Origin of the sequence: Methanobrevibacter millerae, from assembly GCF_900103415.1 — an archaeon.
GTDB classification, from domain to species: domain Archaea; phylum Methanobacteriota; class Methanobacteria; order Methanobacteriales; family Methanobacteriaceae; genus Methanocatella; species Methanocatella millerae.
In genome coordinates this window covers 57,672-173,014 of sequence record NZ_FMXB01000004.1, presented here as the reverse complement: position 1 = coordinate 173,014, position 115,343 = coordinate 57,672, and the positions used below count along the sequence as shown (strand labels likewise).

The following is a 115,343-nucleotide window of genomic DNA, read 5'->3' as shown; positions in this document are numbered from 1 at the left end:
ACGATGCGCGCCCGGAACTCAAGGAAGAATTAATGGATATCAGCGGATACGATACGCTTTTCATAGGTTTTCCAAACTGGTGGGGAACCCTGCCGATGCCTATGTGGACGCAGCTTGAAAAGCTTGATTTTGCCGCAAAAACAGTCAAGCCTTTCGTAACCCATGAAGGATCCGGCTTCGGCTCATCACAAAGGGATTTAAAAAATCTCTGTGAAGGTGCCGAAATTAAAAAAGGCCTTTCCATACAGGGCTCTAAAGTTCATGGTGCCGAATCAATTGTAAACAAATGGATTCAGGATTAATATCAAATGAACAAATTTATTATTAATCATCTCCATAACCTTTATCATGAGAATTTCACATTTCACGCCGGCACACATCACGGGATTTTTCAGCATTGAAAACAATCCAGACCCTTTGATAAACGGTTCGTGCGGTGCAGGATTCCTGCTTGATAAGGGAGTTGAAAGCACAGTAAGGGACTCCAGTGAGTTTAAAATCAATGTCAATCGGGGAAGCGACATTGTAATCAACGAGGTATTGAAACACTTTGACGCTGATAAATCGTTTGAAATAATTCAGGACATTCAGGTGCCTATTGGTGCCGGATTTGGAACGTCAGCGGCTTCCGCCTTGAGTTTAGCCATTGCGCTTAATGAATTTCTTGATTTCAATCATTCTTATATTGAATGTGGCCAGATTGCCCATAAGGTTGATATTGCCCTCGGCGGAGGATTGGGTGACGTTATAGCCCAGACCGGTAGCGGCATTGTTTTAAGAACTAGTCCTGGCGCTCCTGGAATCGGTAAAATCGAATCCTTTGATGATGAATTCTTTATAGCTACTAAAACATTCGGTGAAATCAGTACTGCATCCGTCATCACTAATCCTGAACATAAAAAATTGATTTCATCAAACGGACGTGAATGCTTAAGCAAATTTAAAAGGAATCCTTCTGTCGATAACTTTCTAAGGCTTTCTCTTGAATTTTCTCAAAATACGAAGTTAATGAGCGATGAAGTCAAAAATCTTGTTGATTATCTTAATTCTTCAAGTGATATTTCAGGCGCTTCAATGGCAATGCTTGGAAATACCGCATTCGCCTTTGCAGATAATGAAAGCTCATTCAAGGATTTGAAGATTGAAGGCCTTGATATATATAAACTCTACACAAGGGATAAGTTATGATAAAGCTGAGCTATGACGTTAATGACTACAGAAATCAGATTTCAGATTTAATTAATGACGGTGACTGCGTAATCGAGCTTGGATGCCATACCGGAAACACCTCCAAAGTAATTCTTGAAAGGGACGTAACATTAATAGCCCTTGACAATTCACCGGAAGCATCATGTGAAATGTCAAAACTTGACTTAACCTTCATCAATGCCGATGTAAGGCTTCATGAAACCTTATCTGAAGTATTTAAATTAACCCAAAAGTGTGACGTTCTAGCCATTGATTTGGGGGGAGGATATCATCCCGATACCGTTTTCAAAGTATTTTACATATGGTCATCCACCTTCAAGCCTACACACACCATAATCAGAAACAGGGGCCTTGTTGAATTCCACAATTCAGTAGCCGAGGTAAAGGGCGATTACAGGTCCGAGGAAGGCTTTTTGGATTCATACAAGGACAGCGGCATTCCTCCTCAAATTAAGGAATTTGATTTATGGACTCCAATGCCTAAAAAATAGATTAAACTATATATAACATCAAAAATATAGTATATAATGTTATTTTTTTAGAAGGTAATTATAATGATTGGTAAAAAGATTCGTTTAGAAAGGATTTTTAATAGGAATACTGGCAGAACTGTTATTGCACCTATGGATCATGGTGTTTCCAGCGGACCTATTAAAGGAATAGTCAATATTGACGATACTGTTGAAGAAATCTCCCAGGGCGGAGCAGATGCAATTTTAATGCACAAAGGAATTGTTCAAAGAGGCCACAGGGGATACGGTAAGGATATCGGTCTTATCGTACACTTGTCAGCAAGTACTTCCCTTGCACCGGACCCAAACAATAAGGTAACCGTAACCTCAGTCGAAAAGGCAATCCAATTGGGTGCTGACGCCGTTTCAGTCCACGTTAACCTCGGAAGCGAAACCGAAAGTCAAATGCTTCAGGAACTTGGAGAAATCGCTGAAACCTGTGACTACTGGGGAATTCCGCTTTTAGCAATGATGTATCCTCGCGGTCAGAAGGTTGAAAACGAAATGGACGTTGAATTCGTAAAGCATGCTGCACGTGTAGGTTCAGAACTGGGCGTTGACATCGTAAAAACAAACTACACAGGAGATTCTGACTCATTCAAGGAAGTAGTTGAAGGAGCCCTTGTTCCTGTAGTCATCGCAGGAGGACCTAAAGTGGATACTGATGAGGAATTATTGACCATGGTAAAGGATTCATTAAGTGTCGGCGGTGCAGGAGTTGCATTCGGACGTAACCTCTTCCAGGCTGAAAACCCTGGTAAAATCACAAGAGCTATTTCAGAAGTAGTCCACAATGATTTGGAAGTAGAAGAAGCTTTAAAATTCCTCTAAGGTGATTTAATGCAAAACAAATTCGCTTGGATAATGACTCCCGACCTCCCGTGGGACGACAGAAAAGAGATGATAACGACAGCTCTTGAATCCGGAATCAGCTATGTCCTTGATTTGGAGTATTCCGATAAAATCAGGAAACTGGGAAACGTAAACATCGTTTCAAATGATGATGAAGCGGACATTTATCTGGTCGGAATCAACGGCGAAGGTGACGGGTCAGTCGATTTAAGTGAAAACTTATCCGACTCCAAGGATTTGGCTCTCTCAAAAAAGGCAAAAGGCGAAGGAAAAATCGTTTGCGCATACATTAAAATAACAGACAAATTACACGAACAGCTGGCAGTAAAAATAGGACCAATCGTTGATTATATCATATTAGTCAGCACGGACTGGACAGTAATTCCTTTAGAAAACATCATTGCAGATTTGCAAAAGGTAGACGTTAATATAATAGCCGCCGTAAGCGATGAAGAAGGCGCAAAACTGGCATTGGAAACTCTGGAGCACGGAACCGACGGAGTAATATTTGAAGCCAACGATTTTGCACAGATAAAATCAATAGCGAAAGAAGTGGATGACGCATCAAAGGAAAAATACGAATTAAAAGTAGCTACAGTAACCAACGTCAAGCCTTTGGGCTCAGGCGACAGGGTATGCGTCGACACGACAGACATGATGCAGCCGGGCGAAGGAATGCTAATCGGTTCATACTCAAAATCAATGTTTCTGGTTCACTCAGAATCTTTAGAAAGCGAATACGTGGCTTCAAGACCTTTCAGGGTTAACGCAGGACCCGTACAGGCATACGTCATGGTTCCCGGAAACAAGACAAGATACTTATCCGAGCTTGTTGCCGGAGACGAAGTATTAATCGTTAATACCGAAGGGGAAACCCGTACGGCATATGTCGGAAGAAGCAAAATCGAGAGAAGGCCATTGATATTGATTGAAGCTGAATACGAAGGAAAGATTATCAGAACATTACTTCAAAACGCAGAAACGATAAGAATTGTTGATGAAAATAACGAACCCTTATCCGTTGCCGATGTCAAGCCTGGAGATAAGGTAAAGGTATACATAGAAAAAAGCGCAAGGCACTTCGGCATAGCCATTGACGAAACGATAATTGAACAGTGAGGAATATTGATGTCACAAATCAGAGCATTTCTAGCAATCGACCTGGACGATGACTTAAAGCCTAAAATCAATAAGGTAATGCGTGAATTTAAAAAAATCGACGCCCATATCAAGTACGTTGATTTGCAGAACCTTCATTTCACCCTTAAGTTCTTTGGAGACATCGACACAGAAGGCATAGATTTGATAGCTTCAAAGGTTGAAAAGGTAATTAATGACTTTGATTCATTTAATATAAAGATTAAGGGCTGCGGGGCGTTCCCGAACAAAAATCGCATTAAAGTGATTTGGGTAGGCCTCGATGAGGATGAAATCCTTAAGGATCTGCATGACAAGCTTGATAACGAGTTCAATGAGATAGGCTTTGATTTGGACAGAAAATTCTCATCACACCTCACCATAGGCCGGATGAAATCAGCTAAAGGCAAGGATAAGGTCAAAAAGACCATTGAAGAGTATGCCGACGTTGATATTGGTACTATGAAAGTCAATGCCATCACGCTAAAGAAAAGCACATTAACTCCAAGCGGCCCGATTTATGAAGATTTAATTGAATTCAGGCTATGATTTCATGGATTATAAAGCTATTTTAGATGAAATTAAACCCACAGCTGAAGAGGAAAAGAAAGTTAGGGAAGTTTCCGAGAAGCTTTTAGACTTTATTAATGACAAGTGCAGTCAGGATAATATCGACGCTGAAGCGGTTCTTGTGGGCTCAGTGGCCAAGGGAACCTACCTGCGGGGAAAATCAGACATTGATTTATTTATTGCATTTCCCCTATCCTGTGATAAAAGCTATTTGAAGGATACGGGACTTGATTTGGCTCATGAATGCTGCAGAGCCTTTAACGTAAAGCCCTACCATCAGTTCGCATCCCATCCATACGTTACAACAGAGATTGAAAACTTCAAGATAGACTTTGTTCCGTGTTACAGAATTAATGACGGAAGCCAGATTAAATCCGCCGTTGACAGGACAATCCTTCATACAATCTTTGTTCAGGCCAATTTAAGCGATTCGCAAAAGGATGAGGTCCTGCTTTTGAAAAGGTTCATGGACATGACCGAAACATACGGTTCAGAATTTAAAGTGGGGGGATTTGCAGGATATTTATGTGAACTGCTCATTATAGAATACGGAACTTTTGAAAATACCTTAAGGCAGGCTGCGGACTGGCAATTCGGCCACGTCATCGATTTGAAGGGTTACGGCACTGCCAAAAAGTTCAAAGATCCATTGGTCTGCATAGACCCGACCGATAAGAACCGCAATGTTGGCGCCGCATTGAGACTGGATAAGTTCTCACAGTTCATTCAGTCCGCAAGGAATTTCTTAAATTCCGATAAAAAAGATGAATATTTCTATCCTTTGGCTAAGGAATTGGATAAGGACAGTGTTTTAAATGAATTCAAGGATAGAAAAAGCAATCTTATTGCAATTAAATTCAACATTCCTCAGATTCCTCTTGATACCCTGCATCCTCAGCTTAAAAAGACATCTGAATCATTTAAAAGAATTTTAAACTCAAATGATTTTTTAGTTTTTCAGACAGGTTACTGGACAGACGAGATTGATACGGCCATAATACTTATAGAACTGGCTGTTTTCGAGCTTAATGACATTAAGGTTCATCACGGTCCGAGAGTATTCTTTAAGGAAGGCTGCAGCAACTTCATTGAAAAGTTCGGCTTTGAAAACTGTTATATTCTCGATGATTACATCGTTTCAAACGTCAAAAGGGAATTTACAACTCCTGAAGCCTTCATTCGCCATCTCATAACTCCCGATTACATTTCACTGATTAAGGTAGGAAAAAACTTGAACAAGCCATTGCTTAAAAGCTATGAAATCTGCGATATAAACGATTTGGCTAATGATGATGAGTTTTTAGCCTTTTTGGATGACTTCTTATATCCGAATCAGCATATCAGACGCTAGCTATTTTTTGGTTACCATTTAATCACCAAATATTTAAATACTATAAAAAAGCCCTTTAATGTTGAGGTGAAAAATATGCCTAAAGAATTAAAGGGTACAAAAACCGAAGAAAATCTTTTAACGGCTCTCAAAGGTGAGTCACTAGCTCGCGTAAAATACGAATTCTATGCCAGCCAGGCAAAAAAGGATGGATATGTCCAATTGTCCGAAATATTCAAAGAGACTTCAGATAATGAAAAGGAACATGCTAAAGTATGGTTTAAGTTATTGCATGATGGCGGTGTCAAGGACACATTAACAAACCTTGGTGAAGCCATTGTCAACGAAAACTACGAATATTCAGACATGTATGTTAATTTTGCCCGTGAAGCCCGTGAAGAGGGATTTGACGAAATAGCCGATTTGTTTGAATTGACTGCAGACATTGAAAAGGCACACGAGGAGCGATACAGGATTTTTGTAAACAATATTGAGAAAAATAGCGTGTTTAAAAAATCCGGTGAAATCACCTGGAAATGCGGCAACTGCGGAAACCTCCATGTAGGCAAGGAGGCTCCCGAGGTATGTCCGATGTGTGATCACCCCCAGTCATATTATGGGAAATTAGATTTAAGTTATGTATAATCTAATTTTTTCTCTTTTTTTTTTTATTTTAATGTTTTTTCATGTTTTTTGCAAATACTTTGAATCCATTAGCCTCTAGATTAATGTTAAATACTATAAAAGACAAAATTGAAGATAACAAATAGCTCACCGAGTGAATGTTTTTTGCATTTTTCATTAACCAATCACAGAGATATTATTTTGAAAGAATTTCTTTAGATATTAATTGAAAAACAAGAAACAATTTGTTAATCAGGTTAATTGTTGAATTTCTGGTATGTGAAATTATAACTGAAGGAATGATTGCCATGACATTAATATTTAAAGATGACTGTAAGAAAGAATTCCTTGAAGAAATCAGGAATGCTAAAAAGGAATCGGAATCCATTTTCATTAAAGATGAATTCAATAGGATTGAACTTGAATATTTGGAGCTTATAAACAGATTCTATGAGCTTCAGATTAAAAATTGTAAGCTTAAAGCTCAAAATTCCGATTCCGAAAAATAAACATAACTTTATAACAAGCTTAAAATAAATATTATTAATACAAGTGATAACATGATAGAAAATAATATCTGTTTGTTTACTGACTCCTATAAAATAACTCATCACTATTTCTATCCAAAGGGAACGAAAAAGATTTATTCCTATTTGGAAAGCAGAGTTGGTGCTGAATTTAACAAAACTATATTTTACGGGTTGCAGTACATAATTAAAAAGTATCTGGAAGGTAAAGTAGTAACTCAAGAGAAAATCGATGAAGCTGACAGGTTAATGGAAGCTCATCTTGGAGGAGGCATCTTCAACCGTGAAGGATGGCAGTACATTCTGGATGAATTCGGCGGAAAGCTGCCTGTTGAAATCAGGGCGGTTCCCGAAGGCACTCCAGTTGATGTCTCAAACGTATTAATGACAGTTGAAAACACTGACGATAAGTGTTACTGGTTACCGAATTATCTTGAATCATTATTGCTGCAGGTATGGTATCCTTCAACGGTTGCCACCTTATCTGCAGAAGTCAGAAAGCTCGCCAACTTTTATTTGGACGTGACGGGCTCTCCTAAGGATAATCTGGCATTTATGCTTCATGATTTCGGCTACAGAGGCGCAACTTCAACCGAATCAGCTATGCTTTGTGGATCTGCACACCTTTTAAGCTTTTCAGGTACCGACACCATTCCTGCCCTGACGATTCCTGAAAACTACTACAATGACTCAGACGTTTACGGATTTTCCGTTCAGGCAACCGAGCACAGCGTAATGACGTCCCTAGGTCCTGACGGGGAAATCGAACAGACCTTAAACGTTATTAACAATGCAAAGGACGGCATTTTATCTTTAGTAATTGACAGCTATAATTACAGGAACTTTTTAAAGCAGGCCTCAAGTGAAGGTTATGAGCTCAATGAAGCCATTTTAAGCTTTCTTGAAACTGAAGGAAACAAGGTTGTCTTCAGGCCGGACAGCGGAGAGCCTGTATCAACGACAATCGACTGTTTGAATATTCTTGAAAGCGGCTTTGGAAGCTGCACTACCGAAAAGGGCTATAAGATGTTCGATGCCAATATCGGCCTTTTGTGGGGTGACGGCCTTAATTATCACAAAATCAGGGATATTCTCTTTGCAATGAAATCCAACGGATGGGCGGCATCCAATATCATCTTCGGAATGGGCGGAGGGCTTCACAGCTCCGTCAACCGTGATACGCAGAGAAACGCATTCAAGTGTTCTGCTCAGCTGAGAGATGATGAATGGCACGATATCTTTAAAAATCCATTGGACTCCAGTAAAAAATCAAAAACGGGAAGATTTAAACTTGTTAAAGATGGGGAAAGCTTCAAGACAATTCCTATTGATGCTGACGGTGATGACGTCCTTCAGCCGGTCTTCAGGGACGGTGAACTGCTGATTGATGAAAAGTTCAGCAAAATCAAATCAAGGGCTGAAAACTATTCAAATTATTCCCCTTAATTTATACTTTTTCAATTCTTTTTTTCTATAGTGTTCTTTTATATATGATGAGGTACAAACATACCTTTACTATATAAAGGAGGACACAAATTGTTCAATAAATCTAAAATATCCCTACTGATTATATCGGTATTTTTATTATTTATTGTTATACTCCCTTCAACGGTAGCTTATGAGTGCGTTGACCAGACGAACGTCATGTCCAGGGTTGTTGAGGAAGAGGAGATATTATTGAGAAATTTAAATGAGGTATATTTCGATTCATCCGCTCCCGACGGCGGTGACGGCTCAAAGGAAAATCCCTATAATGAGCTGAAACAGGAATACATTCGTGATAATGGAGTTATCCATTTGGCAAACGGCGAATACCTCTTTGAAACATTTCCTTCAATGCAATATACCAATTTAACTGTACACGGTTCAGGCATGCAGGACACGATAGTTAGAAGCCACCATGCCCTGACCATTAGACATTTCACTTTATCTGATTTAACGCTGTCCGGTGTTAACATCATCAATCACGGAACAATAGACATTGAAAATGTAATTTTAGAAGATGCAAATGCAAGCATCACAGATCAGTATAACCATTCCTTCGGAGGTGCCATATATAATCCGGGCGAGCATTACGACCCATATCTTTACTTGACTAACTGTATTGTCCGGAACAATTACGCGATGTACGGCGGTGCCATCTACATGACCCACGGACATTTGAAAGTCGTCAATACAACTTTTGAGTCAAACGTCGCCTACAATTACGGTGGAGCGATAGCTGCAAGCGACAATTCAAGAATAGACATCATAGATTCCACTTTCATCAATGACAAATCCATTAATGATGCGGGCGGCGCAATATACTTTAAGAATGCGAACGTAACGATTTCCAATTCAGACTTCATCAATTCCTTCGGCCAGTTCGGAGGAGCCATCTGCGATTTGAATTCGGTTACTGTAATTACAAATTCAAGATTCTATGGAAATAATGCCTCCTACAGGGGAGGAGCGATTTATTCACTGTATGGAAAGTTCTATGTTGACAACTCTCGTTTTGAAAAGAACCACGGCAAAAACGGAGGCGGAATCTTTCTCGACAATGCCACAGACCACTACATTAAAAATTGTGTATTCGTCTCAAACACCGCTGAAGTTTGCGGGGGCGGAATCTACTCCATTTTAAATATAATTCCGTCAAATATGAAAAATACCTACATTAACAATAAGGCATCCGTAAGCAATGATTTGTACGTTACCCACCAGATTAATCCTTGGCTGGGCGATGGAAACTACACCATGATTGTAAATGACAAAATCCACACCGAAATAACCAATATCCCAAAATACTACAGCCTTGTTGATCATGGCTTTGTAACTCCTGTTAAAGATCAGGAAAGCAGCGGGGACTGCTGGGCATTTTCTGCAATCGGAGCCCTGGAATCCTGCATCTTAAAGACCACGGGGGTTGCCTATGACTTGTCTGAAGAGAACATGAAAAACCTCATCAGTCTTTATTCCGATTACGGCTGGAACGTCGACACCAATATGGGCGGATACGACCTGATGGCTGTTGGATACCTCATAAGCTGGCTGGGTCCGGTTCTTGAAGAGGATGATTTGTTCGATGACCATTCGACATTATCACCGGTCTTGCATTCCATATTCCACATTCAGGACATCTTATGCGTCGGCAGAAATTCATATACTGACAATGACGAAATCAAAAAGGCGATAATGAAATATGGCGGCGTGGCTTCAGGCCTGCACAATGACGACAATTACTTAACCAAAAACACTAATTCCTATTACTATGACGGCAAGGGAAGCGTTAATCATGCCGTTTTAATTGTGGGATGGGATGATGACTATTCAAAATACAATTTCAAAAACACTCCTCCGGCAAACGGCGCATGGATTTGTAAAAACAGCTGGGGTGAAAGATACGGTAAAAACGGATATTTCTACGTTTCATATTATGACACCAAGTTTGCAGAAATCGGTAATCCTCAGTCCGCATACACATTTGTTTTAAACAATACCGTTGATTTGGACAAGAATTACCAGTACGATTTCATAGGAATGACTAATTATTTTGTAACGGGAAGGGACAGCATCTGGTACAAGAACGTCTTTTCTGCAACGGACGAGGAGCTTTTGGCCGCATTTTCAACCTATTTCAGGACTGATACCGAATGGGAAGCCCATATCTATGTCAACGATGAACTGAAATATTCCCAGACTGGCTCTTCACCTTCAGGCTATTTCACCTTCAAGCTGGACAAGTTCATTCCTTTGTATACTGGAGACATCTTCGAAATCGCAATTAAAATCAACAGCGGAACTTTCCCTGTTTCAGAGACGGTTTACGCAAACAAGCATTTATATACGCCTGGAATATCCTATTTCAGCCTTGACGGAAAGACCTGGAATGATTTATACGATATCGTCTATACCTATGGAGGAAACGATTACATTTCCCAGGTGGCATGTATCAAGGCATTTACCACTTTGGATACCTTGAATACCTTCATTTACATGGATGATTTGTATGCTGAGGTCGGAAAGGTTGTTTCGATTGCGGCAAACGTCATTGACGCCCATAATCATTGGGTAACTACCGGAAGCGTCACGTTCACAATTGACGCAAAGGACTATGTCGTTAACGTAAACTCAGGAAAAGCAGTTTTAAACTATACTTTTACAAGAAGGGGCAATTTCACAGTTAAGGCTACCTATAACGGTATTCATTACAATCCTTCAACTGTAAGCTCAAATGTTGATGCTGAGTTAATCCTTTCAGGCTCCAGAATCGTTTTGGACTTTGTTTCACCTAGAGTTGATGATAACGTAAGCATTACCGCAAGGGTTTACGATTCATCAAACAATCCCGTAAATTCAGGAAGCGTCACTTTCAGGACCGATTCTCTTGAAGAGACTGTTGAAGTCAGAAACGGTGCTGCAACGATTGTTACTTCATATTCAGATGTTGGAAATCATGGGATTGATGCATATTTTACTTCAAGGCAGTATTATCCTTCAAACGCTTCAGCAGTAATTAACGTTCGCCAGAAGATACTTGACACGTCAATATCCGTTACATCTTCGGCTTCCTATAACAATGTGACCATAACCGCTACCGTCAGGGACAGCAACGCAGACTTGGTGCGCGCAGGCAAGGTTACCTTCAATATCAATGGTATAACGGCCATAGTTAAAGTAATGAACGGTCAGGCTATTTTAAACGTTGTTATTCCTCGCAGTTCCAATGTTTATTTAACATATGAAGGTGATGAGTACGCTTCTTCATCCACAAGCGCCAGAGTCAACATCGGCGAAATCCCCGCTTCAAGCATCAGATTGAACAATATGGCCGTTAATGCGGGCGATAATATTAACATAGTTGCAAGAGTTACTGATTCTGCTAATAATCCTATTAATAAGGGTACTGTTTCATTTACGGTTGATTCCAAAACATATAATGTTGGTGTTTCAAATGGTCAGGCTGTTTTAAGCACTGTATTTTCGAAATCCGGTGTTTATGAGGTTAGTGCTGTATTTACAAGCGACAGCTATTCAACTTCCTCTGCCAAGTCAACGATAACGGTTAAGGGTCTTCCCGAATCCTATGTCCGATTGAACAATATGGCTGTTAATGTGGGCGATAATGTTAATATCGTTGCAAGGGTTACTGATTCTGCTAATAATCCTATTAATAAGGGTACAGTTTCTTTCACGGTTGATTCCAAAACCTATGATGTTGGTGTTTCAAATGGTCAGGCTGTTTTAAGCACTGTATTTTCGAAATCCGGTGTTTATGAGGTTAGTGCGGTATTTACCAGTGACAGCTATTCGACGTCTTCTGCAAAGTCAACGGTAACAGTAAATGGTTTTACTGACTCCAAAATCGTTGTAAACGACATCACGGCCTCTGCAGGAGAAAAGATTTATATTGTGGCAAACGTCTATGATGATAAGGGAAGCCTCATTAATGAAGGAAACGTCGTTTTCCTTTTGGGCTCTGAATCCCATAGCGTTAACGTTAATAATGGAGTTGCGATTTTAACCACTTCATTTTCCAATGCTGGCGTTCATGATTTGAAATCAACCTTCACTTCCGATAAGTACTCACAGTCAACTGCCAATTCAAAGATTACGATAACGGGCAAGACATCGATTAACGTGTCATTAACCGTTGATGATGTCAAGTATGGTGAAAAGCCTGTTGCGCATATCACTTCAGACGCTTCATTTACAGGTGATTTGAAGGTTTCAGGTGTTGTTTATACTGTTAACGTTAATAAGGGTTCAACCACATTCACGATTCAAAAGGTATTTGATAAAGGCAAAAGCTATGATGTAGTATTGTCATTTTCCGGAAACGACAGGTATTATCCCGTATCTTCAAGCGATTCGTTCACGGTTTATTCGACTGACTCTTCACTGATTGCCGATGATTTAATCATGCATTACAAAGACGGAAGCAGATTCAAGGTTAAATTAGTTGATGAAAACAATAAACCTATAGCCAATAAGGCAATCGTTTTTGAACTTCAGGGAGCGCAGTACTCAAGAACAACGGACAGCGACGGATACGCTTCACTGGCCATTAACTTAAACTCAGGCAAATACGCTGTCACCGCCAGATACTACGGCGATTCCGATCATTCCTCCTGTGATGTTTCAAGAAGCATCGAGGTCAAATCGACAGTAATAACTCATGACGTGGTTAAATACTTCAGAAACGGCACGCAGTTTTATGCTACTATTTTAGACAGCAAAGGAAATACTGTTCCTTACACAGCTGTTCGCATGAACATCAACGGAGTGTTTTATGACAGAACAACCAATTCAGAGGGCGTTGTCAGGCTTAACCTCAATCTGGAGCCGGGAACTTACATATTAACCGTAAGCAATCCGAAAACCGGTGAAATGGCATCGGCCAACGTTAAAGTGCTTTCAAGATTAACGGATAATCACGATCTGGTAAAATACTATAGGAACACTTCAAAATACAGCGTAAAGGTTTTATCAGAAACAGGCAAGGCTGAAGCTGGAAAGACCGTAACGTTCAACATTAACGGAGTCTTTTATGAAAGAATAACTGATTCGAAAGGCGTTGCAAGCCTCAACATCAATCTTGAGCCGGGCACCTATGTCATTACTGCCCAGTATGGTGATTCAAGAGTCTCCAATAAAATAACAGTTTTAAGCGTTCTTGAAACCTCTGATTTGACAATGAGGTATAAGGACGGGTCAAGCTTCAGGGCGAAGGTTTTGGACGCCCGTGGAAATCCTTACATCGGACAGACCGTAACGTTCAACATCAATGGTGTGTTTTATGAGAGGGTTACAGGTATCGATGGTGTTGCAAGCCTTAAAATCAATCTGCAGAAAGGGGAATATATCATAACGTCCACATACAACGGTTTAAACAGTGCCAATACAGTAACGGTTAATTTATAAAAAAAGAAAGGGAATAGCTATTTGTTGTTAGCTATTAACTTGCGTGCGGCCTTTAAATCGGTATTGTAGATGTGGCCGGAAGTGGAGTGGTAATGGATTCCTCCAAAGTTAAGTTTCGTACCCATTATCTCTTCATTAACTTCCTCTTTCATTTTTATTCCGAGATATGCAATGAAGAACATGTTTGAGTAAAATGCGCCGAAAATATCGTTGCTTCTGAAGATACAGTGAATTGTCAGTTCATTGTCACGCACTATGCACTGCAGGAACTGCAGACATGGGATATCTTCCTCTTCGGCATCTTCAATAGGGTTTATCGTAACTGCAACTGCACGGTTTGATCCTGTAGCGGTCAATATCCTTTTTTTCATGCTTTCAAACTGATCCACATCAAAATGCGCAAAGATACGGTTAGGATAGGTGTAGACGAATCCCTGGGTGTTGTTGATGATTTCAGGGTCTTCTACTGACCTGACGTATTCATATAGTGCATCGCTTTTGATAGGGCAGGCTTCCATGTCAAACCTTCCGGATTTGATGTCTGCAAGCATCATGTCTGTAGTGTAATTCTGATATTTGGCCCTGAATTTCAAGTCCAATGGGTCATCTATAATGTAGAAGTTTCCTAAACTTTCCTTTAAATGATGATTGCTGTCCTTATAGGTTTCCTTTCCTTCTTTTAATATTTTATTAACAAAATCCAGATAACATTGATTAATACTTAACATCTTAAACAGTCCTTTTAAATTGTTTTTTAGTATGTTTTTGAAATTATAAAAACTTAGTGTTTTGGTAAAATTTTAAATCATAATATATACAAATTAATAACCATGCAATTGAATCCCGAACAAGAAAGCGTAGTAACATACACTGGTGACAAATATTTAAGCGTTGAAGCGGGCCCCGGCGCCGGAAAGACCCGCGTAATAATTGAGAGAGTAAAATACCTGTTAAATGAAGTTGGAATAGATCCCTCAAGCCTTCTGATAATTACCTTTTCCAGAAAGGCCGCCGATGAGCTTCAGGACAGGCTTGCAGACGACAACATTTCAAGCACTGACATCAAAAAGATGCAGATATCAACGATTCATTCATTCTGCAGCAAAATCCTTGAAAAAAGCGGAGCGGTCGGTTTTGACGTCATTGACGATGATCTGGGCGAAAAGATAAACATGTTCATTGGAAAGCATGCTGATGAGCTCGGCTTTGTAGGTGAGTGTTACCTGCCGAAAAGAGAGGTGGGAGACGTTATCCGCAAATACAACGAATACTGCACATTCAAGGTTGACACTCCCAAACTGGTTGAGTATATTGAAAATACCCATCCGGTTTGCGATGAATACGTTCACTTTGTCAATGAATACATGGCCGAAAACGACGGAGCATTCCCGCGCGATGAGGTTCGTGAAAATGAGGAGTTTAAAAAGGCATGGTACAATGCGAAATACCTGCAGATTGCCAAATCATATGAGATTTATAAGGATTTGCTGAATAAGTATAACGTTACCGATTTCAATCATATGCAGGTTAAGGCCCTTGAAATATTGAGGAAAAACCCGGAAACGCGCTTTAAAAACATTTTAATCGATGAGTTTCAGGATACCGATCCGGTTCAGATGGAAATCTTTGAGATATTAATGGAAAATACGGATTCATTCACTGTTGTAGGTGACATTAACCAGAGCATTTACGGTTTTAGGGGCTCAAGCGAGAATTATTTCGATTATCTGGCTGATTTGCATGGTGATGATGTCGAGCCGAAAAGCCTTCCAACCAATTATCGCTCAACCTATGAAATCATCGATATCAGCCAGGATTACATAAGGCATCAGCAGTCACAAAACTCCGCATTAAAGAAAGCCAAATGCGGTCGTGACGTTAACAATGAAGTTTACTATCTCATTAACCCGGACAATAAAAGTGAAGCGCTTAACATCTTCAATATCATTAAATATCTGTATGATAACGGCAAAATCAACAGCTATGATGAAATAGGAATCCTTACAAGATCAGTCAAGGGTGCATCATCCTGTATTGACCCGTTAATTGAGCTATTGGCTGAAAATGACATTCCTTACCAGATTAAGGGAAGAAACGATTTGTTTGATAAGGATGAAATCAAATCCATTCTGACATTGCTGCATCATTTGATTGAGGATGAAGATTCCGATAAAATCATTTTAACCCGCTGGGAAAAGGAATGGCTTAACCTGAAGGCTTACACAGGTGCAAACTTCGAGCAGAAGCTATTTGATTTATCAGATGATACCAAAGCTATTTTAAATGATTTGCAGGACGATTATGAAAATCAGGTGATTGCCGCTGAAAAGGTTGCTTATGAGAAATTCACAGGCAAGAAATCCAGATTGAGAAGTTTTGCAGGAGTTTTCAACCGTGACGAAGAGATTTTAGAGGAAATATTCAAGACTGTTGAAAAGCCGGTATTAACCGATGAAAACCTCGTTAAATATGGCGTTACTGATAGTAACGATTTGGAATTCTTCCGTAAACTAAATGCTTTGAAATCAGACATTTTCGATGAAGACCTTAAATACAGCGAAAGGCCAACAATCTTAGACATTTATTTAACATTATTAACTGAAATAACCGATTGCTTAAGCGTTGACGTCATTAATGATGACAGCGAATTGATCAATAACCTCTCCGTCATAACGAATACCTTCGACAGCTATGAGGACATGATGTATGACCGAGATATCAGGGGAGCCTACTGGTTCATTTACAGGAATATCGAAAGCTACGCATCCTATGTTGAGGATTCAAGGGGCGTTCAGATAATGACAGTCCACAAATCCAAGGGACTTGAGTTTCCGGTTGTAATTCTCGCTTCTTTAAATGAAAACAGATATCCTCTGAAATACAGGAATCCGAATCCCGAAAGCGGATACATGATGGGAAGGCCTGTATATTACACTCCATGTGATTGTCTTGAATACAAGAACTTTGAGGATGAGGAAGAGGAGCTTAAGATGCACAACTGGGAAGAGGAGCGCGTAATCTACGTTGCAATGACAAGAGCAGAGGACACGCTGATATTGTCATCAATCGTTAATGGATGTGAAGCTGAAGTGGAAACGGCTTATAATCGTTTAGATGATACGGATTACTTAAAGTCAATCAATAAGGGACCTGACAGCGTTCAGAATGCCATTGACGAAAACCTTGATTACTGCAGGTTAATCAACCCTCATGACATTGACATTAACGTTATCGACAAGCCTCCAAAAGATGCGGATGCCGAACTGATTACTTTGAGCTTTTCTGCCCTGGAAGATTATCTGGAATGTCCTTTCAAGTACAGGATGGCCTATGAGGTCGATTTCAGAACCTCAAATCCGAACAAGCTGGATGACGGTATTTTCATTCATAAGGCATTGGAAGTAATTAATAAAAAAATCAAAGCCGAAAACAATACATACATCGGCAACGACCGTGTTAAAAAAATCGTTTCCAGATTATTCCACACTTCAAACATCGCTTTGGAGCTTGAGGATGAGGAGCGCTACAAAAGAAAGCTTGAAACGATTACACATGACGTAATCCATTACTATGATCATGAGGGAAGAGATCTTGAAATCATCGAGTCCGAATATCTGTTCTTCATTAAAACGGACAGCTATTCGATGGCGGGCATCATAGACTTGATATTTAAGGACAAGGATGGCAATATCGGAATTCTTGATTATAAAAACACTGCAATAGAGTCTAAATTCATTGATAAGTACTCAAAACAGTTGCATTTATACCGTGCAGCCCTAAAGGATAAAAACCAGAAGTTTTCAGACGTTGAAATTGAAAAGTTATATGTTTATGCAATCAAATCAAAAAAGATGATTTCAATCGACATTTCCGATGAAAAGGAAAAAGAAGTCTTAAACGAGTTAAATGCTACGGCAGATAATATTATAAGCAAAAATTTCCCGTCAAAAGAAGGAAAGCACTGTGAATATTGCCAATATAAAAAAATTTGTAATAGATAATAAAATCTATTACTTTTTAACGATATTAAACATCAGTCCGAAAAGCTCAAGGGCCTTGTCGGTTGAATCCTGATCGGTGATGTTTTCAGGTATTTCATAAACGAAAGTAGGATTTCCCGCTTCAGCCAATGGTATTGAAACGAGCTTTGCTGATGTTGCCTGAACCGGCTGGCTTGTGTTTCTTGGGAAGTAGTTGAAACTGCTTTCGTTAGCAATCTTTTGTGCAATTGCAACTGATGCGTTGTCCATTGCAGGTGTAGCCAGGTAGAATCCTTGACCGTATCCTTCAATGTGTGAATGGCTGATTATGATGGAATCCGCATGGGTATTGTTTATAACGTCAGGCATTACAAAATCATGAACCAGGCCTTCACCGTTTTCACGGCTTTTATCATAATCGGTTGCGTCTTTGGTTACGTTAACGTGATAAACCGTAAACTTAACGTCATTGTTTTTTGCAAACTCTTCTGCAGCCTTTATTTCAGGTTCGATTGATAAGGGTTCTCTTGGATGAATTCCTGCAATCAGAACCATTTCCGTTTTTGCATTGGCGTTTCCGTAAACTGTCTTGTTGACGGTACCTACATCATTTTCCCAGTGTCCGCTATTGGTGGAGGAGTTCCCGCTGAAGTTTGTGTATAAAAATAATGAAGCTCCTACCAGAATAACAGCTATTATTATAATGATTTTTATCTTTCTTGTCAAAATAATCACTCCATTATTTTTTAATATAATTTAAGTGATTATTATATGTTTTGAATTGAAAAAAGAAAATAACTTATTGAATTAATTATAAAGATATTTTTTAAGTAAATTTTGGTGATTTCATGATTGAAGGTAATTTGAATAAATTAATCGACCTGAATGAAAGGATTGTAAGTCAGAATGAAAAGCTGATCAGGCAGAATGATGAGATTATCTCCCTATTGAAGCAAATGAATGGTGAGGAGGAATCTTCAGAAAAAATAAGCATGGATTTGGGAAACGGCCTTGTATTTGACGAAACGGGTCAGGTATCCACTGAAGGACTGGTTTTTAATCAAAAGGATGAAGAAGATCCAGTACCTGAAAATCTGCTTTTTGAAAAAAACGACACGGTATACTTTGAGAAATCCCTGAATCCCGGTGAAGTTCTCTTCGTTGCCAATTCACCTGATGATGAGGTCGGAATTTACAGATTGTCCGTTAAAAGCTCAGATGAGCTTAAGGTTTCACCTTCCGAAATCACGGAAGAAATCACCAGGAATTTTGATGACATAAATTATGAAATAACGCTCGATAATTTAACGGGTGAAGCCGTAACATATCAGTTTAAATTACCGTTGCTTGTTGCATTTGAAAGCCTTGATAAAGATGCATCAATCGATTCATGTATAGCTATACTCGATGATGAAGTTTTCATGAATTTGCCTGAAATGATTAGGGTTGCAATGGAGGACGGTGCTGAAAAGATTCACCTGCCTATGAAAAACGCTGTGGCGACCCTGGGTGCTCCGCCGGCATTGATGAATCATCTTGAATTCTATAAGACGCCAGATCAGGTTTTCGATAAGCTGTTTTAAAAAAAAAGAAAGGTGTAGGTTTATTTAAAACCTATGCGTTTTCGGTCATTATAGGAACGACCTGTTTTTTACGTGAAACGACGCCTTCTAAAAGTGCGGTGTTGTCCTTAAGCTCAACTCCGTAAGCCTTTTCAACTAATGCCGCATCTTTTCCCAATACAATGACCTGTGAATTGCTGTTAACTATGTCAGTAATTAATAACATGAATAAATCCAGATTCTCTTTTTCGATTATTTTTTCAATTCCAGCTTCCAGATCATCCTTCATTTCCAGAACGTCAGGGATGCTTGCGGTATTTACCTGATTGACTATTGATTTAACGTCCTTAAAGTCAATCTGTTTTGCATCGAGAGCGAGGATTTCATCAATCGTAAAGCTTGACAAATCGGTTCCGGCCTTAAGCATTTCAAGTCCGTATTCTTCATAGTCGATTCCGGCGATTTCGGCAAGTTTTTCAACTGCAATCTTATCGTCTTCGGTCGTTGTCGGAGACTTTAAAAGCAAAGTGTCTGAGATGATTGCTGATAACATTAACTGGGCGATTTTAGCTTCGATTTCAACGTTGTTTTCATTGAATAACTTAAATAAAATTGTTTCGGTACATCCTACGGCTTCAGCCCTGTAAAATAAAGGATATGAAGTTTCCAATGCAATCTTGTGGTGGTCAACAACCTTTTTGATGTTCATGTTTTCAAGGTTGTCGATGGATTCGGAAGGGCTGTTGTGGTCAACGAGGATAACGTCGCTTCCCTCTTCCAGACTTTCAATCAGTTCCGGAGCTTCAATGTCCAAATAGTTTAAAACGTATTCGGTTTCCTTGTTGAGGCTTCCTAATCTGCATGCGACGGCGTTTTCGTTTCCAAGCTTATGCTCAAGTTCACACATTACCAGACTTGAGGTAACAGTATCCGTATCCGGACTCTTATGTCCAAAAATATAAGTTTTATCCATAAATATCACACATAATTTTTAATATATTTATATTATGTTTTTATAAATTAATAAATGATGTCCTTTTTTGAAAGTTATTTTAAATATGTTGAGGGCGCTTTCGCCGATCATCAATTCCTGTTTTTATTAACGTTATTGATAGGCATATCATGTTGGGTTGGGGGCTATTTTTTGGCGGACTGGATATTCACGCCTCAGGAGCTGACATATTATGAATACCTGGCTCAGGAAACCTTCTTTTCATTCGGTGACATGATGTATATCATTGTCAATAACTGCTTGATTAATATTTCAAGCTATTTTGAGGCGATATTTTTCGGATTCGGGCCTGTATATGACATGGCAATTAACATGGGAATGTCCGGAGTCATATCAAGGGCAACCGAAATTGCATGCGGCGATCCGTTCCTGTTTTTGAAGCTGACCTGCCTTCATGGATTTTTTGAGGACTTATCAACGATTTTAAACAGCTTTGCCGGATTTATTTTGTTTTCCTTTGTTGTGAGATTCATTAAAAACCTGTTCTCGCCTTCTTATAATTTAGCTGACGGACGCTTCTTGAATTCCTGGAAAATCAACAAAAAGCACTTATATCAGTCAGTAGCCATTTTCATTTTAGGTTTGGCTGTCATGATATTTGCCGGTTTTCTGGAAGAGTATATAAGCATCCCATTCGGAAATTTGGTTGCCGCCATTTTTTAGAAAATTACATTTATCATGAAGTGCAATATTAACTATTATGGTAAAGGTAAGTATTTTAGGAGCAACCGGTGTTATAGGAAAAAACGTTGCATTTACATTGGCAAGAGCAGACACCGTTGATGAAATAGTATTGTTTTCACGACCTGAAAGCATAGACAAAGCCAAAGGCGAATCATATGACATGTATGATGCCCTTGCGGCAGAAGATATTGACTGCAGGCTTTCCCCTTCATCCGATTATAATGATATAGTGGGTTCCGATATCGTGCTGATTACTGCGGGAACTCCAAGGCAGGAGGGAATGAGCAGAATGGATTTGGCCGTTCCAAACGCTCAAATCGTAAGAAATTATGCTGAAAAGATTGCGGAGTACGCTCCCGATTCAATCATATTAATCGCTACAAATCCCGTTGACGTGATGACAACGATTGCCCTTGAGGCATCCGGCTTTAAAAAATCAAGGGTAATCGGAATCGGAAACCACTTGGATTCATTAAGGCTTAAGGCATATTTCTCAAGACAGATTAACGTCAACAGTTCCGAGGTCCACACGAGGGTTATCGGCGAGCACGGGGAGCATATGGTTCCATTATTAAGTTCAACGACCATAGGTGGTATTCCGTTGAAGTACTTCCTTAAATCCGTTGATATGGACGTTCCAAGACTTATCAAAAGGCTAAGAAATGCCGGAAACACAATCATTTCCAAAAAGGGAGCAACCGAGTACGGCCCTGCCTTTGCGATTTCAAACCTGATTTCAACAATCATCACAGACAGCCATAAGGTATTGACTGTCAGCACCTATCTGGACGGCCAGATTGAAGACGTTTCAGGTGTGTCATTGGGTGTTCCTGTTGTTTTATCTAAAAAAGGAATTGCAATGATTGTACCGATTCATATGAACGATTATGAGAAAATGAGATTTAAGGAAGCCGCCGAAAGCGTAAGGGAAGTTACCGAGGAAGTTAAAAAATCATTCGATAATTAATCTTTTTGCCGAAACCGATTTTCGGCAATATTTTACTGTTTTTTCAATACTTTTATATTTTAGATTCTTAAATTATTACATAAGGTAATACTTGTTATTATCTAAGGGTAAAAAAATTGTTAGTTTCTTGACAATTGAGAGTAGTCGAATTCTTTTAGATATTTAGGTGAAAATATGAAAGAATTATATGAAAAGATGATAAACGAATCAATGGCTGCTCAAAGAGCAGACGTTGAAGTAATATCTGAAAACAGATATAACGACTTTAAGGTTACTGACGCCAAGCCTTACGCTGATGCAGTAGCCAATATGAAAGCACTGGACAGTCAGGCTGAAAGTGTAATAAACCTGCACAAGAAGTCTGTTGAAAGCCATTACAAGGTACTGACTTCCGTTACCGAAACCATCCGTCCGGAAGACGACCCGTTCATTGAACATTACCAGACGCCGCCTGTACTGGAAGTTCTATGTGAAGAGGACGCTGAATTTGCAGCAAGCGTCGAGAAGTTCATCGATGCGATTGCTGATAATGAAGCCCTGATTTCAAAGGAATCAATCAGAAGATACGGCGGATTCTACGGACCGACCTGTGTAGTTGACTTTGCATTAATGCCTGGAAGCACAACAAACGTTGTAAACCAGATTTTAACTCCTTTAGACATTCCTGTAATGCACAAGCAGGCCATTTTATCTGCAAAGTCCTGGGGTATGAACACTTCATACGGTGTCGGGGACGCATTTGCAAACGCAATCGAAGACGGTTTAACTGCCGCTGAAGCGACACAAAAAGAGATTGAAACGCTTCAGATGGTTTACCGCGAACCTATTGAAGCTCAGGGAACATTAATGGATGATGCAAGCCATTCCTCATTTGACGTGAGAAAATACATGAACGGCTATAAAAAGGAAATGGCGGCAACCGTTAAGGCAGCCATTGACGATGGAGTCCACTATGGTAATATCGTAACCGTTCCTGCATACTGCGTTGGAGATATCGGCCACCACATCGGCCAGGCAAGCTACAACATGGTAAAGGATGATGTAACATTGAATATCATTAAGGCAACGACCGAAGTGATTGATGCAACTTTAAGGTCAAACATTGACAATTATCAGGCTCCTTTCAACGTATTGAGACTTGCAACGGGAGCTTCAGCATGCGCAACAGAATACATTCTTGAACTGGATGGGTTCAACGCACCTATGGTTGTTGATTTGCTGAATAAACGCTTCCACAACTACGTGCAGCAGTATCCTACCCGTGGAGCCGCAGCCGAACTGCACAACTGCGACTTCATGGACATGATTTTCAGAGGATTCGGCGCAATCAGTGATGCCAGAAAGGCCAGAAGCAGCGAAGACATTCCTTTAGTGCCAAAAATCAATGGTTATCCTGTTGACTTAAGCCCGATAGCTGAAAACGAGGTAATCATGAACCCTCAAAGATACACCTATCCTGCATGTGCAATAACCGTCAGGTTCTCCTCACTCATGAGGCTTGCAGACTATCCATGTCTTTTGACTTCAGAACCTATTACGGCAACGATGATGACCAATATCATTGCGCTTAACAAGGAATCTCCTGGATCACCTGCAAGAGGATGTAAAAACTGTGCATCAGCCACATTAGTCGATTCAAAACACGAATACTGTCAATGGAGAGAAGCCGTTTAGGTAGTGAGAAAAATGGCTTCATGTAACATTGAAAAGAAATTTCTAGCCGAACTGCTCGGAACATTTTTCCTTGTGTTTTTCGGTACAGGCTCAGCAGTTGTGACACTTTTGATTTCAGACAGCATTGACTCTGCAAACGCCGGAATCGGTATTTTAGGCGGTCTTGGCGACTGGATAGCTATTGCTTTAGCCTTCGGTTTGACGGTAATGGCCTGTATCTATTTATTCGGTAAGATATCTGGCGCTCACTTGAATCCTGCAGTAACGGTCGGACTGCTTGTAAGCAAAAACATTTCCCTTGTTGACAGTATTTATTATATTGTCGCTCAGGTAATCGGAGCATGTTTAGGCAGTTTAGCACTGTTTTTATGTCTTGGAAGCGGTGCCGTAACCATCGGAGCATTAGGTGCAACCGCTCCCGGATTGGGAGTCAGCTATTGGCAGGCGATGTTTGCCGAGTTTTTAGGAACCTTCTTCCTTGTATTGGTGGTTATGGGTGTTGCAGTCGATAAGAAGGCCGAACCAGGCTTTGCAGGTCTTTCAATAGGTATGACTGTAGCTGCAGTAATTGTCGTATTGGGCGCATTTACCGGAGCTTCAATCAACCCTGCACGTACATTCGGACCATATTTAATGGACGTTGTGCTTGGCGGAGCAAATCTCTGGGCATTCTATCCGATTTATTTGATCGGCCCGATTCTAGGCGGTATACTTGCGGCTTTGGTATATAACTACATAGCTAAAGGAAATGACGCCTGCGCACTACCGCAACCGTTTTTTGATGAATAGGTATTTTTAAATACTTATTTATTCTTTTTTTAATTTTTAAAATAGTTATTGGCCACTGATATGCAGACTGAGCATGTTTCCAAGATGGGGAGTTACAAAGCCTTCAATCAAACCGGCGATTAGGAAAAGAACGATAGACACTAAAAATAACACTACCATATGTTTCAGTGTCTTTTTGTTGCGTTCATAGGCTTCCTTAAACGAATATTTATTGTATTTGTCCTTCAATACTCTGAATATGAACAAAAATAGAAGTATTCCGCTTGCGGTGCTTAAGAATAATGCAGGCACTTCAAATATTCCGTGAGGAACAATAAGTATTAAAAAGAAGGCCAGGCCGTTAATCGATTTGACGGTATAGCCGCCCATGAATCCTATAACAAAGCCGTTGACGGTTATTGATATTATTGCAAAGATTGCAAAAAACACTGATAAAAGCAATACGGTTATGGCTGTTGTGATGTTATGGCTTATTATCTGAAATGCATCGATTGAGGTTTCGTTTCCTTCAAGAAGAGCTTCCTTTAGGACAGGCATTAAAACGGATGCGATATCATCGGCCATTATCCATCCGAGAAGCATTCCAAAAACAAAGAGCAGAATCAATAATTCAAATATCCTTTTGTTTTCAATCAACGCTTCCTTAATTTCATTTTTAATATTCATTAATTGATATTTGGTTTTTTCACTTATTAAAGTTAAAGTTTAAATAGTGTTATGTACAATATAATAACATGCGTAAAATATTTTTGATATTAATTGTCGGCCTTGCATTTCTAATGGCAATCTCGGCGGTATCAGCCAAGGAGGATACTCATTTCGAAATAGAAAAGGACTCTTCAGGCTATTCGGCAGTAGTGACTCTCAAGGATTCAAATAACAATCCCGTGCCGAAGGTAAAGTTCAATATCGAGATTAAAAAGCCCAACGGATCCGTAAGGAAATTGCCTACAAAAACCCTGAACAAGACCGGACAGAACATCTTTTATCTTGGAACGAACAACGGGGATTACGTCATCTCAGTATCGTTTAAGGGAAACAGTCAGTATAACCCGTCTTCATTGACAAAGGCAATCACGGTAACGGCCGGAAGAGGGGGAAACTCCATTTATGACTATTATGACAGCCACAATTATGGCGACAGCGTAAGAATGGATGACTATATCTATGACAACTATTACTATGAAGACATTTACGACGATCCAAAGACTTTCGACGGGGAATGGTATTGATAGCGAAAGATAATGTCGCAATCGTTTTAAATATGCTTCTGATTGTTTTAGAAATAATAGCCCTGGCCATCACAATCGATTTGATAGGCCTTGATTTGACATATTATACGGTTGATGCCAATCTCTTTGCATTGATATCTGCCATTCTATTTTTAACGCTTAAAAAAAGGATTCCAAATGCGGTCGATGTCTTGAAGTATTCATCAACATTGGCGCTACTTATTACATTTCTGGTAGTAATTTTTATACTATATCCGATGCTTGACTTTGATTTCAATTTCCTCTTTCTTGAAGGGCCGAACCTCTATTTCCACATTCTCTGTCCACTGATAGCTCTGATTTCATTCCTTTTCTTTGAGGGAAACGAACTTGAAAACACCCTTAAAAACAATCTTTACGCAATGATTTTCACGCTAATTTACGCAGTAATTATAATCTCTCTAAACATTGCAAAGGTAGTCACGGGACCCTATCCATTCCTTATGATGTACAGTCAGCCCCTTTTGGCATCTCTTTTCTGGGTAATCGTAATTTTAGGTTTTGCTTTCGTTTTAGCAAGATTGCTGTTAATGATTAAGGATCTCCTCACCATCTTAAACGTTTAAAACGTTTCTGTTAATGAAATCAATTATATAATGGGCAGTCTGTACCTGCTGAGCCGTTGAATTGATTGAAGACTCGCCATCGCCTGTATGCTTTCCGTAGTTTGCAAACTGGGCATGGTTTGCACCTTCAATGACATGTTCCTCAAGGATTCCCTTAATGCATGCTTTATTTTTATTGTAGGTGTCCATGTTCAAAATCTTGTCGTTTGAGCCGTAAAGCGACAGAACCGGAATGGAAATATTGTCTGAAGGATAAGCGGAAAGAAGAACCAGTCCGCTCACGTTATGACCTGACGCATAGCCTGAAGCCATAGCGCCGCCAAGGGAATGGCCTGCCATAACATAATGCGTGTAATTTGTGGATTTGATAATATCATCAGCACTGTCTTTACCTAAAAACGCCAGATTAAAAGGCATTTCAACAAGATAGCAGTCAACGCCCTCAGAGGATATGTTTCTCATTAAATTCAGATATGCTGTGTATTCGATTTTGGCTCCCGGATAAAAAATAAGTGCGGTTTCATTTCCCGGACCGTCAACGAAAAGGCCTTTTGAGGTTTTCTCAACCGTGACGTTAGCAGAACCGCCCAAATCGGCGATTTCTGAGTGGTAATAGTCATTAACGTAATAGATTCCATATGATAAAATCCCTATTAAAACAAGTATTAATATGATATATCGCTTTTTCATCTTATCGGAACCAGATTAATCAGTAAATAAGCCATGGACGTTAAAAACACAATCAATGCAGGAATATTGACGGAATAAATCGTCAACGGAATCTGCAAAACAACTAATATTAAACATACTGCATTGAATCCTATAACGTAAATGTTGTTGAACTTGTCATAGCTTACGTTGCAAATCATTGCAAATGATACGAGAACAGCTATTAACAGAGCCAAATAAATGTTAAAAAGTCCGCTTAAGAAAAACGTTGCAATTATTATGGCAATTCCCGGAATCGGAAAGCCGACAAATCCATTTACCTTATCTGATATCACGTTATACCTTGTAAGTCTCAATACTCCGCAGATTACGATAATGAGTGAAACGATTAATGTCACGATTTCAAGATATGGGAAATTGGCTGCGGTATAGGAGTATAGAAATGTCGCAGGCGCAGCGCCGAATGATACGGCATCTGATAAGGAGTCAATGTTTTTTCCGAATCCGTATTCGTCAATTCTGCTGGCTTTTCTTGCAACCCATCCGTCAACGGAATCAAAAAGCAAGGCAAATATCATTAGAATTGCTGCCCAAAAGAAATCCTGCCTTACAGACATTGCTATTGAGAGAAATCCTGATGTCAGATTCAACAGCGAGACAACATCTGAAATTGCAATAAAGCTTTGTATTCTAGTATCCATTATATTAATATTTGTTAGTATTAATTAAAATAGTATAGTATTTTTAGAAGTTCCGACAAGACATTAACTATGAAAATATGTTTGTACGGATCCGGAAGCAAAAAGACACCTGAAGAATTCACGAAAGTCGGCTATGATTTGGGACGTAAACTGGCCTTAAACAGTCATTCGCTGGTTTTTGGAGGAGGAAACGATGGCATGATGGGTGCCGTTGCAAGAGGAGTATTCGAAAACGGAGGAAATGTATTAAGCATCGCTCCCGAGTGGATTAACGAGTTCGATGACGAATTTAAAAATTCCTCTGAATACATTAAAACTGAGTCAATGGATGAGAGAAAGAACCTCTTTCTGGAAAAATCCGACGCCTTTATAATAGTCCCCGGAGGATTCGGCACTTTCGATGAGTTTTTCGAGGTGCTAACATTGAAGTATCTTCACAGGCACTCAAAAATGATAATACTTTTCAACATAAATCATTTCTATGACGCCATGATTTCAATGCTTGAAAGCATGCACGACGAAGGATTTATCCGTGAAGGCGCCCTGGACATTTTCGAGGTTGCAGACACCATTGATGAGGTTATGGAATTTCTCCAATAGATATATTAACAACTTAAACACAAAATATATTTATGACAGATTTCCAGTCAATCAAAAGGGCAGTTATTTTTTTAGCACTCATTTTTATCATAATAATAATTATCGGCTTTGTAGCTGGCGTAATATCATTTTTGACCTCTCCGCCAAGCTTCGCCTCCTATCATGATAACGTAACATTGGATATCGGTGAAGACGGATATCTGATAGCTAAAATCGATAAGGCATTGGTCTATGACAGCAAAAGCATTGAAAACGGTGAAGTCAACTCATCTGAGGGAATGATTGAATGGAAAAATGCCCGAAACGTAAGCTTTGTCGATACTTCGGGAAAGCGCTGCTACGCAATCGTGTGGAAAGAGCCGCTAAAGGACACTTCTTTGGAAGTTGATGATTTGGCAAGTGAAGCTCATCTCTATGGAAATATTCATAATCAAAAGGGAATGTTTGCAGTCTATTACCTGCAGTACAATCCCGAAAACCAATACGTATACGGAATAATCCTTGACAATAACGGGAATAATTACGATTTAAACGATTTGCTCTACGATATCCTAAATCTGAGCAAAAGCAAAGTGAATTATCATGATTATTCCTATGGCGGCTACTCATCACCAAGATACGGCGGCGTAGACACCTCTCCATCAAGGGTAGCTTACAGCGATCCCGACTGGTATTACGATTACTATGATTATGGCGATTATGATTATCTGGATGAATATCTCGAATCGCAGGGATATTAATATTTATTAACGATAACCGATAGAGTAATTAACATGGGATTGGGTTCACTTTTCAAAAGAAAAAAGGACAAGAAAGAAGAGGCTGTCGAATCACACATCGATATCAACACTTCAGACTGTGAGGGCTCTGAGTGTGAAAAGTGTGTGATGGCATGCCCGAATAACGTATTGACCAAAAACGGCGAGGACACAGTTGCAAGAAACCCATTTGCATGCAAGCACTGCAGGGTATGTGAAGCGATATGTCCTAATGACTGCATAGTGGTCAATTAATAGATTTTACTTATTTTTACTTATTTTTGCAATTAATTTTAACTGAATTTGTCACCGTAATACCTTTGTTTATAGATTGTGAATAACCTATTATTAAATTAGTGCAAAAGTGTTTATATGGATTTTATTTAAATTTTGATATTTTGGGGGTTTAGAAATGAAAAATCAAAAGACTCTTAAAAAAAGACCTAGAAAGGAAAATATTGAAACGGAAATTCAAAATTCATGTCCTGATTGTAATTCAACGGATTTTGACTACAATCAGTCAAGAGGAGAAGTCATCTGTAAACATTGCGGTCTGATTATAGACGAAAACGTTATGGACTTTGGTCCTGAATGGAGAGCCTTCGACCACGAGCAGAGAAACAGAAGAACACGTGTGGGAGCACCAACAACCAATACGATTCACGATTACGGTCTTCCGACAACGATAGACTGGAAAAACAATAATATATCTTCCAAAAATCTGCCTCAATGGTACCGCATGAGAAAATGGCAGAAAAAAATCAGGGTTTCAGGTGCAAGGGAACGCAACCTGGCATTTGCGTTAACCGAACTCGACAGGAAATGCTCAAATCTCGGCCTGTCAAGAAACATCCGTGAATCCGCTTCTCTCGTATACAGAAAGGCACTTGACAACAATCTCATCCGTGGAAGAACGATTCAGGGAGTTGTAGCAGCATCAATTTACATCTCCTGCAGACTGTGCGATCTTCCAAGAACCCTGGGTGAAGTTGCAAATGCATTGAACGTCACTAAAAAGGAGCTCGGAAGGGTTCACCGCTTCCTGGTAAGAAAGCTCAAAATCAAACTGTCTCCGATATCTCCGAAATCATACATTCCAAGGTTTGCCTGTGAATTGAAGCTTTCAGAAAAATCCCAGGTAAAGGCAATTGAGATAATTGAAAAGTCACAAAGCGAAGGCCTTACAATCGGAAAGGGACCAAACGGCGTTGCCGCAGCCGCATTATACATTGCCTCACAGCTTTTGGGTGAGAGAAAAAGCCAAAGAGACGTTGCAGAAGTGGCCGGCGTTACCGAAGTCACTTTAAGAAACCGCTACAAGGAGCTTTGCCAAAACTTAAATCTTGGAGTGACAATATAAATAATTGTGTGATTTAAGATGTATTCCGCCAGTGACCCCGTCAGCATGATTATCGCAATAATTATTTTTGTGATTATTGTAGCGTTCTGCAGCTCTACAACTTCCAAAGACGCTCCCAAAAGAGACTATTCAAATAAAGCCTATGAGTTTGATGAAAATCTTGACTGGGACGATTCATGGGATGACAAATGGCTGCATCAGGGAGAATATGCTGACAGGGACGATTCACTGGATAATACTGACTGGGATCCATCCTGGGACGAAAATTTCAGAAAATAATGAACGGTGATGAAAATGAGCAATATGTGGGGATTAACGGCAAGGGGAATCTGTGAATACGACGGCAAAATCCTGCTTTTAAAGGTAAGGTCAAAATCAAGCCATGACGCTGAAAAGTGGGAAATTCCCGGAGGAAAAGTAAAAAAAGGCGAATTCTTTGACCAGGCTTTAAAAAGGGAATTCATGGAAGAGACAGGCCTTGAAATCGATATAGAATCTCTGTATAACGTCATACAAAACAATTACACGGCATGCAAGACCAATGAAAGCATCAAGTCAATCCAGCTAATCATGAAAGTCACTTCCACAACCGATGAGGTCAAAATCAGCCAGGAACACGACGAATACAGATGGTTTACAAAAGAGGAATTAAAAGAATTGATTGATAAGGAAATGCTTTCACGAGCGGCAATGAATTCATTTGATGATACAATTTTGGGAGGTGAGCTATGATTTGTCCAAGCTGCGGAGAATGGATTGATGAGGGAGACCCGATTTGTCCAAGCTGCGGAGCCTATATCAGCGATGATGAGGAATACGAATGTCCAGTATGCCACGAACGCTTTGAAATCGATGATTATGATGATGTGTGCAGATTCTGCGGCGCTCCGATTAAAAGACGAGACGAATTCTACTTTTAACTTTACTTCTTTTTCATTATAATTTTCATCGCTCAGAACAATTTTAGTTTCTAAGGACAATACTTATGTCATAGAGCAATTTTATTTCCTTATTCACTAATTAAAGTTTATATACTTCTTATTTTAAATATTAAAGTGAAAATACGCCTCCGATATTGGAGAGTGTTAAGGATGATTATATTGCAATATTATGGTTTTTATCATACTTGCGACATAGAACTTGATATCTTTGCTAATATGATTACATGGTTAATGGGGGTGAGTTTGTGCTTTTTAAGCTAAATATAACGTTAGCAATTGAAGGCCGCTATTTTTACCGGTTTTTAGTTATGCTATCCATGATGGCGTTTAAGCTATTAGGATAGCATTGTGATTGCACTTCACCTCCATATTGTGTGGTTATTTGATGATGAAGTTAATGATGGATGTTCAGCATAATATTTCCCAGTATTGTGCTCTATTTTTAAAGGAGGAGTATTTTTACATTTTGAAATGGATTTTGTCAATTTTCCGCACAATTAAATAATGTTTAAATAGGAGGAGTTATACAATATTATTTAAGAATTTTTTTAAATTCTATGTGAATTTCAAATTCACTAAATTTACCATGTGATAAAAATTCAGTGCCTCTGGGAATTTTGTGGGGTTATTTTTTTGGTAATTCCACATTATGGCATTGATTTTGTATGTTATTATTCTTTTTTTGTTCATGATATGTTTTGTTTTTAAATTTAAATGTTTTGTTGGTTTTTTTTGCGCAATTAAATAATGTTTAAATAAGATGAACTACTCAATATTATTTAAGAATTTTTTTAAATTCTTTGTGAATTTCAAATTCACTAAATTTTCAATGGTGATAAAAAGTCAGTGCCTCTGGGAATTTTGTGTAGTTATTTTTCTGGTAATTCCACATTAGGGCATTGATTTTGCTTATGCTTTTTTTAGATTTCAATTTTTCAAAACCTGAAACCATCATGTTCAACAATAAAAATATAATATTAAAAAAACAAACATTAATTCATTAAGATTATTTAACGGGGATTGAAAATGATATATTCAAATGAAGTAGAAAGAATGTGTCCTGTTGCAAAGGGAGCCGATCACGGCCCTGCACCAATACCTGAAGAAGGAAAGTGGGTTAAATCAAAGGAAATCTCAGACATTTCAGGTTTGACTCACGGTATCGGATGGTGCGCACCGCAACAAGGATGCTGCAAATTGACTTTAAATGTTAAAGACGGCATTATTGAAGAAGCATTGGTTGAAACTCTGGGATGCTCTGGAATGACTCACTCAGCAGCAATGGCCGGTGAAATCTTGATTGGAAAAACCATTCTTGAAGCATTGAACACCGACCTGGTCTGTGACGCAATAAACACTGCCATGCGCGAGCTTTTCCTGCAGATTGTCTACGGCAGAACCCAGTCAGCGTTCTCAGAAGGAGGCCTTCCTATCGGAGCTGGCCTTGAGGATTTGGGAAAAGGCCACAGAAGCCAGGTGGGAACCATCTATTCAACAAACAAAAAAGGGCCAAGGTATCTGGAGCTTACTGAAGGATACATCACAGAAATAGCCCTTGATGAGGATGATGAAATAATCGGATATAAATATATCAATCTGGGAGTAATGCTTGACAGCATCAAGGAAGGCACCGATCCGCTGGAAGCAATTGAAAACGCTACCGGCCAGTACGGCAGATTCGACGATGCGGTTAAAACGATAGACCCTAGGAAGGAATGATGCGGGTGGAAATATGAGTTTATTTGAAAGTTATGAAAGAAGAATAGATCAGATACTTCCTGTACTTAACAAATACGGCATTAAGGATTTGGAAGAGGCCAGACAGATTTGTCTTGATAAAGGTTTCGACCCATATGAAATCGTTAAGGGCGTTCAGCCGATTTGCTTTGAAAACGCATGCTGGGCATATACCGTCGGAGCCGCAATTGCAGTTAAAAAGGGTTGCGTTAAGGCTTCTGATGCGGCCTCAGCAATCGGTGAAGGCTTGCAGTCATTCTGCATTCCGGGAAGCGTAGCCGATGACAGAAAAGTGGGATTGGGCCACGGTAACCTTGCATCAATGCTTTTAAGCGATGAAAGCAGCTGCTTTGCATTCCTTGCAGGACATGAAAGTTTTGCCGCAGCCGAAGGAGCTATCGGAATTGCAAACTCAGCAAATCAGGTAAGACAAGAGCCTTTAAGGGTAATTCTAAACGGTCTTGGAAAGGACGCTGCATTAATCATTTCAAGAATCAACGGTTTTACATACGTTCAAACCGAATTCGACTATTTCACGGGCGAAGTCAAGGTTGTTCGTGAAAAGGCATATTCCTCAGGCGAAAGGGCAAAGGTAAGATGCTACGGAGCGGATGACGTTCGCGAAGGTGTGGCAATAATGCATCTTGAAGGCGTTGACGTGTCAATTACCGGTAATTCAACCAATCCGACCCGATTCCAGCATCCTGTAGCCGCAACCTATAAGAAGGAATGCATCGAACAGGGCAAGAAATACTTCTCAGTCGCTTCAGGCGGAGGTACCGGAAGAACCCTGCACCCTGACAACATGGCAGCCGGACCTGCATCATACGGAATGACCGATACGATGGGAAGAATGCACTCCGATGCGCAGTTTGCAGGTTCATCATCAGTTCCTGCCCACGTGGAAATGATGGGACTCATCGGTATGGGAAACAACCCTATGGTCGGCGCAAGCGTAGCCGTAGCGGTCGCAGTCGAAAAGGCAATGAACAAATAGGGATTCCATCCCATTATTTCTTTTTTTGGAGCATATTTAATGAAGCTTGTTATTCAAAGAGTCACCCGTGCAAGCGTGGAAGTCGATGACGAGATTGTCGGTGAAATCGGCCGTGGATTAATGGTTCTGGTAGGTTTTGGATTAAATGATACAACTAAAGAGGTCGATTACCTTTCAAAGAAACTGGTGAAGCTTAGAATTTTCCCTGATGAAAACGGACGCATGAACAGATCAGTGAAAGATATCGGTGGAAAATTATTATTGGTTCCTCAGTTCACGTTATACGGAAGAACCAAGAAAAACCGTCCTTCATTTCACAAGGCATTGAATCCCGATGATGCAACGCAGCTGTTTGACTATTTCGTTCGAAAATGCGGTGAAGACATTGAAGTTGAAACTGGAGAATTCGGTGCTTATATGAAGGTAGACCTGTTAAATGACGGTCCGGTTACAATACTTTTGGAAAAGGACTTTAGCGAGGATGATTAAATGGATTTTGAAGAGGTTTTATTAAAAAGAAGAAGTGTTCGCAATTACACTGATGACGACGTTACAAAAGAGCAGCTCAATAAGATTCTGGAAGCTGGTCTATTGGCTCCAACAAGCATGAACAGAAAACCGTGCAATTTTCTCGTTGTTTCCAATAAGGATACATTAAAGGAATTGTCTGAAGTAAAAGCTCACGGTTCACAGTTTTTAGCTGGCGCAAATAAGGCAATCGTCGTTATAGCCAATACATTGCAGGCTGACACATGGATTGAAGACTCATCAATCGCATTGTCTTTCATGCATTTGATGGCAACCGATATCGGCGTTGGAAGCTGCTGGATTCAGATTCACATGCGAAAATCTGCTGATGGCGAGGATTCAGAGAAACTGGTTCGTGACATTGTTAAAATTGATGATTATTTCCGTATTGTCGGCATTTTGGCTTTGGGAATTCCTGATGGTGAAGTTGAAGCCCATACTTTAGATGATATGGATAAAAGTAAAGTGCACTTTTTGGTGTAATTTGTTAATATTCAGTAATTTTTTTGATTTCTGATAGAGATATGTCGGTTTTTTCTGCGATTTCTTCGGGGCTCATGGTTTTTAAGATTTTTTTTAAAATTATTTTTTCTCCTATTTTTTTCATGTAATTTCCATACTCTTCTTGCCATTTGAAGTATTATGAGTCTTGATTTTTCATATTTATCAATTTATGTTATAGTTTGAAGAAAATAGCAATTATCTTGCTATTTTCTCAACCTCTGATGAATCCATGTCTAATTTTTTCCCGATTTCTTCGGGACTCATGGTTCTTAAGAGTTTAGTTATAATTTCTTTTTTTTCGATTTTTTTTCCGATTTTTTTCATATGATTTCCGTATGTTTCTTGCCATTTGAAGTATTCTGAGTCTTGAGAAGTTTCCACATCAATCATCTCCATTAGTTCATCTTTTTTTTCACGATTATTGACATAGTAGTCAATGTTTAACTCCATGGTGGCTTGTAATTTCGTTCTATTGTCAATGCTGATTTCTCCATATTTGATGATGTGACATAATTCTTCAACAATAATGTCTGCTTGTTTAGAATTTCTCATATCAGGTAGGGTTTCGATAATTGCACAGTCATGGGCGGTTAATTCATCGTTACTATCGAATTTCTTTTTAATGATATTTAAATATTCGTCTCCGTCATATTTTTTCATTTCCAATAAGAGAGGCTTATGTGTTGTTGTACCGATTTTCTTTATTGGAATGTCATTTTTCTCAGCCAATGCGATAATTAGGCTGTAGATTTTGTTATCGTATCTGCAGTGGAGGTTTTTAGCATAATCCCATGTTTTATCTGCTGTTTTATCATTTACTGAGGAGGTTTCACATTCAATATCATAAATGTTTCCGTTTTCGCATTCCACTGCAAAATCCAATCTTTTGTTGGAGTGGTCTTTGTCAATGAATTCTGTCGGAATTATATGGACTACCTTTTCTTCGATTCCTTCCAAATCGAAAATGTATTGCACATGGTTGATTAAACAGATTTTATACTTGATATCTTGATTATGAAAAATTTTTCTGTTAAATTTATTCATTTTATCAACCTCATATTATTTTTCAATATTATGTTTGTCTGACATTTCACTTAAAAATTTTTGAAGTGCGACTGTGTGATTTTTTACATCCTTTATATATGTGTTTCATAATAAACAGTTTCAAAAGAAACATTTATATGAATCAAAATTCAAATAATCAATTGGTGAAAATTATGAGTGATGAATATTTTCAGGCGATAAAGGAAAATTCTCCTGTTATAGCTTGGATACATAATATTTCTCTTAATCAGCAAAAATACATGAAATCCAAAATCAGGGGTTATGATTTCGGCCATAACGTACGATATCTGATGTTCGTTTATGACAATCCGGACTGTTCACAGGAGGATCTGGTCAATATGTTCTGCCAAAGCAAGGGAAACATAGCCAAAATCCTCAAGAAATTTGAAGATGACGGATACATAAAAAGGGAAATCAATCCCAAAAACAGACGCAAGTACATGCTGAACACCACTGATAAGGCCAATAAGCTAATCCCCCAATTCAGGAAAATTTCCAGAGAGTGGGAGAGAGAAGTGGGCCTGACGGATGACGATGAGGAATTCGTTGAAAGATTAAAGGAAATTGCCGTTAAAGGCATGAAAGTGGCGGGTGACTAGCTATGAAATTCGATTCTGAAATGTCTGTTGTTCTCGTATCATTTTTAACGTCATTTTTTGCAGTCTTTCTGGCTGCGGGAATAGTCATAGGGGTTCCGTCCATTGCAAGCGAGTTTGGAATGAACAATGTGGTTCAGAATTGGATTATTACCATTGCACTTCTCGTTGTAGCAGTTTTCACGCTTCCGGCAGGACAGATTTCAGGCAAGTTCGGCGTAAAGAAATCACTTATAGCCGGTGTTGTGGTTTTTCTTCTGGCTTCAATAGGCGCATGCCTGTCCTTTTCAACAGAATCCTTCTTATTTTTCAGGGTTATTCAGGGAATAGGTGGAGCCTTTTCAAATGTTGCATCCATGGCAATGGTAGTCCAGGCAATCCGACCTGAAAAAAGAGGACAGGCTTTGGGCTTTACTGTAACCGGAGTTTACCTGGCAGGTTCCTTGTCTCCGGTAATCTGTGGATTTCTGGTTTATAATTTCGGCTGGAGGGCAATGTTTTACTTTGTAGTTCCGTTTTTCGTCCTTTGTATAGCGCTCATGATTTTAAAAATCCCCGGGGACTGGAAAACCTATGAAAACGACAAAATCGACTCAATCGGCTATCTCATATACGGCATAGGCATATTATTGTTCATTTACGGATTTACAAGCCTAATGAACACTACGGGAATAATGTGCACGGTAATCGGATTCATGCTTTTAATCGTTTTTGCATATTATGAAACCAGAGTGGACACTCCGGCATTCAATATGGGGCTTTTCAGGAATATGAAGTTCACTTCATCAAATGTTGCGGCTTTATGCAGTTATCTTGCGGTAGCGGCGATTACAACCATCCTGAATTATCATTTCCAGTACGTAAGAGGCTGGAACGCCCAGATGGCAGGATTGATACTGATTGTAACGCCTATCATTATGGCGTTTATGGCTCCTGTATCAGGCAGGCTGTCAGATAAAATCCATCCGCAGAAACTGGCGGCCGTAGGAATGAGCATAGCTACAGTAACGCTTGTGATACTGGTATTTCTCGATGCGAACACTCCGCTTTACCTTATAGTGATAGCCATGGTTCTGCAGGGAATAGGCATGGGACTTTTCACCAGTCCGAATACGAACGCAATAATGAGTTCCGTTCCTCCAAACGAGACTCCGAACGCCTCTGCGGCACAGTCAGCCATGAGGACAATCGGCCAGACAATGAGCCTGGGCCTTTTGACACTGGTATTCGCATGGATTATGGGAAGCCTAAAATTATCAGGCGAATATGCGGGTTTAATCGTTCAAAGCTCACAGATAGTCTGCATTATCTGTACGGCAATCTGTATAATAGCGGTTTTCGCGTCATTGGTCGGAATCAAATCAAAAGATCAGTTTAATACATAATTTATTATAAAAAAAGAGGGTGAAATAATTGAAAATAGAATATGAAACTTATGTGATTTTAATATCATTTCTGACTTCATTTTTTGGAGTGTTCCTGTCAAATGGTATTATCATTGGAGTCCCGGCAATAGCTAACGACTTTGCCATGAACAACGTTATTCAAAACTGGATTCCAACAATATTTTTCCTGGTAATGGCCGTATTCACGGTTCCTGCCGGGCAGATTTCAGGCAAGTTCGGGGTTAAGAAATCCCTGCTTATCGGAGTGGTAGTCTTTTTAATCGGTTCTGTAGGTGCGGCACTGTCCTTTTCAACAGAATCATTCATGCTTTTCAGGATAATTCAGGGCGCCAGCGTGGCTTTCGTTAACGTTGCCGCAATGGCCATGGTAGTATCTGCAGTCAAGCCTCAAAGCAGGGGAAAGGCCTTGGGCTTTACCGTAACGGGCGTTTATCTTGCAACTTCCCTTTCTCCGGTTATCTGCGGATTTCTGGTTTACAATTTCGGCTGGAGATCAATATTTGCAGTTGTAATACCGTTCCTTGTACTGTGTATCATCATAATGATTGTAAAGATACCTCAGGACTGGAAAACCTATGAGCATGACTCCATCGATAAGATCGGTTCAGTCATTTATTCCATAGGAATACTGCTCTTCATCTACGGATTCACAAACCTCATAAACCCGATGGGATGGATACTGACCCTTTCAGGCATTGTCCTTCTTGTAGTCTTTGCCGCATGGGAGCTCAGGCAGACCTCGCCGGTATTCAACATGAAGCTCTTTAAAAACACGAAATTCACTTCTTCAAACATTGCGGCACTGTGCAGCTATCTGGCAATTATGGTGGTTACGACAATCCTCAATTATCACTTCCAGTACGTGAGAGGCTGGAACGCCCAGATGGCGGGAATGATACTGATTGTAACGCCTATCATCATGGCGATTCTTGCTCCGAACACAGGAAAGCTTTCAGACAGAATCCATCCGCAGAAGCTGGCTGCAGCGGGCATGGCAATAGCTACCGTTGCACTTTTAATATTGACCTTCCTTGACAAGGACATGCCTTTGTATCTGGTCGTTTTGGCAATGATTTTGCAGGGTATCGGAATGGGGCTTTTCTCAAGTCCGAACATGAACGCAATCATGAGTTCCGTTCCGCCGAAGGACGCCCCTACGGCTTCAGCTTCACAGGCAACCATGAGGACAATCGGCCAGACAATGAGCCTCGGACTTTTGACATTAATATTCGCTCTGGTAATGGGCAGCCTGCCTTTATCAACCCAGTACGCCGATTTAATCGTTCAGGCTTCACAGACAATCTGCACCATATCAATGTGCGCCTGCATACTGTCAATATTCGCTTCCCTGGTCGGAATCAAATCCAAGGACGAGTTCAACACGGGAAGGCCAAACTGATAAAATGGGTATTTCATAATATCCATTAATTATTTCTTTTTTTATTTTCTAAACTATATTAATGATGAAAATTATATTTATATTTAAAGAATGAATAATTTTTTGTATACCATGGAAACATTACTGAACATTCATGGGTTTAATATTTTTTGGGGATTTTTAAGTGGAACAGGATCGTAGTAAAACAGGAAAAAAAGCATCAATGATTGCGATAGGTTCAAATTGTTTGCTGACTGTTTTAAATATTGTTGTTGGATTGTTAGGTGGAAGCTATGCGTTAGTTGCTGAGGGAATGCATACGTTTACCGATATTGTAACATCCATCGTTGCATATATCGGGTTTAAACTAAGTCAAAGGCCTGCAGATGAAAGATTTCCTGAAGGTTACGGCCGTGCTGAAGCGTTAGCGGGACTTGTAATCGTGATTTTCCTAACTTTCATCAGCTTCGAAATTATGGACGGCGCACACCATAAACTGGAGAATCCAAGCAGCATTGTCGCCCCTGATAATTATGTGGTGATAATGGCTGCTTTGGGCATAGTTTTAAACTTTGTTATCAGCAGATATATCATTAAAATCGGAAGGGAAATCAACAGTCCGGCTATTGAAGCGGACGGTCAGCATCAGCGAACAGACATATATACATCAATAGCCATTTTAATCAGTGTTGCTGTAGCAAAAATGGGATTTCCAATGCTTGATCCAATCATTGGTTTTGTTATAGGGATTTTAATCTTAAAAACTGCATATGAAATCGGTAAAGAAAATGTTCTCCATATTATGGGTTTTGTTCCGGATCATGATAATTTGACTGCAAAGATTAGGCGTAAAGCCAACAAAACTCCCAATGCAAGTGATGCACATAATATTCTGATAGATAATTTTGCATCATATTTGATTGTTCATTTGCATGTTAAGGTGGATGCCAATCTAACAGTTCAGGAAGCCCATAAAGTCACATCCCAGGTCGAGCAGAACATTTTACAGATACCTGAAATCAGATATGTTTCGGTAAAACCCTGTCCATTTGATGAAGACCAGTGCAATGATAAGAAGGATGACTGATTTTGATATTTTCCTCTATTTCTCAATTTGAACAGAATCAGTTTTTGTTATTTCATATTTTTTTCAAAAATAAACTATTTTAGATATGAAATTCAAATATCATATTATTATATTCAGGTGGTTAAATTTTATGCAGAAAGTGATTAATGCTCATTGTCATATTTATCCAGAAAAGATAGCTTCAAAGGCTGTTATGGGAATAAGGGATTTTTATGATTTGGATATGTCATTGAACGGAAAGATTGACGGTTTACTTGAAGACGGAAACAGAGTCGGAGTTGTTCATTATCTGGTTCATTCCGTTGCAACGACGCCGAAACAGGTAAGATCCATAAACGAATTCATAAGCGGCGAAGTCAAAAGTCATCCGGACATATTCACTGGATTCGGAACCCTCCACCCCGACAGCGAGGACATTCCAGGCGATGTTGATTATCTTCTGGAATTGGGCCTTAAGGGCGTCAAGCTTCATCCGGATTTCCAGCTATTCGCCTTAAATGAGGAGCGCGCATTCAGGATAGGTGAAGCGATAAACGATGCTGATATTCCGGTTCTGATTCACTGCGGAGATTTCAGATACAGCTATTCAAATCCCGAACAGTTAAAACCCTTTTTGGATAAGTTTCCGGACATGACCGTTATCGGAGCCCATTTTGCAGGATGGAGCATGTGGGAGGAAGCCACTTCCAAGCTTGCGGGAACGCCAAATCTTTACGTTGATTTAAGCTCAAGCTTATATGCTCTTTCTCCCGAAACGGCAAAGGAACTGATTCACGCATACGGCGCCGATAAGGTGCTGTGGGGCACGGACTATCCGATGTGGGAATCCGAAAGCGAAATGGAGTATTTCAACAAGATAGATTTAACCGATGAGGAAAGATCAATGATTCTATATGAAAATGCGGCAAAGCTTCTTAAAATAGACTAAAAGGTGTTTTAAATGTGTACTGCAAGCAATTATATAACTAAAGACCATTATTTCGGTCGAAACTTTGACTATGAAATTTCCTATAACGAAAGGGTAACTATTACTCCCAGAAATTACAAATTCGAATACAGGCTTATTGACGATATCGAATCACATTATGCTATTATTGGCGTTGCGGCAGGCGTCGACGGATACCCTCTATATTATGACGCATGCAACGAGAAAGGATTGTCAATAGCCGGGCTGAACTTCGAAGGAAATGCAGTCTATCTTGAAGAAAAAGAAGGTATGGTTAATGTCACACCTTTCGAATTCATTCCATATATACTGGGCACATACTCAAACGTAAGCGAGGTTAAAAAGGCCCTTGAAAACATTAATCTGGTGAATATCAACTTTTCAGAGGAGCTTCCGTTGTCTCCTTTGCACTGGATGATATCAGACGATACGGGAGCAATAGTCGTGGAGCCTCTAAAGGACGGACTTAAAGTATATGACAATCCTGTCGGAGTTTTAACGAACAATCCTCCCTTCGACAAGCAATTATTTACATTAAACGATTACAGAAGCCTTTCAAACAGAAATCCCGAAAACACGTTCTCAAAGGATTTCGACTTGGATGAATACTCAAGGGGAATGGGGGCCATCGGGCTTCCGGGAGACCTCTCATCATCCTCAAGGTTTGCAAAGGTGGCCTTTACAAGGGCAAATTCATTTTCATCAGACGGTGAAGAGGAAAGTGTATCCCAGTTTTTCCATATCCTGGGTTCAGTCGAGCAGCAGAACGGCTGTACCTTCATTAACGACCCTGACTTGTACGAGTATACTATTTATACGTCATGCTACAATACAAACAAGGCCGTTTTATACTACAGGACATACTCCAACAGCCAGATAACTGCCGTAAAGCTGATGAGTGAGGATTTGGATTCAGCCGAACTAATTAATTACAGACTGGAAACCGAAGAGCAAATTGCATACATTAATTAATTATAAAAAACAAAGGAATTTATTGGTGTTAATAAAATGGGAATCTTTAAAAAATCACCTGCAGAAGAAAAGCTGGAGGAACTGACCGGCGGATTTACCTTAAGCGATGGCTACAAGGCTATCTTAAGGGCAAACAATATCGATTTGAAAACCGGAGAGCGTATCAAAAGCCAAATCAAGGAAGAAATCAAGCTGAACATTGTAAGTGAGGAAGGCTTGCAGACAAGACTTCGCTATCTCATAAGCCAGAACGCCAAAAAGTCCGCGCTGCCGAAAGAGGAGGCTAAGGCACCTGAAGTAGACGATTCCCATCCTTTAAAGAATTATGAAAATCAGGTCACTGAACTTAAGGCGGAATATGACGCCAAGGAAAAGGTTGTCGAAAACCTGATTGAAAAGTCCTTCGCTCCTCCCCAGATTACCTATGACAAGTTCATGGATTCGGTTAAAAACTGCACAAAGGTCTTCGATACCCAGGTTGACAGCGCCATGAGCATCATTAACCTGACCACGAAAAAGACTCCGAGAATCGACAGGGAGCTTGAAGAGAGAATCCGTAACATGAAGACAATCATCGCCCACATTGACGACTTGACAAACGAGCTTATTATCAACCTCAGCTCAAACAAGGAAGTCGAAATGGACGTCGACATGCTCTTTGACGACATGGAACATCTCATAGATTCCGTCAAGAAGTATGATTAGTAACAAGTTTAATACCATAACTTTAAAAGTAAGCATTGCCTATATATTTACATAACTATTTCAAGGGGTATTAGATATGTCTGAATTTTCACTTAATGTAGATGAAATAGAAAAGGAAGTAAATGATACGATTAAAGTAGAACAGGAAAAATTAGAAAATTCCAATATCAAAAGCCAAGCACAAAGCAATGCCGTAGCTATTTTTGATGCTGATTTAGATAATCCTATTGAAAGGGAAAACATCATAAAGCCACTGGAGGAATTCGGCTTAAATGAAATGACCCGTTCATCACAAAAGAATCAACTGCTTACAACCCGTTTTGCGGATTTCAACAATTCAGGAAAGGATGCAGAAAACATCGGGGACAAGCTTTATGAACTAAACACCCAGATGAAGGACTTGGATCCGGGTAAAATCGATTTCGCCAAAAAAGGCGTATTGGGTGACATTTTCAATCCTGTTAGAAAGTACTTCGGAAGATACCAGAAGGCTGAAACCGCAATAGCTGAAATCATGGAATCCCTTGACCACAGCAGCAAGGTCCTTCAAAACGACAACATTACCCTTATGAGTGAGGAAAACTACTTGAGGGAAATCACAAACAAGCTCCTTGCTGAAATCGAGCTTGGAAAGCAGATGGATGAATCAATTGAAATGCAGATTCAGCAGGCAGAAATAGAAGGCGTCAGTCAGGATAAGATTGATTTTGTAAAAGAGGAGATACTCTTCCCGCTGAGGCAGAGGATAATGGATATGCAGCAGATGATTGTCATCAACCAGCAGGGTATCGTTTCACTTAACGTCATAAGAAGAAACAACAAGGAACTGATCCGTGGGGTCAACAGGGCCAAAAACGTAACCCTGACCGCATTAAGGACAGGGGTTATGGTTGCAAGCGCATTATACGACCAGAAAATCGTGATGGACAAGATTACCATTTTAAACGAAACCACGGGAAACATCATCGAATCCACCTCCCACATGCTTCGCGAACAGGGCTCCGAAATCCAAAAGTCCAGCGCCGAGGCCATGATTTCGCCTGAAGTCCTGCAGAATTCATTCAGGGAAGCCATAGCTGCCATCGAAGAGGTAAGCACATACAAGGAACAGGCTCTTCCTAAAATGAAAGAGACAATTAACATGTTCAGCAACATGGCCGATGAGGGTCAGAAAGTCGTAAATAAAATAGAAACCAGCAACAACGAGTTAATTAAATGATTAAGTGCGAAAGCTGCGGATTTGAAAACGAAGAGAATGCTTCATACTGCCATCGATGCGGCGTTAACATTAAAACCGACGATGCAAAAAGGTTTGAGAAAAACGTAGAGGTCTTAAACGATGAGTTCAAGGTTGTAAAGAAAAAACCGTCTTATCCCGCACCTCCCGAAGACTCCCTTAAGGCAAAGCTGATGTATAAGCGTGACAAGTACACCGGCGAGATGAGGCTTGCAAAGACGAAATGCGCCACTTTAGTTGTTTTTTTCGGTTTCGGCATTTTCGGTTTTCTCATAAGCTCAGTGACTATCGGCGTATTTGCCGGATTTATTGCCGGGATTCTTTTCGGGCTGATATTTGCAATTCCCGTATCCATTATCGGTTTCGTTCTGGGTAAGGTAATCGATGCCATTACCCATTAACTTAATTTTTTCAAGGCAAAATTTTATTAGATATACTTTATAAAAATAATTCTATGAATTTGACTAAGAAAAACACAATATTATATGCTTTGGTAGTTATTGTTTCATTTCTGCTTGAAAGCTATATTGTCTTAGTTGAACAGTCTAAATTAATATATAAATTCTCATTATCAGGATTTGCCACTTATTTTTCAGTTAAGCACTTCCTTATTTTCCTGGTTCTTTTTTCGATAATCTATTATATATTCATCGATGAGGAAAGGAAAAGCAGGTTTTTAAACTTGCTGGATACATATAAGATTCCTATACTGGCCCTTTTTGTTCTCGTATGCGTCGCTTTTCAATTGCACGGCTCATCCATCAACGAGCTGAACACTTTCTTTGTAAAGCACAACACTCTCTTTGGCGTTTCAAGGCCTATCAGAACCGATGAGTTTAATGTAAATACGATGCTTGCCTTTTCACAGTACATGAACAACTTCTCGTATTTCAGCGACATCGTAAGGGCAGCGCCAACGGACATGTTCCTGATTTACGGACAGCCGGTATGGGACATCGCAATGATTTTTAAGCCATTTTTAATAGGCTATCTCTTCCTGCCTCAGGGTTACGGACTGTCATTTTTCTGGGTATCACGTCTTGTGGTTCTCCTTTTGGTATCATACGAATTCGGAAGGCTCATTACAGACAAAAACAGAACCCTGGCTCTTGCATACGCTTTACTGATTACATTTTCACCGCTGATTCAATGGTGGTTTGCAATTAACGGCCTTGTGGAGATGCTGATTTTCGGACAGCTCGGTGTCTTATTGATACATTACTACATGACCTGTGATGACTACAAAAAGCGTTTGATCATTGCTTTGGGACTGATGATTTGCGTTGGAGGCTTTGCGCTGACGATGTATCCGTCCTGGCAGATACCTTTCGCATACGTATTTGTCCTGCTTGCCTGCTGGATATTTTTAAAGCACAGAAAGACATTCTCTGTTAATAAAAAGGATCTGGCGATTTTCGCATTTGTGATTGCACTTTTTGCAATTTTAATGGCTCATGTACTTTCGAACTCTCTGGAAACGATTAAGATATTAATGAATACGGCATATCCCGGAAAAGAGGTTTTCAACGGAATGGGGGATTTAACGTACTTTTTCAATTACGTTCCTTCAATATTTTTCTCAGTGATGCCTGATGGCATTCCTTTAAACGTCGTTGACACATCAGCATTCTGTGATTTCTTCCCTGTCCCGATAATACTGACATTTATAGTGCTATTCTATCAGAAAACCAAAGACAAGCTGTTATTAGGTCTTCTGGCAATTTATGCCATATTAATTGTTTTATTTATCGTTCCAGTTCCGGATTTCATACTTGACATCACGTTAAGGGGACACGTCAGAAACATCCGGCTGTACAGCGTAATCGGATTTGTGGGATGCCTGATGCTTATCCGTTCAATATGCGATTTAAAGGAGTTTGCAGACAAAAGGATAATTATTGGCATTTCAGTCGCATTGTCATTTGTCGTGGTTTATTTATCCAGATACGCATATAGAGGCTATTATGCAAAATGGATGCTTGTCATTTTAGTCCTGTTCTATGCGATTTACTTTGCAATAATATTTCTCTCATCAACTGATAAGGGAAAACGCATATTCTTAATAGCCTGCATAGTAATGTGTTTCTTTACCGGAGCGCTGGTTAATCCTGTCGATACCGGAGTGGAAGTCGTTTATGATTCACCATACATGCAGGAGGTTTCAAAAATCGTTGAAAGCGATCCCGACGCAAACTGGATTGTGCAGGACATGTATCTCAATGCGCTGATTCCTCTTGGTGCAAAAACAATTAATTCGATTAATACATATCCCGATTTGGAAAAATGGCATACTTTAGATGTGAATAACGCATCAGAAGACATCTACAACAGATATGCCCACATATGCTTCATATTACAGGATGATGCGCCGACATCATTCGCCCTGGCTTCAGTCGATATCATTCATATCTATTTCAATGTCAATGATCTGCAGAAGCTTAACGTAAGCTATATTGCAAGCCCTAATAATCTGACGGAGCTTTCCAACGAAAACGTCACTTTTGAGAATATATATCAGCAGAATGAATTTAAAATTTATCACGTAACCTATCATTAGCTGAATATTTTTCACCATATTTTTTAATTCACTGATTTTTAAATTTCTTTTTGTCAGAAAATGGCTTTGATTTTCACTGAATTTTGAAAAAACATATTAATTAATAAAATCAAAACTATTAGTATAATTAAAGTTTAATGGAGTATATTAAAAATGAAACATAAAGGAATTTTTATCATTTCATTATGTGTTATCGTTTTGATGCTTGCCGTATCCTCGGTATCCGCATCAGAGGATGATACAAATGAAACATCAATACTTGAAACTCCAGCAGACGATGCTGTTCTTTCAACGGATGTTGGAGGTGGAACTTTTACAAATTTAAGGCAGGCGATGTATTCGTCCAACAACATTTCATTGACCGGCCATATCACGAGGGTTGCGGGTGAATCCGAAATAATGATTTATTCCGGTCAAAACATTGAAATTAACGGTAATGGAAATATTATCAGTGCGGACTTCCTTGGAAGATCATTTACCATTCTTCCTGGAGGACAGTTAACTTTAAAGAATGTTCAGCTGATTAACGGTAAGTTGCCTGAATCTCTTAGCTCAGATTTTGATGGTGGTGCCATTTTGAACATGGGAACCTTAACTGCCATCAACTGTCAGTTCATAAGCAATTACGCCCGTGACGGAGGAGCCATTGCCACTGATTTGGGCGCATTTACTGAAATCTCAGGAACCACGTTCCGTGAAAACCATGTATGGCAGGACGGTGGAGCAATTTCCAATAGGGGAGGCTCCACATTAGTTATAAATGGAAAAAATACGTTTGATACAAATTACGCTTATTATGACGGCGGAGCTGCCATTCCAATCGATGAAGGTAAGGGCGGTGCAATATTAAACGCATTCGACAATGCAAAGATGTACATGTCCGGTGAAAACACCTTTGTCAATAACTACTGTAAGGCTGACGGCGGAGCAATATTCAACCACCAGGCTTACGCAAACATCACTGGAACCAACACATTCAAGAATAATAAGGCAAGAACCGGAACTGTTGCTAAAGGCGGTGCTATCAACAATGAAAACGGTACATTCTATTTGGGCGGACAGAATACATTCGAATCAAATTCCGCTTATAGGGGAGGAGCCATTGATAACAGTTTATACGGTTCTGTTTTCACAATGTCTGGAAACAACAGATTTGTAAATAATAAAGCAGGTATGGGTGGAGCAATATCCAATGAACAGGCAAGAAACTTCATTATTTACGGTTCCAACACCTTCGAATCAAACTCCGCTAATTACAAAAGTCAAGTTGGCGGCAGTCCGGATATCGGAGGAGCCATTTACACATTCCGCTCAGGATTTAATATCGACGCATCATGCGTATTCAATTCAAATTCCGCCACAGGTTCCGGAGGTGCAATATACTTTGCTGAATCATCAGGTGCAATAAAAGGTCATAACTCATTCAATTCAAACAGTGCGCCTATTGGCGGAGCATTGCTTATAATCGATTCAAACCGTATCGATTTGGCTGGTGAAAACGTATTCTCATCAAATACCGCATCAGTTTCAGGCGGTGCCATAAGGGCAAGCAATGTTAAGGAAGTAATCATATCAAATCACAATTACTTCTCAAACAACCGTGCAGGAGACAGTGGAGGAGCTATTTATGTTCAAAACTGTGCATTGAACGTTCAGGGAACATTATTTGAAGCCAATAGCGCAATATATGGTGGTGCAGTCTATCTGTTAGGTTCCGCTTTCCTTGCCAACTATGACATTTTCAAAAACAACTATGCAAGTAAAACCGGTTCAGACATCGAATCCTATCAGAGTTCAATAGTCAGCCTGGAATTTAACTACTGGAATTCACAGGGCAAGGTTTCCCAGAACAACATTCACAATTATGACGTATCCAGGATTTCCAACTGGGTTATTATTGACTTGACCATTCCTTCACAGATTGAAATAAACAGTCCTGTTGAAGTTCTAAGGTTTAAAACCAATAACGGTGCAGGATTAGGCGGACAATTGCCTATGTACGGCGTCAGCGTTACTCCTAATTTCAATCCGTCAAATGTCATCATCACTGAAAACGTCGGAAAAAGCACATATGTCGGCGGACCTGGCCAGGTCAATGTCAATGCGGCAAGCAGCAATTACGGCGCTTCCCGCGTAGTCAATGCGGTTGAAGGAAAAGTTCAAACTTCACTAAGCGGAAACAACCTTCTTTTCACAAGTCCGAATCAGAGCGGTAATTATGTTGTTACATTAACAGACGCAAAAGGAAACAAGCTTTCAGGAAAAACGGTATCCATCACGGTTGACTCCAGAAGAAACGACAGGGTAACCGACGGTCAGGGAAGAGCTACATTGGTCATTAATAATCTGGCAAACGGATATCATGAAATTTCAGTTTCTTTTGCAGGTGAAAGCAAATATTACGCTTCCTCCACAACAAACGGTGTTATATGCATTTATTCCGACCAGTCAGGCACCAACCTTGTTGGCAGGAACGTAGAAATGTATTATAAGGACGGAAGCAGATATGAAGTTACATTAACCGATGCAAGCGGAAGGGCAATGGCTTCAAAAGACGTCAAGTTCTACATTTCAGGTTCAATCTATACAAGAACAACCGATGCGAACGGAAAGGCTTCAATAGCCATTAACCTGAACTCTGGAACATATGAGATATTGGCATGTTATCCTGGAACCGGAAACAATGACTTTTCATACGTTAAAAACAATATAACAATCAAGCCTACCATTTCCGGGCAGGACATCGTAAAATACTATAAGAACGCAACCCAGTACTACGCCACATTCCTTGACAAGAACGGCAATCCTTTAAAGAATACCGCTGTAAGCTTCAATATCAACGGTGTTTTCTATACCAGAAACACCAATGATCAGGGCGTTGCACGTATGAACATCAACCTTAATCCGGGAAAATACATAATTACTGCACAGAACCCTGTAAACGGTGAAATGTACAGTAACACGGTTACAGTTTTAGGAGTATTGTCTGGTAAGGATTTAACCAAATACTTCAGGAACGCTTCCCAATATTCAATGCAGGTTCTTGGCGGTGACGGCAAACCTATCGGAGCAGGCGTTAAAGTCAAGTTCAATATCAATGGTGTGTTCTATGAACGCGTAACTGACGAATCAGGTGTGGCTAAAATGAACATTAACCTTAATCCGGGCACATACACAATCACCGGCGAATATAACGGATTAATGCATTCAAATACCATTAAGGTGCTTCCTGTATTGTATGCAAATGACATTACCATGAGATATAAGGACGGCACAAGATTCAAGGTAAAACTGGTTGACGGTCAGGGTAAAGCCTTTACAAATCAGACGGTTCAGTTCAACGTTAATGGAGTATTCTATGACAGAATAACCGATTCAGAAGGTTACGCCAGCCTGGCAATTAACCTGATGCCTGGCCAATATATCATAACGTCAGCTTATGAATATGCAAGGCTTTCAAATACAATTACAATAAATTCATGAGGATTAACCGCCTCATATTATTATTTTATATTTTCTTTTTTCATTTTCTCTTTTTCTGGAGTCCATATCCACCAAATCGAATACTAATCTATTTTTAAGCAGAAATCTCCATGCCTTATACGTTTCTCTTATGAAATCCTCATTGAGTTCAATATTATCATTAATTAATGGGCATTCATATGGATATTCGCTTTCATCAAAAATCAAGTGGAATTTCAAGTCCTTGGAAATGTGGGGAATCAGCGGGAACGTTCTGCACTGAATCGGCCTTAATTTTCTGTTGCATTCTGGCGGATTTTTACAGATTACTGTATAGACTCCCTTTTTCCATGAATGGGGATAATTAATTTCATTAATCTGAAAATGCTTTAATTCAAATGATTCATCGTCTTCATAGATTAATTCTTCGCCTGGAAGAAGATAAATCATAAGATCATTGTTTTTAAAGTCTTCATCGTCATAGCTGCAGCATATCTCACCGCAGAGCTTTCCGCAGTCATAATCGACGGGAGAGACCTCATCAAGCTTTTCATAGATTTTTTCAATCATTTCTTTTGTTATTTCCATTTTCCTATTTTCCTTTTTTAATGATATTTGTCAATCATCTTATTTAGTAATATTTTTAAATTCCATTAATCAATAGTTAATTGAGGTAATCAAAATGGAAAGTTATATTTCAGACAGTATGGGGATGAGGTTTCCTCCAATTGTTCTTTTAAAGTCAGATACAAAACCCGATGACGCCATAGGGCCTAAGCCCGGCAAGGGCGGATGCGTAATGAGTTTTGTAGCCCAGTGCATCGCCAAGAGAAAAACCACATATTTCGGAAGGGAAAACATCACCTGCGGCGGTGTTTCTGTAGGATTCGGATGGGGAGACGGCTTTGCCGATGAGGACGCAATGGACTTTCAGGCAACCTTTTTGTCATGCGGAATCGAATCCGCTCCCGACAAGGAAGCCTACCAGAAGAGACTGGACAATATGCCAAGGGTAAGCGAAATGTTTCGTGAAGGGGAGAGAATATTCTGTGATTTTAAAACCGCCAAGGAAAACATCAAAAACAGGCCGGTTTATGATGATGGCCAGTACGTTATCTTTAAGGGAATTGAAAACTTAAAAGATGATGATGAGCCAAAATCCGTAATATTTACGCTGAATCCGATGGAACTGACCATATTAATTCAATTAAATACTTCATTCAGGACAGAAAACGCATGCCTTCTGACTCCCCAGGCATCTTCATGCCAGTCAATCGGATGCTACGTTTTCAGAGAGGATGAAAGCGACGATCCAGTACCGGTTTTGGGACCGATTGATTTGGCAGGAAGGTCAAAGACAAAGCATTTCATTCCAAATGATTATTTGACGCTGGCCATGCCGTGGAAGCTCTTCATGAAACTTGAAAAAATCAGCAAAAAGAGTGTCATTCAAACAGAACTCTTTAGAAAATATTTTAATGACGGTTAGTCATGTAGATTTCCTCATTGAAATATATTTAATTTTTTAACATAATTAATTAAATCAAAACTTCCTTTATTATTTTTAATGTTTATTGAGATTAACCATGTTTTAATTAACCGTTATTGCAATTAAAAAAATAGGGGGAACATAGGATTAAACCCATGTTCAGAATTTGTAATGAATCTTGTGTAATTTATAAAGACAGACTGAACTGCTTGAAGGGAATGCGTAAATCATGTTGTCAAGCTCTTCAAGGCTGATCTTTTGATTGATAATGAATGCGAACATGTTCGCCACGTTTTCGGCGTCTGCAGCATATATTTCAGCACCTACAATCTGCAAATCCTTATCGACAATGACTTTGGCTTCAGCCGTCAGGTCGTTTTTAAGCTCTAAAGAGTATGACCTTCCGTATCTAATTGTGTGAACGTCATATTCATCGCTTTTCTCGCCAACGTAAGCGGGAACGCCGACGGTAGCTATTCTAGGTATCGTATATGCAACGGCAGGAATCACTGGATAAGTGATTTCAGAAGCTTCGCCCAGAATCTCTTTTGCAAGGTATTTGGAGTGATGTATCGCAACGGTTACGAGCTTGGCTATTCCGGTATCGGCAACGTCTCCTGAAGCGTAAATGTTTTCAACGGCAGTCTGCAGGTGTCCGTTAACCTTGATTCCCTGTTTGGTGTATGTTAGCCCAACGTTTTCAAGGCCGATGTCTTCCACGTTTGCAGTTCTTCCCATGGCCGCAATGACGTAGTCTCCTTTTAAACTCAATCCGCTTTCGCAGTTTACCGTAAATGCGTTTTCATAGGCCTTATTGTCCACTTTGGCTTCGGGATCCCTTAGTGTTTCATCTGAGTTCATTCCCTGAACCACATTAAGGACTTTCTCTTTAGGATTTTCGATTTCAACGTCACAGAGAACCTCCTTTACCTGCTCGTTGAAATGGAAACGTATATTTTTCTCCTTCAGGATTTCAATCACGTTTTGAACGTAAGGCTGGTGGAAGTATTTCAAAGCCATGTCTCCCCTTACGATAACGTCAGCTGTAAGGCCTGCTTCGGCCAGTATTGATGCGAATTCCATTCCCACAAAGCCGGCACCGATGATGATGGTGTGTTTTGGAAGATCCGCAATGTCTAAAAAGTCAGTGCTGTCATGGAGATATTCACGCCCCTTAATGTCTGGAATGACAGGTTTGAGGCCGGTACATATGACAATCTTGTCGGTTGTGAACTTCTTTTCTCCCACTTTAACGGTGTGTTCATCGACTATAACTCCTTTTCCGTGGGCAACGTCCAAATCATATTCGTCAAACTTGTTGTCCAGAAAGATTGACATTCCAGCAATCCTTTTCTGTTTATATTTCATCAGTTCCGGCCAGTTTACTTCGAAGTTTCCTGCTTTTCCGACGCCTTCGAAATTGTCTCCAAGCGCCTTGATTTCATATGGCGCATCAAGAAGAGCCTTTGAATTGCAGCCTCTGTTTGCGCATGTTCCGCCGTATAGGCTTTCTTCGATAATCAGTACTTTTAGGCCTGCTTTTCTTAAAAATCGTCCGCCTTGCCATGCTGCGTTTCCGCTTCCAATATAAATTACATCATAATCCATAATAAATCACTTAGATTAAACTTTGTTTTAAATAATATTTATAATTAAGTCAATATTCAAGTATCATAGCTGTTTCTCTGAATTCTTCATTTAAGTAATTTGTGTTTTTCATTTCACGGAGGTATTCAAATCCCAGCTTTTCCAAAACCCTTTTTGACTGTGTGTTTTCAATCCTGTAGCTTGCAAAGATTCTTTTCACATTCAGTTCGCTGAAAGCCTTTTTAATTAATGCCTGTGACGCTTCAAAGGCATATCCTTTTCCCCAGTATTCCTCTCCAATCCAGTATCCGAGTTCCGCTGAGCCTTCGCCCCATTCGTGATTGGCGTCATCACCGAAAAGCAGTCCAACGCAGCCGATTGGATGTGAATCCTTTACAATCGCATAGGTTTCCCTTTTTGAAAAGACCGTGTTTATGATATTTAGGCTTTCTTCAACGCTTTTGTGTGGCGGCCAGCCTGCAACAGGTCCTATTTTGGGATTTTTTGCAAGTTCATATAACGCTTCAGCGTCACTTTCCTTCCAGGGCCTTAAAATAAGTCTCTCGCTTTTTAAAATCATTACATTAACTTTGTTTTTGACCATTATTAATGTTGCCTATTCACTGCGTCGAATATGTCTACTTTCTTTTTAGAATATTTGAATAACCTGGTAATATTTAAGATGCCGGTAGAATTCAAATCAGCGATAAGATGAGCATTTCCAAAAAGAAGCATTATTGGCTGATAAGAAATCACTCTCCAAATTGCCAGTAAATTAATGTCATTAATCCTCCAATCCGAATAAATCCTATTTTTGGTGAAAATTCAAATCGGGGCATTCAGCTATTTTTGCAGAAAATGATTTTTTCTGAAATTGCTTTTTACCTGCTTTTTAAAATATTGCTCTAATCAGGTTATATTCAAAAATGAGGTTAAATTGTTCTTGGACAACACAAAAAACTTATATATTGACCATATTTAAATATATGCTACACATTAATACAACAAATCAAAAAACAGGGTAGATTAATATGAGCAATTTTGATTTTTTAAAGACCTTCAACAATGACTTATACAAGATAGGCGTGCGCCTGGAGGATGATGTCCAGACTTCTCCAAGGGCGGTTACGGCAGACGCAACGACGTTTCTGGAACTTCTGGTAGATGACATTTACAATCGCTCAGACTGCAAAAAGGAAAACTTCAAGGTGCCTTTCTACAAGAAAATCGATAAGCTGTACCGTTCAGGTGAAATATCCTACGTATACAAAAAGAAGCTGCAGAACGCTTACAGCCTGAGAAGCGAAATCCACAACAACTACAAGGACATTGAACAGGAATTCTACATTGCCCTTGACCTGCATCAGAAGCTCTACTACATCGCTAAGAAGTACTACAGGGACTATAATGAAAACTACAACAAGTACATTGGAATTCCCTCATACAGGCCTCCCAAGATGAACAACATTGAAACGAGAAGCTTTAAGGAATTTCATTTTCCAAACTGCATAATATGCGGCGATAAAAATGAAAACAGTGATTCCAACATGTGCGAAAGATGCAACTCCAAGATAGAAAACGCCAACTATTACATCAGCCTCAGAAACACCTTCGGCAAGAACAATGAGTTCACGAAAAGGGACCTTATTGAATATGGGATACCCGAAAGCTATGCGCTGTCATTAATTATGGATCTGACCAAGGAAAACCTCGTCTGGAAAATGGGTGAGTTTTTCAGCTTCAACAACGATGTTTTCGATGAATACTTATCCCAAATCAACAGCTACATTGAAATTTCAATTTTAATCAACAAGTTCTACAATGACGAACTTACGCCTAGAGAGATTAAAAGGACTCCGGAATATCACAAAGGCCTTAAAGGTCATGAACCATTTGTCGAGTTTCACAATCTCGTTAATGACAGATTAATACGTGTGTTTGAAAGGTCCATCATTAATCTGGAGGATATAAAAACGAGCATTGATTTTGCTTCAATCAGCTATGATGACGTTCTTGAGTGGTTCTGCAATGAAAAGAACGCATTCATGTGCGGCGAGCTCAATGACGCTTTCATTAACTTCAACGAACTGTTAATTGAGGATTATTTATCTGAAATTAAAAAAGGCTGCTTTGATGAGGAAAAAATCAAACAAAAGCTTAACGTCACTCCTGAAATCTATGACTTCTGGATGGATTACTACATTGACGGAGAGCTTTCAGACGAAATATTAAACGTCAAAAAGATCCTGATTATAGATGAGCTTTCCAGAAACAAAACATTAATCCAGGCAATCGCTTCAGTTGATATGACCTCCGATGAGTTTAAGGAAATCTATGGTGAAAGCAAAAAGAACAATGATTCCTTTTACAGGTCATTCATGAGGGAATACGTTGAAAAAAGGCAGGTCATGATTTTAAAATACCTTAAAAGGGATAATCTGACGGATGCACTTAGAAAGGCCAGGATTGCCAAAAAGGAGTTTCACAGATGGTATTTCGATGGTGAAGTTGAAAATTCAAGGTTCTATCTGGACGTTACGCAAATCCTGATGGACAAGTATCTCGATTTAAGAAAGAAGGGGCTCTCCTGTGAGGATATCCTTAAGGAAATAAAAGTCCCCCGTGACATTTTCGAATCCTGGAGCAGTTACGATAATCAGATATTTTTCAGCGATTTTATGAAAAAAGCAAAGGAAATCGATGATGAGCTTGAAAAAAGAGACCTGATAATAGATGGTTTAAGAAATGATAAGAGCCTTGATGATATCCTGAATGAAAATGACATGAGCTATGATGAATTCAAAGAGCTTTATGATTCAAGCAGAATAATAGGCAGCTCCTTTCATCGAAAATATGATATTGAGCACGTTGAAAACAAGAAAAGGGTATTTTTAAGATATCTCAGGGGCAATGACTTTTTCAACGCCATCGTAAAGTCCAGAATTTCCCATAAGGAATTCAACGACTGGTATACAAAGGAGGAAAGGAGCTTTCTTTCAAGAAACGATCCTTCGCAGTTTTATCTTACCGCAACAACGCTTTTGATGGATAAATACATTGCTTATCGTCTTAAGGGAAACAACAAGGGCGAATCATCCAAAAACATCGGCCTGACAAATACCGCCGTCACATACTGGATGAAGCATCCGGAAGTTGATCTTTTCGCGAAATTTAAGGATAGGGTCATCGAATCGGAAGTGAAGCTGATAAGGCAAGGATTTAATGAGGGAAAATCCAAAATGGAAATCTCAGATACTTATGATATAGCTGTAAAAGACATCAATGACTATATTGAGAAAGGATTGAATGATTCCGGTCTCTTCGGTGAAATAGCTGAAATCTATTATGGCGAAGTCGTTTCAAGGCAGCTTGAAGTCTTTTTGGAGGAGGTTGAAAACAAGGACTATAAGAAAGCCCTTAAGAATTCCAATTTCACCTCATCCGAGCTTGAGGAATGCTATCAGATGGGAAAGGACGGTGACGAGCGATACAGGGAGTTCTATGAAAAGTATCTTGATTTGAAAATCAATATCTTCATAACGGATATTCTGATGAAAAAGCCAAGGCGCATCGCATTGAAGAATTCTAACCTCTCTGAGGAGGAATTCGAGGAAAATGAAGAGGCAATTTCCGACAGCATCCTTAACGGAAGGCTCGATTTGATGCTTGATGCGATGCTTAAGCCCAGAAGCAAGGGAACGAGCCTTGCCAGCGCCGCAAACATTTCTCTTGAGGAGGTTTATGACTGGTATTTCAAGGGCAAAAAAGGTGACGAACGCTTTGAGGAGTTTTCCATATGCTTTGACTTGTCCATTGTAATTCCAAGGAAAGCCGCATTCAACAGGGGCATTAACCTGGGATTATATAAGAACAGAATGCTTATAAAGCTCAAAAAGGATTTGGGCAAAAATGAGTTTGAAATCTGGAAAAAACATGGAATAATCGAAAATAAGGATGTAAGGTATATTGATTTGAATGATGAGGAAAAGGTTGACATGAATATGGTTACGAAAATCATCAGAAGGTCCAAAAAGGCCTATAAGGTTTCAAAGGAAGAGGATCCCGAACTCTTCCAGTACATGAAGAATGCATTCAAGACATTGGCATAGACTGTTCTCTGCCTAACGACAAGTTTAAATACTATGTATCAGTCACGACAATTCTTAGGAGTGAGAACAATTTGTAGGAGTCAGGACAATTCAGTTAAGGTTAAATAGAATAAAATCCATAGTATTCCTATCAAAAGGAGGAATGTCCATGCATTTTTCATCACCATACTTTGCGAATGATTTGCTAATCTGTATGCTCTATTACCGCATTGAAAATATAGATTATTTTCTGATGTGCAATTAGGAAAAATTCTTTAAAAAAGAGGAAAAATAAAATGTTGTTTGAATTTTACGATAGAATCAGCGGGAAGATGCTGATGCTGGAAGCTGCCGCTATCGCCTTGATGGTTGTATCCCTTATCGTAACGGCCATCTTCAATAGTGATAGTCTGGCCTATAGGATAGCCGATTATCTCTTTTGGATATTTTTTGGCATGGATTTCGCATTGATGATATCTAGTATCCTGATAAAAAGGGTCATTAACGAAATTCTAATCGAAAATTATTAAATATAAATATCCATAAATTATTACTTAAAGGTGATATTAATGGATGACAAGGAAAAAGTTATTGAAGCATTCAGAAGTTCTGAAGAACCTTTAAACGCCAAAAAGGTCAGTGAAATCTCAGGCGTTGACAAAAAGGAAGTCGACAAAATCATGAAGGAATTGAAAAAGGACGATACAATCGTTTCACCTAAGAGATGTTACTGGACTTTAGCTGAAAAATAGCTTTTCGGCCAACTTTAATTTTTTTGAATTTCTATTGAAATTCATTCTTTTTTTTAACAGCAACTTATTAACAATTTATATTATTTTAAACACATTTTCGCTTGATTTAACGCTTTAAACATTATTCAGTTATTTTAAATAATGTTGAATAAAAACTGAGTAAATATATTTTTTACATCATTTTCATACATTTAAAAGCAAATTAGTATATTTTATATACAATTAAAAATATACTATTATCATAAAATCTAATTGTTGATTTTGTGCATGTGTGAATTCAAAATTGATTTTATAAAAATTGTTTTGATGTGAAAAATATGAAAAGAAAATCAATTTTTGGGATTTTAATGTTAGTCCTTGCATTATCTTTGACATTAGGTTTTGTTAGTGCTGAAGATGTTGCAACCGACGGTGCATCAGATGTTTTAGCAGCTGATGATAATGTAGTCGTCGAAGAGGCTCCTGTCGAAGAGGCTCCTGTCGATGAAGAAGGTCAAGCCGCTGGTGGCGATGTCGCTGGCCCAGGCGTTCCGCCAGGTGTGGAATTAGCCGATGTTGGCGTAATTGTTACCCCATTATTCTATTCTGAAAACGATACCGTTTGGAGTGTTTTCGCATATAATTATGGTCCAGATACAGCTAAAAATGCTTACGTACAATTAGATTGTTCTGATAATTTAGTATGTGTAGATTTTGCTGGTACTGGCGGTGAATTTGACTATGAAAAAGGAATTTGGTATCTTGGAGACATGCCTGCCATGTCATATGCCGAATTATTAATCGAAATGTTACCTATTGATAAAGGTCCATATTTCGTAGATGCAGCAATTAAAAGTGACACTTTCGATCCTTTCTTAGGCAACAATTATGACATTGCTTACATGGGATTAGAATCAGTCGCTTCCGCTGCTGAAGAAACATTACCTGCAACCGGTAACCCGTTAGCTATGGCATTACTCGCTTTAGTTGCAGTTGGTGTAGGTGGAATTAGAAGATTATTCTAAATTCAATCTTATAGACTTAAATAAGTTTTTAAAGTTTAAAGGTTATAATTGGCAATAACAGTCGAAAGATTTTATTGTTGTTTATGATTTTTAAAATTTAAAAATTTACATAATTATTGCATTGATGATTCCCACATTTGTCAATGTTACTATTAGAGGGATTTTGTTTTTCCGCCATTTTTTTAATTTTTCTTTTTTTAATCTTAAAATATTGAAAATTGATGCTTTTTTGTCAAAAAGAGGTATTAACTTTATATGTAATGAAAATAATAAATACTTAATATAAAATCATATGTTGATTTTATAGTATAGTAAAAAAATTTCTATTTGATTCAAAAAAAGTTTTGAAGTGATATGCATGGATATTAATTCAACACTGGGAATTTTTTTATTAATTCTTGCATTGTCCTTAACCTTGGGTGCTGTAAGCGCTGAAGAGGTTGAAATTGATGATAATCAGGAATTATTGTCCATAGATTCCCAGGAAGACAGTATCGCTCTAGCTGAATCAAATATACCTACAGAAGATGATTATTCGGCAGATGTGGGTGTTGAAGTCACGAAAGTTTCAGAAACCGAAGATTCATCAAGATGGTTGATATTCGCGTATAATAACGGCACGGATATAGCGGTAAACGCATGGGTAACCATTAAGCTATCCGACAATCTACGCTATTACGATTCATACGCTTTCACAGGTGAATTCGATTCTGAATATGGTATTTGGTATATAGGGGATTTAGATAGTAGTGATTCTACTGGATTGTTTATAAATGTGATGCCAATTGCTTCGGGACAACAATATTACTATATTGGGGCGGAAATAATGAGTGAAACCTTTGATCCGGACTTGTCAAACAATAACGTTTTGATTGAATGGGGATCAAAGAACGGCACTTCCGGCAATGATACGGGAAATCATTCTCAAAGTGATTCTTCCGCAAAAGCTATTAGTCAATCATTGCCTGCTGCGGGAAATCCTGTGGCTGTCGCATTATTTGCCGTGCTGACGTTAATTGGTATCGGAGGTAAGAGAAAGAAATTATAAATGTGTTGTCTAAAACGATTACATTGCGGTTCTTAAAGTTTTTATAATTAAAGGCTTTATAAGGCGATGAAGAATTGCATCTGATGCGGTTTTTCATTTGTTTTGTATGGTTTTTGTGTAAAATACTAAGTGCATGAATCAATGATGGTTTAATGCACGTGTTTCATCAGGTATTTGTTTGGAAAATACGTTTATAATAAGATCTTACTGCTTTGAATTGAATACGATTTTTAAAAAAAAATAGAAAATTAATTTTCTGATTGTGATTCTTCTTTTTCTTTAAGCTTTTCTTTAAGTTGTTCTATTCCGATAATCATGTTTTGCCTCCTTAGTTTTATTCCTGTTTTAATATTGATTCTTTATGATATATAAATTTTTAGGTATGCCTAAATTTTCTAAAATTTTAAATCTTAGTACTGATAAATTAATAACTGATGAGCAAAGACAAGATTACATACAGTGACGTTAAGGAATATGAAAGGCTTTTTACGATGGCGCCATCATTCCTGCTTGAAAAACTGGCCAGGCGAAACACCAATCTGGTTTCAAAGTTCAAGCCGATAATTCAGGGATATATGGATGACTTGACTGCAGATCAGAAAAGCAAGCTGGATATAATCCTTGCAAGTGAGGTTCAGGAGCTGCAGGACATAATGCATGAAGCCTATCTGCGCTCTAAAAAAAGGCAATACAAGGTTCTGGCCAATCCGAAGTATAGGCAATTCATTGAGGACAATCTCGATGGAATACGCAGAATGCTTTAATTTATTATTTTGTATAAAGTAATTATTTTTAAATAACTTCAAAACCTATAAGCTTAACTCTGTTTGAAAGCAAATCAGGATTTTCATCCACCTTTTCAGAGAGTTTTGTGGTTATGTATTTTTTATTGTCATCAGGAAAGACCGTAGCTATTTTTAAATCATCATTATCCACCAAAACGCTTGCAAGGAAATTAGCGCCGCTTGAAATGCCTATGCCCAAGCCGAATTCCTTGGCTATTCTTTTGGACATGTTGATTGCATCCAAATCGTGAATAAGCACGATATCGTCAATCAAATTCTCATGTACAATTCCCGGAATGAAGTCGTCTCCGATTCCTTCAATCATGTGGCTTCCCTCAATCATTCCCATTTTAAGGATGGAGAGTGTTGAAGGCTCGAGGGCGATTATTTTGGATTCGGGATTGTTGTCCTTTAATCTTTTGCCTATTCCCATCAGCGTTCCGCCGGTTCCTATTCCTGAAACGAAAGCGTTGACGTCCGGTATCGCGTCAATGATTTCCTGGCCTGTGGTGTTGTACTGGGCCTGAGGATTCAGTTCATTATCAAATTGTAGTGGTCTGTATGCATCAATATCATTGGCAAATTCCTCTGCAAGTTCAAGGGCCTTTTTGAATCCCCCTTCCTCTTTGGATACAAGATGGACTTGTGCGCCGTACATTTCAATGATCTTTCTTCTCTCAAGGGATACCCAGTCAGGCATGAAAATATGAACTTCATGGCCGTATAGGGCACCGAATGCGCTGAAGGAAATTCCCGTATTTCCGCTTGTAACTTCCACAATGGCCTGACCTTCTTTTAAATTTCCGTTTTCCCTTTCATTTTGGATAATGTATAAGGCCATTCTGTCTTTGATGCTTCCAGTGTAATTGTAATATTCAAGTTTGGTGTAAATACTTCCTGTTTTTCCCTCGTATTCATAATCAATCCTGATTGCCGGTGTATTTCCAACTAATTTTTCTATATTCATAAGATTCCAACCAATTCAATAATATAACATTATTATTTTTGTCATATTCTTTTAAAATATTTTTTGAATTGCTCGAAAATTATATTATGATTATGGAATAGATATTTAATCATGGTATTTGGGATGGATTTGTTTTCAGAAATTTTACTGTATGTCCTTGAAATGGTTGTTTTTCTTCTTATGATGTTCATTTTAGGTTTTGTTTTTAAAAGACTTCATGTAAAGGAATATAAGGTCTTTGATTTGAAAGAATATTTCCCGGAAGAGGAAATCCATTCCTTAAGGCAGATATCTTACCTGATAATGATGGGCTTGTTATTCATGGACATATTATATACCGTGGTTTTCATTTCAAACGATTTATATTATTTTGTAATTTTCGACATTCTACTTTCACTTTATCTTGCCATCAAATTGGACAAGTCCTCCTGGAAAAACAGGATCATTTTAATCCTTCTGATTCCTTACGGTTCTTTAACTTTCTTTCTGTTTTCAAATACCCTTATTGGAATAGTGGATTTAATTCATGTTCCGGTTCTTATATACTTCATTAAGGTATACTATGATAAATTCAGGGAGTATACGTCTTCCAACGGTTTGGGAATAACTATTATTTTGCTGTTTGCCATTATCTTTATCAGTTTTTTCATTACGCAGTTTTCCGAAGGCGTCAATCCTTTGAATTCCCTTGTCATGGTTTCCAACGCATTTACAAGTAACGGCTACACCGTTTTGGGCAATTCCATACCCGGTAAAATAGACTCAATTTTCCTGGTTTGGGGAGGTTATCTTCTCTCAGGTGTCGGTACTGCAACTTTAGCATCAGGAATTCTAATCAATCATTATAAAAGCGAGATTAAAGAGATTAATGACAAGCTGGATAAACTTGAGGAATTGATTAAGGAAAACAACGAATAATCTATTGTATTTTTTATATACATTTTAGGCACTCCTTTTTAAAAATAATTTGTTTTATAATATTCAAACAAAATTTTTCATTGTTTTATTTTGGTTATAGGTCATTTCATTGAATTTGCATCATTGCTTTTTGATTTCGTTTCCTGTGCTGCAATCGAATTTTATAATCATGATTAATTATGATTAATCGTTTATTCTGATTTTATTCTGATTATTTCAGTAAAATAAAGCAATAATCAACTATTTTCAATTGCCTTTGATTTATTTTAAATAATTCTTTATTTAAAAATATTATAATAATATTTTAATTATTTAAACAGTTTCTAATAAATATTTATTTTTACTGAATACTGTATAGTTAAGTTTAAATACTATTAAATCAAATTATTTATTAGCTTAACTTTATTTAAATTTAAGTTGATTTGAATAAGTTAAGTCTAAAATACAGAGGTTAATATTATATGTTTAAATTTGATAAAGAACAGGAAGTCTTTGATTTCGCAGGAGTCAAAATGGGTGGACAACCGGGTGAATATCCAACCGTTTTGGCGGGTACTATTTTCTATGGAGGCCACAATATCATTAGCGATGAACTGACCGGTGACTTTGACAAAAGCAGAGCCGAAGAGTTGGTTAATGATATGGCATCAATTTCAGATGTAACAGGCAACCCATACATTGTTCAGGTTTTTGGACAAACTGTAGAAGCTCTTCCAAAATATATTGAATATATCGGTGAAATATGCGACGCGCCTTTCCTTATAGATTCAACGTCAGGTGAAGCAAGAGTTGCCGGTGCGCAGTATGCTGATGAAGTTGGATTAACTGAAAGAGCTATCTATAACTCAATTAACATGGCAGCAGATAAATCAGAACTCGAAGCGCTTGCAGAAACAAATATCTCCGCTTCCATCATTTTGGGATTCAATCCTATGAACGCTACCGTTGAAGGAAAGATGAACATGTGGGAAAACGGTGATGACGGCGCATATGAAAAGGGTTTACTTGAAGTTGCTGCCGATTGTGGAATAGATCGATTTATGATGGACACCGCCGTAACGCCTTTAGGTCAGGGTGCGGGAATCGCTGCAAGAACTTCCTTTGCCGAAAAGGCAAAATGGGGTTATCCTGTAGGATCGGGAATTCACAATGTTCCTTCAGCTTGGGACTGGCTGAGGGACTATAAGAAAGAAGGAAATAAGATTGCATTCACTGTTTGTGATATCGGTGCAAATATTGTACAGGTCATGTGCGCCGGCGATTTTGTTCTTTTCGGACCGATTGAAAACGCAAAAATCGCTTTTCCTGCTGTTGCACAAACTGACATGTTCATTTCTGAAGCCGCTAAACCTTTGGGAACGGACCCTGTAGATTTCCATCCTATGAACAAACTGGTTTAATATCAAAATTAGCCTATTTTTTCAACCTCTAATAATTTGTTTGTGATATCATGAAAATGGTATTAAACAAATCTTAACATAAGTAAATAAATCCAAGTAGCACTGGATACGCCAAACATCCAGTGCTCAATTAATTAATTTTTTTTCATATCCTTCGTAACTTTTATATATTATCAGCTAAATAGTATACCTAACGAACGGTAGGTAGGTAACTATGAACACTAAAGAAAAGATATTTGACGTATCACTCGATCTGTTTTCAAAAAAAGGATATGACTCAGTTTCACTTAGAGAAATTGCAGAAGAAGTTGGAATCAAAAAAAGCTCAATATACAGCCATTACTCTTCAAAAGAAGCAATACTGATGGACATTTTCGAATACTTCACTGACCTTTTCAAATACGATGAACTTTTAAACAGCAAGGACTTGCTTTTAACGGCAGACAACGAGATACTCCTTGAAAACCCTGAACTATTCTATCATCAGGGCTCTGAAGCCATTAAGGACATGCTTTCGGAAGAGAGAAACCTTAAAATCTGGAAGCTGATTTTCATTCAGATGCACTACAATGAAAACATACGACTGTTTTTCCAAAACGAGATACTTGTAAAGCCATTGGTGTTCTGGAACGGTTTTTTCACAATCCTTAAGGAAAAGGGAATAATCAGAGCCGACTGCAATCCGAAGCTTCTGGCAAAAGAGTACTACAGCTTTCCGATTTACCTGCTTCTTGAATTATGCGCTAAATATGACGATATACCTCAAAGCTCACTGGACAATTTCTTTGATGAAGCGGAAAATCATGCGAAATTCCTCCTTGACTGCGTGAAGGTGAAATAGATGGATGAACTAACATTTCCCTATGAGCTGAACGGTGAGTATTATGCAAAGGTCAGCGATTTTGCAGATGAATTTCTCGATTATACAGAAAAGTTCAATTTCAAAAGCGATGAGGAATCATTGGAGGCATTGTGCATTGGCGTTTACTGGTATCTTTACGGAACGACAGCTCTTGATTTAAACAGCAACATCCATCATGCCCTGGCCAATCTGGCGGAGTACAGAAGGGCATTTCCCGAAGACAAGATATTCATCGATGAATTGCGAGGCAAGCTGTTAACTAAATTTCTTTTCAGGCCGTTTCAGAAAAACGACGAGGAGTTAACTTCACAAAACCTTGACATGTTAATCAATTTTCTTGAAGCAACGGGAGACTATATGGACCAGATTCCCCATTTCAGGAACTTTTCACATGATCTGGGCGACTGTCTTGAGTTAACGAAATGGTTCTGCAGAACAAGCGGAAAATACTTGGGCGAATATACATCCAACCTCGACGAATACCTCAAAAACAATGGTAGTAGCCATCTGATGGAGGAAGACGTCATATTTTACCATGGACATGAGCTTGAGTATCATTTAAACATGCTTGGAGCTGAGATAATGAACAGGATGTACAGGCCGGATTACGTGAAAAGACAAAGAAAGGCAATACTTCTTCCATCATGCATGAATTCGAACAATAAGAATTGCAGGGCAAAGGAAGACCGCCTGGGTGACGTCTGCACATTCTGCAACCCAAAATGCAACGTATATAAGATTACTAAGGATTATCCGGACTGTGAAGTCTATATCATCTCACACGAATCCACCGCATTCAAGGGAGCAAGAAAGGAGGACAAGGATGAACTTGGCATTGTAGGAATAACCTGCGTATTGAATCTGATTTCCGGAGGATGGAAGGCTTCAAACCTTTCGATTCCGCCTCAGTGCATTTTATTGGACCACGTCGCATGCAAAAGCCACTGGCTGAAGGAGGATATTTACGGAAAAATCAATGATAGTGAGCTTAAAAAGAAGATATAATCTAGAAATTAACTGGAAGTGTGGATTATGAATATAGCTTTTTCACCGCCTGACATCAGTGATGAGGAGATAAATGAAGTAATTGAATCGCTGAAGTCAGGCTGGATTACAACCGGACCTAAAACAAAGGAATTCGAACGAAAAATCACAGAATACTGTGGAAGCGACAGGACAGTGTGTCTAAGCTCCGCAACATCTTCACTGGAGATGACTCTGAGGATGTTGGGCATCGGTAAGGGCGATGAGGTAATTCTTCCGGCATATACCTACACCGCAACCTGCAGCGTAATCTGTCATGTGGGGGCAACGCCGGTAATGGTTGACAGCCAAATCGATTCAAAAGAAATGGATTACGATAAAATGGCTGAAGCGATTACGGAGAGGACTAAAGTCATCATCCCCGTTGACATCGCAGGAATCCTGTGCGATTACGAAAGGATTTTTGAAATAGTCGAGGATAAAAGGGAACTCTTTAAGGCAGATAATGATATTCAGAAAGCCTTTGGCAGGATTATCGTTTTGGCAGACTCTTCCCACGCATTCGGTGCAGTTAAAAAAGGTAAAACTGCAGGAAACCTTGCTGATTTCACATGCTTTTCATTCCATGCGGTTAAAAACCTCACAACCGCTGAAGGAGGAGCCGTAACATGGAGAAGCCATGATGAATTAAATTCAGATAAAATATATAAGCAATTGCAGGTTCTTTCCCTTCACGGCCAGACAAGGGACGCCCTTGAAAAAGCCAACAACGGATCATGGGAATATGACGTTCTCCTTCCGGGATACAAATGTAACATGACTGACATTCAAGCAAGCATTGGACTTGCACAGCTTAACAGGTACGAAAAACTCCTTGAAAGGAGGCATGAAATCATTAGAAAGTATGATGGAGGGTTTAAAGATACAAGAGTAATCACGCCGAAACATGTCTCAGAGAACTTCAAATCATCCGGCCATCTGTATTTAGCGCGCATTAAGGACGTTTCACTTGAAGATAGAAATGAAATCATTGAGAAAATGGGTGAAAGGGGAATAGCTACTAATGTCCATTACAAGCCCCTTCCAATGCTTACCGCATATAAAAATCTTGGATTTGACATTAAAGACTATCCGAACGCTTACGCTCAATTTGTAAATGAAATAACTCTCCCGTTATATTCCACGTTAACCGATGAGGAAGCCGACTACATTATAGGCAATCTGCTGGAGATATTGGAGGAATACTGAACATTTAACGATTTTTTATTGATTAAAAAATAATTGGCTGGTGATATTAATGATTAGATGCCCGATGTGCGATGAGGAAATAGACGAGGATGACGTGGAATTTGATTGTCCATTCTGCTCAAACATGGATATGGGCGAGGGCTTTTACCGCTGCGAGAACTGCGAAACCCTTTTTGACTATAATGGGGAGTTATGGGTGTGCCATTATTGCCATAATCACGGCATGCACCGCTTTGAGCCTTCATATGATGATGAGGACTACTGTGAAGACGAAAATCCCGACGTCAATCAGGGATGGGTCGGTGAGCACTATGGATAATGGTTTTTTGAAAATTGACTATTCTATTTTTAGACAATGAAATTTTGGCGTTTATTAAAATTCATAAAAATTAATGTTTAAAAATGCTTAATAATGAATTTCCTTTCAAAATGTACTATTTAATACAACAAAACTATAAATAACACCTGATATAAATTATTACTAGATATTTAAAGAAAAATAGATTTTAGGTTGAAAAAATGAGTGAAACTATTAAGATTTTAACTATTCAGGACATATCCTGTTATGGGCAGTGTTCAATAACAGTTGCGCTTCCGATTGTATCAGCTTTCGGAATAGAAACGGCAATTTTACCTTCTGCAGTTCTCTCCACGCATACTGCAGGATTCACTGATTTCACAGTCAGGGACTTAACGGAAGACCTTCCGGAAATCAGAAAACACTGGGAAAAGGAAGGAATATACTTTGATGCAATTTATACAGGTTTTATAGCTTCAAAAGAACAATTGGATTACATTAAGGATATTATCGATTCAAGACTTAAGCCTGACGGACTGGTATTTGTCGATCCGGCCATGGCGGACAACGGTGAGTTCTACAATGGATTCGACCAGGAATTTGCAGACAAGATGGGAGAGCTCTGTAAGCTGGGAGATTATGTGCTTCCAAACACAACTGAAGCCTGTTACTTATTGCATAAGGAATGGAAAGAGGAATTCACAAGGGAAGAAATGCTTGAAATGGCCGATGAGCTTCAGGCATTCACCAAAAGGTATGTTGTCCTTAAAGGGGACACCGCCGAGGAAGGCAAGCTGGGAATGATTGTCAAGAATAAGCAAGATTCATCAACTGAAATCGTCTACAATGACAGGATTGATTACGCTTCCCACGGAACCGGGGACGTTTTCGCATCATCATTTGTCGGCTCAACCATGAACGGCAAATCTCCAGCTGCGGCTGCAAAAATTGCCGGTGAGTTCACCAAAATGGCAATTGAAAAGACAGTGGGTGACGAAGACCATAAATACGGTGTAAAGTTCGAACAGGTCATTTTGGACTTGAAGGAATTATTGGATTCATATTAATCCATTATTTTTTTCAAAATTTTAAAAATTTAGGCATACCTAAAAATATTTATATCATAAACATATATCTATTAACAGTGCTTGAAAAAAGCAAATAATTCAAAATGTGATTTTTATGGGATTTTTCGATAACATGAGAAAACCTCAGGGTAAACTGGGAAACATGCAGCTTAAATCAATGAACAAGGAACACACTCCCGTATCATTATGGGGACTAAAGCATTTAAAGATAAAAGAGGATGATGTAATACTTGATATAGGCTGCGGAGGCGGAATGAACATCAAAAGAATGTCTGAAAAGGCCAAAAAGGTATATGGCGTAGACTACAGCATAGAAAGCGTAAAGCTCTCAAGGCAAGTGAATGAGGACAATATCCGTCAGGGCAAGGTTGAAGTGCTTGAGGGAAACGTTGCGGCACTGCCCTTTGATGATGATAGCTTTGATATAGTAACCGCATTCGAAACCGTCTATTTCTGGCCGGATATCGAAAAATCATTCGGCGAAGTAAGAAGGGTGCTAAAGCCCGGCGGAACATTTTTAATAGGTATGGAAACAAACGGATCAGACAGTCTGGTAATGAGATTCTGGAATCACTTCATAGACATGGAAATGTACACCGACGATGAAATCAGCTCATTTCTTGAAAATAACGATTATAATGAGATAACTGCTTATCTAAGAGATGCCAAAAACAAGCAGGAAATCATAAAGTCAAAGGGTGAGGAAAGAAGAGTCGACGATGACTACTCCAACATCTCATTTTCAGACAAGTTCGTCCAGTGGGTGACGGTTACTGCAGTAAAATAGCCCTATTGGTTTTCTTTCATGGTTGCAATCTGCTCGTTGCGGTTTTTCAACTTTAACGTGAATAAAAACGCGATAATGGCCACTATTGAAGATAATATGAGGCTTATCTGATAGCCTAAAATTCCTGTAAATGACGCTATTATTCCGCCGATAAGGGCTCCGCCTATCAGTTGCCCTGCGCTTGAAAGCATATTTACGATAGCCTGGCCTGCACCCCTTTCGTAAGGCTTGGCTTCGCTTAAGACAATGTATCTTAGGGGAGCTCCGATAATCGTTACCATGCCGACTCCGATAACACAGCCTGCAACGATAAATAGTATTAGATTTCTAGGATAAAGTGCAATGACTGCAAGGCCAATGGCTAAAATAAATGTTCCGACAGCCATGATTGTTCGTGAACCGGTTGAGTCAAGGATTTTTCCAAGAATCGGTGCCGCAACGGCATTGGCTCCCAGAATAGGAATCAGCATAAGGCTTGCCAGCTGGTCGTTAAGGCCCATTGAAAGGATTACAAGAGAAGGAACAAATATCACAGAGGAGTATATGATACCGTAGCACAGAGTTTCAACGCATGCAATGCTTATGTCCCTGTTTTTAAGCATATGAATAGGCACGATTGACTCTTCAGCTCTCTTTTCCACTTTAAAGAATATTAGGATTAAAATTATAAACATCACCAGAAACGGAGCGACATTAATGGAGAGTAAGCTATTGATGAAATTGCTTGAATCAATCTGGTTAAGCCCGTAAGCCAGAAATACCGAAAGCAGGATTAAAACAATGATTCCAAGATAATCTATTGACAGCTTTCTTTTGTTTTCCAGATCCGGAAGGATTTTGATTGAAAGTATTACGAGAATTATGCTTATGGGGATATTGATTGTAAAGCACCAGTTCCAGCCGAATGGTATTAATGCGGCTCCAACAAGAGGACCTCCGATTGCCGAAATTCCAAATACGCTTCCAAGAATTCCCAAGGCCTTTCCTCGCTCTTCCAATGGAAAGGCATCCCCTACAAACGCTCCGGCTACCGGGAATAGTCCTCCGCAGCCGAAACCCTGTATTATTCTTCCCAAAAGTATTGACTCGATATTGAATGAGAGTGCAATCAGGGCAGATCCGATGCCGAAAAGGATCACGTCAAGGATGAAAATCTGTTTTCTTCCGTAAAAGTCGGAAAACTTTGCCATAATCGGGGAACCAATCATGAAAAAGATTACGAACAGTGTGAATATCCAGCTTGATTCCCTGCTTGTAAGGTGATAGCTCTGCTCGATAGAAGGCAATACCGGACCGATAATGCCCGTATCAAGACATCCCATGAATACGCCCACCAAAAACAAAATGAGTATCAGGTTTCTCGTTTTTGTATCCAAATATTTTTTCTGCATAATTATTCAACTTTATTATTATATTCAATTAAAATCCTATATTATTACTGTGTTTTATAAGGTTATTAATACTTTCTTAATCAGCTAATCTTTAGTTTTAAATAGATAATTGATTAAATATAATATTGTACACTTTTACATATTAATTAGGTTTTAAAGGGATGTAAAATGAGGAATTTAGCCAACTACATTACGATATCAAGAATTGTCCTGTCGCTTTTGATGCTATTTTGCGAACCTTTATCCCTGAATTTTTTCATAATTTTCATAATCTGCGGCTTAAGCGATGTCGCTGACGGATATCTGGCTAAAAACATGGGTTATAAAAGCGATTTGGGAGCAAAACTGGATTCACTGGCAGATATAGTATTCTTTTTATCATTCCTGATAGTATTGCTTCCGGTTTTGAAGTTTAACTATTTCATAATTTCATGGATTCTGGCTATTTTCGCAATCAGGATAATATCTGTTTTGATAGGTTATCTGAAGTTCAATGAGCTGGCATTTATTCACAGCTATCTCAACAAGCTGACAGGTGCGCTTTTGATTCTGCTTCCATTTTTGCTACTTTTGATTTCATCAGAAGTGATTTTAAACGTAATCTGTTTTGTAGCTACGCTGGCTTCACTGGAGGAGCTGATTATTGTCATTAAAAGCAGATACTTCAATCCCGATTGCAGAGGCCTGATTGATTTTTAGCCTAGAAGTCATCATCCCAATAGCAGTCATCGTCCTTTTTTTCTTCCGTTGCCTCTTCCCAGCTACTGTATCCTTCAATATCCAGCTGAAATCCACATCCTTCACACCACAATTGGTTGTATCCGACAACGGAACCGCATCTCGGACAGTTGAATAAGATTTTCATGAATAATGATTGTTATTAACTTGTTAATATAATTTTTGAAAATATTTAAAGCTTTTTAAAATAAAATATTATTGTGGAAAGAATATGAATGATAAGGAGATAATTAACCAATTAAGGCAATTGACTAAGAGCAAGGAATACTGGAAAGACAATATCGATGAGGTTGCATCCAAACTTGATGATGGCTATTCAGATACCGTAAAGGCAAAGGCATTATGGCTTCTGGGAGAGATGGGACTTAAATATCCCTTGGAAATGGAAAGCCATGTTGATGAGATTGCTTTTTTTATGGAAGATGAAAACCCTAAGCTGCGTGAAAGATCACTTAATGCCCTCGGAAGGATAGGCAGGGCCGATAAGAATCTTGTCATTTCATATATGAACAGATTAATGGAAATGCGTGATGATGAATCCGGAAACGTCAGGCACGCATTTGTCTGGGCATGCGAAAATATAGCCACGACTTCTCCCGAACTCTTCTGCGACAAGCTGGAAATCTTTTATGATATGATAAATGATTCTTCAGAAAAAGTCCGTATTGAAGCGCCTGAAATGTTTCGTGTTGTCGGAAAGCGAAAGCCCGATTGCGTAAAGCCGTTTTTAACTAAATTGGAATGGATTTCCAAAAACGACGAGCATCCGGCCGTCCGAGTACACTGTGCCGGTGCGGTTAGAATAACGAATAACGCTTTAAACATTAACATGTAAGGGAAGTGAACTATTATGAAAAATAAATATTTTCCAGATGAAGACATTAAAATCAATGATTTATACTTTATATGTTACATGATAGAAAGAGTGGCAAGACATATAAAACAAAAAAATAAATATGTTGTAAATACAATTGGAAGAGATGGACTATATCACCTGATCAGCTGTGCGGAAGTATTGCATTGTGAAAATCCTCTGAAAGTAGAATCAGATTGGATTAATGACTATGAACTTGAAAAGGAAATTATGATATTACTTCTGTTGATACGGAACTTGCTCCAATCATTCCAACGCCCCTTGATATGGGCGCAGTATATTGTCGTTTAATTATAAATACCTTATCATCCAAAGAAGATTATGTTGACGGCATTATAAGGGTATATAATGATGACATATGCGAGGTGATAGACAATTATAACTGCAGTGCTTTCTATGAACCCTCTTATGTGATAGCCCGAGCTTATCAAAACGGAGGTTTTTAAAAATATAATTAATCTGGAATTATCATCAACACCATAACCACAAACTTAATGATTTCAGGTTTTTTATTTCATTTTCATTGCAACATTTTTTAACATTATTCTTAATTTTTATCCAGTGGTTAACTCTTTGTAAAAATCTTTAAATAGCTATTCAAGTCATATTTTTCGACATTTTTCCAAAATATTTAATAACAAGTTCAGATAAAATATTTAAAACAAAGTTGATTGAAAAGTACGTTTAAGTGGTACAACTTTTCATAAGTTTCAATATATCGGGGATTAAAATGAAAAAGGTTATCTTAACGTCAGTGATTTTCATGATTTTGCTGCTGTCATTGTCAGCTATTCATGCAGAGGACAATACTACAGATTTTAAAGCTGATTTTCAAAATAATGAAACGTCCATATTGGCTGATGAAAACGAAGGAGATGACGTATCCAATCAAAATACAATAGATTATGATACTATACAAGGAATTATCATTCGCAATAATCCTCAGGTCTATGATGAGAGCTTTATGATTGGGCTTCAAAATAGTCAACCTGCTCAGGCACTGATACAAAGTCTGTATTATAATAGTTTACAATTTGCTGAATCCTATGATGGAGATAATAACTTCAATGACAGTGAATTATACAAGGCACATATTTCAGATGACTTTCGTTTGAAGTTAAAACTTTGCATCAAAGACCCTACCATAATGCAGTGCGATTTAAAGAAGGTTTTTGGAAATCCGGCTACGTTTCAAGCCACTTTCTATGACAATTATGATAATCGTATCAAAAATGCTCAAATAACCTTTCTGATTAACGGGCTTAAATATTCAAGGACAACCAATGAGTATGGCGTTGCAAAAATTAATATCAATCTGCAGCCGGGTGAATATACGATAACCTCATACAATCCTGTATCCAGGACGAATAAGGCTTCAAAAATCATTATCTTGCCAAATATGGATCAAAACAAAGACATTGTGAAGTATTTCAAAAACGATACCCAGTATACTGTCAGGCTGCTTGATGATATGGGAAAACCTGTGGCCAATAAGACGGTTACCTTTAATATCAATGGCGTTTTCTATCAGAGGGTTTCAAATTCAACCGGATATGCCAAATTGAACATCAATCTGATTCCGGGCACGTATATAATAACTGCAGAGTATGAAAACTGCAGGCTTTCTAATTCAATCACTGTCCTGCCCACTATAATCGCATCGGATTTGTCAATGTCTTATATGGACGGAAGCCAATTTCAGGCAAGGCTTATTGATGGAAAGGGAAATGCGATAGTCGGTGTAAACGTCACATTTAACGTTAACGGAGTTTTCTATCAAAGAACAACCGATGAGAACGGAACGGCCAGATTAAATATTCGATTGATGCCCGGGGAATATATAATAACTTCCATGTATGGTGATTTGTCAATGGGCAATAATATTCGCATTACAAGCGTTTAAATTAAAAAAAGAGTAATAAAAAATAATTGAAGGAAGTTAATCACTTGCCTTCTTCAAAATAGAAATAGATGGTTTCTATGCCGTTACCGTTTGAATGGTCTTCGTGGCGGGTTTCATTGCCTTTCTTTATGAAGACGTCTGTAGGTCCGCTTTTCTGGTTAAGTGTTACGCTGGCGTATTTTAAATCTGTCGTGTTCAAGTTGATTATTTTTGAACCTTCAGCTTCACAGGAGGAATAGTTTCCGTCAACTACAAGGTCCAGTCTCCATTTTCCGCTGGTGTTAATCTCCAGAGTATAGTTTTCGTCAGTATTTTTGTCATCATTTGTTGCAGTTGGGGCACTGCTTACGGCGGTTACAACGGTAAGCGCACAAATCAATATTATTAAACCTGCCAAAATTTTTAGTTTTTTGTTATCCATTTTTATCACCTATCTGAGAATTTTTTTATAGGTTATTAATTAATTAGTCTTTATAGTATTTAAATTATACAGTTTAACAATAAATTTATTTTTAGCTAACCACTGTAAACTTATCAAAAAATTTGTTATCGAATCCATATTATGATTTTAATTAATGGTGAACAAATCACATTTATAACGAAGTTATAATTTATCCTATCCAGAGTTTCGGAAATTATTGGCCGAAATATTGGATAAAATTCATTATTTCGCATCTGTGACTTTAAGAGAACTCATAAAAATATTAGGCGTATCAAAATAAAGTCTATGTGAAATACAGCCATTCTTGACTGATTTGAAAATAGCAAAAGACTTATAATAGTATTGATAAAATAGAATTATATGAATGTTTAATGTTTTTTTAAAAAAGATTAAATGGGGAGTATTAAAAATGATAAAAAATAAAATATTTTTACTGTTTTTGCTGATTTTATTTTTTACTGGTTTAAATTCGGTTTCGGCCATGGACAACAGCACCGATAGCGTTCTGGCCGATGGCAGTCAAATCACGGTCGCTCCTGGAGATTCAATCCAGTCAGCCATTGACAGCGCCCCTGAAGGAAGCACCATTATCGTTGAGGAGGGCGATTATTCAGAAGATCTCATCCTTTCCAAGGGAGTTTCCATTATTGGACAGAATGCTAATCTCAACTCAAATAACGCCGCTTTCACCATCCTTTCAACTGCAAACAACACGTCAATTTCAGGATTCAACATAGTCGTTTCCAACAGCAGCGGAACGGGAATTTCAGTAAACGCCAGCAACTGTAAAATCACAGACAATACATTATCCGGAGGAAATATTGGAATATTGGCAGTGTTCACGCTTTCAAACAGCTCCGGTCAGCTGAACATTTCGGTAATCAGCAACATAGAGATTCTCAGAAACAGCATTTCCGATATGAATGAAGCCGGAATTTCAGTAATGGCATTCAATCCGATTGTATCTCAGAACAACGTTACCAACATCAAAAACAAAAGGGAAAACGGAACGGCTTCGGGAATCCTTGTAAACGGAACCGGATTGAGTCCAGAAGACCTGAATGTAATCGTAACTGACAATCACGTTTCAAATATCGAATCGGCCAACGCATCTGCCTGCGGTATTGACATAAGGGCTGCGGCGGTTTTCGACTCTTTAAAGGATTTTGACGTGTCAGAAAACGTCGCCGAAAACATCATGGCTCCTGTTGAGGTCAGGGGCATTAACATCGACATTTTTGCGCTGAACAGCACCCTGCCCACTTCACACGTCTGCGGTTTGAACATCACAAAGCTTTCCACGGGAAATTCTGAAAATGCTTCAATAACCGGAATAAGGGTTTCTGTAGTTACCATAGGACAGAATGAAAGCTCTGATACATTCATCCATGACATTAACGTCAATGACCTCAAGGCTTCAGGCCCTAATTCCAAAGTAACGGGAATTCTGGCTTCAGGAGTTGGGTGTGCAGATTTATACGTTTCAGACAATAATGTGAGCGGCATTGACTCATCCGGTTCAATCATTGGAATTTCCGGCGAATGCATAGACTACAATAACTTTGAAGGATATATGGAGGTTTCGCAAAACAACGTAACCAATCTGAATTCCCCGAAAAGCAAAGGAATCAGTGTCATGGCATTGGGAAATATCGCAATCAACAAGAATCTCCTCTATGATATTCCGGGCGAAGGAACGACCTTCATAACCGGCGTTCCCCTAAGCATCAATATGGGTGATTTCAACGTCACAATTCCTCAAAACGCAACGGTTGATGAAATTTTCGATATTATCGAATCCGTATTCAACAATACCGATTTCAAAATCAACGGAAATCTCTCAGTATTCGGCAATAATATCGAGGGAACCGGCGTTGAAACGGGCTTTGCGGCAGTAATGCAATCCACCACCATACATTACAACCGTGCCGTCAATCTGAAAAACAATGTCATTAAGGACAGCACGAAACGCTTCCTTCTGGAATCATACGGAATCGATCCGGATATTTCCACTGAAGAGCTGGCCTATCTGCTAGTAAAGTCACAGCCGGGCTCTGAAAACTACACTGAAGAGGAGCTGAGGAATATGAGTGCCCAAATAGTTCCTTTCCTCGACACAATGTTTTCCAATATGGACCGCCTGACTTCAGGAGACGTCGACGCAAGGTTCAACTGGTGGGGAACCAATTCAAGGCCTGCCGATTCAGCATTCAAAAACACCAATGGAACCATTATTTATAACCCTTGGCTTGTTCTGCGCGTGAACTCAAATCCGGCAGTTATAAACTACGGCGAATACTCAAAAATCATCGCCGACGTTTACATGGATTCATTGGGCTTTGACCATAGTCCCGACGCAGACTTGTTCTTCAGCGGACCGAGAATCACATTCTCAACGGATAAGGGAAGCTTCAATGGAGAAAAGTCAATCACCGTCAACTGGGTTAATGGGAAGGCGGTCGCCTACCTTTACGGCAATGAGTATGGCCTGGCCACCGTAACGGCATTCGATTACGATGCGGCATACACTACGGTACTTATTCTTGGAGGAGATTCTCCGGACAATTCAAAGAAGCCAATTGCCATGAAGGAAACCGGAAACCCCATAATATTACTTTTAAGTGTTCTGGCTGTTCTGTTAGGTTCCGCTGGAGCATATAGGAGAAGATAATCACTTTTTTTCCTTTACTTTTTTTGATTTTTTGCAACATTTTTAATTGATGTAAATGCCGCCTGCCGGCAAAATTTTTGTATTGTTTTAATTGCATGAAGGCTTCGTTAAATGATATTTAATTAATGTATTATGCAGTTTTATTATAGCTATTTTATAGTAAATGATATAATATTATAAAAAGAGCTTGTTTTTTTAGCATGTATCTACATCTTTCATCTAAAAATTCTTTCGGGAAATAATTTTATGCAATAAACAGTAACATTTATATTACATAATGCATAAATTAAGTTACATGATTAAGAAAAGATATGTAATTTTAATAGTATTGTTATCATTTTTCCTGATATCTCATGTATCGGCTAATGATAATGTCACACAAGTAAATTACGGCGATTTGGAATTTAAGGAATTGACTCCTTCCACTCCGCGCTATACTGGTCCAACGGTTTTTTATTTGCTTGAAGATTTCTTTTACCAGGGAGTTTATGATGAAAATAACGAAAATCTCAGCGAAGAGATTATTCTAAACTCAACAGCAACGATTGGTGATGATTCCAGGCTAAATCCAAATCTGCAGGTAAGCATAGCAAACAGGACTCTTGATGGAAACGCAACACTGATTTTAAGGGCAAATTCCACAGCACAAGGCTTTATTGTATTCTCATTTTTAGAAAATCAAACCTTTGATTTGGTAAACGGCTCATTGACTTATGATTTGAAAAATCTTGAAAAAGGCCTGTATTCATTTGATTGCTACTACAGCGGTGATGAAATATTCTCAAACGCCACCTATAAGAACATGCAATTCAAGATACCTTCCCTTTTCACACTATTGTGGCCGGAAGATGAAAATCTCGTAATGTATTACAGGAACGGATCTAGATACAACATCACCCTTCTGGATGATTTAAACAGGCCGCTGGCCAATAAGACAATTAGATTAAGAATCAATTCAAAGATATATGATAAAATCACTGATGAAAACGGAAAAGTCAGCTTGGCTCTCAATCTTAATCCTGGAAACTATACCATTGACAGTGCGTTCTACGGATTGCTTTCATTACCAGGATGCTTAAACAAATCCAACATTACAATCCTTCCAACATTAAAGGCAGATAATCTGGTTAAAATCTACAAAAACGATTCTCAGTTCTTTGTAAGTGTCATTGACGGTCAGGGAAACCCATTGAAAAATCAGACCGTACAATTCAATATCAACGGTGTGTTCTACAATCGCACAACCGATGAAAACGCAGTTGCAAAACTCAACATCAATTTGCATCCAGGAAACTACATTATAACCACTGAAAATCTCAATGACGGCTATAAGATTAGCAATAATATAACAGTTTTGCCTTCAGTATTGTCAAAGGATTTGGTTAAAATCTATAAAAACGATTCACAATTCTGGGTTCAGGCAATTGACGGTAAAGGTGAAGCATTATCCAATTGCACACTGATGATGAACATCAACGGCGTTATCTATAACAAGACCACTGATTCAAACGGAAAGGCCAAATTGAACATCAATCTGCTTCCGGGTGACTACATTATCACTGTCGTAAACACCAATGACGGCTGTACTGTAAGCAACCATATAAGGGTAACACCTTATCTCTATACCGATGATCTGGTCAAGTACTACAGGAACGCATCAAAATTCGAAGCAAAACTTGTTGACAGTTCATACAATCCGATTCCTAATCAGGTAATTACTTTTGAAGTTAACGGTGCCAAATATGAAAGAACAACAAATGCTGATGGAATAGCAGCTTTGAATATTAATTTGCCTCCGGGATACTATTACATTACATCATCAAACGGTGAATATACGGTTACCAATCTGATTAAGGTATTGAATACGATATTGATGCCGAAATCATACAATACTTTCATTGACTGGTTGGATGAAACTCCGAAAGAATATTGGGGCTCAGTTCATGGTTTGGATTATCGCGTTAAAATATTGGACGGCAACGGCAATCCCTATGCCGGTCAAAAGGTAACATTCAATGTTGACGGCAGTGATTATGAAAAAATCACCAATGCTGATGGAATCGCAGGTTTCAATAATATTCCTGTTGATAGAGACCGTCATTTAGTCAAAACATATTATAACGGTTACTTTGTCCAGCAAGAAGTTGGGATGTTGGGCTAAAATCTAAAACAGCATTGTATGAATAATTGTAGCTTATTCTACAAAATTCATACCTTTTTTTCTATTATTGCAGCTATTTTTCCGCAATATATAAAGCAGTGCGGTGTCCCGTTCTAATGGATGAAACTGGCATCAATTCATTTTCCGCTAATAAGTTCTCCATTTCCTCAAATCCGTAGATATGATAATCGCCGCTGTGTGAAAACCTCAGCATCACATTCATCACGCCCCGGATTCCCGTTGGGATATATGGATCTCCTATCAGCAGTTTTCCTCCATCCTTTAGGACACGGTGCATTTCCTCAAGAACCCGGTCAGGATGGATATAATGGTGAAATGAGGCGTTGCACACTACAATGTCAAAGCTGTCATCGTCAAAAGGAAGCATTTCGGCATCGGCAACGCTGAATTTCGCATTTCTGCACTTGCTTTTAGCTTCAATAATCATGTTTTGAGAAAAATCAACTCCATAGAGTTCGTATTTGTTTTCGGGAAGTAATGTGAAGAGGTTTCCGTTTCCACATCCCACGTCCAAAATCTTTCCGGATTCGGATTTTTCAATCTCTTCAACTAAAACGTCATACATCCCTTCGACGAATTTCCCGTCACTTGAATTGTTGTAATCACCTGCAGTTTCGTTGAAATGCTCTTTGGTTTTTTCTTTTGAATTCATTTAAAATCACTCTCCTACTTAAAATAAGTCAAATTAGATATAAATGGCTATTCTGCGATGTCTTCAAGATGCAGAAATCATTTGGTGAAGTGCGATAATTAACGATTGAAAAAATCACTTTAATTTTTCAATGGTGATGTATATCTGGGAAAATGTATATTTCATTTAATCCCAATCAACCCTCTAATGTATTAATAACGCTTTTTACAAAGTCCTTTTTCTTTTCAACATGAATGCCGTGTCCGCAGTCGAAATATTCAACGCTTATATTTTCAATAAGGTCTGTAACCAGTTTCAAATCATCGTCGCTTAGGGCGCCCTGGATAAGTCCGTCTTCAGCTATTGTGGTATTCGCCTTCATGAATAACGTCGGACACTTGATGTTTGAAAGAAGTTCTCTGTAATCTATATTGCAGTTGAAGGAGTCATTGTAGAAGTTTTCTCCGAAGTATGGATCGTAATCTTGCAGTCCGTTGAATGCCTGTAAGAATTTCTTCGGCCAGAACATGACCTTGAGGTTTTTGTCGGGATGCTTTTTCCTGTATTTAAGTGCGGATTTGCCGGTTTTGCTTCTGATTTTTTCCCTTGAACTTTCCGGGAAAAAGTTCCATGCGTACTGGTTCATAAAGTAATAATATACAAAATCTGTTTCCTCGTCCTGATTAATGAAGTTGTGGCAGCATGTGGAGAGGTCTTTGAAATTATAGTAGTTAAACCTTTTTTCTCCGCAACTTGAAAAGAGCGGAGGGTCTTCCAGTATCAGATTGCAGCAGACATCCGAAACTGAAGCGATATAAGAGGATATGAGTCCTCCTGAGGAATGGCCAAGAATGGATATCTTTTCGCTTGTCTTTGATTTGATGAATTCAATGAGGTCATTTCCCTGGCTTACGATATTGTATTTTTCCATGGTGTGTGAGCTTTTCCCGTGCCCGTAGCAGTCAACTAAAATTAAATGGAATCTTTTGGATAAGTCCTTTGCAACTTCAGAATAGCTGTTTGCATTCGTACCCTGAGCATGAATCATCAATAATATCGGATTGTCGTTATCTGATTCATAATAATTGATAATGCTGTTGTCTTGTGTTTTATATTGAAAGCTTTCAAGTTTCATAATCTGCCTCTTATCTTAATTTCTTTCTTTCCGGCATTTAACTACTTCGCAGTGTCTTTATATATTAATCTATTAATTAATTTCATTTAAAGTTATTTGTTATTATGATAGCTATTCAAACGTGAAACGGCTTGATGCGAAAAATGTTAAATACAATTTGATTCAGCAAACGGTTAAAGATTTGTTTTCCTTTTCAATGCATCTTCCAATGGAGCGCTGAACCAAAAGGAGCATGATTGCCAGCTGCACAACATCTGCCAGAATAACGCTTATGAAGATGCCGAACTCCTGTGAGTTGAATATTAACGTGGCAATCAACATGAAAACCACAAAAAGGGACACGTTAAGAAATAGGCTGAAAAGGGTATAGATGCTTTTTCCCAGTCCTATGAATGCATAGTTGCTTATTCTGATTGCCGGCTGCAAAAGAAAATTCAGGATGCTGAATACTATAATGCTTCCGATAGCATTTCTTGCATCGGCATTGTCCGTGAAATAATATACGATGTGGTGGTATGAAAAAAGATATATCACTGCGAAGGCAGCTGAAAAAATCATAATTATAATCAATGACTTTTTAAGCGTATATGCAAGGGTATTGAACCTTTTAGCGCCGGTTAAATGTGCAGTAACGATGCAGACTCCCTGTGAAACCCCCTGAATTGGCGTGAACAACAGGGTCTGGATTCTAAGAAGCACCACATATCCGAATGAAATCAGCGGATTTGAGAAAATATGGAGGGAATAGTTTATGAGAAGGCCAAAAATTGAAATGATAAAGCCATTAATGATTAGAGGAACAGCAAGCTTTATAATCTGCTTGAATATTTTAATATCATAGCTGAAATGATTCTTGTCGGCTCTTACGACTACATCGCCCCGGACGTAATAGAGATAATAAAAGAGCGCAAAAGATATCATGCAGCTTGCGGTCGTTGCCAGTCCCGCTCCGAAAATCCCGAAATTGAATTCGTAAATCAGTATCGGATCCAGTATGATGTTAATCAGGTTTGCGAAAATGACAATTAATGAGGCTCTTTTCGTATCCCCTTCACTTCCTAAAATGGCTGCAAAATAATTGGTTAGAAGGACAAAAACAATAAAAATGGATGGTATTAAAAAGTAATCACTTATCAAATCGCTGTACTGCTCCAGATGGCCCAGAATGCAGATTGGCTTGATTAGCAGAATAAACATTACTGGAATTAATACAGCCAATATAAGAATTATGATGAGGCCGTGACAGGCAATGTTGTTTGCCTTTTCGTAGTCGTTTGCCCCGAAGGAAGTTGAAATCAGGACATTGCACGATCTGCCGATTCCCTCACCTAATTTCTGGAGGATATACCATAAGCTAAGCACGTAGCCTACGGCAATTATTGCACTTTGACCTAATCCTGCAATCCAGAAAGAGTCAATCACGCTGTATAATGTTTGAAGGAACAGTATTGCGATTATCGGTATGCTTAATAGGAAAACGGATTTTAAAGGATTTTCCTGAATGTCTCTGATGTGATTCATAACTGTTAATATTTTTGGCATTAATGATAATTAATTTTTTCGTGAATTATGGAAAATTATTTAGATGATTTGAACAGATAATTTACTATTTGTGCTTGGAGATAAAATATGGAATACGTGACTTTCGATCCACAAATTCATGATGCGGAACTGATTGCGGCTTACCGATACGACGTGGATTTCAGGACTTTCGATAAGCTTTTCGATTCAAGAAAAAAGGCCGTTTCAGCCATTGCAAAAAGCCTAAAAAAGGACGAATGCATCAAGGTAATATATGATAACGGCAATATTATTGGAATGCTTATGATTTACACACAAGAAAAAAAGCCTAAAACATCGTTCAAGTCCTTAAAACTTCTAATCGTTGATATTTTGGATCATTTTGTCATCTGTGACATCAAAAAGGGAGACTTATACATCGCCGAAATTGCAATTGATGAAAGCCAGAGGTCAAAGGGCTATGGGACGAAAGTCATTAATGATGTCATTGAATACGCCCGAAAAAATGGCTATAGGAGAGTTCTTCTTGATGCTGACTTTAGAAATCCCAAAGCAAAGGCATTATATGAAAGTATGGGCTTTAAGGTCTTTAATAAAAAGTCCTTTCTGAAAAGGGGAATGTATAATATGGAACTTGTAATTTCTGAGAATTAATTTTAAAAAAAGTAATGGAAACAAAAATGTTTCCTTAAAGTTTTCTTTTGATTCCGCCAGCGCCAATAATCATTAACCCAAACAATGCAGCAACAAAGGGATTGCCCGTGGCAGGCAATTCGGTGCCTGATGAAGTATCTTTTTTGGTGAATGTTTCGTTAACTGAATCGCTTTGAGAGGTATTGCTTGGATAGCCCACAGTTGCCATATCCTGATTCTGTGACAAATCATCATCAGCACTTTCACTTGCAGCAAAAGCCCTAAGATAATATTGGCCGGAACCCTGTTTTACTGATTTGATAAACATTTCAGTATAAGAATCGGGTTTAAAATCTCCAATAATCCATGTTAATTTGTGATTGTCGAAAATGCCCTGGGATTCATAAAAACTGACACCTTCTTCGGGATCTTGTAAGAATGTTGATGTATTGAATGGATTTTCAAGGATTAAATTATCTGAACCCTCGACGGTAACCTGGGTATTATAAGCGATATCCGGTCCATTATTGTGTACCAGTATGCTCCAGACAATCTCATTTTCTGATTCAACTGGCCATATGCTCACGCTTAAATCTGCTACGGGTCTGTTTATATCGCCGCCGGAAGCTGCAGGTTGAAGAGATCCATCTCCTTCAGCGCCGAATAATTCGTCTGCAGCGGCACTTTCATCCACAGACAGTTTTTCATCACCAGATTCATTATCCGCAAGGACTTCTTCGGCATTCACAGCACCCAAAGTCAGTGATAATGCAATCAGTATCAAAAAAATTGCGAAAATTGATTTTCTATTCATTTAAATCACGTCATCTTATCTGATGGTAATACTATGATTTTATTGAAATATATATTTTCACATCAATTCTTATTAAAAAAATAGAAACATTTTAATAACATTTAATACACAATATGATATATGTCCAATCTAGTAGCTGTCGCCTTATATTATGGAGACCCTTTAGGGCCGGCAAAAGGATTTTTATCAGTAATATTTTTCATTATCGTCATTGCATTATGCTGTGCAACCGGCGATAATAAAAACAGCCAAAAAACAAATAGCAAAACCACATATAAACAGACTACGTATCGCCCGAGATATGAACCGGAAGATGAAAGCGAATACCAAAATTACGATCCGACATGGGACGATGCGTTCTTTGAAAAGTATGGTGGAGAACCTTTGTTTGACGACAATCCTTGGGATCACGAAAAGAAATAGATTTTCACCAAATAATTCAGATGTTTCAAAAGTTCATATAATGAAACTTTTATATCTTAAAATTGAAATTAAACACATATAAAAGTAAAACGAATATGATAATACAAATTAATCAAAAATAGCTTCAATTCAAAAAGTGAACAATAAATATGTGAATGATTAATAGAACATCATTTTTCATTTCTATAAAATAAATGCTTTATCTTATAAATGTTTTGCTTTTCAAGAAATAACTGGGGGATTAATAATGAATCAAAGAAATATAATATTAATATTAATTATAATAGCTATTGCATTGGGAATTGGAATAATAATTGCAAGCGGAGCATTTAACACAGTAGAATTGGTCAATCATGATTTTGGATCTTTTACAATGGATGTGCCAAAAACTGCCGCCTTTGAAAACAATCAAACGGTCGAAAATCTTGAACTGGCGAGTCAAAAACCGTTGGTAATCAAAAATATTGGAAATAACAAAGAATTAATTAACATAACCATATCCCTCAATGAAACAGCAGGACAAGATGCAAATGCTGAACATGTTGGAAACTTAACAATAGAAAACATGAATGATGGGATTTTAAAAGTAACAAAAGATGTTGGTAATGGAGTAAAAATTGAATTAATGGGAAATAACAAAGAAACATTAATAAAAATGGCAGATTCAATCAAAATAAAAGAGATAAACCAAACAAAGAATCTTACTGTAGAGCAAATAAACACAGAAGAAGTTAGTATGGTAGAACAACCGGAAACACAACAAAGAACAGCGGCTGAAATTAGCCAGGACAGTGATGTACATACAAATCCTGAAAAATCAAGTTATCTAAACGATCAAATAGAATACTGTGACTATGAAAACCATAAGGTATACTACAAAGACGGTTCAGTTGGGGGAATGCCCTACTAATAACTTAAATCCGTTAATGTTGATAATTTAGCGCATAATTTAATTTGGTATTTTTCATTGGGAAATATTGGAAACGCATCAACTTTAAATATTATTAAAACACACATTATACACAAGGTGATAACATGACTCAGATTTTTCCAGTAAAAGTAAAATGTCCAATATGTGAAAATGAGATGGAAATATATAACTTAATGTCAACAAACAGATTTGGCGCACAGGATTTGGATTTAAGGCCGCCTGAAATGATGAGAAGTACAATGAATACTTGGACTAAAGAATGCAATAACTGTGGATATGTATCACATGATTTCAAAGAAAAACCAATTATTGACAGGGAATTTCTTGAAACTGAATCATATAAAAACTGTGACGGTTTTGATTTTGAAAACAATTTGTCCAGGATATTCTACCGTGAATCTCTGATAAACAATAATGATGTTGATGCTCAATTCTATTCCCTTCTTCACTGTGCATGGGCATGTGATGATGTCAATGATGTGGATAACGCAATCGAAATAAGAAAAAAAGCCGTTGAATTAATCGATATAATGATTGACAGTGACAATAACGTGAACCTGAAGTTAACGAAAGCGGATTTGATGAGGCGAGCACTGATGTTTGAAGCAGTAATAGAGGAATATTCAAACATGGATTTAAATGAAGAATTTTTGAATGAAATCATTGAATTTCAAGTCATAAAAGCTAAAGAAAAAGATGCCGGCTGTTATACTACAGAGGATGTGCAAAAATCATAGATAACCCCTCTTTTTCATCTTTAACTTTTTAAAAAGCTTTACTATATTTAATAATCTATTTCAGTTGTTATATAAAAGTTTTTATATGGACTGTCATTTTGTCAGGGCGAAATATGATTATTTAATTAGCAAATACCTGTCTTGGGCGGTATTAATGATTTGTTTGAATTTGAAAAATGAATGTGTTGGGTATTAATTTTAGTAGTAGAAAAATATAATATAATATAATAATAGGAGGAATTTTATTATGGGTGAGAATATTCATGAGAATTGTGAAAATTATAATGGCAAGAAGGATTATTGCTTGAAATTTTTCACGGATAATGTAAGTGAGAAATATCCGAACTGCCAGGAGTATTCCGAGTTCAATGATAAGGAATTAAGCAGAAAATGGAGTAATTGAAAAAAATTAAAATATTTTTTTTTTGAATTTATCTTTGAAAACATTCGTTTCAAACTTCAATCAGGGTGTGATAACATCGATGAAAAACTTATATATGAATTATTTGGGGGAAATGAACTTTCAGAGGACTATTTAACTTTATTGGAAAATTATCAGATGACAAAAGAAGACGGAATATTAATAAGAGATGAAACAATCGAATTTGTTTCACCATTAAACAGATATGGAACTTATAAAGATTACGAAATGATGATGATGACTATTGATGAGTTTAGAAGACGATTTTCAGATAGATTTAAAAAAATTCACAACAATGAAATGGACTTAGATGTATTAAACCAGTATAAATCTGGTTTGGATACTATTAGTTCCTGTTCTGCTTTATTTTCTCATTTGTTTAATGAAAGTTGGTTTAGAATTACTCAGCAAAATCAAATATTAAATTTATCATTAAAGGATTATCCTGAAACATTACTTATTAATCAAACATCAGGAATAGTTTCGATTATAACAAATATTGATGGATTTATTTATAAAGGTGCTGTTTCCTATGATTATTCTTATTGTTTCTGTGATGGTTTAACTGACAATACTCAGGATGGTGGTAAAAAGGTTTATGAGATATTGTTGGTTAATGATTCTCAAACGGATTTAAATCATCGTTTTAATGATGACCAAAATTTTTTAGGTTTATCAGAGGATGAATGGGATGAAGTAGCACGTATTGCAGGAGGTTTTCTTATATCCTCATCTTATATTGTTCTTACAAATAGTTATTGTAATGGAGGTTTTGTTATGTTAGGTATTGGATTAGGTGTAGCAGGCTTTGTATGTAATTGTTTTGCGAATGATGTGGATCAGGAACTTTCTTTCAAAAAATTAAATAAAGCGGCTTTTGATACAGGTATGGAGTATGGTAGTGCATGGGCAAATATTCCTCTTGGGTGAGTAATTATGTTTAATTTCAATGAACCAATATCTAAAAAAAATGCTCTTTTGATATTTGTGGGCATGTGTAGCTTTTTTGCTGTTGTTATATTTTATTCTTTTAAAATAAATTTATTTTCAATTGTTTTTGAAATATCTGTGATTTTCACATTTTTAGGCGGCTTTATCTATACATTTTTTCACAATGAATTAAATGAGAAATTTCATTTTAAAAGAGAATATTTTAAGAGTTATACGACTGAGGCATTTGGTTATATTTCATTTTATGGTTCGTCAATTGCTGTTTTTTTATTTTTGTTTTTTTTATATGATATTGGAATATTTAAATCAGTTTTATATGCATTAATCTATCTGTTGCCTTTTTTAGGTGTTAGTTTGAGATTCAATGCATTTGGTGATGAAAGCAGATGGATTGGTGATAAAGAAGTAATAGGCTACAGACCTTTATATTTTCTTTGGTGTGCAATGTTTGTTGTTTTGCAGGGTTATTATTCTGCATTTCACTGTTCTTCAATAGCTGATGGTGTCATTATTTTCATCATTACAACATTAAGTTATTTGTGGATTATATTTCCGGATAAGGTTAATAAATATCTGCCATTTGACAATAGGGAACTCATTGGACTTATAATCTATTTAGGATTTATATTGGTTGTATTTTCATTGTTAATTAATCAATTTGATACAGTTACTTTTACTGGATTGATGCAAAGTTGGAGGGATTAAATATGAATGCAAAACAAATTATGGCAATAATTATTCCAATAGCAATATTCATGTTTAGAAGGTATATAAGTATTATCATAACGCTTCCTATTCTAATAATAGGTTGTATTGTCACTTATTATTTCTATACTAAATCAAAAGAGGATAAATATTTAAAAGGAGCATTGTCCTTATATGGATTGAATTTCTTTTTTATTTTCATAGGGTTTTTATTAGTCTTTTTCTTTTAAAAACTCTAATTTTTTTTACTAAAATTTAAATCTTATTTTTTTCTTATATTATATTATGTCATTATCTAAAAAGATGCTTAGAGACATTAAAATCAATAAGACACAATTCATTTCTATATTTTTAATGGCATTTCTAGGTATTTTTGCATTTTGTGGAGTCTGTGGGGAATATTATGGTCTTGAACAGACCAGTTCAGGTTTTGAATAATGCTTTTTAAAACATTCGTTTCAAACACTATGAAATTTTCCTTTAATTAGCTATTTAACACTTTTATATTTCCTCTTTTAAAAATCTTTTGAGGACATCATTTTCAATACTATCTTTTTGGGGAGGTTTCCTCAAAATCCATGAATAAAACCTTAACATCAACAGTATTTTTCATCACTTTTGATGACATGAATTATCATGCTAAAAACTCCTTATATTTCCTCACCATCGAAGATAAAATCCATTGAATTTTCCACCATCCATCAAGGTTTTAGCCAAATTTGCACTTTGTTTTCTAATCAAATCATAATAACTAACTGTTTCACCATTATATGTAATTGTCGAGTAGATTTTAGCTAATATCTTTTCTATAATAACTTTTCTTGCTTCTAATTTTATCGTATTGTTTCTTCTGTCCAAATCATCAACATCAACCTGTTTTCTATTGATTAGGCCTATCACTGTTTTATCAACAATTTGCTGTCTAAAAGGCTCTATCAAATCAAACGTTAAACTGGTCCGCCCATCCATGTCAAAATGCAGGAATCCGCAGTAGGGATCCAAGCCTTCAAGAAGGATGCTTTTTGTTATTTCGCTTGCTAGGATTGCATAAGAATAATTGAGCATTGAATTCAGCAAATCGGTGGGCTTTTTTGTTCTTGACTCAAAGCCGATTTCCGATGGAATGAAATGTTTGACTCCAGACCAGTATTCATTCGATGCTTTTCCTTCTAATCCCATTATTTTCATCCTCAAATCAGAATTATTTCCATTTAATTCCAATTGCGAAAGTTGGACTATACATTCGTCGATTTTCAATCTATGATTAAACACTCTTTTTAGTTTCTTATTCTTATTCAAAGTAATCAGTGTTGCCTTTTGATTTTTCATTTTTGAAATTATCAGTTCCTTTGATATTTCAAGACCTAATTGATTCTCGCTTAATCTGTACTGCTCTTTTTTAAGTCTCACGTTTCTCCAGTCAGGTGACTCCAGAGTGTATGTCAGCTGTCCTCGAGGATTAATGGCTATCAGTTTAATGTTGTTTTCAGCCATTAAATTCAATGCATCGAATGTAACGTATCCTTTTCCAACAAGGGTAATGTCAGTTATTTCACTTGCCTTAATGGAATCCAGGATTTCATCCTTTTCATGTAATGACAATCTGATTATCCTTTTTATGGATTGATTTGCTGTATCCGTCAATTATAAGTTTCATATTAATACACCCTGTATAAATCCTTTTTGAACTTGATTTTTCTTCCGCAGATTTCCTTTTTCAGGTAACAGCTCTGACAAATTGGAACTATCAAGACGCTGTCATTTTCCCTAATTATTTTATTGATGTTTTCCACCAACATTTCACGTTCATTATTCTCCAGTGTCCCTGCATATAATGAGCTTTGAAGCTTTCTAAGCCCAAAATGCTGAAATGCTCTTTCAATATTTTCCTGATTGCTTTTGAATTTGCACTCAAAACTAGCCATGATGTACATGTAATTAATTTAGATTAATCCTTTTTAATTAACTTTGTTTTCACTAAGTATAATAATTAAAACCTATAAAAGTATTAGTAATTATGTCCGAAAAGTTTTCACTCAAATACCTGAATAATGCCCCTGAAGGCTATGAAATTTCACAAATACAGTATACATTCGACTTTATCTATCGGGTTTACAAAAGTGACTCAAGCATTGATAAGGCAATTCGGGAAGTCGCTTATAAATACAACTTGTCTGAGGATTATCTGAGGGATTATCTCATTGAAAACAAGTATATCCTAAACAATGAAAACAAGAATGAGCTTTCAAAACAGATTAAAAAGTACAAGACAAAGGACTTAAAGAAAATCCTTAGAAATCACGGCCTTAAGACTTCAGGAAAAAGAAGAAGAATCGAAAGAAGGATTTTTGAAAACAAGCTGTTTGAAATAGACTATTACCTATCTTCAAAATCCAAGACGTTTTATAAAAACAAGAAAAGAAGGATAAGGATTTTCACTGAATACCTCTCTGAGGATTATTATTTCAATGAATTCAATGACTTTTACATGCTCAATTACAGAAAAAAGGAAGCAAATATTCCGGTTGAATTCATCAATCTCCACATCGATAAGGCAATTGAGGAAAAAAATCACGAAAGCTTCATTTCAAATAACCGCATAATGTCCGAGCATTTCTTCAAAAAGGAGAATTTCAGGCAGATGCTTGAATATGTCCTTAAGGTTTTCTGCATGAACATCAACCCGATATGGAAAATCGATGATTTGAAAGAGCATGTCGGTGTTTACATGGATGTTTATAATGATTTGGGGCTTTTAAAGGAGGAATTAAGCAAGAACATTGTGATAAACACCTTTTATCTGGTATGGGATTCCTTTGAATTTGTGAGGATAATCGTATCAAAATATGACGCCTACAGATGCCTGAACGACATTATGAATTCCAAGGATTATTCAAGAATAAATAATGATTTGGATAAACGCTTTTACCAAAACGATGATTTAAGGATTAAAAAAATCACTCAAAAAACATTATTCGATTTTTAGGGGTTGAAATATTATGAAAATTCTAATATCAAATGACGACGGGGTTTTTGCTCAGGGAATATTGGCCGCAAAGCAGGCCGTTGAGGATTTGGCCGATGTTTATGTTGTCGCTCCCGATGAGAATAACAGCAGCGTCGGACGTCGCATTTCATTATTTAAGCATTTGCAAATCAATCAGTGTAAACTGGAAGACGGAAGCTCAGCATATTCCGTTTCTGGAAGCCCTGCAGATGCCGTGATTGTCGGTGTTGATTACGTGATGGATGAAAAGCCCGATTTGGTGATAAGCGGAATTAATCAGGGTGTTAACATAAGCTGCGACATAACTTCCTCAGGAACGGTATGCGCTGCTTTTGAAGCGGTCAGCCTGGGAATTCCGGCAATAGCCGTTTCTCTTTTTATAGATCCCAAAACATCATATAAGCAGGATGAAAACGGCGAATGGTACATCGATTATGATTTCACCCTGACCAAAAAGGTTTTGCATGATTTGGTGGTGAAAATAAGGGATGAAGGATTTCCCGAAAGCGTGGATTTATTCAATTTAAACGTTCCTTCCAATTACGCATCCGAAGAGGTTATGATTACCCATCTCTCACACAAAATGCTTGACAAGCATGTCATTGACAGTACTGATGAAGAAAAAAGGGACTTGTTTAACTATCCTTTAGATGAAAATCAATCAACTGATGACCTGATTATGATTACGTCAAGTCTGGTTCAGGAATATGAAAAAGACAGTGACGGATACGCATTGTTCGTTGAAAAAAGACCGAGCTTAACTCCCCTTAAGGTAAATATGACCAGCACTGATTTGAAGGATTTCTAAAAGTGTATGTCTTTTTTAATAAATACTTATTTAATGTTTAATATTCAATGTAAAATACTAAATATCAGTTTAAATGATATATTAATATGATGAATGTTTGTGCAAAAAGCCGTGCAGACATTAAAACGGATTAAAAGTTAAAATGCAGGTGCATTCAATATGGATATAATTAAAAAATGGACCCAGTCAAGTTTCATCCTAAAGATTATTATCGGACTGATAATAGGGGCTGTTTTAGGAATTACAGTTCCCCAATGGCAATTCATAAGCCTTATTGGGGATATTTTCGTATCAGCCCTTAAAGCCATTGCTCCGATAATGGTTTTCATACTTGTGGCAGCAGCCATTTCCCGTGCAGAAACAAGCAACGGTTCGAAATTCAAAATGATTATCATACTGTTTCTATTAACTAATTTTATAGCTGCAGCCCTATCAATTATCACATGCCAGATTTATCCGGTAAGCATCCATTTATCCGCATCAAGCAATGCCACCGCTCCCGTCGGAATCGGCGATGTAATCAATGGAATGATTTTGAAAATATTTTCAAGTCCCGTTCAGGCGCTGGCTGAAGGGGAATATCTTGGAATCCTTTTCTGGTCAATGATGTTCGGTTTGGCCTTGAAGATGGTTGCAAGCGATGCGACAAAGGACATGATCAATGACATATCCGAAGCGTGCACAAAGGTTGTTGCAATAATCATCCAGTTTGCCCCAATAGGTATTATGGGTCTTGTATTCACCTCCGTTTCCCAAAGCGGATTAAGCATCTTTACCCAATACGGCCAGGCGATTTTTCTGATTGTAGTCTGCATAGCCATTGTCGGTTTTATAATCAATCCGTTAATTGCCGCCATAATATTGAGACGCAACCCTATCCACCTTGTTTTAATAGCTTACCGTGAAAGCGGAATCACGGCATTCTTTTCAAGAAGTTCAGCCGCTAACATTCCAATCAATATGCAGATATGTGAAAAAATGAGACTGGACAGGAATTTCTATTCCATAAGCATACCTTTAGGCTCAACCATCAATACAAACGGCGCTGCGGTCACCATTGCAGTCATGACTCTCATCACGTGCCATACGATGGGAATTACACTTTCGCTTCCTCTTGCAGTAATTTTGGCTTTATTGACCATGCTAGCTGCCTGCTGTGCTTCAGGCGTTATTGGAGGATCATTGCTTCTCATACCCCTTACATGCTCCCTGTTCGGCATAAGCCAGGACATTTCCATGCAGGTTGTTGCCGTAGGATTTATAATCAGCGTCATTCAGGATTCCTGTGAAACGGCAGTCAATTCAGCATCTGACGTAATATTTACCGCAGCAACGGAATATTATTATCGGGCAAAAAATTCCCTGCCGCTTGATTATCTGGGTGAATATGCGAAAAAATAAGTTATTGCAATAAATCATTTGTTTGAGATTCAATAAGCTCTGCATCATCATAATTTCTAGCAATATTAGAATACAGCAATCCCAGTGAATAATTGGCTATGCTTTCAATGATTGGAATGACAACGCAGACATATATCAGAAAACCCACATAAGGAATTGAAATCACGAATGACGTTGCAAAAGTAACCACGTTCAGCAATACTGCCATTATTATCAGCCATTTGATTATGTTGACAATGCCTATGCTTCTGATATCTCCTATTACCTTTTTGATGTTTAAGGCTTCCTTCAGGCTATTGAAGTAAGCCAGTCTGGCCTTTGCAAAGAATAAAAGGAATTCAAATATTAGATAGATGATTAAAACCAGAACCAGCACCAGTCCGACGGTCACTATAAACTCAGGTATTCTTAAGTTGTAAAGCATTTCCCTGCTTGTGGAGCCGAATGCGGTTAAGGCAAGGAAGAATACGAAAGCCGGAATGATCATGTAGACTATTCTTAAAAACATCACCCTTATGGAGTCGTATATGTTGTTTACGAGATTGAATGAGGGAAGCATTGCGGACTGATTTGAACCAAGCTTTACAATGGAGAGGAAATATCCCGGCACAAGCAGAATGAATAGGAAAAAAGCAATCACGCCAATTGCCGTAACGTAACTGTTGTCTGATATCATGCCGATTGGAATGATGGCAATCAAAATGAACAGAAGACAGATTATCGGCAGTCTTTTAATGTTTCTGAATGGATATTTGAATGAACTTGTAACTAGCTTTTTTAAATCCATAATATTCGCCTCAAGGATTTTGAATACATTTGTTTCAAACAGCAACTGATTTCTATTTAAGGATTTAATCATTGATATTTAAAAAGTTTTGGTATTCGGTGAAGAATTTGAGAAACATTGAAAGGAATATTCCATGAAATAATGAATCAAAAAAAGGGCTGGATTTAAAAAAGAGAAGAGGAGCTGACTTTTCGCTACTCTTTCATATTAATGAAAATGTTTATATACTTCCTTTTACTTAATTATACATGAAAGATTAGAAGGTAAAAACCATCCTTGGTTCAGCCTGCATGTCATTGTCACCGCTGGTGGCGACTTTCCATGGAATTCATTCCATAGGTCAATTAGTTGGCTGTAGGTTCTTCATTCTCTCATCTGATTTTAATTTTATTTAAATACTTCATATATATTCTTATTTTTTATTAAATCAATGAATTCAGAGTTTTCATGTTCTAAACTTTGAAAAACGGACCATGCTATTAAGTCTGCTGTTTGTAGTCCTTTTTCTTTAATGGAATTGGCATGATTGATATTTATTTGATAATTATTTGGATTATTAAGGCTTGATAAAAATCTCTCATTAAAAATACGTATGTCTTCATGTTTACTTTTAGATCTATCTATAATAACCGTTGTTGGAGAAGTTATAATAATTTTTTCAGATAATTTGGAAGCTAAAGTGTCATACAATAAATGGTGATTATAGAAATTTGGTATTTTGTTAAGATTTTGTTTATCAAGAAAGATTGCTAAAACTTGATATTCAATGTTATTAATTTTTTCTAATATTTTTTTGATGACATAACGATTTGTTTTGTTTCCTTTTATTTCTAAATCTCTACCAATAATATTATTGTATTTTTTTCTAGCATCTTTAATTATTCTATTAAGATTTTTAGGATTATTTACTATAATGGCTCCTATAACAAAAAATTTGGAACTGGAATATTTTTCTCCTAAATCTCCACTTTCATCAATATAAATGTATTTCATTAACACTGAGTATAATTATATTATTTAAAATGTTTTTCTGTATTGAAATTTTATATAAAAAATAAATTGACTACATTTAACCATTATACTTATATACTATAAGTAAAAAGTAGAAAAAAAGAAAAAAATACTAATCTAAGTTACATGTAAAATGTTTCGATAAAAATGCTCTTGCAAATAAATAACATTTTAATTAATTAAAATGGTATTTTATCATATAACTATCACTTTAATATATCAATCAAATTAGTATTCAAGCAAATATTCATTTTATATTATGGAAATTGGATTTCAATAGATAAGTTTAAATATTATGTATCAGTCACGACAATTCTTAGGAGTCAGAACAATTCTTAGGGCTCAGGACAATTCTTAGGAGTCACGACAATTAAGTAAACTATAAATAGGATAAAATTAATAAGAATTAGTAATTAATATCTGATTATTGTTTCGCAAATCTGAATTAAATGAATCACCACGGAATAATAATCAATGCATTAGCTGAAATATTAACCTCGCCATATATAAGTAAAACATCACATAAACGCTCTTTTATGGCTTTTGCAGTAAAAATAATCATTTTATTGTCTATTTAATATTTTTTCTGATGCATCTTTCAAATAATAAAGGACGGTGTTTGTAAATGGGTAAGGGACTGTTGGATAGCTATCTATTGGCTCAGGCATTGGGCTGGAACTGGGACTTTGGAACGATGATGTTGCTGCATTATGTTTTGCCTATTGGAATAGCTATTTTGATTTTTTCAGTTTTGTGTGCCTTGGACGATGGTATTCACTGTAATTTTAAAGTAAAAATCAGGAGAGATTAAAATGTCACAACATGTTAAATTGGAAATGGGATACTCAACTTATTTGAGGTTGAATGAAGCTGTAGAGGAAGCTGCAATGCATGCAAAAGATTTTGATGAAATTCAAGAGCGGGTTCATCTTGTAGAGTATCTTGAGGACGAATATGAAAGGGATTGCGCAAAGCAAAACAGGGATTTTCAAAACTGGCTGGCCTATGAGGATCTGTTTAAAAACAAGGAGATATATCATCACGAGTATTTCTATAAGGTTAGAAACGTTTTTGATGAATATGAAGATAATGGATTGTTGAAATGGGACATATCCGAACAGGACAAGTTTCATCTGATTTGTGAATTGATTGATGTGTTTAAAAAAGAGGATTCTGAATAAATAAAGCAAAGATAATCATGGGGTGAGTATTGTGCTATCAAAAAAAGAGGAACTTCTTAGGGATTGTTATAAGGTTAACGGCGAGGAATATTTGCGTTTGGAATATGGAAAACCAAAAGATGTTTTTAATTTTAGAATAATGAGTGTTATTGTTAAAAAGATTTTCATTCATGAAAAACTGGATAATCTCTTTCAGACTAATCCCTTTCTCTATAAGCTGGTAATGAGTTCGGCTTATTCTGAATTAATTACTAATAAGAATAAATTCGGATACCTAGGCGATTTAGATACTTTTTCATTTGATCATACTGATTCAATACAATTGCGTTCTGATGTAAGTGAGGTATCATTTCCGGACACCGTAACCGGAGTAATTACTTTTCCATACTTTCATGATTGGAAAGAGGTTGAAGAATGGATAGGGAAAGTTCCTGAAACTTTCAGTGTTTACATTATCAATCCGCTTTTGATTTTCTATTGGTTCGGGGCTGTGGGATTGTTTTTAACACCGAAATTTTGTGATGGCTATTATATTGAGTTATGCAATCGTTTCATAATCAGTTTAACTGGATATCCATTGTTTTTAATTTTCACGATGGATGATTCTGTTGAAGAGATTAACTACATCGATTTGGAATTGAGCAAGGAGGATTTTGTTTGCGAGTTATATCGGGCATGCGATGAAAGTAAATATTTATTAAAAATCTTGAATTTCTGGAAAGATAATGCGGAGGTTAGTATTCCCCATATAGAGGAATTTTATAATAAATATTTGGAGGTTCAGCCGTATAATGCTCGACGTGCCATTGATTATATTTACATGTCATCGACTAAAGCTTTTGACCTGGTTCATGAGGGCACTGGTGAAATATTGGGAACTTTCCTCAAATACTCTTTAGATGTTCCATTTAAAATCATCGACACCGAAAAAGGCGAATTTCATTTAACGGATAATCAGTTAAAGGATTTACTTGACGGCAAATACGATTTCAAACTAAGGGGCTAAAGCATGTCATATGGAAGAGCCTATTTAACAGAATACGATGAAGTATGGTGAAAAATGCCTTATTTTCATAAGGTTGATATATAATTAATTTAGATTATGTTATCAGAAAATATTATCTTTACAATAAAAAAAGTTAAAAAAATTGTTGATAAAAATCAACAATTATAATTCATCTATTCTTTTTTTTCTTTTCCTAAGTAATCTAATACGTCAGGAACGATTTCTGCTAAGGAACCGAAGTTCATGGAATCAGCGGTACCCAATAATGCTGCTGGATTTAAAGCATCGTCCATTTTGTCAATACCTTCATCCTGCATCAATGCATTTACCTGGGTTAAGGATTCAAGAGCCATCATCTGTGCAAATCCGGCAGGAGCGCCTAAGATTTGAGTTACGGTGTCTCTGTAAGCCAAAATACCTGCATAGGTAATTGCTGTTACGGCTGAACACATGTCACAAACAGGACCTACCATGTTTGCAGGCAGGGTGAATGCGGATCCTCTTGCTTTTTGACCTAAGTCCATTAAAGTGTCGATGGATGCCTGGTCTGCGAAACCTTCTGCAATGTAGACTTGTCCTTTCATTTCAGGTACAGCACCCGGGTGGTAGGAAGCTACGTTTACGTTGGTTCCTAAATCTTCAAATATCTTGTTTAATCCGGTTGTTGGAATGGTACATGCGTGAGTTACGATTGCGCCTTCCTTGATGTCGCCGGCAAAGTTTTTGATGATGTCAGGCTGCATTCCGCCTTCAGGCAACCAGGTCATTACCCAGTCAGCGTCAGCAACAGCTTCAGAATCGTCGTTGATACATTTCATGCCTAAATCTTCAGGGTGGGTGAAATGAATTGCACCTTTTGCTGGTTTAGGTACGGTTTCAGCCAATTCGTTTACTTTTGCTCTGATGTCAGGCATTACTTCTTCAGGGTTACCTGCTTTGTGGGCTGCAATTACTTCAGCGTAGTCAAAGTCATCCACTACAACGAAATCTCCGTCAAATACCGGATCAGATACAACCACTTCAGATACACCGGCCAGTTCCAATAATTCTGCACCCATTTCGATGGTGGAGTGAGTCATAGCTATGTTTTCTTTTCCGGTTGCTTCTGCAACTTCACAAGCTCTTGAGAAGTTGGTGATTCCACTTGCAGCGTGAGTTCTGTAACATCCTGCGCCTAAGATTGCCACTTTCATTCCTTTCTTTTCTTCAGCTTTTTTCTCAATTTGTTCTTCTGCTTTTTCCTCTATTTTTTCGTCAACGGTTTTAGCTATTTTCTTTTCTTCTTTTGAGAAGATTGCTTTTAATTTTTCAAGAACCATATTCTTTTCTCCGATAATTCAATGAATTTTTTTTACTAAATGATAAATTAATAACAATTATAAAATTGTTATGACATTAGTAATATTATTTATTTTATTTTTATTATTTAAATTTTTAGTTAAAATGCAGTTTTTGTTGAAAAAAATTAAATCAAAAGTGAAAATCGGTTGATTAGGTGAAGTTTTAAATTTAGAAATATTTGAAAAAAGGAGTATTGTCTAAATGCTTTAGAAGAATGATCTCCTAAAGCATTGCAATTTTAGACAATTTTACTAAACTATTATAGGAAGTTTTACCTCACTTATAGGAATATGAAAACATATTCCATGGGTTAATATTCAACTTTGCGTATATAAACTTTGCCTTTTTTAAAAAATGAAGCTTAAAGCTTTTTTTTAAAATTCAGCCATTGATTGTCCGATTTTTTAAGATGCGTCATGGGTGTCATCCATGGGTGAACGGATTTTGAGTGATGAATCAGACTGTTTTTTTAAGGGAAAAGTATAAATATTATGTATCAGTGAGGACAATTCTTAGGAGTCACGACAATTCTTAAGAGTGAGGACAATTCTTAGGAGTGAAAACAATTCTTAAGGGTCGAAACAATTCTTAGGAGTCACGACAATTGAGTAAACTTTAAATAGGATGAAATAGAAAGGAATAAGTAACTGATAATGGATTATAGCCATCATAATTCAAATCATTAACCATAACGAAAACGGGTTTGAATCCCGATTTTCCTATATAAGACACTTTACAGCAATTAAACGTTGATCAAGGGTTTGTATATTCGGAATAAGTATCTGAAAATTAAAAGTGTCTTGGCGCGTAAATAAGGTGCAACCAGCAGAAATCATGTCTAACTGAAAATACAATAAAGAATTATGGACGAAAGGTCCATTTTAGGATTTGTACCTTGTAGGATGATTATTAAAAAGTACCAGCAGCATATTTTAGCTAACTGAAAAAGCCTACGTACTTTGACAATAATCATTCGAATTTTTTTTATATATCCAAAATGGAGGTTATTAAATGTTCACTTCAATCCAAAAGGAATTAGAAAAGCAGGAAAATTATTCCATAACCGAAAACGGGGCAGTAGGATACAAATCAACCTCATCAGCGCTGGTTGATATTAATTACAAGGTCAGCAGTCTTCGCCAGTGTGAGGATAATGAAATAGTAAAGCTATTTGACGAGGCATTCAGGGAAAACAGGGAATATGCTTTGAAATGGCTCTGTTTTGCAAGAAACGTCCGTGAAGGATTGGGTGAAAGGAGACTCTTCAGGATATGCTACAAAAGACTGGCAGAACTTGATATTGACATATTCTACAAAAATTTGGATAACATATCCGAATACGGCAGATGGGACGATCTGGTATCATTAATAGGCATCGGCCATGACAGTGATAAATACATAATTGCAATCATACAAAATCAGTTGAATAAGGATTTGGCTAATTTTAAGAAAAATAAACCGATTTCGCTCCTTGCAAAATGGCTTCCAAGCGAAAATGCAAGCAGCACGCATACAAAAATAATGGCTAAAAGAGTTATAGGATTATTGGGAATGACTCCAAGAAAATATCGTTTGATGTTATCTGAGCTTCGCGCATATTCAAATGTCGTGGAAGTGCAGATGAGCAATAACGAGTGGGATAAAATCGATTACGGGAAAGTTCCGTCACTTGCAAACCTCAAATATAAACACGCCTTTTTAAAGCACGATGAAACAAGAAGGCAGGAATATTTAAATTCCGTTGAACGGGGCGAAAGCAAAATGAATATGGTTGTTGCCACTCCTGTGGACGTTGTTTCAAAGTATAATGAAGGCTGGCAAGGTATTAAAGACTTTGACCAGACTTTGGAACTGGCATGGAAGAACCTTAAAGATATTATGGTGGAAGACACGATAGTTGTTGCAGACGGAAGCGGCAGCATGACAGTGCATGTAAGCGGCAAAACAATGGCTTTAGACGTTGCAAATGCCCTTGCAATCTATACTGCCGAGCACAACAGCGGAATATACAAAAACAAGTACATTACATTTTCCAGCAGACCTCAGTTTGTGGAATTCAAGGAGTCTGACAGCTTGAAAAGCAAGCTTGAAATCGCAAGAGAACATAATGAGGTATCCAATACCAACATCGAAGCAGTATTTGATTTAATACTTAATGTAGCCATTGAAAATGACCTTGCACAGGAAGATATGATTAAAAACGTTCTTATCATTTCAGATATGGAGTTTGATGCTGCGCAAAGAGGTTGGTTTGGTGAAAGCATTCCATTGACAGAATCATTATTTGAAGTTATTGCCGGAAAATATGCTGATGCAGGTTACGCTTTGCCAAGATTAATATTCTGGAACGTAAACTCACGCACCCAAACAATACCATTAACGGAAAATGAATTGGGAGTTACGTTGGTGTCTGGATTTTCTCAAAACGTACTGAAAATGGTAATGAGCTGTAAATACGATCCGTATGAAGTTTTAATAGAAACAATAACCGGTCCGAGATATGATAAGATTAAAGTCTAATTATAGGATACTGAGATTTTTAAATCTTAAGAAGTGCATTTATTGGCTTATATTTTGGTTTTAAGTGATTTTAATGAAAAAACATAAGATTGAAAAGGCATTTAAAGATGATTTGTCTTATAAGGAAGATAAGTGTGATTCTTTTTCATTCTCATATAATCCTGACTATTTCGAGTATGAAGAGAAAATTCTTACTGATTTCAGGAATCTGGATGAGATTAAAAGAAAAGAAAATAAATGGTGACGTTGTGACCCGAATTGGTTAGGGACCAGACTGCAGATCTGGGTTATGGGGGTTCGAGTCCCTCCAACGTCTTAACTGCAGTCAAACAATATCGAAGAAAATGGATAGTAATAAACAAGAAGAACCTAAAATTGATTATGATGGCTTTCAAAGATTAACAGGACATAAATTAACTGGAAGGATAATTAGTAGTTCCAGTTATGACATTGAAAAGAAATTAATGGAAATATATGAAGAATTTGAGGAATAATAAACATTCATTTCAAGTATGGTTAATGGGGGATAGCTTATGAGTAAAAAAGCAGATAATAAAATAAGATGTGATGAGTTAACTATAGATTATATTGCCATAGCTAACTTTTTCATAGATGTTATAAATGATATTTACAAGCGTCAGCATGAGATAACTAGCTGGAAATGGGTAGAAAACCCTGTTAAGCCTTCAGAAGAATTACTCCAAAAAGCAACTAAAGATCATGATAGATGTTATTGGAGTTTTGAGAGAACTTATGATAGGGCAAGAGATGTAATTAGCTTAATTGATTTTAAAGATGAACCTGATTTCTGTACCTTCGCATTATCTACTTTAAGAAATACTCGGGCACGAATCAAAGGTTTTTTAGAAGATACCCTATTGGATTACCCGGATTATGAATTAAATAAGTATGATAATATTTTAGATGATTATTATAATGATATGGATTATTACGAAAGTGCAGTCGATAAGTATACTCATATCATGTACATTCGTACCAATGTTAATTTGGGTTTATGTTATGATATTGATCATTACTATGAGTTATTGTCTGAGAGATATTTTGATGAAGTCAGGGATGAGAATTATAGGATTCTTGATGAAATAGTTAGTTTAATTAAAAACTTGTATGGTTTTAAAGCACCGGAGGATCAATCAGGTAATTTTATCAACAATTCCCGATGGAATGATTAAAATTAATGTGATGCATATCCCAGGTGAATTAATTGAAACTGAAATAAGTAAACATATAAACACTGCAGATATTTCCAAAATGCTTGAAGCATATGAAGAGAGTGATATAATGAGTTATCTTTCTGATTGGGCTGAACAGGTTATAAATCGTGACAGGAATTGCGTCGTTTGCGGTTCAAAAAAGAATCTTGAAGCACATCATGTATTTAAGGTGAATATGTATGATGATGCTTATTTGGATTTGAACAATGGAATAACTTTGTGTCACAGTTGCCATGAGAAATATCATAGTAAATATGGTCTAGATTGCAATATTAAGAATTTGCTGAATTTTAAAAGTGAGATAAAAGACCCATCTCATGAAAAATTAATTAAGAATCACAGTAAGGTATGTAATGAGCTTGGAATTCTCAGCAAAAAGTATAATACTTTAATCAAAAAGCATGAGAGCACATGTAGTCAGAATAAGGATCTTGAAGAAAAAAACAGGAAACTGAAAAAGAAAAATAAAAAATTAAAAAGGAAAATTACTAAAGCTTACGTTAATGCATTTATGTAAAAAAATATGGGTTTTTACTATTATTTGGAGGATAATAATGAATGAATTGCAAGAGAGGTATATTAGAAATCAGATTCTGACAATGCCAATGAAAGTAACTCAAGATTTAACGAACGGGGATAAGAAATTCAATAAGCGCTCAGATTATGATAATATTATTGGCTATGTTGATAATTTTCTTAAAGGGGAAAACATTAATCGATTTCTTGTTCTTCCTGGATTGAGGGATGTTGGAAAAACAACCATGCTCTTTCAGGTGTATGAATATCTTACAAAAGAAAAAAACATAACTCCGCAAAATATTCTATATTTCGATTGCAATCGATTAAAAAAGACGGGAAAAGTAGATATCTTTGATGTGGTCAGTTATTATTCAGAAACATTTCACAATTCAATCATTGAAACATTATCTCAACCAGTATTCATTCTTATTGATGAAGCACAGCACGATAAAGAATGGGATTTCAATGGAAAATTAATATTTGATGCATCTAGAAATGTTTTCATGATTTTCAGCGGATCATCTGCATTAAAACTTTCCAATAATACTGATGCTGCAAGAAGATTATTGAACATTCCTATTTATCCTTTAACATATTCACAACATTTAAAATTAAAATATGGAAATTTTAAAAACGATATTTCGGATTCTATTATTAAAATGATTTTTGATGGCAAAACACAAAATAGTGCGGAGGTTGAAAGGAGAATGTTTAACATTTATTCGAATTTCCAAAATTTCAATGTATCAGAATGGAATCATTTCTTACAATTTGGAGGATTTCCATTATCATTTCATCAAACTGATGATGAAATAACTCAAAAAATTGTCAATATGGTGGATAATGTTGTAAAAAGCGATATGAATGATATAGAAGGTGTTAATATAGATACGCAAGATCTCGCTTTTAAAATTTTGCATTATCTTGCTTTTCAAAATCCCGGTGAGGTCTCAATAGGTTCCTTATCAAATCATTTTGATGCAAAAAAGCCATTGGTCAGTAAAATAATTAATATTCTTGAAAAAATAGAGCTGATATTTCATATTGAGCCTTTCACATCATCAGTTAAGAGAACGACAAAACCAAATGAATATTTTTTTGCAACATCCAGTTTGAAACATAATTTGATTCTTGATTTGGGCAATGCAATGCTTGAAGACAAAAGGGCATATATGGGAAAACTGCTGGAGAATTATGTGGCTTCTAGTTTTCATAATTTGGATAATAGGAGCAGTATATCCTATAAAACGTATTATGACGATAGTAAGAAAAAAAGCAGTTCGCAAAATGTTGATTTTATTGTTCAAAGGGGATTGGAAAAGCCTATTCCAATTGAAGTAAGCTGCGGCGATAAGAATCAAAGTCAAATCAAGCGGGCCATTAACAGATATAATTCCCCTCATGGAATAATTATTTCAAATACCACTGCAAATATTGTTAAAAATGACAATGTCATTTACATGCCTCCTGAAATTTTTGCTTTCATGTAGATTTTGAATATTTCATTAGAAAATATGCACTTCAAACTTTTATAGTATGTTTTATAAACATTATAGTAACTAAGAAATACTTGGATGTTTATTATATGGTTAAATTAATCCCTAATTATGAGTTTGTTGAAAATTGGTCTGAAGATCAATTGGAAGAATTTATCAATGTGCCTTCAGGTATTCCAAATGACTTAATGGATATTGTCCAAGAAGTTATTCCTAATATTAATATTCTTAGAAAATATGCTGCATTTGATCATCCCGAATTTGAAGAGTTAGATCAAGAACAAAGTATTATCCCTCGTAGATTAGTACGTGAAAACAAACTTGAGGAAGCACATGAATATGAGCTCCAATCTACTTTAAATTTTCTTGAGAAATACCCTCAGTTTAAACCTATGGTTGAAATTGAAGAGTAATTTTTTTGTCTATAATTTTGAATATTTCCTTAGAAAATATGCACTTCAAACTTTTTTTCAAATGTAAAAATTTTTAATGGATGTATTTTCCAGAACAATTTTTTGAAGTGAGATTATTATTACTCTCTCAGGATATTTTTATTACCAATTAAAAAATTAACGAAATCACCATTTTGAAACCGTCTGATGTATATGTCTTACCTCACTTTCAACATTTCGCCGGGAAACGAAAAATTATCCCAATTTTATATATAAAGAAAACGTATATTTTATGTAATAATATACGTTAAAAAAGAAAAGATACGAAGTCTTTATATACTAAAAAATTCAATAGTATAACAAGGGTTTGAGTAAAATATAGTGAAGGTGAAAAAGCTTATGATAGCTACCGATGAGCTAAATGATTACTTAGAAGAATATTTGGAGGAAAAACAGGAAGTAAAAAACCTTACCGAAGAAACCGTCCGAAAACAAACATTTAATATTTCAAAATTTATAGAATTTCTTGAAGATAATGGAATTGAGGAACTGACAGACTCCAATGTCAAAAAGCAGCTGCGCCAGTATCGTAGGTATTGCCTAAAAAAGCGTGAAAACAAAAGGACTACAGTCAAGACATATATGATGAACATTCTGGAATTCATAAACTCCGAAGACGTTCAGGAGGAAATCCGCCACGATACCATCAAAATGAAGGATATCATTGAGGTCAAGGCAGAAGATCCCGAAACCGCCAAGAAAAGAATCGAGAAAATCAGTCTGACGCATCCGCAGAGCAATTATTTTCTTGAAACGGTTCAATTGGAGGGTAACAAGCGTGATTACGCCATCTGCGCCACTTTTCTGGACTCAGGAATGAGGCTTAAGGAACTGGTTTTACTGAATAAGTCCGATATCCAGGTTCCGATAGATGATTCAGGCTTTTACGAATTGCCGACTGATTCTAATGATTTCATTGAGGTTTATTTAAGGGCTGAAACCACAAAGGGTGAGCTGAAAGACCGTACGACCTTTATCACCTACGATACTTTGGTTTCTATAAATGACATGATCTATGATAGAATAACGAAGCTTCGAAAGAACACTCATGACGTTTACAGGCCTGTCATTCAAAGAAAGAAAGCTTTGGAAGAAGTAAATCGTGAAGAACTGTTTTTAAATCAGAGAGGAAAGCGCATCGGAAAGCGTGCTGTTCAGGATATCATCAAGAAGTATGCCAGGTTAACCGATGAGAGGATAGCCTCTGATGCCATTGAATGTCCTGTAGATTATTCCAAAAACGTGAGCGTTCACATCCTAAGACACACTGCATTGTCTCATTACGCTGAAGTATTGACGGTTGCTGAGGTTCAGACAATTGCAGGCCATTCCAATTCACAGACAACGGATAAGTATATCCACGTTGACCGTGAGCAGATGAAACAGAAACTGAAAGTTAATAATATGCGCTTCCGCCATTAAATTTATTAATTTTCATTTCAAAATATTATATTGTGCCTGTAAATTTTATTAAATTTCATGAATTTTAATAAAAAAGAGCATTATTTGAAGAAAATGGCATATTTCAATAGCTTGATATATATGGGGCTGTTGATTTATAGCATTTTCTCAGTATTATTTGAGTATTAGTGGTAAAATATGTATGCTATATACTTTCTGTAAATATGGAAATATGTATTAATACATAAATTAGCATAATAAAACAATATGGAAATATATGCTAATACTACTAATATACATTATACTATTTATAGTAGTTATACTATCAATAGTAATTATAGCATTAATACAATTATATCTAACACTACCATTAATACCATCATATCTATCAATATATAATATGGTTTTATATACGGAAATACTATGCCGACTACTCATTTTTTACACTAACGGTTTTCACTAATAAAAAAAGCTTCAGATAAGCCTTATTTAATGTAAAACAGTTAATTTTAATCTATTTTAATTAATTAACATCCTAATAATTTGAATATTAACATTTAACAATAAACTAACATCATGCTAAATCAATGAAGCCACCAGAACTCTCATCTTTATAAATTTTTATAAAATTTAATAAATTTCATGAAAAGTTATGGTCAATTCTTTTTTTAATTCAATTTTAAAAATCAAATTTTAACTTATATATCAAAACAAAAGTTTTTATATGTTATCTGACAAAAATTATAGTAATATCAAAAATCTGATATTAATAAAAAATATGAGTGTGTTTATGCAGAGTAAAAAATTAATATTCATTTTAGGTATCTTATTAATTTTTATTTCAGTTATCGGAGCGTACGCAGCTGATAATCAGGATAAATACGGTGATTTAGCTTTTCTTTTAGAGGATAACAATGAATCTGACCTGACCGGATGCTGTTCCGTTGCCTGTCAGCTTGACGGAAACAACAGTCTTTTCGCATTCAGAAGAGATGCCGGTTTCGGCGCTGACATTTTCATTGAAAAGATAAATTGGCATGGAAAGGAAGCCATTAAACAGTATAAAACCGACGGCAAATACTTCTGTCAGGTTATAGTTACCAGTGACGGATGGACAGTCGGTTTCGGCGGACTTGACGATGGTGACGACAATGCGAAAATGGAAAACATGACCGCAGACATGATAATGAACGGTACCATATCAAACAAAACATTGTCCGAAATATCTCAAATAAAAAGTTCATACGGAAGAGGTCATGCCTTAATTAAGGCTCCTGACGGAACTTATGGGGTTGCAACAGCTGAAACCTATTACACAGGAAAATTAAACCCTGGAGATTACATATCCGTTCCGAATAAAGCAGGTTTCATCAGAACCGGCGACATTCAGATGAATTCAACGGATAAAGTAAAAATTATGAATAATCTGGAGATTACTGACGGTTATGGGCTGTACAGAAGGGATATCACAACCTTTTTATACCAGCAGGTTGAAAATGACACGTTTAAAGGAAACATAACAGACATTTTCGCTTCAAACGATGACGGATCAACCTATGGCATGTCCACAGGAGGTCTCTTTGATAATATCAATATTAATGGAACCCTAATTAAAGGGGAAGACCTTCCGATAGCTCCTTCCTACAAGAAAATCGGATCCATGAACTTCACTGCACAAGAGCAGGATGGAGACAATCCTCTGGGCTTTGTTTTCAACATAATTTTCTATCTGATTGTAATTATCTTGATAGTGATAATATTCGTTTTGGTTATCCGAACTATCAATAAAATAAGATATGCTAGAAGAAGGAAAAGACGTGGATGGTAAAATTTAACTGATTAGAAAAATTGTGCTGTCAATGGCTATTTTTTCAGCTATTGATTAATGCCATTTTTTCTTAAAACCTTATTTTTTAATCTTGATATCTACATGTATTTGTTTTTATTTATTGTTTTTTTCAACTTATTTTAAATTATTGACTTTTCGATTCATTATTTTAATTATGGATTTCATCTATTGAATTTTCATTGATGAATGGTATTGTTTTAGAATATGATTTTTTTAGTGAGGACAATTACTGCATGACAAGTCAATTCTTGGAAGTTAAAGCAATAATTAAGGGTTAAAACAATTCATAGTGGTTAAAAACTGGTTAATTTAAGTAATATCCTCAGTAGGTTCTTCCTGCATTAATTAAAATAGATAGTATTAAATACTACAAATCTTATAGGTTTCTTTTCACAAGAATTTAGGTATTAAAAGTTAGAATCTTCGGATTCTAACTTATTTATATAATCTGCTTTTATTTTTGTTTTAAACTTAAATAGAATAATCATTTCTAACGCCCAGTATATCATCATCAATCAATTCATTAATGATTTCATATACATCACCCAAGTCAAACCTTAAATCATTAGCTATTTCAGACATTAGGACTCTTTTATGTATTCTGCAGTATTCTATTATTTCCTCTTTCTTTTGATCGTATGGCAGGCTCCTTAAAGTAATCTCTTCAATGATGGGAGGATTAATATTACTATTTAAGGAATCATATTGCTTTTTCATGATAATTCCTCGATTTTTAACGTAAACAAATAATAAAGTTTAAATTTCGATATTAATATAATTTTTGGATTCTGGATGAAACAGTAAGTATCGAAACTGAAGGCATATTTGTTTCAAAAAATAATGGTGTTGAATGGATAAAAAAAGAACATGAAAGTTTAAATAAATCAAAATGTATAATTATTAAGTAGGTGGCATAAATGATTTGGATACCTAAAAAAAGAAGAGAAGAAATAAAAAAACGCATTTCAGAAGAACAAGATGCTAAATTAAGAAGAGATTTTGCTAAGACTTCTGAAAAGGTTGTTTTTAGAAAAAATTAATCTCGTAAATATCATCACCATTTTAGATTGTGTTTAAAAGTATTATAGATGCTTTTTTAATATGATAAATGATATTTGTGTGTAAAAACATCTTTTGGAAGAATAATTGTGTATTTCTTCCGAAAGCATTGTTTTTGTAAAGATTGTTGAATGTCATCACCATTAGAGTGTGTTATTAACTATTGTATTTTTGGGGAGTGGAACAAATGATGTGGGTACCTAAAAAAAGAAGAGAAGAAATTAAAAAACGTATGTGGAAAGAACAAAGGGCTAAATTTAGAGCAGATTTAGCCAAGACTTCTGAAAAGGTCGTTTTTAGAAAAAATTAATCTCGTAAATATCATCATCATTTTAGATTGTGTTTAAAAGTATTTTAGATGCTTTTTTAATATGATAAATGATATTTGTGAGTAAAAACATCTTTTAGAAGAATAATTGCGTATTTCTTCCGAAAGAATTGTTTTTTGTTAAGATTGTTGAATGTCATCACCATTAGAGTGTGTTATTAACTATTGTATTTTTGGGGAGTGAATTAAATGATTTGGATACCTAAAAAAAAGAAGAGAAGAAATTAAAAAACGTATTTCAGATGAACAAAGAGCTAAGTTTAGGGCAGATATAGCTAAAACTTCTGAAAAGGTTTTTTCTAGAAAAAATTAAGCTCGTAAAATTCATCACCATTAGTGTGTTATTAACTATTGTATTTGGGAGTGAAAGAAATGATGTGGGTTCCTAAAAAAAGAGCAGAAGAAATTAAAAAACGTATTTGGGAAGAACAAGATGCTAAATTAAGAAAAAATTTTGCTAAAGTTTCTGAAAGCGTAGTTTTTGAAGATGAACATTAATTTAAAAAAAGAAGAAAAAAATAATGAGTTTATATTCTTGTTACTTTAAGCGTATTGTACAGTAGCCTGTCCTGATAGTTTTCAATACAGAATGCAGTAACAATTCGATATAAACCATTATTCAATTTAACGTTTAATTTTGCATAACCCGTCTGGTTAATCTCACAATTGTAGCTTGCGCCGTTCACTTTAAATGTCACGTTGTATCCGGTTATCGCATTGCCATTGGCGTCAGTAACATAACGATGAATGTATCGTTTTCATTGGTTACAACTTCAATATTAACGGCCATATTGTATACTAATCAATTACTATCTTCTATAGGAACATAATGAAAAAACTTTTTTTATCATTTCAGACATAATATTATCCATGGTATTCTGTTCTGTCTGCGGCGTCGAATCGGACTCAAAAAGCAAAGTATGCAAAAACTGCAAATCAATCTTAATCAGCGAGAAGTATTTCAATATAAATGAGCTAAACAGCTTCGCCCAGATTGCAAACGACGAAAACATTGAAATCCTTAAAGCCACTCCGGTTACGGAAACAGAATATGAAATAATCCTTGAAAACATTCGCCGGATTGCTTTAAGAAACCTTGAAAGGCATGACTTAACCGCATTAAACACCATCGACAAGATTAGAGTCATTGCCTCATCATACGCTAAAATCACTTACAAGTCAAAGGGAGCCGAGTTCGGAAGCTATTCCTACAACAGAATCAGAATCGATGACAGATTGGCGGACTGCGACATAATAGCTACCCTGATTCATGAGCTGGCACATCACCTTTTAAGCGAGATTTTCGAGCAGATGCTCATGCTGATATGGGAAGTCAAAAAGACCTACGCCCTGGAGGCTTTCGTCTCATTCATACTGGGCACAAATCCGATTTACGTTTTAATAAACGAGTACTGCGCCCATACGGTTGAGGGAAGGTTCATTCCACACGGCTATCAGAAGTACGCCTCCTTCAACAGGATTCTAACCGAGGAATTCGATTTGGAAAATGACGCAGAAGTCATTGACTTTGCCCTGATGATGGGTAATTCCATTGCCGATGACATAATCCGTATTCTTGAAAATTTCATTGGTGATGATTTAAGGGATGAAATCAAGCTGGTCTATCAGCGAAACTACAACAATCCTGCGAACTATGACGAGATCCTTTTGGAAAGCGACGAGGTATATGAAACGGCCGAAAAGCTTAAGCATCTCCATATAATTCTAATCTCAGGCATCATCGCCTCCAAGGACGAGGAATCCTATGAGCTTTTAAGGCAAATCAAGAAGGATTTCATTGAAAACAATGGTTAGGAGTATTTAAGGTGAATGCTCTTTTCAACGTCTGAAATCTTTTCTCCGTTGAAAATCCTTAAAAAGTAGATTAAAGTTTCCTCAACGCCTGTGCATGGCTTCAGTTCTTTAATGTCTGCATAAGCCGAATTGAATAAATAGTTTAATTTATTGCTTGCAATTGAGTTTTCATCAAGCAGCTTCGTTAATTTATCAACTGTTTCCTCATTTATCTTGGCTTTGCAGGAATCAGGCCTTTTTTTATCTTCCGTGAAATTGTTAACATCAAGAATAAATAGTTTAAAGTTGCATTTTAACACAGAATCAATATTTCCAAGGTATTCGTGGCATTTTGAGAGGATATGCAGGATATTGTAGCATCTTGAGATTTCATAATTGGAAAGGGTAATCATGTATTGTCTTTTTAAGTACTCAGCAATAGTTTCAACGATATTTTTCTCAGAGCTTCTGCACTTATTTTCGAAAATGTCCTCATACAAGTCGACGTTAATGACCCTTTTAAGCTCGGGATGTGAATTGTAGAAAATCACGTGCCTGTTGTCGTTTATGAAATCTTCCGCCCTTTCTATGGAGTCATAGCCGTCCTCTGAGGCTTTTCTAGTTAATCTCTCCAAAGTGACGTTAAATGACCTGATTTCGCTTTCGGGAATTATGTGGCCATTGGTATGGAGATATTCAAGATAGATGACGTAGGCGAACTTGAAGTTATTGTCCGAGCAGTGTGAAATCTTTTTATCATAAAGCTTTTCCAGGTCGTTCAGTTCTTCTTCATAATCTGGCCGGCCAAGCTTTAATCCGCATTTAAAGCAGTAGGAATCGCTTTTTAAAAACATGGCTCCGCATTCGGGACAACTCTTGAGGTTATGTTCCTGGTTTATTAAAAACTTAAGGCTTCTCTCATCCGGTGATGAGGTGAGCGTGACGCTTTCGCTTTCATCGGCGATTGTGGATAGCTGGTCAACGATATAGTCCAGTTTAGGCTCGATGTCACTTGCCTCAAGGCTTGAGCGCTCAATATTGTTTTCAATCGTCTTTTGAATGTCAAATTCAAAATCGCTCTCGATTCCCGCATCCTCAAGAGTTTCCTTTATCTTATGTGAGGAATATGAATATAACTCCATTTTTTTAAACACCATTAATATATTTAAAAAGAGTTCCTTTAATAGATTGTCATTTGAAAACTCAGCACTTCAAATCCTCTTCATTCATTTTTACGTGGCATGTGCTTGTCTTTTTCCAGTAGCAGTTGTTGCATGTCCTGCAGAGAGTCTGCGTTTCCTTTCCTTCCTTCCAGTCATTCAAGAATGTAGGATTGAAGACAAACGGCCTCTGCATGGATACGAATTCAATGCTTGTGGAGTTGATTAAGTCATTGATTGAATCAGCATCATCAAGTCCCCCTCCGAGAATTACAGGGATATCAACGCTTTCAGCTATTTCATCGGTAACGTCAAATAAAATGTTTTTGTTTTCAGAATCCTTTCTGAAATATTGGGGTGAAGAGGGCTTCGTTATCTGAATGCTGTCGGCACCGATTTTTTCAAGGATTTCAGAAATTTCTAAAGCCTCATCCGATGCGTTAATCCTGCAGTTGACGTGCAGATTCGTCGTGCTTTTGATTACCTTAATGATTTCAAGAATCATTCTCAGACGGTTGAATGCGCTTCCGCCGTAATCGTCCTTTCTCCTGTTTTCTTTTGGATTGATCATTTTAGAGAAAAAGTAAGTGTTTCCCATCGTCAGCTGTATTCCGTCAAAGTCCGCAAATGAAATCTTTTTGGCCGCAACGATATAATCGGACTGAATCTGCCTTATGTCTTCCAATGTTAAATCATTGACGCTTACGCTCTGCTTGCCGTTGACGTTGCAGTCGACAAAGCCGATTTGAGCCAGAACGGGAACGTCATGTTTATGGGTTAATTCTGTAAGGTACTTGAATTCCTTGATGAAGGCAGGGCTGTTTATTGAATGGGAATAGTCGCTGAAGCGGTCATGGTCATAAAGTGAAATCAGTTCCGTTGTAATAATTCCCACATGGCTTTTTGCAAGCCTTTCATAGCGCAGAAATATTTCCGGGGAAAGCTTTCCAAGCTCCTTTTGGGATTCCCACAATCCGGTTCTCACAATCCTGCTGTTAAGCTTAAAATCTCCAAAATCGCATTTGTCGAATATGTCTTTCATGTATTTTCCTTTGTTTTTGGATGCATTAATACCTTAGGATTATGGCTTTAAACATCCAATAGGAATAACCTTAACACCATCCTTTCTTGTAACTGCATCTTTTCCGCCTGTTAAGACCGCAAGAAAAGTTGGATTATCTATTTTTTCATTTTTTTCAATTAAACTATTGATTTTAAGTAGATTTTGTGCACCGTCTTCTATTCTTTTGGTGCCCAGTTTACATTCTATTAATGCATATCTTCCATCCCTTAAATGAACAACACAATCAACTTCCAGACCGGAGTTGTCTCTGTAATATGAAACTTTTCCGCCATGTGAATTCGTATAAACGCTTAAGTCCCTAATACACAAGTTTTCAAAAATAAATCCGAAGGTTTTCAAATCTTTTTCCATTGATTCCGGATTTGCATTTAAAGCGGCTACAGCAATTGAAGGATCTATGAAAACTTTTTTATTTCCTGATCTGATTGCTGATTTGGACTTGATATTGGGTGACCAGCCCCGATTGTCTTCAATAACAAACAATCTTTTCAATGCATCAACATATGAATAATATGTTGGTCTGGAAATATCCATGAAATTTGCATTGATGTCATCAATTATGGTCTGGTCTTTTGCCATTGTGGAATTATTGCGTGCAATTGAACGCAACAGCAATCTAACTCTATCAGGGTCTCGTTTAATTCCATCAACAACAGAAACATCCGTATTGCATATATTTTCCAAATAGGAGTATGCTATGAATAGCTGCCCTTCTTCCGTTTCCTGATTTAGGGAATCAGGCCAGCCTCCACGGCATGCTGCAAAAATCAATTTATCCATTGTCAGTTGTGATTCAAAATTATTAATATTCATATCCGGATTGTCAAATAGCTCCATTATTGAAATTTGACCATTGGATTCGCCGCTTTCATATAAGGACATTGGTCTCATTAATAGCCTATGAATTCTTCCAGTTCCTGAATGAATAATGCTGTTTTCATCCACTACTGTTGAACCTGTTAAGATATATAATCCATACCCGTCACTTTCATCAACGCTGTTTCTTACGGAATCCCATAGAGCAGGGGCTACTTGCCATTCATCAATTAATCTTGGTTTGTCTCCCCTCAATAATCTTGAAGGTTCGATATCCGCCCACATCATATTGGATTGATAAT

General features: G+C 37.3%; 118 protein-coding genes (2 of these 118 cut by a window edge). 90 read left to right on the top strand and 28 right to left on the bottom strand.

Annotated elements, in window-relative coordinates; translation table 11 throughout:
* From F3G70_RS03630 to F3G70_RS03580, 11 genes are all read left to right on the top strand, one after another.
* Positions 1-302: the 3' portion of a flavodoxin gene (locus tag F3G70_RS03630; RefSeq protein ID WP_149731360.1), read on the top strand. The gene continues 208 nt to the left of window position 1, outside the view; 302 of the gene's 510 nt are visible here — the last part of the coding sequence; its start codon lies off the left edge, out of view; its stop codon occupies positions 300-302.
* Positions 303-348: 46 nt separating this feature from the next.
* Complete coding sequence (locus F3G70_RS03625; RefSeq protein WP_223165998.1) at positions 349-1,188, top strand: pantoate kinase; 840 nt, start codon at positions 349-351, stop codon at positions 1,186-1,188.
* A complete protein-coding gene (locus F3G70_RS03620; protein WP_149731359.1) occupies positions 1,185-1,700 on the top strand; it encodes a class I SAM-dependent methyltransferase in 516 nt (171 codons plus the stop codon). The genes F3G70_RS03625 and F3G70_RS03620 overlap by 4 nt, the downstream gene beginning before the upstream one ends.
* 60 nt (positions 1,701-1,760) lie before the next feature.
* The gene (locus tag F3G70_RS03615; protein WP_149731358.1) at positions 1,761-2,552 is read left to right on the top strand and encodes a 2-amino-3,7-dideoxy-D-threo-hept-6-ulosonate synthase; all 792 of its coding nucleotides are present in this window, start codon (positions 1,761-1,763) and stop codon (positions 2,550-2,552) included.
* A 9-nt stretch (positions 2,553-2,561) separates the two neighbouring features.
* On the top strand, positions 2,562-3,692 hold the full coding sequence (locus F3G70_RS03610) for a 3-dehydroquinate synthase II (protein WP_149731357.1): 1,131 nt from the start codon (positions 2,562-2,564) through the stop codon (positions 3,690-3,692).
* A 9-nt stretch (positions 3,693-3,701) separates the two neighbouring features.
* On the top strand, positions 3,702-4,259 hold the full coding sequence (thpR, locus tag F3G70_RS03605) for an RNA 2',3'-cyclic phosphodiesterase (RefSeq protein ID WP_149731356.1): 558 nt from the start codon (positions 3,702-3,704) through the stop codon (positions 4,257-4,259).
* Entirely contained in the window at positions 4,243-5,631 is a 1,389-nt protein-coding gene (gene cca / locus F3G70_RS03600; RefSeq protein ID WP_223165997.1) for a CCA tRNA nucleotidyltransferase, read from the top strand. The genes thpR and cca overlap by 17 nt, the downstream gene beginning before the upstream one ends.
* Before the next feature lie 75 nt (positions 5,632-5,706).
* Positions 5,707-6,255, top strand: coding sequence for a rubrerythrin (gene rbr / locus F3G70_RS03595; RefSeq protein ID WP_149731355.1), 549 nt, complete (start codon positions 5,707-5,709; stop codon positions 6,253-6,255).
* Positions 6,256-6,479: 224 nt separating this feature from the next.
* Positions 6,480-6,743: a hypothetical protein gene (locus F3G70_RS03590; protein ID WP_149731354.1), complete on the top strand. Its 264-nt coding sequence runs from the start codon at positions 6,480-6,482 to the stop codon at positions 6,741-6,743.
* A 51-nt stretch (positions 6,744-6,794) separates the two neighbouring features.
* Positions 6,795-8,207, top strand: a complete 1,413-nt coding sequence (locus F3G70_RS03585; protein WP_149731353.1) for a nicotinate phosphoribosyltransferase — start codon at positions 6,795-6,797, stop codon at positions 8,205-8,207.
* 90 nt (positions 8,208-8,297) lie between these two features.
* Entirely contained in the window at positions 8,298-13,667 is a 5,370-nt protein-coding gene (locus F3G70_RS03580; RefSeq protein ID WP_149731352.1) for a C1 family peptidase, read from the top strand.
* A gap of 17 nt (positions 13,668-13,684) precedes the next feature.
* Here F3G70_RS03580 and F3G70_RS03575 read toward each other — a convergent pair whose 3' ends face one another.
* Positions 13,685-14,395, bottom strand: a complete 711-nt coding sequence (locus F3G70_RS03575; protein WP_149731351.1) for a thymidylate synthase — start codon at positions 14,393-14,395, stop codon at positions 13,685-13,687.
* A gap of 102 nt (positions 14,396-14,497) precedes the next feature.
* On the opposite strand from F3G70_RS03575, the gene F3G70_RS03570 reads away from it, so the two are divergent.
* Entirely contained in the window at positions 14,498-17,668 is a 3,171-nt protein-coding gene (locus F3G70_RS03570) for an ATP-dependent DNA helicase (protein WP_149731350.1), read from the top strand.
* Between the two features lie 9 nt (positions 17,669-17,677).
* Here F3G70_RS03570 and F3G70_RS03565 read toward each other — a convergent pair whose 3' ends face one another.
* A complete protein-coding gene (locus F3G70_RS03565; protein ID WP_149731349.1) occupies positions 17,678-18,373 on the bottom strand; it encodes a hypothetical protein in 696 nt (231 codons plus the stop codon).
* A 122-nt stretch (positions 18,374-18,495) separates the two neighbouring features.
* On the opposite strand from F3G70_RS03565, the gene F3G70_RS03560 reads away from it, so the two are divergent.
* Positions 18,496-19,230 carry a hypothetical protein gene (locus F3G70_RS03560; protein ID WP_149731348.1) on the top strand — a complete coding sequence of 245 codons (735 nt, stop codon included), beginning with the start codon at positions 18,496-18,498 and terminating at the stop codon, positions 19,228-19,230.
* Positions 19,231-19,261: 31 nt separating this feature from the next.
* Here the strand turns inward: F3G70_RS03560 and F3G70_RS03555 are convergent, their stop codons facing one another.
* Complete coding sequence (locus F3G70_RS03555; protein WP_149731347.1) at positions 19,262-20,182, bottom strand: manganese-dependent inorganic pyrophosphatase; 921 nt, start codon at positions 20,180-20,182, stop codon at positions 19,262-19,264.
* Between the two features lie 171 nt (positions 20,183-20,353).
* Between F3G70_RS03555 and F3G70_RS03550 the strand changes: the two genes are divergently transcribed.
* The 4 genes from F3G70_RS03550 (at position 20,354) to F3G70_RS03535 (ending at position 24,335) form a co-directional block, all read left to right on the top strand.
* On the top strand, positions 20,354-20,884 hold the full coding sequence (locus F3G70_RS03550; protein WP_394349321.1) for a hypothetical protein: 531 nt from the start codon (positions 20,354-20,356) through the stop codon (positions 20,882-20,884).
* Positions 20,885-20,921: 37 nt separating this feature from the next.
* Positions 20,922-21,872 carry a malate dehydrogenase gene (locus tag F3G70_RS03545; RefSeq protein WP_149731345.1) on the top strand — a complete coding sequence of 317 codons (951 nt, stop codon included), beginning with the start codon at positions 20,922-20,924 and terminating at the stop codon, positions 21,870-21,872.
* A gap of 174 nt (positions 21,873-22,046) precedes the next feature.
* Complete coding sequence (locus tag F3G70_RS03540; RefSeq protein ID WP_149731344.1) at positions 22,047-23,546, top strand: DUF2193 domain-containing protein; 1,500 nt, start codon at positions 22,047-22,049, stop codon at positions 23,544-23,546.
* A 12-nt stretch (positions 23,547-23,558) separates the two neighbouring features.
* Positions 23,559-24,335, top strand: a complete 777-nt coding sequence (locus tag F3G70_RS03535; protein ID WP_149731343.1) for an MIP/aquaporin family protein — start codon at positions 23,559-23,561, stop codon at positions 24,333-24,335.
* A gap of 45 nt (positions 24,336-24,380) precedes the next feature.
* Here F3G70_RS03535 and F3G70_RS03530 read toward each other — a convergent pair whose 3' ends face one another.
* Positions 24,381-25,001: a stage II sporulation protein M gene (locus F3G70_RS03530; RefSeq protein WP_149731342.1), complete on the bottom strand. Its 621-nt coding sequence runs from the start codon at positions 24,999-25,001 to the stop codon at positions 24,381-24,383.
* Between the two features lie 68 nt (positions 25,002-25,069).
* Between F3G70_RS03530 and F3G70_RS03525 the strand changes: the two genes are divergently transcribed.
* Positions 25,070-25,567 carry a hypothetical protein gene (locus F3G70_RS03525; RefSeq protein WP_149731341.1) on the top strand — a complete coding sequence of 166 codons (498 nt, stop codon included), beginning with the start codon at positions 25,070-25,072 and terminating at the stop codon, positions 25,565-25,567.
* A complete protein-coding gene (locus F3G70_RS03520; RefSeq protein WP_149731340.1) occupies positions 25,564-26,172 on the top strand; it encodes a hypothetical protein in 609 nt (202 codons plus the stop codon). Before F3G70_RS03525 ends, F3G70_RS03520 begins: the two co-directional genes overlap by 4 nt.
* Here the strand turns inward: F3G70_RS03520 and F3G70_RS03515 are convergent.
* On the bottom strand, positions 26,161-26,862 hold the full coding sequence (locus F3G70_RS03515; RefSeq protein ID WP_149731339.1) for an alpha/beta hydrolase: 702 nt from the start codon (positions 26,860-26,862) through the stop codon (positions 26,161-26,163). The two genes, F3G70_RS03520 and F3G70_RS03515, sit on opposite strands and share 12 nt — an antisense overlap.
* Positions 26,859-27,542: an archaetidylserine synthase gene (locus F3G70_RS03510; protein WP_223165996.1), complete on the bottom strand. Its 684-nt coding sequence runs from the start codon at positions 27,540-27,542 to the stop codon at positions 26,859-26,861. Before F3G70_RS03510 ends, F3G70_RS03515 begins: the two co-directional genes overlap by 4 nt.
* Positions 27,543-27,611: 69 nt before the next feature.
* Between F3G70_RS03510 and F3G70_RS03505 the strand changes: the two genes are divergently transcribed.
* The 11 genes from F3G70_RS03505 (at position 27,612) to F3G70_RS03455 (ending at position 34,946) form a co-directional block, all read left to right on the top strand.
* Entirely contained in the window at positions 27,612-28,142 is a 531-nt protein-coding gene (locus F3G70_RS03505) for an LOG family protein (protein ID WP_149731337.1), read from the top strand.
* A 32-nt stretch (positions 28,143-28,174) separates the two neighbouring features.
* Positions 28,175-28,882, top strand: a complete 708-nt coding sequence (locus F3G70_RS03500; RefSeq protein ID WP_149731336.1) for a hypothetical protein — start codon at positions 28,175-28,177, stop codon at positions 28,880-28,882.
* 33 nt (positions 28,883-28,915) lie between these two features.
* Positions 28,916-29,155: a 4Fe-4S dicluster domain-containing protein gene (locus F3G70_RS03495; RefSeq protein WP_149731335.1), complete on the top strand. Its 240-nt coding sequence runs from the start codon at positions 28,916-28,918 to the stop codon at positions 29,153-29,155.
* Between the two features lie 157 nt (positions 29,156-29,312).
* Positions 29,313-30,260, top strand: coding sequence for a transcription initiation factor IIB (locus tag F3G70_RS03490; RefSeq protein WP_149731334.1), 948 nt, complete (start codon positions 29,313-29,315; stop codon positions 30,258-30,260).
* Positions 30,261-30,278: 18 nt separating this feature from the next.
* Positions 30,279-30,539: a hypothetical protein gene (locus F3G70_RS03485; RefSeq protein WP_149731333.1), complete on the top strand. Its 261-nt coding sequence runs from the start codon at positions 30,279-30,281 to the stop codon at positions 30,537-30,539.
* Between the two features lie 15 nt (positions 30,540-30,554).
* Positions 30,555-30,992: an NUDIX hydrolase gene (locus F3G70_RS03480; RefSeq protein WP_188118061.1), complete on the top strand. Its 438-nt coding sequence runs from the start codon at positions 30,555-30,557 to the stop codon at positions 30,990-30,992.
* Entirely contained in the window at positions 30,989-31,180 is a 192-nt protein-coding gene (locus F3G70_RS03475; RefSeq protein ID WP_149731331.1) for a zinc ribbon domain-containing protein, read from the top strand. The genes F3G70_RS03480 and F3G70_RS03475 overlap by 4 nt, the downstream gene beginning before the upstream one ends.
* A gap of 1,047 nt (positions 31,181-32,227) precedes the next feature.
* Positions 32,228-32,920, top strand: coding sequence for an iron-sulfur cluster assembly scaffold protein (locus tag F3G70_RS03470; protein WP_149731330.1), 693 nt, complete (start codon positions 32,228-32,230; stop codon positions 32,918-32,920).
* Between the two features lie 13 nt (positions 32,921-32,933).
* The gene (locus F3G70_RS03465; RefSeq protein WP_149731329.1) at positions 32,934-33,935 is read left to right on the top strand and encodes a GGGtGRT protein; all 1,002 of its coding nucleotides are present in this window, start codon (positions 32,934-32,936) and stop codon (positions 33,933-33,935) included.
* Between the two features lie 39 nt (positions 33,936-33,974).
* Positions 33,975-34,424, top strand: a complete 450-nt coding sequence (gene dtd / locus F3G70_RS03460) for a D-aminoacyl-tRNA deacylase (protein WP_149731328.1) — start codon at positions 33,975-33,977, stop codon at positions 34,422-34,424.
* Positions 34,425-34,946, top strand: coding sequence for a nitroreductase family protein (locus F3G70_RS03455; protein WP_149731327.1), 522 nt, complete (start codon positions 34,425-34,427; stop codon positions 34,944-34,946).
* A gap of 216 nt (positions 34,947-35,162) precedes the next feature.
* On the opposite strand, the gene F3G70_RS03450 is transcribed toward F3G70_RS03455, so the two are convergent.
* Positions 35,163-36,011, bottom strand: a complete 849-nt coding sequence (locus tag F3G70_RS03450) for a hypothetical protein (protein ID WP_149731326.1) — start codon at positions 36,009-36,011, stop codon at positions 35,163-35,165.
* A 173-nt stretch (positions 36,012-36,184) separates the two neighbouring features.
* Between F3G70_RS03450 and F3G70_RS03445 the strand changes: the two genes are divergently transcribed.
* From F3G70_RS03445 to F3G70_RS03395, 11 genes are all read left to right on the top strand, one after another.
* Positions 36,185-36,631 (top strand): MarR family winged helix-turn-helix transcriptional regulator, encoded by a 447-nt coding sequence (locus F3G70_RS03445; RefSeq protein ID WP_223165995.1) that lies wholly within the window; start codon positions 36,185-36,187, stop codon positions 36,629-36,631.
* Between the two features lie 2 nt (positions 36,632-36,633).
* Positions 36,634-38,013, top strand: a complete 1,380-nt coding sequence (locus tag F3G70_RS03440) for an MFS transporter (RefSeq protein WP_149731325.1) — start codon at positions 36,634-36,636, stop codon at positions 38,011-38,013.
* Between the two features lie 28 nt (positions 38,014-38,041).
* On the top strand, positions 38,042-39,433 hold the full coding sequence (locus F3G70_RS03435; RefSeq protein WP_149731324.1) for an MFS transporter: 1,392 nt from the start codon (positions 38,042-38,044) through the stop codon (positions 39,431-39,433).
* Between the two features lie 163 nt (positions 39,434-39,596).
* Entirely contained in the window at positions 39,597-40,499 is a 903-nt protein-coding gene (locus F3G70_RS03430) for a cation diffusion facilitator family transporter (RefSeq protein WP_149731323.1), read from the top strand.
* 130 nt (positions 40,500-40,629) lie between these two features.
* Positions 40,630-41,427, top strand: coding sequence for an amidohydrolase family protein (locus tag F3G70_RS03425; protein WP_149731322.1), 798 nt, complete (start codon positions 40,630-40,632; stop codon positions 41,425-41,427).
* 12 nt (positions 41,428-41,439) lie between these two features.
* Complete coding sequence (gene bsh, locus F3G70_RS03420; RefSeq protein ID WP_149731321.1) at positions 41,440-42,417, top strand: choloylglycine hydrolase; 978 nt, start codon at positions 41,440-41,442, stop codon at positions 42,415-42,417.
* Between the two features lie 36 nt (positions 42,418-42,453).
* Positions 42,454-43,122, top strand: a complete 669-nt coding sequence (locus F3G70_RS03415; protein ID WP_149731320.1) for a hypothetical protein — start codon at positions 42,454-42,456, stop codon at positions 43,120-43,122.
* Positions 43,123-43,198: 76 nt separating this feature from the next.
* The gene (locus tag F3G70_RS03410; RefSeq protein WP_149731319.1) at positions 43,199-44,341 is read left to right on the top strand and encodes a toxic anion resistance protein; all 1,143 of its coding nucleotides are present in this window, start codon (positions 43,199-43,201) and stop codon (positions 44,339-44,341) included.
* Complete coding sequence (locus F3G70_RS03405) at positions 44,338-44,760, top strand: hypothetical protein (RefSeq protein WP_149731318.1); 423 nt, start codon at positions 44,338-44,340, stop codon at positions 44,758-44,760. Before F3G70_RS03410 ends, F3G70_RS03405 begins: the two co-directional genes overlap by 4 nt.
* Positions 44,761-44,813: 53 nt before the next feature.
* Positions 44,814-46,916 (top strand): DUF7657 domain-containing protein, encoded by a 2,103-nt coding sequence (locus F3G70_RS03400; protein ID WP_149731317.1) that lies wholly within the window; start codon positions 44,814-44,816, stop codon positions 46,914-46,916.
* Between the two features lie 153 nt (positions 46,917-47,069).
* On the top strand, positions 47,070-50,399 hold the full coding sequence (locus tag F3G70_RS03395; RefSeq protein ID WP_149731316.1) for a hypothetical protein: 3,330 nt from the start codon (positions 47,070-47,072) through the stop codon (positions 50,397-50,399).
* Between the two features lie 12 nt (positions 50,400-50,411).
* On the opposite strand, the gene F3G70_RS03390 is transcribed toward F3G70_RS03395, so the two are convergent.
* On the bottom strand, positions 50,412-50,966 hold the full coding sequence (locus F3G70_RS03390; RefSeq protein WP_149731315.1) for a hypothetical protein: 555 nt from the start codon (positions 50,964-50,966) through the stop codon (positions 50,412-50,414).
* 94 nt (positions 50,967-51,060) lie between these two features.
* Here F3G70_RS03390 and F3G70_RS03385 point away from each other — a divergent pair, with 94 nt between their 5' ends.
* Positions 51,061-51,867, top strand: a complete 807-nt coding sequence (locus F3G70_RS03385) for a DUF169 domain-containing protein (RefSeq protein WP_149731314.1) — start codon at positions 51,061-51,063, stop codon at positions 51,865-51,867.
* A 159-nt stretch (positions 51,868-52,026) separates the two neighbouring features.
* Here F3G70_RS03385 and F3G70_RS03380 read toward each other — a convergent pair whose 3' ends face one another.
* Positions 52,027-53,475, bottom strand: a complete 1,449-nt coding sequence (locus F3G70_RS03380) for a dihydrolipoyl dehydrogenase family protein (protein WP_149731313.1) — start codon at positions 53,473-53,475, stop codon at positions 52,027-52,029.
* Between the two features lie 49 nt (positions 53,476-53,524).
* Positions 53,525-54,034 carry a GNAT family N-acetyltransferase gene (locus F3G70_RS03375; protein ID WP_149731370.1) on the bottom strand — a complete coding sequence of 170 codons (510 nt, stop codon included), beginning with the start codon at positions 54,032-54,034 and terminating at the stop codon, positions 53,525-53,527.
* A gap of 451 nt (positions 54,035-54,485) precedes the next feature.
* On the opposite strand from F3G70_RS03375, the gene F3G70_RS03370 reads away from it, so the two are divergent.
* From F3G70_RS03370 to F3G70_RS03345, 6 genes are all read left to right on the top strand, one after another.
* On the top strand, positions 54,486-57,563 hold the full coding sequence (locus F3G70_RS03370) for a hypothetical protein (RefSeq protein ID WP_149731312.1): 3,078 nt from the start codon (positions 54,486-54,488) through the stop codon (positions 57,561-57,563).
* 275 nt (positions 57,564-57,838) lie between these two features.
* Entirely contained in the window at positions 57,839-58,072 is a 234-nt protein-coding gene (locus F3G70_RS03365) for a hypothetical protein (RefSeq protein WP_149731311.1), read from the top strand.
* 39 nt (positions 58,073-58,111) lie between these two features.
* Positions 58,112-58,294, top strand: coding sequence for a MarR family transcriptional regulator (locus F3G70_RS03360; protein WP_149731310.1), 183 nt, complete (start codon positions 58,112-58,114; stop codon positions 58,292-58,294).
* Between the two features lie 347 nt (positions 58,295-58,641).
* A complete protein-coding gene (locus F3G70_RS03355; RefSeq protein ID WP_223165994.1) occupies positions 58,642-59,298 on the top strand; it encodes a DUF11 domain-containing protein in 657 nt (218 codons plus the stop codon).
* Between the two features lie 358 nt (positions 59,299-59,656).
* Entirely contained in the window at positions 59,657-60,346 is a 690-nt protein-coding gene (locus tag F3G70_RS03350) for a DUF11 domain-containing protein (protein WP_149731308.1), read from the top strand.
* 434 nt (positions 60,347-60,780) lie between these two features.
* The gene (locus tag F3G70_RS03345) at positions 60,781-61,110 is read left to right on the top strand and encodes a hypothetical protein (RefSeq protein WP_149731307.1); all 330 of its coding nucleotides are present in this window, start codon (positions 60,781-60,783) and stop codon (positions 61,108-61,110) included.
* 28 nt (positions 61,111-61,138) lie between these two features.
* Here the strand turns inward: F3G70_RS03345 and F3G70_RS03340 are convergent, their stop codons facing one another.
* Entirely contained in the window at positions 61,139-62,098 is a 960-nt protein-coding gene (locus tag F3G70_RS03340) for a PLP-dependent cysteine synthase family protein (RefSeq protein ID WP_149731306.1), read from the bottom strand.
* A 111-nt stretch (positions 62,099-62,209) separates the two neighbouring features.
* Between F3G70_RS03340 and F3G70_RS03335 the strand changes: the two genes are divergently transcribed.
* The 8 genes from F3G70_RS03335 (at position 62,210) to F3G70_RS03300 (ending at position 69,683) form a co-directional block, all read left to right on the top strand.
* Entirely contained in the window at positions 62,210-63,016 is an 807-nt protein-coding gene (locus F3G70_RS03335) for a hypothetical protein (protein WP_149731305.1), read from the top strand.
* A gap of 461 nt (positions 63,017-63,477) precedes the next feature.
* On the top strand, positions 63,478-64,416 hold the full coding sequence (mtrH, locus tag F3G70_RS03330; protein ID WP_149731304.1) for a tetrahydromethanopterin S-methyltransferase subunit H: 939 nt from the start codon (positions 63,478-63,480) through the stop codon (positions 64,414-64,416).
* A 214-nt stretch (positions 64,417-64,630) separates the two neighbouring features.
* Complete coding sequence (locus F3G70_RS03325) at positions 64,631-65,257, top strand: TetR/AcrR family transcriptional regulator (protein WP_149731303.1); 627 nt, start codon at positions 64,631-64,633, stop codon at positions 65,255-65,257.
* Complete coding sequence (locus tag F3G70_RS12235; protein ID WP_223165993.1) at positions 65,258-66,283, top strand: DUF116 domain-containing protein; 1,026 nt, start codon at positions 65,258-65,260, stop codon at positions 66,281-66,283.
* Positions 66,284-66,310: 27 nt separating this feature from the next.
* Positions 66,311-67,510, top strand: coding sequence for a DegT/DnrJ/EryC1/StrS family aminotransferase (locus F3G70_RS03315; RefSeq protein WP_223165992.1), 1,200 nt, complete (start codon positions 66,311-66,313; stop codon positions 67,508-67,510).
* A 49-nt stretch (positions 67,511-67,559) separates the two neighbouring features.
* Entirely contained in the window at positions 67,560-67,829 is a 270-nt protein-coding gene (locus tag F3G70_RS03310) for a hypothetical protein (RefSeq protein WP_149731301.1), read from the top strand.
* 200 nt (positions 67,830-68,029) lie between these two features.
* Positions 68,030-68,875 carry a pyridoxamine kinase gene (locus F3G70_RS03305; RefSeq protein ID WP_149731300.1) on the top strand — a complete coding sequence of 282 codons (846 nt, stop codon included), beginning with the start codon at positions 68,030-68,032 and terminating at the stop codon, positions 68,873-68,875.
* Positions 68,876-68,990: 115 nt separating this feature from the next.
* Positions 68,991-69,683: a class I SAM-dependent methyltransferase gene (locus F3G70_RS03300; RefSeq protein WP_149731299.1), complete on the top strand. Its 693-nt coding sequence runs from the start codon at positions 68,991-68,993 to the stop codon at positions 69,681-69,683.
* Positions 69,684-69,685: 2 nt separating this feature from the next.
* On the opposite strand, the gene F3G70_RS03295 is transcribed toward F3G70_RS03300, so the two are convergent.
* The gene (locus F3G70_RS03295; protein ID WP_149731298.1) at positions 69,686-71,074 is read right to left on the bottom strand and encodes an MFS transporter; all 1,389 of its coding nucleotides are present in this window, start codon (positions 71,072-71,074) and stop codon (positions 69,686-69,688) included.
* Between the two features lie 168 nt (positions 71,075-71,242).
* Between F3G70_RS03295 and F3G70_RS03290 the strand changes: the two genes are divergently transcribed.
* Positions 71,243-71,773 carry a CDP-alcohol phosphatidyltransferase family protein gene (locus tag F3G70_RS03290; protein ID WP_149731297.1) on the top strand — a complete coding sequence of 177 codons (531 nt, stop codon included), beginning with the start codon at positions 71,243-71,245 and terminating at the stop codon, positions 71,771-71,773.
* Between the two features lies 1 nt (position 71,774).
* Here F3G70_RS03290 and F3G70_RS12010 read toward each other — a convergent pair whose 3' ends face one another.
* Complete coding sequence (locus F3G70_RS12010) at positions 71,775-71,939, bottom strand: hypothetical protein (protein ID WP_188118059.1); 165 nt, start codon at positions 71,937-71,939, stop codon at positions 71,775-71,777.
* Positions 71,940-72,023: 84 nt separating this feature from the next.
* Between F3G70_RS12010 and F3G70_RS03285 the strand changes: the two genes are divergently transcribed.
* The 3 genes from F3G70_RS03285 to F3G70_RS03275 all read left to right on the top strand — a co-directional run bounded on the left by F3G70_RS03285 (position 72,024) and on the right by F3G70_RS03275 (position 74,589).
* A complete protein-coding gene (locus F3G70_RS03285) occupies positions 72,024-72,647 on the top strand; it encodes a HEAT repeat domain-containing protein (protein WP_149731296.1) in 624 nt (207 codons plus the stop codon).
* A 15-nt stretch (positions 72,648-72,662) separates the two neighbouring features.
* A complete protein-coding gene (locus F3G70_RS03280; RefSeq protein WP_223165991.1) occupies positions 72,663-72,977 on the top strand; it encodes a hypothetical protein in 315 nt (104 codons plus the stop codon).
* Between the two features lie 439 nt (positions 72,978-73,416).
* Positions 73,417-74,589: an Ig-like domain-containing protein gene (locus F3G70_RS03275; RefSeq protein ID WP_149731295.1), complete on the top strand. Its 1,173-nt coding sequence runs from the start codon at positions 73,417-73,419 to the stop codon at positions 74,587-74,589.
* Between the two features lie 40 nt (positions 74,590-74,629).
* Here F3G70_RS03275 and F3G70_RS03270 read toward each other — a convergent pair whose 3' ends face one another.
* On the bottom strand, positions 74,630-75,010 hold the full coding sequence (locus F3G70_RS03270; protein ID WP_149731294.1) for a hypothetical protein: 381 nt from the start codon (positions 75,008-75,010) through the stop codon (positions 74,630-74,632).
* A 430-nt stretch (positions 75,011-75,440) separates the two neighbouring features.
* Here F3G70_RS03270 and F3G70_RS03265 point away from each other — a divergent pair, with 430 nt between their 5' ends.
* Both F3G70_RS03265 and F3G70_RS03260 read left to right on the top strand, forming a co-directional pair.
* The gene (locus F3G70_RS03265; RefSeq protein ID WP_149731293.1) at positions 75,441-77,702 is read left to right on the top strand and encodes a hypothetical protein; all 2,262 of its coding nucleotides are present in this window, start codon (positions 75,441-75,443) and stop codon (positions 77,700-77,702) included.
* A gap of 295 nt (positions 77,703-77,997) precedes the next feature.
* Positions 77,998-79,863 (top strand): MSCRAMM family protein, encoded by a 1,866-nt coding sequence (locus F3G70_RS03260; protein WP_149731292.1) that lies wholly within the window; start codon positions 77,998-78,000, stop codon positions 79,861-79,863.
* 73 nt (positions 79,864-79,936) lie between these two features.
* Here F3G70_RS03260 and F3G70_RS03255 read toward each other — a convergent pair whose 3' ends face one another.
* The 3 genes from F3G70_RS03255 to F3G70_RS03245 all read right to left on the bottom strand — a co-directional run bounded on the left by F3G70_RS03255 (position 79,937) and on the right by F3G70_RS03245 (position 83,171).
* Positions 79,937-80,536 carry a class I SAM-dependent methyltransferase gene (locus F3G70_RS03255; protein ID WP_149731291.1) on the bottom strand — a complete coding sequence of 200 codons (600 nt, stop codon included), beginning with the start codon at positions 80,534-80,536 and terminating at the stop codon, positions 79,937-79,939.
* Positions 80,537-80,711: 175 nt separating this feature from the next.
* Positions 80,712-81,650, bottom strand: a complete 939-nt coding sequence (locus tag F3G70_RS03250) for an alpha/beta fold hydrolase (protein ID WP_149731290.1) — start codon at positions 81,648-81,650, stop codon at positions 80,712-80,714.
* A gap of 162 nt (positions 81,651-81,812) precedes the next feature.
* Positions 81,813-83,171: an MATE family efflux transporter gene (locus tag F3G70_RS03245; RefSeq protein WP_223165990.1), complete on the bottom strand. Its 1,359-nt coding sequence runs from the start codon at positions 83,169-83,171 to the stop codon at positions 81,813-81,815.
* A 108-nt stretch (positions 83,172-83,279) separates the two neighbouring features.
* Between F3G70_RS03245 and F3G70_RS03240 the strand changes: the two genes are divergently transcribed.
* Entirely contained in the window at positions 83,280-83,825 is a 546-nt protein-coding gene (locus tag F3G70_RS03240) for a GNAT family N-acetyltransferase (protein WP_149731288.1), read from the top strand.
* Between the two features lie 34 nt (positions 83,826-83,859).
* Here F3G70_RS03240 and F3G70_RS03235 read toward each other — a convergent pair whose 3' ends face one another.
* Complete coding sequence (locus F3G70_RS03235; protein ID WP_149731287.1) at positions 83,860-84,618, bottom strand: DUF11 domain-containing protein; 759 nt, start codon at positions 84,616-84,618, stop codon at positions 83,860-83,862.
* A gap of 120 nt (positions 84,619-84,738) precedes the next feature.
* On the opposite strand from F3G70_RS03235, the gene F3G70_RS03230 reads away from it, so the two are divergent.
* The 8 genes from F3G70_RS03230 to F3G70_RS12000 all read left to right on the top strand — a co-directional run bounded on the left by F3G70_RS03230 (position 84,739) and on the right by F3G70_RS12000 (position 89,224).
* Positions 84,739-85,041 (top strand): hypothetical protein, encoded by a 303-nt coding sequence (locus F3G70_RS03230; RefSeq protein WP_149731286.1) that lies wholly within the window; start codon positions 84,739-84,741, stop codon positions 85,039-85,041.
* A 247-nt stretch (positions 85,042-85,288) separates the two neighbouring features.
* The gene (locus F3G70_RS03225; RefSeq protein WP_149731285.1) at positions 85,289-85,951 is read left to right on the top strand and encodes a hypothetical protein; all 663 of its coding nucleotides are present in this window, start codon (positions 85,289-85,291) and stop codon (positions 85,949-85,951) included.
* A 125-nt stretch (positions 85,952-86,076) separates the two neighbouring features.
* Positions 86,077-86,709 carry a hypothetical protein gene (locus F3G70_RS03220; RefSeq protein WP_149731284.1) on the top strand — a complete coding sequence of 211 codons (633 nt, stop codon included), beginning with the start codon at positions 86,077-86,079 and terminating at the stop codon, positions 86,707-86,709.
* A 247-nt stretch (positions 86,710-86,956) separates the two neighbouring features.
* Positions 86,957-87,112, top strand: coding sequence for a hypothetical protein (locus tag F3G70_RS12005; RefSeq protein ID WP_188118058.1), 156 nt, complete (start codon positions 86,957-86,959; stop codon positions 87,110-87,112).
* 156 nt (positions 87,113-87,268) lie between these two features.
* The gene (locus tag F3G70_RS03215; protein WP_149731283.1) at positions 87,269-88,060 is read left to right on the top strand and encodes a hypothetical protein; all 792 of its coding nucleotides are present in this window, start codon (positions 87,269-87,271) and stop codon (positions 88,058-88,060) included.
* 6 nt (positions 88,061-88,066) lie between these two features.
* Positions 88,067-88,786, top strand: coding sequence for a hypothetical protein (locus F3G70_RS03210; protein ID WP_149731282.1), 720 nt, complete (start codon positions 88,067-88,069; stop codon positions 88,784-88,786).
* 2 nt (positions 88,787-88,788) lie between these two features.
* Entirely contained in the window at positions 88,789-89,016 is a 228-nt protein-coding gene (locus tag F3G70_RS03205; RefSeq protein ID WP_149731281.1) for a hypothetical protein, read from the top strand.
* A gap of 55 nt (positions 89,017-89,071) precedes the next feature.
* Complete coding sequence (locus F3G70_RS12000; protein ID WP_188118057.1) at positions 89,072-89,224, top strand: hypothetical protein; 153 nt, start codon at positions 89,072-89,074, stop codon at positions 89,222-89,224.
* 222 nt (positions 89,225-89,446) lie between these two features.
* Here the strand turns inward: F3G70_RS12000 and cas1 are convergent, their stop codons facing one another.
* Both cas1 and cas2 read right to left on the bottom strand, forming a co-directional pair.
* Positions 89,447-90,430, bottom strand: coding sequence for a CRISPR-associated endonuclease Cas1 (gene cas1, locus F3G70_RS03200; RefSeq protein WP_223165989.1), 984 nt, complete (start codon positions 90,428-90,430; stop codon positions 89,447-89,449).
* Between the two features lie 14 nt (positions 90,431-90,444).
* Complete coding sequence (gene cas2, locus F3G70_RS03195) at positions 90,445-90,720, bottom strand: CRISPR-associated endonuclease Cas2 (RefSeq protein WP_149731280.1); 276 nt, start codon at positions 90,718-90,720, stop codon at positions 90,445-90,447.
* Between the two features lie 83 nt (positions 90,721-90,803).
* Here cas2 and F3G70_RS03190 point away from each other — a divergent pair, with 83 nt between their 5' ends.
* From F3G70_RS03190 to sstT, 3 genes are all read left to right on the top strand, one after another.
* On the top strand, positions 90,804-91,772 hold the full coding sequence (locus F3G70_RS03190; protein ID WP_149731279.1) for a hypothetical protein: 969 nt from the start codon (positions 90,804-90,806) through the stop codon (positions 91,770-91,772).
* Positions 91,773-91,785: 13 nt separating this feature from the next.
* A complete protein-coding gene (gene surE / locus F3G70_RS03185; RefSeq protein WP_149731278.1) occupies positions 91,786-92,601 on the top strand; it encodes a 5'/3'-nucleotidase SurE in 816 nt (271 codons plus the stop codon).
* A gap of 159 nt (positions 92,602-92,760) precedes the next feature.
* Complete coding sequence (sstT, locus tag F3G70_RS03180; protein ID WP_149731277.1) at positions 92,761-94,002, top strand: serine/threonine transporter SstT; 1,242 nt, start codon at positions 92,761-92,763, stop codon at positions 94,000-94,002.
* A gap of 1 nt (position 94,003) precedes the next feature.
* On the opposite strand, the gene F3G70_RS03175 is transcribed toward sstT, so the two are convergent.
* Positions 94,004-94,789, bottom strand: coding sequence for a DUF4013 domain-containing protein (locus F3G70_RS03175; protein WP_188118055.1), 786 nt, complete (start codon positions 94,787-94,789; stop codon positions 94,004-94,006).
* 387 nt (positions 94,790-95,176) lie between these two features.
* On the bottom strand, positions 95,177-95,782 hold the full coding sequence (locus tag F3G70_RS03170; RefSeq protein WP_149731275.1) for a DUF3800 domain-containing protein: 606 nt from the start codon (positions 95,780-95,782) through the stop codon (positions 95,177-95,179).
* 643 nt (positions 95,783-96,425) lie between these two features.
* Between F3G70_RS03170 and F3G70_RS03165 the strand changes: the two genes are divergently transcribed.
* The 3 genes from F3G70_RS03165 to F3G70_RS03155 are packed head-to-tail and all read left to right on the top strand — an operon-like array spanning position 96,426 to position 97,987.
* The gene (locus tag F3G70_RS03165; protein WP_149731274.1) at positions 96,426-96,611 is read left to right on the top strand and encodes a hypothetical protein; all 186 of its coding nucleotides are present in this window, start codon (positions 96,426-96,428) and stop codon (positions 96,609-96,611) included.
* Between the two features lies 1 nt (position 96,612).
* Positions 96,613-96,981, top strand: a complete 369-nt coding sequence (locus F3G70_RS03160; RefSeq protein ID WP_149731273.1) for a hypothetical protein — start codon at positions 96,613-96,615, stop codon at positions 96,979-96,981.
* Positions 96,982-97,012: 31 nt separating this feature from the next.
* A complete protein-coding gene (locus F3G70_RS03155) occupies positions 97,013-97,987 on the top strand; it encodes a hypothetical protein (protein ID WP_149731272.1) in 975 nt (324 codons plus the stop codon).
* Between the two features lie 173 nt (positions 97,988-98,160).
* On the opposite strand, the gene hmd is transcribed toward F3G70_RS03155, so the two are convergent.
* The gene (hmd, locus tag F3G70_RS03150) at positions 98,161-99,180 is read right to left on the bottom strand and encodes a 5,10-methenyltetrahydromethanopterin hydrogenase (RefSeq protein WP_149731368.1); all 1,020 of its coding nucleotides are present in this window, start codon (positions 99,178-99,180) and stop codon (positions 98,161-98,163) included.
* 1,159 nt (positions 99,181-100,339) lie between these two features.
* Here hmd and F3G70_RS03145 point away from each other — a divergent pair.
* From F3G70_RS03145 to F3G70_RS03115, 9 genes are all read left to right on the top strand, one after another.
* Positions 100,340-101,848 carry a DUF2828 family protein gene (locus tag F3G70_RS03145; RefSeq protein WP_149731271.1) on the top strand — a complete coding sequence of 503 codons (1,509 nt, stop codon included), beginning with the start codon at positions 100,340-100,342 and terminating at the stop codon, positions 101,846-101,848.
* A 73-nt stretch (positions 101,849-101,921) separates the two neighbouring features.
* On the top strand, positions 101,922-102,092 hold the full coding sequence (locus F3G70_RS11995) for a hypothetical protein (protein WP_188118054.1): 171 nt from the start codon (positions 101,922-101,924) through the stop codon (positions 102,090-102,092).
* A gap of 100 nt (positions 102,093-102,192) precedes the next feature.
* Positions 102,193-102,342, top strand: coding sequence for a hypothetical protein (locus tag F3G70_RS11990; protein ID WP_188118053.1), 150 nt, complete (start codon positions 102,193-102,195; stop codon positions 102,340-102,342).
* A gap of 39 nt (positions 102,343-102,381) precedes the next feature.
* Complete coding sequence (locus F3G70_RS03140) at positions 102,382-103,041, top strand: hypothetical protein (protein WP_149731270.1); 660 nt, start codon at positions 102,382-102,384, stop codon at positions 103,039-103,041.
* A complete protein-coding gene (locus tag F3G70_RS03135) occupies positions 103,034-103,600 on the top strand; it encodes an HNH endonuclease (RefSeq protein ID WP_188118052.1) in 567 nt (188 codons plus the stop codon). Before F3G70_RS03140 ends, F3G70_RS03135 begins: the two co-directional genes overlap by 8 nt.
* Before the next feature lie 37 nt (positions 103,601-103,637).
* A complete protein-coding gene (locus F3G70_RS03130; protein ID WP_149731268.1) occupies positions 103,638-105,092 on the top strand; it encodes an ATP-binding protein in 1,455 nt (484 codons plus the stop codon).
* 95 nt (positions 105,093-105,187) lie between these two features.
* Positions 105,188-105,511 carry a hypothetical protein gene (locus F3G70_RS03125; protein ID WP_149731267.1) on the top strand — a complete coding sequence of 108 codons (324 nt, stop codon included), beginning with the start codon at positions 105,188-105,190 and terminating at the stop codon, positions 105,509-105,511.
* 378 nt (positions 105,512-105,889) lie between these two features.
* A complete protein-coding gene (locus F3G70_RS03120) occupies positions 105,890-106,972 on the top strand; it encodes a tyrosine-type recombinase/integrase (protein ID WP_149731266.1) in 1,083 nt (360 codons plus the stop codon).
* Between the two features lie 769 nt (positions 106,973-107,741).
* Positions 107,742-108,779 carry a hypothetical protein gene (locus F3G70_RS03115; RefSeq protein ID WP_149731265.1) on the top strand — a complete coding sequence of 346 codons (1,038 nt, stop codon included), beginning with the start codon at positions 107,742-107,744 and terminating at the stop codon, positions 108,777-108,779.
* 492 nt (positions 108,780-109,271) lie between these two features.
* Here the strand turns inward: F3G70_RS03115 and F3G70_RS03110 are convergent, their stop codons facing one another.
* Complete coding sequence (locus tag F3G70_RS03110; protein WP_149731264.1) at positions 109,272-109,517, bottom strand: hypothetical protein; 246 nt, start codon at positions 109,515-109,517, stop codon at positions 109,272-109,274.
* 200 nt (positions 109,518-109,717) lie between these two features.
* On the opposite strand from F3G70_RS03110, the gene F3G70_RS12400 reads away from it, so the two are divergent.
* The 3 genes from F3G70_RS12400 to F3G70_RS12390 all read left to right on the top strand — a co-directional run bounded on the left by F3G70_RS12400 (position 109,718) and on the right by F3G70_RS12390 (position 110,685).
* On the top strand, positions 109,718-109,840 hold the full coding sequence (locus F3G70_RS12400; protein WP_262492210.1) for a hypothetical protein: 123 nt from the start codon (positions 109,718-109,720) through the stop codon (positions 109,838-109,840).
* A 206-nt stretch (positions 109,841-110,046) separates the two neighbouring features.
* Positions 110,047-110,169 (top strand): hypothetical protein, encoded by a 123-nt coding sequence (locus tag F3G70_RS12395; RefSeq protein WP_262492209.1) that lies wholly within the window; start codon positions 110,047-110,049, stop codon positions 110,167-110,169.
* Positions 110,170-110,559: 390 nt separating this feature from the next.
* Positions 110,560-110,685 carry a hypothetical protein gene (locus F3G70_RS12390; RefSeq protein WP_262492208.1) on the top strand — a complete coding sequence of 42 codons (126 nt, stop codon included), beginning with the start codon at positions 110,560-110,562 and terminating at the stop codon, positions 110,683-110,685.
* Positions 110,686-110,714: 29 nt separating this feature from the next.
* Here F3G70_RS12390 and F3G70_RS11985 read toward each other — a convergent pair whose 3' ends face one another.
* Positions 110,715-110,885 (bottom strand): hypothetical protein, encoded by a 171-nt coding sequence (locus F3G70_RS11985; RefSeq protein ID WP_188118051.1) that lies wholly within the window; start codon positions 110,883-110,885, stop codon positions 110,715-110,717.
* 172 nt (positions 110,886-111,057) lie between these two features.
* Between F3G70_RS11985 and F3G70_RS03105 the strand changes: the two genes are divergently transcribed.
* Positions 111,058-112,002, top strand: a complete 945-nt coding sequence (locus F3G70_RS03105) for a zinc ribbon domain-containing protein (RefSeq protein ID WP_149731263.1) — start codon at positions 111,058-111,060, stop codon at positions 112,000-112,002.
* On the opposite strand, the gene F3G70_RS03100 is transcribed toward F3G70_RS03105, so the two are convergent.
* The 3 genes from F3G70_RS03100 to F3G70_RS03090 all read right to left on the bottom strand — a co-directional run.
* Complete coding sequence (locus F3G70_RS03100; protein ID WP_149731262.1) at positions 111,999-113,123, bottom strand: hypothetical protein; 1,125 nt, start codon at positions 113,121-113,123, stop codon at positions 111,999-112,001. The genes F3G70_RS03105 and F3G70_RS03100 overlap by 4 nt on opposite strands.
* Positions 113,124-113,184: 61 nt before the next feature.
* Entirely contained in the window at positions 113,185-114,183 is a 999-nt protein-coding gene (locus F3G70_RS03095; protein ID WP_149731261.1) for an oxidoreductase, read from the bottom strand.
* Between the two features lie 39 nt (positions 114,184-114,222).
* Positions 114,223-115,343: the 3' portion of an ATP-binding protein gene (locus F3G70_RS03090; protein WP_149731260.1), read on the bottom strand. 151 nt of this gene lie beyond the right edge of the window; 1,121 of the gene's 1,272 nt are visible here — the last part of the coding sequence; its start codon lies off the right edge, out of view — the gene reads right to left on this strand; the stop codon is at positions 114,223-114,225.

What these genes read in the sequence shown, in the direction of transcription:
- F3G70_RS12000 (WP_188118057.1), top strand. Translation starts at nt 89,072, where the DNA reads ATGTCATTATCTAAAAAGATGCTTAGAGACATTAAAATCAATAAGACA.
- F3G70_RS03480 (WP_188118061.1), top strand. Translation starts at nt 30,555, where the DNA reads ATGAGCAATATGTGGGGATTAACGGCAAGGGGAATCTGTGAATACGAC.
- F3G70_RS03355 (WP_223165994.1), top strand. Translation starts at nt 58,642, where the DNA reads ATGTTAGTCCTTGCATTATCTTTGACATTAGGTTTTGTTAGTGCTGAA.
- F3G70_RS03525 (WP_149731341.1), top strand. Translation starts at nt 25,070, where the DNA reads ATGCGTAAAATATTTTTGATATTAATTGTCGGCCTTGCATTTCTAATG.
- F3G70_RS03360 (WP_149731310.1), top strand. Translation starts at nt 58,112, where the DNA reads ATGGATGACAAGGAAAAAGTTATTGAAGCATTCAGAAGTTCTGAAGAA.
- F3G70_RS03610 (WP_149731357.1), top strand. Translation starts at nt 2,562, where the DNA reads ATGCAAAACAAATTCGCTTGGATAATGACTCCCGACCTCCCGTGGGAC.
- F3G70_RS03345 (WP_149731307.1), top strand. Translation starts at nt 60,781, where the DNA reads ATGAGCAAAGACAAGATTACATACAGTGACGTTAAGGAATATGAAAGG.
- F3G70_RS03400 (WP_149731317.1), top strand. Translation starts at nt 44,814, where the DNA reads ATGAATTTGACTAAGAAAAACACAATATTATATGCTTTGGTAGTTATT.
- F3G70_RS12400 (WP_262492210.1), top strand. Translation starts at nt 109,718, where the DNA reads ATGATTTGGATACCTAAAAAAAGAAGAGAAGAAATAAAAAAACGCATT.
- F3G70_RS03220 (WP_149731284.1), top strand. Translation starts at nt 86,077, where the DNA reads ATGACTCAGATTTTTCCAGTAAAAGTAAAATGTCCAATATGTGAAAAT.
- bsh (WP_149731321.1), top strand. Translation starts at nt 41,440, where the DNA reads ATGTGTACTGCAAGCAATTATATAACTAAAGACCATTATTTCGGTCGA.
- F3G70_RS03105 (WP_149731263.1), top strand. Translation starts at nt 111,058, where the DNA reads ATGGTATTCTGTTCTGTCTGCGGCGTCGAATCGGACTCAAAAAGCAAA.
- surE (WP_149731278.1), top strand. Translation starts at nt 91,786, where the DNA reads ATGAAAATTCTAATATCAAATGACGACGGGGTTTTTGCTCAGGGAATA.
- F3G70_RS03535 (WP_149731343.1), top strand. Translation starts at nt 23,559, where the DNA reads ATGGCTTCATGTAACATTGAAAAGAAATTTCTAGCCGAACTGCTCGGA.
- dtd (WP_149731328.1), top strand. Translation starts at nt 33,975, where the DNA reads ATGAAGCTTGTTATTCAAAGAGTCACCCGTGCAAGCGTGGAAGTCGAT.
- F3G70_RS03335 (WP_149731305.1), top strand. Translation starts at nt 62,210, where the DNA reads ATGGTATTTGGGATGGATTTGTTTTCAGAAATTTTACTGTATGTCCTT.
- F3G70_RS03275 (WP_149731295.1), top strand. Translation starts at nt 73,417, where the DNA reads ATGAAAAAGGTTATCTTAACGTCAGTGATTTTCATGATTTTGCTGCTG.
- F3G70_RS03245 (WP_223165990.1), bottom strand. Translation starts at nt 83,171, where the DNA reads ATGAATCACATCAGAGACATTCAGGAAAATCCTTTAAAATCCGTTTTC.
- F3G70_RS03285 (WP_149731296.1), top strand. Translation starts at nt 72,024, where the DNA reads ATGAATGATAAGGAGATAATTAACCAATTAAGGCAATTGACTAAGAGC.
- F3G70_RS03350 (WP_149731308.1), top strand. Translation starts at nt 59,657, where the DNA reads ATGGATATTAATTCAACACTGGGAATTTTTTTATTAATTCTTGCATTG.
- F3G70_RS03225 (WP_149731285.1), top strand. Translation starts at nt 85,289, where the DNA reads ATGAATCAAAGAAATATAATATTAATATTAATTATAATAGCTATTGCA.
- F3G70_RS03485 (WP_149731333.1), top strand. Translation starts at nt 30,279, where the DNA reads ATGTATTCCGCCAGTGACCCCGTCAGCATGATTATCGCAATAATTATT.
- F3G70_RS03315 (WP_223165992.1), top strand. Translation starts at nt 66,311, where the DNA reads ATGAATATAGCTTTTTCACCGCCTGACATCAGTGATGAGGAGATAAAT.
- F3G70_RS03130 (WP_149731268.1), top strand. Translation starts at nt 103,638, where the DNA reads ATGAATGAATTGCAAGAGAGGTATATTAGAAATCAGATTCTGACAATG.
- F3G70_RS03515 (WP_149731339.1), bottom strand. Translation starts at nt 26,862, where the DNA reads ATGAAAAAGCGATATATCATATTAATACTTGTTTTAATAGGGATTTTA.
- F3G70_RS12395 (WP_262492209.1), top strand. Translation starts at nt 110,047, where the DNA reads ATGATGTGGGTACCTAAAAAAAGAAGAGAAGAAATTAAAAAACGTATG.
- F3G70_RS03170 (WP_149731275.1), bottom strand. Translation starts at nt 95,782, where the DNA reads ATGAAATACATTTATATTGATGAAAGTGGAGATTTAGGAGAAAAATAT.
- F3G70_RS03145 (WP_149731271.1), top strand. Translation starts at nt 100,340, where the DNA reads ATGTTCACTTCAATCCAAAAGGAATTAGAAAAGCAGGAAAATTATTCC.
- F3G70_RS03510 (WP_223165996.1), bottom strand. Translation starts at nt 27,542, where the DNA reads ATGGATACTAGAATACAAAGCTTTATTGCAATTTCAGATGTTGTCTCG.
- F3G70_RS03270 (WP_149731294.1), bottom strand. Translation starts at nt 75,010, where the DNA reads ATGGATAACAAAAAACTAAAAATTTTGGCAGGTTTAATAATATTGATT.
- F3G70_RS03505 (WP_149731337.1), top strand. Translation starts at nt 27,612, where the DNA reads ATGAAAATATGTTTGTACGGATCCGGAAGCAAAAAGACACCTGAAGAA.
- F3G70_RS03380 (WP_149731313.1), bottom strand. Translation starts at nt 53,475, where the DNA reads ATGGATTATGATGTAATTTATATTGGAAGCGGAAACGCAGCATGGCAA.
- F3G70_RS11990 (WP_188118053.1), top strand. Translation starts at nt 102,193, where the DNA reads ATGGATAGTAATAAACAAGAAGAACCTAAAATTGATTATGATGGCTTT.
- F3G70_RS03440 (WP_149731325.1), top strand. Translation starts at nt 36,634, where the DNA reads ATGAAATTCGATTCTGAAATGTCTGTTGTTCTCGTATCATTTTTAACG.
- F3G70_RS03160 (WP_149731273.1), top strand. Translation starts at nt 96,613, where the DNA reads ATGTCACAACATGTTAAATTGGAAATGGGATACTCAACTTATTTGAGG.
- F3G70_RS03300 (WP_149731299.1), top strand. Translation starts at nt 68,991, where the DNA reads ATGGGATTTTTCGATAACATGAGAAAACCTCAGGGTAAACTGGGAAAC.
- cas2 (WP_149731280.1), bottom strand. Translation starts at nt 90,720, where the DNA reads ATGTACATCATGGCTAGTTTTGAGTGCAAATTCAAAAGCAATCAGGAA.
- F3G70_RS03530 (WP_149731342.1), bottom strand. Translation starts at nt 25,001, where the DNA reads ATGAATATTAAAAATGAAATTAAGGAAGCGTTGATTGAAAACAAAAGG.
- F3G70_RS03405 (WP_149731318.1), top strand. Translation starts at nt 44,338, where the DNA reads ATGATTAAGTGCGAAAGCTGCGGATTTGAAAACGAAGAGAATGCTTCA.
- F3G70_RS03280 (WP_223165991.1), top strand. Translation starts at nt 72,663, where the DNA reads ATGAAAAATAAATATTTTCCAGATGAAGACATTAAAATCAATGATTTA.
- F3G70_RS03425 (WP_149731322.1), top strand. Translation starts at nt 40,630, where the DNA reads ATGCAGAAAGTGATTAATGCTCATTGTCATATTTATCCAGAAAAGATA.
- hmd (WP_149731368.1), bottom strand. Translation starts at nt 99,180, where the DNA reads ATGAAAGTGGCAATCTTAGGCGCAGGATGTTACAGAACTCACGCTGCA.
- F3G70_RS03100 (WP_149731262.1), bottom strand. Translation starts at nt 113,123, where the DNA reads ATGGAGTTATATTCATATTCCTCACATAAGATAAAGGAAACTCTTGAG.
- F3G70_RS03190 (WP_149731279.1), top strand. Translation starts at nt 90,804, where the DNA reads ATGTCCGAAAAGTTTTCACTCAAATACCTGAATAATGCCCCTGAAGGC.
- F3G70_RS03500 (WP_149731336.1), top strand. Translation starts at nt 28,175, where the DNA reads ATGACAGATTTCCAGTCAATCAAAAGGGCAGTTATTTTTTTAGCACTC.
- F3G70_RS03365 (WP_149731311.1), top strand. Translation starts at nt 57,839, where the DNA reads ATGTTGTTTGAATTTTACGATAGAATCAGCGGGAAGATGCTGATGCTG.
- F3G70_RS03210 (WP_149731282.1), top strand. Translation starts at nt 88,067, where the DNA reads ATGTTTAATTTCAATGAACCAATATCTAAAAAAAATGCTCTTTTGATA.
- F3G70_RS03165 (WP_149731274.1), top strand. Translation starts at nt 96,426, where the DNA reads ATGGGTAAGGGACTGTTGGATAGCTATCTATTGGCTCAGGCATTGGGC.
- F3G70_RS03560 (WP_149731348.1), top strand. Translation starts at nt 18,496, where the DNA reads ATGATTGAAGGTAATTTGAATAAATTAATCGACCTGAATGAAAGGATT.
- mtrH (WP_149731304.1), top strand. Translation starts at nt 63,478, where the DNA reads ATGTTTAAATTTGATAAAGAACAGGAAGTCTTTGATTTCGCAGGAGTC.
- sstT (WP_149731277.1), top strand. Translation starts at nt 92,761, where the DNA reads ATGGATATAATTAAAAAATGGACCCAGTCAAGTTTCATCCTAAAGATT.
- F3G70_RS12235 (WP_223165993.1), top strand. Translation starts at nt 65,258, where the DNA reads ATGGATGAACTAACATTTCCCTATGAGCTGAACGGTGAGTATTATGCA.
- F3G70_RS03620 (WP_149731359.1), top strand. Translation starts at nt 1,185, where the DNA reads ATGATAAAGCTGAGCTATGACGTTAATGACTACAGAAATCAGATTTCA.
- F3G70_RS03450 (WP_149731326.1), bottom strand. Translation starts at nt 36,011, where the DNA reads ATGAATAAATTTAACAGAAAAATTTTTCATAATCAAGATATCAAGTAT.
- F3G70_RS03495 (WP_149731335.1), top strand. Translation starts at nt 28,916, where the DNA reads ATGGGATTGGGTTCACTTTTCAAAAGAAAAAAGGACAAGAAAGAAGAG.
- F3G70_RS03305 (WP_149731300.1), top strand. Translation starts at nt 68,030, where the DNA reads ATGAGTGAAACTATTAAGATTTTAACTATTCAGGACATATCCTGTTAT.
- F3G70_RS03120 (WP_149731266.1), top strand. Translation starts at nt 105,890, where the DNA reads ATGATAGCTACCGATGAGCTAAATGATTACTTAGAAGAATATTTGGAG.
- F3G70_RS03135 (WP_188118052.1), top strand. Translation starts at nt 103,034, where the DNA reads ATGATTAAAATTAATGTGATGCATATCCCAGGTGAATTAATTGAAACT.
- F3G70_RS03555 (WP_149731347.1), bottom strand. Translation starts at nt 20,182, where the DNA reads ATGGATAAAACTTATATTTTTGGACATAAGAGTCCGGATACGGATACT.
- F3G70_RS03205 (WP_149731281.1), top strand. Translation starts at nt 88,789, where the DNA reads ATGAATGCAAAACAAATTATGGCAATAATTATTCCAATAGCAATATTC.
- F3G70_RS03625 (WP_223165998.1), top strand. Translation starts at nt 349, where the DNA reads ATGAGAATTTCACATTTCACGCCGGCACACATCACGGGATTTTTCAGC.
- F3G70_RS03290 (WP_149731297.1), top strand. Translation starts at nt 71,243, where the DNA reads ATGAGGAATTTAGCCAACTACATTACGATATCAAGAATTGTCCTGTCG.
- F3G70_RS03540 (WP_149731344.1), top strand. Translation starts at nt 22,047, where the DNA reads ATGAAAGAATTATATGAAAAGATGATAAACGAATCAATGGCTGCTCAA.
- F3G70_RS03255 (WP_149731291.1), bottom strand. Translation starts at nt 80,536, where the DNA reads ATGAATTCAAAAGAAAAAACCAAAGAGCATTTCAACGAAACTGCAGGT.
- F3G70_RS03110 (WP_149731264.1), bottom strand. Translation starts at nt 109,517, where the DNA reads ATGAAAAAGCAATATGATTCCTTAAATAGTAATATTAATCCTCCCATC.
- F3G70_RS03470 (WP_149731330.1), top strand. Translation starts at nt 32,228, where the DNA reads ATGATATATTCAAATGAAGTAGAAAGAATGTGTCCTGTTGCAAAGGGA.
- F3G70_RS03260 (WP_149731292.1), top strand. Translation starts at nt 77,998, where the DNA reads ATGATTAAGAAAAGATATGTAATTTTAATAGTATTGTTATCATTTTTC.
- F3G70_RS03465 (WP_149731329.1), top strand. Translation starts at nt 32,934, where the DNA reads ATGAGTTTATTTGAAAGTTATGAAAGAAGAATAGATCAGATACTTCCT.
- F3G70_RS03415 (WP_149731320.1), top strand. Translation starts at nt 42,454, where the DNA reads ATGGGAATCTTTAAAAAATCACCTGCAGAAGAAAAGCTGGAGGAACTG.
- F3G70_RS12390 (WP_262492208.1), top strand. Translation starts at nt 110,560, where the DNA reads ATGATGTGGGTTCCTAAAAAAAGAGCAGAAGAAATTAAAAAACGTATT.
- F3G70_RS03140 (WP_149731270.1), top strand. Translation starts at nt 102,382, where the DNA reads ATGAGTAAAAAAGCAGATAATAAAATAAGATGTGATGAGTTAACTATA.
- F3G70_RS03385 (WP_149731314.1), top strand. Translation starts at nt 51,061, where the DNA reads ATGGAAAGTTATATTTCAGACAGTATGGGGATGAGGTTTCCTCCAATT.
- F3G70_RS03585 (WP_149731353.1), top strand. Translation starts at nt 6,795, where the DNA reads ATGATAGAAAATAATATCTGTTTGTTTACTGACTCCTATAAAATAACT.
- F3G70_RS03340 (WP_149731306.1), bottom strand. Translation starts at nt 62,098, where the DNA reads ATGAATATAGAAAAATTAGTTGGAAATACACCGGCAATCAGGATTGAT.
- F3G70_RS03570 (WP_149731350.1), top strand. Translation starts at nt 14,498, where the DNA reads ATGCAATTGAATCCCGAACAAGAAAGCGTAGTAACATACACTGGTGAC.
- F3G70_RS03175 (WP_188118055.1), bottom strand. Translation starts at nt 94,789, where the DNA reads ATGGATTTAAAAAAGCTAGTTACAAGTTCATTCAAATATCCATTCAGA.
- F3G70_RS03240 (WP_149731288.1), top strand. Translation starts at nt 83,280, where the DNA reads ATGGAATACGTGACTTTCGATCCACAAATTCATGATGCGGAACTGATT.
- F3G70_RS03370 (WP_149731312.1), top strand. Translation starts at nt 54,486, where the DNA reads ATGAGCAATTTTGATTTTTTAAAGACCTTCAACAATGACTTATACAAG.
- F3G70_RS03250 (WP_149731290.1), bottom strand. Translation starts at nt 81,650, where the DNA reads ATGAAACTTGAAAGCTTTCAATATAAAACACAAGACAACAGCATTATC.
- F3G70_RS03455 (WP_149731327.1), top strand. Translation starts at nt 34,425, where the DNA reads ATGGATTTTGAAGAGGTTTTATTAAAAAGAAGAAGTGTTCGCAATTAC.
- F3G70_RS03395 (WP_149731316.1), top strand. Translation starts at nt 47,070, where the DNA reads ATGAAACATAAAGGAATTTTTATCATTTCATTATGTGTTATCGTTTTG.
- F3G70_RS03310 (WP_149731301.1), top strand. Translation starts at nt 67,560, where the DNA reads ATGATTAGATGCCCGATGTGCGATGAGGAAATAGACGAGGATGACGTG.
- F3G70_RS03575 (WP_149731351.1), bottom strand. Translation starts at nt 14,395, where the DNA reads ATGTTAAGTATTAATCAATGTTATCTGGATTTTGTTAATAAAATATTA.
- F3G70_RS03115 (WP_149731265.1), top strand. Translation starts at nt 107,742, where the DNA reads ATGCAGAGTAAAAAATTAATATTCATTTTAGGTATCTTATTAATTTTT.
- F3G70_RS11995 (WP_188118054.1), top strand. Translation starts at nt 101,922, where the DNA reads ATGAAAAAACATAAGATTGAAAAGGCATTTAAAGATGATTTGTCTTAT.
- F3G70_RS03375 (WP_149731370.1), bottom strand. Translation starts at nt 54,034, where the DNA reads ATGATTTTAAAAAGCGAGAGACTTATTTTAAGGCCCTGGAAGGAAAGT.
- F3G70_RS03295 (WP_149731298.1), bottom strand. Translation starts at nt 71,074, where the DNA reads ATGCAGAAAAAATATTTGGATACAAAAACGAGAAACCTGATACTCATT.
- F3G70_RS03215 (WP_149731283.1), top strand. Translation starts at nt 87,269, where the DNA reads ATGACAAAAGAAGACGGAATATTAATAAGAGATGAAACAATCGAATTT.
- F3G70_RS03410 (WP_149731319.1), top strand. Translation starts at nt 43,199, where the DNA reads ATGTCTGAATTTTCACTTAATGTAGATGAAATAGAAAAGGAAGTAAAT.
- F3G70_RS03545 (WP_149731345.1), top strand. Translation starts at nt 20,922, where the DNA reads ATGGTAAAGGTAAGTATTTTAGGAGCAACCGGTGTTATAGGAAAAAAC.
- F3G70_RS03235 (WP_149731287.1), bottom strand. Translation starts at nt 84,618, where the DNA reads ATGAATAGAAAATCAATTTTCGCAATTTTTTTGATACTGATTGCATTA.
- rbr (WP_149731355.1), top strand. Translation starts at nt 5,707, where the DNA reads ATGCCTAAAGAATTAAAGGGTACAAAAACCGAAGAAAATCTTTTAACG.
- thpR (WP_149731356.1), top strand. Translation starts at nt 3,702, where the DNA reads ATGTCACAAATCAGAGCATTTCTAGCAATCGACCTGGACGATGACTTA.
- F3G70_RS03390 (WP_149731315.1), bottom strand. Translation starts at nt 50,966, where the DNA reads ATGGAAATAACAAAAGAAATGATTGAAAAAATCTATGAAAAGCTTGAT.
- F3G70_RS03490 (WP_149731334.1), top strand. Translation starts at nt 29,313, where the DNA reads ATGAAAAATCAAAAGACTCTTAAAAAAAGACCTAGAAAGGAAAATATT.
- F3G70_RS03125 (WP_149731267.1), top strand. Translation starts at nt 105,188, where the DNA reads ATGGTTAAATTAATCCCTAATTATGAGTTTGTTGAAAATTGGTCTGAA.
- F3G70_RS03095 (WP_149731261.1), bottom strand. Translation starts at nt 114,183, where the DNA reads ATGAAAGACATATTCGACAAATGCGATTTTGGAGATTTTAAGCTTAAC.
- F3G70_RS03325 (WP_149731303.1), top strand. Translation starts at nt 64,631, where the DNA reads ATGAACACTAAAGAAAAGATATTTGACGTATCACTCGATCTGTTTTCA.
- F3G70_RS03265 (WP_149731293.1), top strand. Translation starts at nt 75,441, where the DNA reads ATGATAAAAAATAAAATATTTTTACTGTTTTTGCTGATTTTATTTTTT.
- F3G70_RS03445 (WP_223165995.1), top strand. Translation starts at nt 36,185, where the DNA reads ATGAGTGATGAATATTTTCAGGCGATAAAGGAAAATTCTCCTGTTATA.
- F3G70_RS03230 (WP_149731286.1), top strand. Translation starts at nt 84,739, where the DNA reads ATGTCCAATCTAGTAGCTGTCGCCTTATATTATGGAGACCCTTTAGGG.
- F3G70_RS12005 (WP_188118058.1), top strand. Translation starts at nt 86,957, where the DNA reads ATGGGTGAGAATATTCATGAGAATTGTGAAAATTATAATGGCAAGAAG.
- F3G70_RS12010 (WP_188118059.1), bottom strand. Translation starts at nt 71,939, where the DNA reads ATGAAAATCTTATTCAACTGTCCGAGATGCGGTTCCGTTGTCGGATAC.
- F3G70_RS03475 (WP_149731331.1), top strand. Translation starts at nt 30,989, where the DNA reads ATGATTTGTCCAAGCTGCGGAGAATGGATTGATGAGGGAGACCCGATT.